This window comes from Actinocatenispora sera (assembly GCF_018324685.1).
Classification (GTDB): Bacteria; Actinomycetota; Actinomycetes; order Mycobacteriales; family Micromonosporaceae; genus Actinocatenispora; species Actinocatenispora sera.
Window position 1 is genome coordinate 6,723,217 of the sequence record NZ_AP023354.1, and the last position, 114,745, is coordinate 6,837,961.

A 114,745-nucleotide genomic window follows, 5' to 3' on the forward strand; every position below is an offset into this window, starting at 1 on the left:
TCGTACCGATGGCGGCGATCGGGGTGCTCGCCGCCATCGCGGGCTGGCTCGTCGCCCGCTGGGGTCGGTCCGCGGCCTGGTCCGACCGGCACCGGATCTGGCTGCTCGCCGGGGCGCTGGTCACCCACTCGGCGCTCGGCGCGGTCGGCGTGGTGCACCAGCCGGTGGACCGCGTCGGGCTGGCGCTGATCGCCGTACTCACCGCAGTGCTGCTGGCCGTCCTCGCCCGGCGCCGACCGCTGCCGGCGGGTGCCGCGTGACGCGGCGTCTCCGCTGGTTCGCGGGGCCGCCCGGGTGGGACGTCGGGCTGCCCGCCCGGGTGCCAGGATCGTCGGTATGGACGCCATCGCGGGTACGGACGCCGAGCCCGTCACCGCCGCCGCACCGCGGGCGGTGCCGTTCGCCCTCCTGGCGCAGGACTGGCGAGAGGTGACGTTCCTGCACTGGGCGGTGGCGCCGGAGGCGGTCGCGCCGCTGCTGCCGCCGGGGCTGCGGCCGGACCTGCACGAGGGACGCACGTACGTGGGGCTGGTGGCGTTCCGGATGGTGCGGGTGGGGCCGCCGCGGCTGCCGGTGCCCTACTTCGGCACGTTCGCCGAGACGAACATCCGGGTGTACTCGGTGGACCGGCACGGCCGCCGCGGCGTGGTGTTCCTGTCGTTGGACGCGGCGCGGCTGCTGCCGGCCCTGGTCGGCCGGTACGTGGCCCGCCTGCCGTACCGGTGGGCCGCGATGCGGGTGGGCCGGGAGCCGGGTGGCACGGTGCGCTACCGGTCCCGCACCCGCTGGCCGGGCCGGGGCACCGTCGACCGGTTGGCGATCCGGCCCGGCGAGCGGATCGGGGTACCGACCGCGACAGAGACGTTCCTGACCGCACGGTGGGGGCTGCACACCCGGATCGCCGGCCGCACCCGGTACCTGCCGAACGTGCACGAGAGCTGGCCGCTGCACCGGGCCGAGCTGCTCGATCAGCACAGTGGGTTGGTCGCCGCCTGCGGCCTGGCCGACGCCGTGGCAGAGCCGGTGAGCGTGCTGTTCGCGCCGGCCGTCTCGGTGCGCTTCGGCCTGCCGCTGCGGGCCTGAATCTTTGAACGTTCTGTTGAAAACAATTAGTTGACAACCATCGGTTGTCGCGGGCACGCTGGTGGCATGCCGAGTTCCGAGGGTCCGTTCGTCGCCCCCGAGCCGAGCCGCGCCCGCGCGGAGCGGGTGTTCGCCGCGCTGCTGCGCATCGGCGAGCGGCACGCCGCCACCGACGCGCAGCGCGCCCGCCAGGTGCACCCGTCGATGCTCGCCCCGCACGAGGCCGTGCGCCTGGTGTCGTTCCTGCTCAGCGGCGCCGCGCAGCGCGACGCGGGCGAGCCGGAGGTCGATCAGGCCGACGTCACCGCGGCGTTGAGCCTGCTCCCGCTGGTCCGATCCGAGCTCGACGAGCTGGAGGGCGGCCTGCTCGCGATGGCCCGCGGCCGCGGGCTGACCTGGGCACAGATCGCGTTCGGGCTCGGCCTGGGCACCCCGCAGGCCGCCCGCCAGCGGTACGAGCGGCTCGCCGGCCGGATCACCGACACTGCGTCACGAACCGAACAGGCGACCCCGAAATAGCCGCTAGACCGCCGCATCCGCCTTTTCTGGATATTGCGTTTTTCTCGTCCATGTCGGCATGATCATCGCAGCTGCCGCCGAGGGACGGAGAAACCATGCGACGTCCAGCGTTCGTGGTCCTGATCGCCGTGGCGCTGGTGCTGGCCGGCACCGGCTGCGCGAAGTCGAAGGGTGGCACCAGCGCGGCCGGCGTCCACCTGGTCAAGGCCGGCGCCCTGACCGTCTGCACCCACCTGCCGTACGAACCGTTCCAGTACAAGGACGACGCCGGGAAGATCGTCGGGTTCGACATCGACCTGATGGACCTGGTGGCGAAGAAGCTGAAGGTCAGACAGTCCATTGTGGACACTCCGTTCGAGGGGATCAAGTCCGGTCAGGACCTCAACTCCGGGATGTGCGACGTCGCCGCGGCGGGCATGACCATCAACCCGGAGCGGCAGAAGGTGATGGACTTCTCCAGCCCGTACTTCGACGCCAACCAGGCGCTGCTGGTGCGCTCCGGCAGCCACTACGGCTCGCTGGAGTCGTTGCGCGGCAAGAAACTCGGCACCCAGGCCGCCACCACCGGCGAGGAGTACGCGAACGCCCACGCCAAGGCGGCCGGCTACACCACCGTGTCGTACAAGGACCTGGCCGCGCTCCAGCAGGCGCTGGCCACCAGGCAGGTCGACGCCGCCATCGACGACCTGCCGGTGATGACCACCTACGTCAAGCACCACCCCACCGGGTTCACCGTCTCCGCCCAGTTCTCCACCGGCGAGCAGTACGGCTACTCGGTCAAGAAGGGCGGCAACCCGAAACTGCTCGCGACGATCAACCAGGTGCTCGCGGCCGCGCACAAGGACGGCAGCTACGAGAAGATCTACGCCAGGTGGATCGGCGGCAAGCCCGGCGGCGCGTCGTGACCGTCGCACCCGAGCCGCCGCACCGGCTCACCCGCCGGCAACGGCAGCGCACCACCCGGATCGTGCAGTACGGCGCGTTCGCCGCGGTCGTGCTGCTGGTCGTGTTCACCGCGAACTGGCGCGACCTGCAGCAGGGGTTCTTCCGGCCGGACGTGGCCGCCTCGATGTTCCCCGGCGTGATCTTCCCGGCGCTCGTCAACACGCTGCTGTTCACCATGGGTGCGTTCGTGTTCGGTCTCGTCGTCGGTACCGTCCTCGCGCTGATGCGGCTCTCCTCGGTGCGGGTGTACCGCTGGGTGGCGACCGGCTACGTCGAACTGTTCCGCGGCCTGCCGGTACTCGTGGTGCTGTTCGCCGTCGGGTACGGGATCCCGATCGCGTTCCCCGACCGCGCGATCCCCGGCGGCGTGTACGGCAAGATGGCGCTCGGGCTGGGCCTGACCGCCGCCGCGTACATGGCGGAGACGATCCGCGCCGGCATCCAGGCGGTACCGCGCGGCCAGCTCGAGGCGGCCCGGACGCTGGGCATGTCGTACACCCGGGCGATGGTGTCGATCGTGATCCCGCAGGCGTTCCGGATCATCATCCCGCCGCTGACCAACGAGATCATCCTGCTCACCAAGGACAGCTCGCTGGCGTACGTGCTGGGCGTGACGGCGACCAACGTGGAGATCACCAAGTTCGCCTCCGACGTGCTCAACACCCGGGTCAACGCCACCCCGCTGGTGGTCGCCGCGCTCGCCTACCTGGTGATCACGCTGCCGCTGTCCCAGCTGGTACGGCGGCTGGAGCTGCGGGCAGCGAGGGCGCGATGACCGACGCGATCGTGGTCGAGGGCCTGGTCAAGTCGTTCGGGACGACCGAGGTACTGCGAGGCATCGACCTGTCGGTCGCGCCCGGCGAGGTGGTGTGCGTGATCGGGCCGTCCGGCTCGGGCAAGTCGACGCTGCTGCGCTGCATCAACCTACTGGAAATCCCGTCCGCCGGCCGGATCTGCCCGCTCGGCGTCGAGATCACCGACCCGGACTGCGAGCTGGACGCGCTGCGCCGCCGGATCGGCATGGTCTTCCAGCAGTTCAACCTGTTCGGCCACCTGACCGTCCGGCGCAACCTGACCATCGCCCAGCGCCGGGTGCTGCACCGCACCCGGGCCGAGGCGGACCGGGTCGCGACCGACGCGCTGGCCCGGGTCGGTCTCGCCGACAAGGCCGACGCGTACCCGGCGCACCTGTCCGGCGGCCAGCAGCAGCGGGTCGCGATCGCCCGCGCACTCGCCATGGGCCCGGAGCTGATGCTGTTCGACGAGCCGACCAGCGCGCTGGACCCCGAACTGGTCGGCGAGGTGCTCACCGTGATGCGCGAGCTGGCCGAGGGCGGCATGACGATGCTCGTCGTCACGCACGAGATGGCCTTCGCCCGGCAGGTGGCCGACCGGGTGGTGTTCATGGACGGCGGCGTCCTCGTCGAGTCCGGCCCGCCGGACCAGGTGCTGGTCGCGCCGCGCGAGGAACGCACCCGCGCCTTCCTGCACCGGGTACTGGATCCGACCGGCCTCACCGAAGCGGAACTGGAGGGCGGATGACCCCGTGGTCTGTCCGCGGGCTACTCGCCGACCGGCCCGGGCCAGCGGCGCGGCGGCGCCATCGCATCGTTGATCTGGCGCCGTTGGTCGGCGGTGAGGACACGGTTGAGTTTTTCGACGGCTCGCCAGCGCCTGGCACCGGTACGTGTGTCGGTGTTAGGCGTCACTGTCCGGCGACCGGGTCGTCCGGGCCCGCGTCGGCGCGCGCCCAGGCGACCGCGAGCACCGCGCCGACCAGTGCGGTGAATGCGCCGGCCAGGCCGACCGCGACCGCGGCACCGATCTGGTCGGCGGCCAGCCCGGCGACGATCGTGACGACACCCTGGCTGGCGATCGCACCCGATGACATCAGCCCGATCGCCTGGCCTCGGCCAGCCGCCGGAGTCCGCGCCACGTACAGCGCCGGCGCCACAGTCATGTAGCTCGCCGCGACGCCGGACAGCCCGAACACCAGGCAGGCCACTGCCAGCGACGGTCGCACCGCAACCACCAGCAACGGCAGCCCCGCGACCGCGGCCATCGGTGCCATTAGCCGGCGGCGTACCGAGGGGCGGCAGCGGCCGAGCAGCAGCGCACCGACGACGGCGCCGAGCGGGGTCGCCGCGAGCAGCCACCCGGCCGCCGCGGGCTCCGGGTACCGGCCGGCCGCGTACGGCACCGTGAGTCCCTCAGCAGCGACCGGAAGCCCGATCATCCAGACCAGCGCGATCAGGGTTCGTAGCCGCGGATCGGACCAGACCAGCCGTGCGGACCGACGGGCCGAGGTGAACAGCGACGGAGACGAATCGGCGTGCTCGGTCGGGGCCGGGCGGGGTCGCAGGCACAGCCGCAGTACCAGTGCCGAGAGGATGAAGCTCGCCGCGTTCAGGGCGAGAACACCGTGTGCGGTGAGCAGCGCGGTCAGCACGCCGCCGACCGCGTACCCGCCGATCTGGCTGACCTGGTCCACGATCGAACGCGCGCCCTGTCCGACGACAAGCCGGTCGCCGGCAAGAATGTCAGCGAGCAGCGCGCCGTGCGCCGCGTTCGCGGGCGCGCCGATGAGTTCCGCCGCAACCAACAGCGCGAACAGTACCGGCAGTGGCACGTTGGGCACCGCCATCAGAGCAAGCAGCGCGCCTCGCAACAGGTCCGCGATGACCACGACCCGCCGCCGTGGGTACCGGTCGGCCAGGCCGGCGAGCACCGGCCCCGCCAATGCGGGGAGGAAGCTCAACGCGAACGTGCCCGCCGCGAGCGCGGCCGACCGGGTTCGGTCGAAGACCAGCAACGACAGCGCGACCCGGGCCACCTGGTCACCGAGCATGGACACCAAGCGGGCGCCGAGCACCGCCCGGAACTCGCCCAGTGCCAGCACCTCCCGGTACCGGACCGGGCGATCGTCGGCAGTGGTCTGCGGTGCCTGCGCCATCCCATAACCTCCCGACGACCAAGGCCAGTCCCGGTTCCCCGACGCCCTGGCCGGATCACCCGGGGCGTCGACGGTCTGGTGACGTCGACCGCTACGGTAGCCGAACGGACAACGGACGCATCGGGAGTGTCGGACGGCGTCCCGGACATCGAGATCGCTACCGGGCGCTTCGCCAGCCCCGCGAACCCGGTCCTGACACCCCGCCGGCGCCCGCCCGGAACCTGGCCCCTGCCGTCAGCGACCGCTTCGACGCTGTCAGGTGCGGCGGAAGGTGGTGCGGTGGGCGCTCGGGCGGCGGCCGGTGTGCCGGGCGAACAGCGCGGCGAACGTACCGGCGTCCTGGTAGCCGACCGTCGCGGCAATGCTCGCCACCGTGCGGTCGGTGGTCTCCAGCAGCTGCCGGGCCCGCCGCACCCGGGCCGCCTGCAGGTACTGCAGCGGGGTCTGCCCGGTCTCCGCGGCGAACCGGCGCAGCAGCGTGCGGCTGCTGGCGTGGCAGGCGGCGGCGACCCGGCCCAGGTCGTACCGCTCGGCGAGGTGTCGGTCGAGCCAGCGCATCACCCGGTGCGAGAACTCGGTGCCCGGCCGGGGCAGCAGCCGGGCGTCCACGTACGGCGCCTGCGAGGAGCGGGCGTCGTCGAGCAGCGCGACCCGGGCGGTGCGCCGGGCCACCCGGGCGCCGCTGTGCCGGCGCACCAGCGCGAGCGCGAAGTCGTACATGGCGCTGAACGCCGCGGTGGTGGTCACTCCGCCGTCGGTGACGACGAGCCGGTCGGCCAGCACCTCGGCGTCCGGGTACCGCCGGGCCAGCTCGTCCGCGAACAGCCACGCGGTGGTGGCCCGGCGGCGGTCCAGCAGGCCGGCCTCGGCGAGCAGGAACGCGCCGACGCAGATCGACACGACGGCGGTACCGGCGGTGGCGCGGTCGCCGATCAACGCGATCTCGGGGCCGAGGGCGCCCAGCCGGGCGGCGGTGTCGATGTCGGGGCCGAGCTCGAACCCGGGCACCACCAGCACGTCCGCCTCGCGCGGCGGCCGGACCGCGATCGGCACGCCGCCGGCGGCGACGACCCGGTGGCGCGGCGAGACGACCGACACCTCGAATCCGGGGTGGCCCGGGCCGGCCACCCGGTCGGCCATCGTCAGCAGGTCGGGCACCCCGAAGACCTCCGAGGCGAAACAACCCGGGTACGCCAGGACGCCGAGCCGCACGCCGCCCCCTCTCGACGAGTGGCGGGATCGCCGCCAGACCTGGCGATCCCGCCACTGCCAGCATACGGCGCCGCCGGGCACGCTGTCCGCATGGCCACCGCGCAGCTACACCCCGCCGACCCGATCACCGACTTCGCCCGCCGTCGCGTCGACGTGGCCGGCACCGCCAAGACCGTGTACGTCGCCGGCACCGGGCCCGCCGTGGTGGTACTGCCGGAGATGCCCGGCATCAGCCCGGACGTGCTGCGGCTGGCCCGCTGGATCCGGGACGCCGGCTGCACGGTCTTCGTCCCATCGCTGTTCGGGACCGACGGCGCGTACCCGACCGCCGCGGGCGGCACCGCGGTGTTCAAGCGCGCCTGCGTCAGTGCCGAGTTCCGCGCCTTCGCCAGCGGCGGTACCAGCCCGGTCACCACCTGGCTGCGCGGCCTCGCCCGGCAGGCGCACCAGGAGTGCGGCGGCCCGGGGGTCGGCGCGATCGGGCTCTGCTTCACCGGAAACTTCGCCCTGACCATGACGCTGGAGCCGGCGGTGATCGCCCCGGTGGTCAACCACCCGTCGCTGCCGATCGACGATCCGGCCGGCATCGAGCTGTCCCCCGAGGACGCGGCGGCGGTCCGGGCGCGGGTCGAGCGGGACGGGCTGACGGTGCTGAGCTACCGGTTCGACAACGACAGGTGGTGCACCGGCCAGCGCTTCGCCGCGTACCGGAAGCTGCTCGGCGACGCGTTCGACGGCCGGGTGCTGCCCGGCGACCGGGCGAACCCGGCGCCGCCGGAGTTCTTCGCCGAGGTCGTCGGTACGCCGCACAGCGTGGTCACCGCGCACCTGGTCGACGAGGCCGGCCACCCCACGATCGTTGCCCGCGACCAGATCCTCGCCTTCCTCACCGAACGCCTGCTGCCGGCGACCGGCTGAGCCGCCGACCGCCGCTCCGGACTCGGGGCAGCGACGGCTGCGGCGCGCGTCGACGGACGGCGGCCACACCGCGGCACACCATCGCGGCCGCTCGCATGCCGGGCCGCGTCGCCGGGCTCATCGGGCCGCGCGGGGAAACCACCCGGGCCCGAACGTGTGGTCCGCCGCCGATCGGGCAGTCACAGGCTGGCGGCACACGCTGTCCTTGTTGGCGTGGGCGCCCGGTCGAACCGTGAGGTAAGAGCGGGAACACCGGGTTTCAGACGGCTCCGTGGGGTATGCGTCAAGCAGAGCGCGGTTGGTCCCTCCCGTCACCGGGCGCCCGACCACCCGGCCGCCCGCGCGTACCCGGACGAACGGAGGCACCGCAACGGGATGGCGCGTTTGGGTGGAAGACGGGCGACGATCGGTCAGATCCCCAACAGAAACATTGGGTTGTCGCATCGTTTCACTCTAAAGTTCAGGGGTCCCGGAGAGCGGCCCGTCGGTGCTCATCTCTGCGGACCTCTAACTGGGAGCTGGCGCATCGCCGGCGCGGAGGTGATGCGTGGTGGCTGCGGAGACGCTGACCGCACGACCCGCACCGATCCCACCGAAGCCCGATTCGCCTGGCACGCCCGACAAACGCGGTCCCGGGCACGGCTGGGTCGGCCGGTACGTGCGCGGGCTGGTCGGCCTGGACGTGGCGGTCGCGGTGCTCGCCAGCTGGGCCGCGCTGGGCGTGGTTTTCGGCGCGGTTCCGTTGCACGCCAACGTGGTCCACCTGGTGATGGCCGGCGCGCTGCCGATCGCCTGGCCGGTCGTGCTGGCCGCGAACCAGTGCTACGACCGGCGCCAGCTGTTCGTCGGCAGCGCCGAGTACGATCGCGTGGTCCGCTCCGGGGTGGTGCTCGTCGCGCTGGTCGCGCTCGCCGCCTACCTGGGCGATCTGGGCCTGTCCCGGGCATACACGGTGGTCAGCCTCGCCGTCACGGTGCCGGGCACCGTGCTGGGCCGGATGGTGATGCGGCGGGTGCTGCACAACGGCCGGCGGCGCGGCCGCTGGCTGCGCCGGGTGGTCGTCGTCGGGCACGTGCGCGCGGTCGCCGATCTCTGCCAGCAGCTGCGCCGCGAGCGCTACCACGGGATGAGCGTCGCCGGTGCCTGCGTGCCGGCGGCGAACCTCGCCCGGCACGGCGGGCTGGACCGGCTCGGCGGCCACCTGGTGATCCCCGGCGTCGACCTGCCGGTGTACGGCAGCTTCGACGACGCCGCGTACGCGGTCGAGGCGGCGCAGGCCGATGCGGTCATCGTGCTGTCGTGCCCGGAACTCGACGGGCCGGCGGTGCGCCGGCTGGCCTGGCAGGTGGAGAATGACGACACCGACCTGATCCTCGCCAACTCGCTGATGGACGTGTCCGGTGGCCGCATCACCGTGCGCCCGGTGGACGGGCTGCCGATGCTGCAGGTGACCCATCCCCGGCTGCGCGGCACCGGCCGGCTCGCGAAGGCGCTGTCGGACCGGATCGGCGCCGCGCTGCTGCTGGTGCTCACGCTGCCGCTGTGGGCCGCCGCGATCGCCTGGATCCGGCTCACCTCACCGGGTCCGGCGCTGTTCCGGCAGGTGCGGGTGGGGCGCGACGGCCGCCCGTTCACCATGATCAAGCTGCGTACCATGTACGTCGACGCCGAGCGCCGGCTCGCCGGACTGCGCGGCGACGATCCGGACAACGTGCTGTTCAAGCTGCACGACGATCCGCGCGTCACCCGCGCCGGCCGGGTGCTGCGGGCACTGTCCATCGACGAGCTGCCGCAGCTGTTCAACGTGCTCGCCGGGCACATGTCGCTGGTCGGCCCGCGCCCACCGCTGCCGGACGAGGTCGCCCGCTACCCCGCCGACATGGGCCGCCGGTTGGTCGTCCGGCCCGGTATCACCGGGCTGTGGCAGGTGTCCGGCCGGGCCGACCTGTCGTTCGACGACGCGGTACGGCTCGACCTGCGGTACGTGGACAACTGGTCACTGTCGCTGGATCTGGTGATCCTGCTGCGCACCGTGACCGCCGTGCTGCGCCGCTCCGGCGCCTACTGAGGGCCCGAACAGGATGAACCGTCGGCACCCCCCGGGCTCGAAGCCTTGCCCGGCAACCAACGCCGCCCGCTCAGGGCCCTTGCTGGACCATGCTGCGGGTCGTCGCCGGCGCCGCGGCGGTCAGCGGGCGGGAGCCGCGGCGTACCACGTGGTACAGGAAGCGCGGGTTGCCCAGCACGTAGCGGGCGAACAGCCGGCGCGGCTCCTGGGCCAGCCGGTACGCCCACTCCAGGCCGAACCGGTACACCAGCGGCGGGCACGGGCGCCGCTCGCCGGCGGTCCAGTCCAGCCAGCCGCCGCAGGTCATCGCGACCGGCGGTACCAGCGCGTCGCGGTGCTCGGCGAGCCACAGCTCCTGGCGCGGGTTTCCCAACCCCACCAGCAGGATCCGCGCCCCGCTGGCGTTGATCTGGGCGATCAGGCCGGGTTCGTCGGCGGCCTCGAAGTAGCCGTGCCGGACGCCGGCGATCGGCACGCCGTGCTCGGCGCGCAGCCGTTCGCCGGCCCGCTCGGCGACGCCCGGCTTGCCGCCGAGCAGGAAGACCGGCAGCCCGGCCGCGGCCCAGGCGCCGCACAGCGGCGCGGTCACGTGGGTCAGCGGGACTCGGCCCTTCGGCCGGTTGCCGAGCAGCCGGGCGGCCCACACGACGGACTGGCCGTCCGGGAAGTTCAGGTCCGCGGCGGCGATCGCGGAGGCGAACGCCGGCTGCCGGGCGCAGAGGTTGACCACGTGGGCGTTGACGCCGACCACGGTGGCCCGGCGCCCGGTCGCGGCCCACTGGGTGGTCAGGCCGACCAGATCGTCGGTGTCACACAGGTCGACCGGGGTACCACCGACGTGGACGCGTTGCGGCGAGAGCCTGTCGGGGAACCTTCGATCGGGCGAGGCGGAGTCCGTTCGTCTGCTCGCAAGGCGCAGGTGCGAGGGCTCTGGGTCCATGGCGTGCTCCGAGGGGTGAGAGCGAAAGGGATGGGTGGATGAGCGATCCGCGCGCCGGGACGGGCGGGCTGGGGTGGGTGTGCCGGGCACTGTTCGCCGGCGACGACGTGCGGGTCTCGGTACCCGGTGAGCCGCCCGCCGCCGGTTGGCGCACGGTGGGCCGGTTCGCGGTGGTGCCGGACGCGGCGCGGGCCCGGTTCCTGTTGCCGGTGGCCTCGGCCCGGGTGACCGCGGCGTCGCTGCTGTGCTTCAACGCGCTGCGCGAGCCGCGCACCCGGGCGCTGCGCTGGGCGCTCGGCACCGCGGCCCGCACCGGCGCGGCCCGCGTGCTGCCGTCGCTGACCGTGTCGATTCCGTCCGAGGTGGACAGCCGGAGCCGGTACGTGGTGCACCATCTCGCCGAGCGTCTGGGCGGCGGCGAGCTGCACGCGGCGATCGGGGTACGGCCGCCGGACCCGCACCACAAGCCGACGGTGCAGCTGTTCGACCCGGCCGGCACGCCCCGCGGGTACGCGAAGATCGGGTGGAACGGTGCCACCCGGGCACTCGTCCGGGCCGAGACGGCCGCCCTCGCCGCGCTGCCGTCCGGGGCCGGCTTCCCGTTCGTCCCGCGGCTGCGGTACGCCGGGGAGTGGCGGGACCGCACGATCGCGGTGATCGAACCGCTGCCCGCCGACGTGCGCGCGGTGCCGCGACCGGACGACCCGTACCCGACCGAGCTGCTCGCGGTCGCCCGCAACGGCGGCGCGGCAACCGCACCCCGGCCGCTGCGCGGCTCGGAGTTCCTGATCGGACTCGCCGACGGCTCCACGGGCGCGGTGGCCGCCGGCTGCCCGGAGGCCGGCCGGGCGGTCCGGGCCGCCGCGGCGCTGCGGGACCGGTACGGCGAGGTGGCGGTGGAGTTCGGGCACTGGCACGGCGACTGGGTGCCGTGGAACCTCGGCACCCACCGCGGCCGGCTGGTCGCCTGGGACTGGGAGCATCGGGCCGCCGACGTACCGGTCGGGTTCGACCTGGCGCACCACGGTTTCCAGCGCGCGCTGACCCTCGACAGGGTTCCGGCCGCAGCCGCCACCGAGGCCGCCGCGGCGGCGCTGGCCGGGTACGGGCCGATGCTCGGCCTGGACGCCGGGGCGCAGCGCGCGGTGCTGGACTGCTACCTGCTGGAGCTGTGGCTGCGGACCTGGCGCATCGCCGACGCCGGCGCCGGCTGGAACACCCTGCTGCATCCCCACCTCCTCGACGTGCTGGCGGACCGCCTGGCCCAGCCGTGACACCCGGCGTGCCGGCCGGGAGTTCCGGTCGGCACGCACGCAAGCTCAGTCGGCCCAGTCGAACCGCATGCCGAGCCGTGCGGACAGTGCCCGGTTGTGCGGGCGGAAGTAGTCGGTGAGCTCGGCGCGGACCGCCGGGTCCATCGGCGCCGAGCGGCGGTCGTTGTACACCCGGAACTCGCCCGGGTCGTAGTCCGGCAACCCGACGAACTCCAGCACCCGGCGGTAGCTCGCGGCCGGGTCGCGGTACAGCGACTCGCTGGGCAGGAACAGCAGCTGGCTGCGGTCGAACCGGTCCAGCCACGGCTCCAGGTGCTCCAGGTACCGGCCGCGGGCGCGATAGGTGTGCCAGTCGTACGGTTCGCTGAAGTGGTTCGGGTCGGCTATCAGCTTGGCCCGCTCCCCGGCGGTACGGGCCGGTTCGGCGGCGAGCGCGGCGGCGAAGTCGAGCGGCTCGTGGCCCTCGGTGCGCCGCTCCTTCCAGTGCGAGTACGCCCGCTCGACCGGGTCGCGCAGCAGCACGATCAGCCGCACCTGCGGCATCAGCTCGTGCACCCGCTGCGGCGCGAGCGGATGGAACATGTAGAGCGGGGCCGCCTCGCCGGCGCGCACCGGGCCGCCGTAGCGGGCCGACTGCGCCGCGCGCTGCCGCTCGGTCGGGAAGTGCGACCGGTACCAGTCGACGCCGCGGTACCAGTTCTCCTCGAAGTAGTGCGAGGTCTTGGTGTTCCAGGCCGGGAACAGTTGCGGTACACCGGGATGGCGCAGCAGGTAGTTCCACAGCGAGGTGGTCCCGCCGCGCTTGGTTCCGATGATCAGGAAGTCCGGCAGCGGCCGGCGGGACGCGGTCGCCTCGCCGTACCGCACCAGGGCGCGCTTGAGCCCGCCGGTCACCGGCGCCGGGGTGAGCTCCTTGACCCGGTCCTTGATCGTCGCCACCTGGTTACCGCCCTTCCCTGTTGACCGACACCGCACCGGGTCGGGGACGCAACGTCGCAACGACCGCCTTCAGTCGGCCCCGCACCCCCGGTACGGCCAGCGCACCGGCGGCGCCGATGGCCAGCAGCCCGACCGCGACCACGAGCGGCAGCACGCCGCGACCGGCCGGCACCGTGACGGCCACGCCGACCGCACACACCGCGGCGCCGACGCCGAGCGCGGTACGCAGCAACACCGCGGACACCAGCGGCTCGCCGACCACCCGGCGCGCCGCCAGCGCCGCCGACACGTTCTCCACCACGATCCCGCCGGACCAGGCGAGCGCCGCGCCGAGCGCCCCGTACCGGGGGATCAGCGCGATGCCGCCGCCGACGGTGACCGCGAGGCCGGCCGCCGCCGCGGCCAGGTGGATCCGGCTCGCGCCGCTCATCAGCAGCAGCGTCTGCACGTTGCCCAGCCCGACGTTGACGAGCATCGCGACCGCGAGCACGGTCAGCGCGCCGGCCCCGGCGGTGAACCCGGACCCGAACAGCCGCAGGAATCCGGGCGCGAAGAACGCCAGTAGCAGGTAGACCGGCCAGGACAGCACGATCACCCAGGAAGTCGTCTGCCGGTGTACCGCCGCGGCGTCGGCCCGGCGTCCGGCACCCAGCAGCGCCGACAGCTGCGGCGCGACGGCCACCCGCAGCCCCTGCATGGCGAGCTGCCCGGCCAGCACGTACCGGCCGACCGCGCCGAACACGCCGGCCTCGGACTGCCCGGCGAGCGCCGCGGTGAGCAGCACGCCGACCCACATGCTCGCCGCGTCGATCGCCGCCGACGCCGCCCGGGCGGAGGCGAAACCCCAGAACCGGCGCCAGTCGGTACCGTCCGGTCGAGCGCCACCAGCCCCGCGCAGCGCCGGTACCAGCATCGCGGCACACGCCAGCGCGGCGACCGCCACCGGTACCAGCCAACCGATCGCGGCGGCGACGAGCCCGGCGCCGGCCAGCGCGACGGTGCCGACCAGCACCGGTCGGCTGATCGGCAGCAGCAGGAACTGCACCGCGACGTAGTGCCGGATCGGCCGGACGGCTCGAACCGCCGCCAGCAGTAGGGTCATCGCCACCGCCACCGGCAGCGCCGCGGCGACCAGCCGCAGCAGCAGCACACCGTCGCCGCCGGCGTCCGGCAGCAGCCGCGGCGCGAGCATCCCCGCGGTCGCCGCGACCGCGGTCGCGAGCAGCACCGACGCCAGCAGCGGCGGAACCAGCGCCACGATCAGGATCCGCACCCCGCGGTCGCGCCAGCGGGGCAGCGCCCAGATCAACCCGGTGTCCGCGCCCAGGCAGCACAGCGCGCCCGCGACGGTCACCACGCCGACCAGGGCGAAGAACGCGCCGGACCCGGCGGTACCGAAGCCGCGGGTGACCACGACGGTCAGCAGGAACCCGAACAGCCCGCTGACCGCGGCACCGGCGAGGCCGAGCGCGCCGCTGCGGGCGCTGCGCCGCACGCTCTCCCCGCCGTCCCCCGACGCACCGTTGCCGCCCGCCGGCCGCGTACCGTTGCCGCCCCGGGGATCCGGGACGATCCCGGTCGCGGTGGCCCGGTGCCGGCCGGTCGGCGCGGTCACCGCGACCCCGCCGGTACCGGCAGGCGCGGCGCAACGCGCTCGACCGTGGCCCGGCTCACCCGGGGCGAGGCCGCCGCGGCGATCGCGCCCGCGACGAGGAACAGGACGGACAGGTTCTGGTAGTTCAGGCCGTAGAACGGCAGCTGTACCAGCGCGATCAGCGGCACCGCGGACAGCCACAGCCCGGCGGGGCGCCGCAGCCGCAGCCCGGCCCGTACCGTGACCAGGAACCAGCCCAGGAACACCGCGAGCGCCGGGATCCCGTTGCTGTACAGCACCATCCACAGCTGCCCCTGGGTCCCGACCGGGGCCGGCGCGCTGGTGGTGTCGACAGTGGTGGGCGCACCGAACCCGAGCAGCGGCGAGTCGACGATGCGGTGCAGCACCTCGCCGTACAGGCTGAGCCGGTCGGCGGTGCTGTCGCTGGTCTCGGTGCGCGCGGCGATCAGCGTGTCGATCGGGATGAACCAGGTCAACGCGGCCGCCGCGACGGCCAGAACGGCGATGGTGGCGAGCAGCCGCGGCCGGCCCCGCCGTACCGCCCGCAGCGCCACGAACACCAACCCGATGCCGAGGCTGACGAACATGCCGCGGTTGAGGGTCAGGAACGCCGGCGGCAGCGCCAGCGGTACGGACAGGATCAGCAGCCGCCGCGGCCAGCCCGGCCGGATCGACGTCACGCCCGGCGCGCGAGATCCGGAGACGGCGGCCAGCACCGCCGGCAGCAGCAGGGCGAAGCAGCTGCCCCACAGGTTCGTGTACGGGAACGGCGCGGACGGGCGCAGCGTCGACACCCCGTCGGCGCGCAGCTCAGCGCCGCTGGCGTGCACCATGTCGTGCACGTACGGCGCGGCGGCCAGCCCGTGCGGCAGCAGCCGCTCGACCGGGGTGGCGAGCGACAGGCCGGGGGCGAGCACGCCGACCCAGCCCAGTGCCACCAGCGACGCCCAGAACAGCATCAGCGGCAGCCACAACACCGCCATCCCGCGCTCGCGGGCCAGCGTGTACGCGTAGACACCGACCGCGAGCGCGGTCAGGTAGAACGCCAGCCGCAGCAGCGCCGTGGCCGCCTCGGTGACCCGGTCGACCTCCACCAGGCTCAGCGCCGCGATCGCGCAGAACAGCAGCCAGAGCGGTGCGCCCGTCGGTAGCCGGACCCCGCCGCGGGCCGCGAGCAACCCGGCCAGCAGCAGCCCGAACACCGGCCACACCAGGTAGAACGCGCCGGTCAGCCACCACACCGGTACCAGCCCGAACATCAGCACCAGCGGCCAGGCCGGCAGCGGCGCGGTGCGGGACAGCGCGGCGTACTCAGACACCCCGGCCCCGCGACTGCGCCAGCGCCAGCACCCGCTCCCCCGACACCAGCCCCGCCAGTACCGGCATGGTGGCGGCGATCCGCTTCTCCGCCGGGTTGAGCCGGGCCACGGTGCGCAGCTCGCGCAGCGCCTCCCGGCGCCGGCCCGACGCGGCCAGCGCGAACGCGATCTGGCCACGGATCCGGGCCGTGCCGTGCTTGCTGCGGGCGAACTCCGGGTGCCGGTCGAGCAGGTAGCGCAGCGCCTCGACGATCGTGGTCCAGCGGCCGAAGAAGAACGACCCGCCGTGCCACTCGACCACCACCAGCGGCGCCGGCACCACCGCGATCGGCCCCAGCGCGGCGATCCGCAGCAGCCACTCGTAGTCCTCGGCGTACCCGCCCGGGATGTCCTCGTCGACCGGCCCGGCCGCCGCCACCGTCGAGCGCGGCACCAGCAGGGTCGACGGATGCACCTCCATGATCCGGTCCGCGAGCAGGTCGTCCAGGGTGACCGGCCGGGTCGGGCCGGGGCGGTCCCGGTCGATGCCGGGCCCCGCCAGCCGCACCCCGCAGGTCACCGCGGTACCGTCCGGGTCCGCGCGCAGCGCCTCGACCTGGCGGCGCAGCTTGTCCGGCTGCCAGCAGTCGTCGTCGTCGCAGAACGCCAGCAACTCGCCGGTCGCGGCGTCGCAGCCGGTGTTGCGGCCACCGGGCAGCCCCTTCGTGCGGGCGTTGGCCAGGTGCACCAGCTCCCGGCCCGGCGGCACGTCGACGGCGAGCGGCCGCACCTCGACCCCGTCGTACACGACGAGGCACTGCACGCTGCCGGCGTAGTCCTGGGCGAGCACGGCCCGGACCGCGCGTTCCAGCTTGCCGGGCCGGTCGCAGGTGGCGATGACCACGCTGACCGGCGGCTGCGCCGCCGTCACGGCCGGCCCCGGACCAGCACCACGCCGGACACCGGGCAGCCGGCGGCGGCGAGCCGGTCGGCGGCGCGGCGCAGCTCGGCCAGCCTGGTCCGGTGCGGCACCGCGACCAGGACGGCGGCCGCGTCGGCGAGCATCCGGACCCCGCGGGCGTCGTCGTCCAGCGGCGGCGCGTCGAGCAGTACCAGCCCGGCGTCGTCCGGTGCGGCGCCGGCCGGTCCGACGGCAACGGTGCCCTTGCCGACCGGTACCACCGGGATCGGCCGGGCGGTCAACGCGTCGTCGGAGTCGGGGCGGATGCTGACGATGCGCCGCGGGGTGCCGTTGACAGGCACCCGCACCGCGGCTCGCTCGATGCCACCCTCGGCCAGCCGCATCGCCGGCAGCTGCACCGTGTCGGTCAGGTCCGCGGCGGCCTCGGCCGTGGCGTGGTCGGTACCGGTGCGCTGGCCGGCGGTGGCACGCTGGGCCGCGATCCGTTCCGGCGTCGGGGTGTTCGCATCGGCGGACGGGTCCACCCGCACCGAGTCGCGCGGCCGGCCGGTCGACGCGCCGCGAACCCGGGCGCACAGTTCGGTGCCGGTGCCGACCACGTCGCCGAGGAAGACGTCCCGGCCGAAGCCGGCCAGCGCCACCGCCACGTCGGCGGACAGGTCGGCCCGCCCCTCGTCGTCGCGGGCCGACAGCAGCATCACCGGCCGGCCATCGGCGCCGAGCCGGGCCACCGCGAGCGCCACGTGGTCCACGTCGGCGTGCCGGGCCCGGGCCGGCGTCCGGTTGCCCCGGCGTACCACCCCGAGCAGCGGTGCGGCCGTGGCGATCGGCACGTCCGCGGCGCCGCGGACCCGGCGGTCGGTGGACTCGCGGACGAAGCTCACCGCCGCACCGAGCAGCGCGCCGCCGAGCAGCCCGGCCAGCCCGAACAGCAACGGCCGGTCGTGGTTGGACGGCACCGGAGCCGCCGCCGGGCTGGTCAGCGTGCCCGGGGTCAGGTCGATCGCGGCCACGTCCGCGCGCCGCTCGGTGACGGTACTGATCTGGTCGTTGAGGGCGCGGGTCGTGTCGTTGCCGGTACTGCCGTTCTGGCCGAGATCGCCGTCCCTGCGCGCGGCCTTCTCCGCGCTGTCCAGCTTGCCGTTCAGCTTCTTCAGCGTGGCGTCGTACGCGGCCAGCCGGCGCCGCTGCTGGTCCCGGTAGTCGTCCCGGCGCACCTGCAGGTAGGCGCGAGCGGCGGCGTTGCTGCCGCGGATCGCGTCGGCCGAGCTGTCCGCCACGTACTCGAACCGCAGCACCTGACCGCCCACCGGTACCTCGACCGTGAGCGCGTCGTCGACCGCGGCCCGGCCGCGTCCGGTCGCCTTCGCGACCGCGTCGGCCACCCGGCTGCCGGTGGCGATGCCGGTCTCCACGTTCATGTTGACCGCCCGGTCGGCGCCCGGGCCCGGGTAGCTGAACGGGTCGGTGACCACCGCGCGCACGGTCACCACGGCCGTCGCGGTGTACCTGGCGGGCAGCAGCGTCAGGTAGCCGGCGACCGCGGCGACGCCGAGCAGCGCGCAGGCCAGCACCCAGCGCCACCGCCGCCGCGGTACGGCCAGCAGCTGGGTCAGTGTCATCGTCGGTGCGGCGGCGGAATCGGCGTCGCCGCGGGGGATGTCGCGGGTGCCCAGTCGATCAGACATCGAACCTCTTGACCACCTGTTGCGGGTTTCCGATGACCACGCAGCGCGCCGGCACGTCGGACCGGACCACGCACGCCGCGCCGACGACGCTGTCGGCTGCAATGGACACGCCCTTGAGCACCATCGCGTTGCTGCCGATCCACACGTTGTCGCCGATCGAGATCGGCGCCTTCGTCGACGCGTCCGGCGGATCGTGCCGGCGGGCCGGGTCGACGTGGTGGAAGTCGTTGTCCACGATCTGGCAGTCGGACAGCAGGCAGCGGGCGCCGACCGTCACGGTGCTCCAGCAACCGATCCAGCTGTCGTTGAGCAGGGTGTCGGGCCCGACCGTGATCCGCCCGGTACCGGCGAAGCGGACGTGCTTGTTGATCCGGCACCGGTCGCCGATGGTGACCGTCACCCCGCGGCGCAGCCGGATCCGGCCGCGGATCTGCACCCCGGCGCCGATCGTCAGGCGCCGGTAGCGCAGCCGGTACCAGGCACGGCGGGCCGCGTACAGCGCGCGCACCGCGCCCGGTGCCCGGGCCGCCAGCGCGTACCGCTCCGGCGGGTTGACGGTGACCGGCGCCGCGCCGGTGTCGGCTCTCATCGGGTCGCGAAGAACAGCGTCTGGTTCGACCAGGTCAGCCCGCCACCGGCGGTCGCCACCGTGGTTGCCGCGCTGCCGTCCACCGTCGTGGCGGCGGTCGGGTCGAACGGCACCGAGCGCAGCGTCCCGTCGGTGTAGCCGTAGACGATGTTGCCGTCGACGTAGGTCATCCCGCGCACCTTGCTCCAGGCGACCCCGGTGGTCGGCACGCTCAGGTAGGTGCAGCCGACGACGTAGCTGTCCGGCTCCAGGTACCGGTAGTAGAGCGTGTCGGCGTTGCTGACCGTGTAGTACATCCGGCCGTCGAGCAGGAAGGCGCCGTTCATGTTGGCGGCCTGGAACCAGTCGTCGTACCCGTTGGTCCAGGGCGCGCCGACGGTGCCGTTGAAGGTGGAGAACTGCAGCTGGTTGGCGGCGCCGGAGCGGGCCCAGTAGAGCTTGTTGCCGACCGAGAACGCGGCGCGCGCACCGACCAGGTTCGGCTGGCTGGTGCTGGTCGGCGTGCCGAGCGTGCCCGCGTCGTACGGCACCCGGGTCAGCGCGCCGTCGCCGGCGCCGAGGTACAGGTACCCGGTGTCGCCGGTGGGGCCGTTGTCGGTGCTGGTGGCGCGACCACCGGCGGTCGGGAACATGCCGAGCCGGCCGTGGTACTCGTTGCCCATCCCGTCGGAGTTCTGCCCGAAGTAGACGCCGTCCGGGCCGCGCCACAGCACCGGCACGTTCGAGCCCCAGGCGGTGGCACCGGACGGCAGGCTGCTGCCGGCGCTGCGCCGCGGGTTCCAGTTCAGCGGCAGGCCGTTGACCGGGTCGAGCGCGGCGATACCGAGCCGGTCGACCGCGCCATCGCCGGCGGCGTCGTTGCCGTTGGCGTTGTTGACCCAGCGGAAGTGGCCGGCCGCGTAGATGACGCCGTCGACGGCGAGGATCGAGGTGACCGAGTCGGTACCGGTGCGGTCCACCCAGGTGTGCTCGATGCCGCTGCCCCGGGTGCCTGTCTCCCACCGGCTCACCGAGTCGCAGTCACCCGTGCTGCCGCGCCCGCCGTTGGCGCTGACCACGAAGTAGCTGCCGTCGTCGGAGAAGTCGACACCGGTCACGTAGCTGTCGAACGAGCCGCTGTAGCAGGGATCGACGAACCGCTGCGTGGACCAGTCGGCGAGCTGCGGGGTGCCGGTCAGGTCGATCATCGCGAGCTGGTTGCGGGCCTGCCCGTTCACCTGGGTGAAGTTGCCGCCCACCACCAGCGTGTTGCCGTCCGGCGACACCGCCATCGTCCACACGTACTCCGAGCCGGACCTCGGCACGCTCGCGTCCACCTGGAACGACGGATCGATCTGCCCGGTGGTGGCGTCCATCCGGCCCAGCAGCGAGTGCTGGGTGCCGTTGAGCCAGTGGAACGCACCGCCCACGTACAGCTGGTTGTCGTGCAGCGTCAGGGTGCGCACCACGCCGCCATCGGAGTGCGCGTCCCAGCCCGTCACCGTGGCGCCGGTCGACGGGTCGAGCTCGACCAGCTGCTTGCGGCTGACGCCGTTGACGGTGTTGAACGCGCCACCGACGATCAGCTTCCCGTCCGGGCTCGCGACCAGCGCGTTGACCGCGCCGTTGAGCTGCGGCAGGAACGTGGTCGAGATCGCGCCGGTGTCCGCGTCGTAGGCGAACAGGTAGGCCCGGGAGGTCCACGCGGACGCGCCCGCGGCCCGGATCTGGCTGAACGTGCCGCCCACGTAGACGGTCGAGCCGAGCCGGGCGAACGCGCGGGTCTCGCCGTCGCGCGCGTTCGGCGTGCGGTCGTCCGGGTTCGTCGAGACCAGCGTGCCGGGCGCGGAATGCGGCGCCGGCGCGGCCTGGGCCGCCCCGGCCGGTATCAGCACCGAACCGAGCAGGGCCGCCGCGCCGAGCGCGGCGGCCGAGGCCCAGACGCGGGCACGACGGTGGATCGAGGGCAGGTTCACGAGACGCGCCTCCAGCGTCGGGTGCCACGGCGCGCGCGACCTGCCGATGACCCGGCCGGCGCGCACCACGAGAGGTCCTGTCGGGCCGCTCAGCGCACCTTCGCAAAACTCGGTGCATCACCGGAATCCACCATTCGGTCAGTAAGACCGCACTGTCGGTGATGCGACACGACCGATCCGGACCTGTCGACGCACCGCCGGGACCGGTACGGCACGGTCAGCGGGGACCGCCGTGGTATGCCGGGCGAAAGTACGGATCGGTCGCGATCGACCGGAAACCGGACCAGTTGTCGTCGGTGGCCGTGACCCTGGTGTCGCACCCGGCGACCGACGAGTCGAACGCGATCAGGCCACGGATCCGGGGCGTCTTGCGCACCAGCTCGCCGACCCCGCGGTACCAGTCGCCGCGGGCCGGCCCGTTCGACCCGAACTCCGACAGCAGGACCGGCTTGCCGTCGCCCAGGCCGCTGCGGTCGAGCCAGTGCAGGAACGGCAGCACCGACTGCGCCGGCGTCTCGTGGCCGGTGTGGTGGCAGGTGTTGAAGTCGTACGGGTCGTAGCTGACCCAGTCGACGTACCGGTCGCCCGGGTACAGGTCCGGGTACCACTCGGTGTGCCCCATCGAACCCATCACCCACCACACGAAGCGCACGTTGCGCGCGCCGGCGGCGACCACCACGTCGTGCACGTGCCGGTAGGCGGCGGCGAACTCGCGCGCCGTGCCGGCCACCGAGGTACCCCGCTCCAGCTCCTGCTCCGGCTCCTGGTTGAACGAGAACAGCACCGGCGCGCCGTAGTCGGCCAACCGCCGGCCCACCTTGCGCAGGTACGCGTCGTGGTCGCCGGCGGCGATCGACGCCCACGAGGCATACCGGTCGGTGCCGAAGTCGCGGGCCCGCAGATCCATCAGCACCAGGTGATCGGAGTCGCGCCACGCCACGTCGGTGGCGTCGGCGGGCAGCTGGTTCCACCCGTAGTACCGGCTGACCAGCGTGATCGGCTGCCCCAGCCGCCGCTCGATACCGGCCAGGTTGCCGCGCAGGTCGGTACTCTTCGTGCCGGTCGCGGTGGTGCGCGGCCAGATGCCCAGCCAGGCGCCGCAACTCGGGACGAGGTTCGCGTCGACGCCGCAGGACGGGCTCGGCGCCACCGACGCGCCCTCCGGCGCACGGCTCTGCGGGGCACGGTGGCCGCCGGACGCCGCCGTTCCCGGCGTGACACCCGGGCGGGCACCGTCCGCGGGCGTACCACCGCAGCCGGCCGCCACCAGGGCGAGCACCAGCGCGCACGCCGCCGACACCGGCGCCCGCCGCCGCCCCCGGCCCGTACGCCGACCGCCGACGACGCTCCCCCGCACTCCGCCGAACACCGCCACCCCCGTACCGTCGCGGCACGACCGGTCGCGACCGGCTCACCGTATCCCGTACCGGCGGGGCGGTTCGCTCGATGCGCGGAAGCATCCGTGCGCGGCGAGGTCGCCGGCCAGCGCGCGGTCGTCCACCGGTGTGCCGTCCCGCCACCCGGGCCTACGCGGTGACGATCGCCTTGCTCTCCGGCCAGGCGCCGTTCTCGTACTCCACCAGGTAGCTGTCGCTGATGTGCCCCACGTCGAGCGCCCACTGGCCCCGGAGCGCCAGTTCGGCGGCGAGCACCGTACCGGCCGGGCCCAGCGCGATGAGGAACAGGTCGGCATCGCGGGCGACCGCCTCGGTCACCAACCGCGGTACGTCGTCGAACGCGTTCCGCGGCGTCGAGTGCAGGAACGTCGCCTCGGCGACGTTGTCGAACAGCTCCGGCAGCAGGGCGAACCGCGAGTTCGCCCCGGTGATCACGCAGATCCGCCGATCGGCCCAGATCGACCGCCACGCCGCGACCCCCGCATCGTGCGTGTAGCTGAAGAACACCGGCCGGCTCACGTGCGTGGTCCCGAACCGGTCGAGGTTGCTCACCAACGGACGCATCTGCGGCCAGATGTCGGCCCAGACACCCGACCAGTGGCGCACCCCGTAGGGGAACGGCATGCCGAGCAACAGATTCGGCGCCTCCCGGTATCGAGGCTCGGTCAGCAGGGCCCGCAACGCCTGCCGCAGCTCGGGCGAATTGCGCTGGAACCGCAGCTTGTAGTCGGGCCGCAGCATGATCCGAAGCTCACCGTCGCCGAACCGGGCGAAGCTGAGCCGGTTCTTCCGGATCTCCGCCAGCGTTTCGAGGAACCCGATCTGGCGGGGCCCCATCACCGACTCGACGTCGTCGAGGATCGGTCCGGTCACCGCCAACCGGAACACTTCGAGATATTGCCGTTGCTCCTTCAGCTCGGCCAGGATCTTCTGCAGTACCTTGCGATCCTGAGCGTGCTGATCCTTCAGCGCCTTGGGCAACGGCGCGAAGTTGCGGTCGATCGCCTGTAACGGCGTCACGAGTCGACGCAGTGCGCGTCGCGCCTTGTTGATCACTTGCCGAACGTCCTTCCGAAGTCGCCGCCGACAGGGCCCGACTCCGGGTTTCCACCACCTTCGGGCTCCGAGATCGGCACAGCAGTCTTGATCTTTCGGTCAATCCTGGCGAGAACGCCCCGGTCGCGACCATGGTCCGTGCCGACCGGAAACACTGACCATTGGAACGACAACGCCGAAGGCCCGATGGAGCATCCACGCCGCTGTCGTGCGGCTGGTTGGGCCGACCGGCTGGCGCGATCGATGTCACACCGACGCACCACCACATCGTCGCTGCCGCGGCGCGGTGGTCAGCGCCGGCGGCGGCGTTGCCGTACGGGGGGACGGGCGCCCGCGGCCGGGCCGGCCGCCGGAGCGGGACGCGGTGCCGGACCGGAACCACCCGGCGCCGCCGGCACGATGGCGCCGTTGCGCAGGTGCTCGTAGACGACCGAGGTACGGACGTCGGCGATCTCGGCGCGTTGGGTCAGCCGGTCGATCACGAACGCGTACAGGCTGTCGTTGTCGGCGACCGCGACGTGAATCAGGAAGTCCTCGTTGCCCGAGGTGACGAACACGGCGAGCGTCTCCGGCAGCGTCGAGACCCACTCCCGGAACGCCTCGATCACCGATCTCGACGGTGGCCGGATGCGGACCGCGATCAGCGCCTGCACCGGCCGGCCGACGGCCGCCAGGTCCACGTCGAGCAGCGCGCCGCGAATCACGCCGCGCTCCTGCAGCGCCCGGGTGCGGTCCAGCGCGGTGGTGGGCGACACGCCGACGGCGGCGGCCACGTCCCGGTTGGTGCGCCGTGCATTCTCCTGCAGCGCCCGCAGGATCGCCGTATCAAGTTCGTCCAGGTCCACCATCTACCCGCTCTCACCGTATTAAGTACGGATCGGTTGACGTTGTTTCGTCGTCCTGCCTAGCGTAGTTCGCGCTACCCGTACTTCGTGACAGTGAGGCGCTCGTGACATCCACCGCCGAGAGCATCGTGGGGTTCGCCCCGAGGAGATCGACACCGCCGCGCCGACCAGGGCGGCCCGGCTGAAATGGGTCGTCGCCGTCGACGACACGCTGCCGCCGGGGCTGGCGGTCAACGCGGCGATCTGCGTCGCCGCGGCGACCGCGCGGGCGGTACCGGGCCTGCTCGGGCCGGACGGCGCCGACCTCGGCGGCTCGGTCCATCCCGGTCTGCCGTGGGCCGGCTGCACCGTCCTCGCGGCCTCGACCGATCAGCTGCGTACGTTGCGGGACAAGGCAACCGGCGCCCTCGGCACGTACGTCGCGGACATGCCCGGGCTGGCCCAGCAGACGCGCGTGTACGACGAGTACCTGACCCGGCTGCGGGACGTTCCGGGCGCCGAGATCGGCTACCTCGCGGTCGGCATCGTCGGCCCCCGCAACCGCGTCGACAAGCTGGTCCACCGGCTCCCGCTGCTGCCCTGACGCAGCAGGGCGACTCAGGCACAGGGCAGCTCAGGCGCAGGGCGACTCAGGCGCGGGGCGACCCAGGCGTGGGGCGGCTCATGAACGGGGCGGCCGCAGCGCGTCGACGAGCAGGTCGAGCATCTGGTCGATCCGCTCCGCGTTGTCGCCGGAGGCGGTCGCGAGGAAGCTGCCCAGAAGCATCGTGGTCACGTCGTACGGATCGGCGTCGGCGCGCAGCACGCCGGCGGCGGCGCCGGCGGCGAGGATGCGTCCCATGGCGACGCTGAGCCGTTCCCGGGTGTTCGGGGTGGCGATGCGGCCGCTGGCCCAGCCGGCGCGCAGGGTGTCGGCCATCCCCCGCTTCGCGGCGAAGAACCGCGCGTACCCGCCCATCCAGGCGCGCAGCGCGACGTCCGGCGGGTGCCGTTGCAGCAGTTCGTCGGCGCTGTCGGTGAGGGCCGCCAGCTCGCTCGCGTAGACCGCCTCGACCAGCGCCTCCCGGGTCGGGAAGTTGCGGTACAGGGTGCCGACGCCGACGCCGGCGGCGCGGGCGATGTCCTCCAGCGGCACCGGACCGTCGGCGTCGGTGAACGCCACCCGTGCGGCACGTACCAGTTTGTCGCGGTTGCGCTGCGCGTCGGCGCGCGGCGCCCGGGCGGTCTTCCCCCGGACCTCTCCCCAGCCAAAGCGGAGGCACCTCCAGTACAGTGCTATCGTCGATGAAGCGGAGGTAATTCCGCTTAGGTCCATCGTCCCACATCGGAGGCCGACATGACCACGAGCCCATCGTCCACAGCGGACCGGACCCAGCTCGGCGCACCCCGCGCCGGCGGCGCCGGAACGCTCGGCCGGCACACCGTCTCGCGCATCGGCTACGGCGCCATGCAGCTGGAGCGGCTACACGACGACCGTGCCGCCGCGATCACCGTGCTGCGCCGGGCCGCCGAGCTCGGCGCCGACCACGTCGACACCGCACAGTTCTACGGCGACGGGTACGTCAACGAGCTGATTCGCGAGGCGTACCGTCCGGCGGACGGTGTCGTCGTGGTCAGCAAGGTCGGCGCCGATCCCGACCCGGGCGCCCGCCTGCCGATACGTCCCGCGCAACGCCCCGAGCAGCTGCGCGCCAGCGTCGAGGACAACCTGCGCAGCCTCGGGCTGGACCAGATCCCGGTCGTCAACCTGCGCCGGATCGGGACCACCGGCCCCCGCATCCGCGCCACCGGCGACCAGGTGGTCGCGCTGGAGGACCAGGTCGCCGCGATGATCGCCCTGCGCGACGAGGGCAAGATCGGCGCGATCGGGCTCAGCGGCGTGACCGAGGACGAGCTGCGCCGAGCGTTGCCGGCGGGCATCGCCTGCGTGCAGAACGCGTACAGCCTGGTGGCCCGGGACGCCGAGCCGGTGCTGCGGCTGTGCCAGGCCGAGCAGATCGCCTGGATGCCGTTCTTCCCGCTCGGTGGCGCGTTCCCAGGCATGACCCACGTCTCGGACGTACCCGCCGTCGCCGCCGTCGCCGAGTCGCTCGGTGTCACGGCCGCCCAGGTCGGCCTGGCCTGGCTGCTCCGGCACGCCCCCCACACCCTGCTCATCCCCGGGACCACGAGCCTCGCGCACCTGGCGGCCAACATCGCCGCGGGCAGCGTCGAGCTCCCCGAGGATGCCCTCGCCGCGCTCGATGCGCTACCGACCCATTCCACCGATCTCCCCATCGATCCCGCCGGCGACTGACCATCGGCCCGCGCCGCCGCCTCGGCGGACGGGGGGGGTGCGGGACGATGGGGTGGGAGGTGTACGTGATGGGGCGCGTTCTGGTGGTGGGGTTGGATCCGGCCCAGTTGCGGGGCTGGGATCCGGAGCCGGTGCTGGCGGCGATCGACCGGGGAAAGGAGCGCGCCCGGGCGCTGAAGGTGGACGCCGACTGGTGTCTGGTCGACCTCGACGACTCCCCCGAGGCCACGATCGCGGCGGCACTGCGCGGCGACGACTACGCGTGCGTGGTGATCGGGGCCGGGATCCGCACCTACGAACCGCTGCTGGAGCTGTTCGAGCGGGTGATCAACCTGGTCCGGCGGCACGCGCCGGACGCGGCGATCGCGTTCGACAGCACGCCGGACGACTGCGCCGACGCCGCCCTACGCTGGCTCTCCTGAGCCCAGCCCGAGGGGCCCCTGGCGTTGATCAAGGGACCGGTGCGCCGAGTCCAGGAAGAACGCGCACCGATCCCTTGATCAACCGGCCGAGGCCGGGCCGGGCGAGGAGGCTGGTCAGTGGGCGCCGAGGGGGATGCGGCGGGACAGGAACGCATCCCGCAGGATCGTCAGCCCCTTCATTCCCGGCAGGTTGCCGATGTGGCCGTCGATCCGATCGATCTGGTCGGCGCCGGCGGCGCCGGCGAACAGATGGCCCATCACGTGGGTGACCTCGGCATCGGGCATCACGCCGGAGCCGACCGGGCCCCAGAACTTGCGCAGCGCGTACCGGGTGAGCAGCTGCGCCTTGCGGCTGCGTTCCAGCCGGCGGCGCGCCTGCGAGGCGTAGAACGCCACGTGCCGGGTCTCCTGCTTCGCGATGCGGCGCAGTAGCGGGCTCAGCGCCGGGTGCGACTCCATCGCCGCGAGCCGCTGGTACGCCGCGGTCGCCGACCACTCGTTCGCCGCACCCCAGCTCATGTGCACGGCGATGAAGTCGGCGCCGACGAGCATCCCGGCCAGCGCCTGCCGCACCGGGGCGAGCTTGTCCTTCCAGCCGGCGCGCAGCCGGGTCGCCTTCAACTCGTCGTAGTCGACGGTGATGCCGTGTTCGCCGAGTACCGCGGCGAGCGCCTCGCCGTGCCAGTACTCCTCCCGGTTCCACATCGTCATGAACGTGCTGATCTCGCCGTCGACCTGGGACGGGGTCATCAGCATGTCGCGCATGTAGCAGACGGTGTGGAACTCGATGTCGCACATGTACCGCAGGCAGCGCAGCGTCTCCGGGGGCAGCGGGTCGGTGCGGAAGCTGGCGAAGTCGAGGTCCTGCCACGCCAGCCGTCTGGAGTCCCGGGCAAACTTCGTGGTGTCGAACGCCATGGTCATTTCACCCTTCGGATGCGCAGGACGGTGCTGCGTCTCGGTGCCAGCAGCGCGACCCGGTGCTCACCCAGGCCGAGCGCGTTGATCCGTTCCGTGATGCGGGACAGGCTCGCGGTGTCGCCGGCGACCAGCCGACGCAGGGCACCGATGTGCATCGGGCCGAGCCCGGCCTCGGCAGGCCAGCTGATCCGGCGCAGCGCGGCGCCGACCAGCCGCAGCCCGGCTCCCTGCGCCGGGCGCCGGAGCGTGAACGCCAGTCGCAGGATCTCGGCGTGCTCGGCCTTCACCCGCCGGATGTCCTCAATGAGCTCGGCCGACCGGGCGTCCGGCACCTCGCCGGCCAACGCCGAGTACACCTCGTCGAGCACCCACTCGTCGACCAGGCACTGCAGGACGTGCACGGCGACCATCGGCGTACCGACCAGGTTGGTGGTGATCGCGGTACCGAGCAGCCACACGCGTTCGCGCCGGTCGCGCCGCACCGCGGCCCGATCGACGCCGCCGCCCGACTCGGCGGCCGCTGCGGTGTCGCCGGCCGCGTAGGCGGCGCCGAGCTGGTCGAGCCGGTCGGCGATCCAGTAGCGCTCGTACGCCCAGGTGGAGAAGAACGCGGTCAGCCGCGCGTCCAGGTGGGTCGGCGAGACGAGCATCCGCCGCAGCCGCGGAATCGTGCACCGCTCCAGCCGGGCGACGCCTCGTACCGCGGCCGCGAACTGCGGGCTCGCCGCCGGCGCCGTCGCGAATTCGATGGGGTCGTGAATCTCGTCGGCCGCGGCGGCGTGCGCGCGCAGGCGGGCGTCGAGCGCCCGCACCGCATCGTCGGAATCGATCGCACCAGTCACCGGCCACCCCCGGCGGCCACCACCGCACTTGAACCTTCAGGAAGGCTAACCTAACCAGCCGATCTGCTCTTCGCAACAGATCGACGGCCGTCGCTGCGGATATGGTGACAGACGTCGCGGCGCCGCGGCTAGCGACCAACCTCTGTGAGTTCGACGACGACGGGCCGCCGGGCACACGACGCCACACCGCCGGCAGCGCCTCCTCGCGCACCGGTGCGGTGCCGGCACCGGCAGCTGGGCGTCGAATACCCGCCGCGCCTCGGTCGCGTACGCCTCGAGCAGCGGGGCGTCGATGCACCCGCCGCGACGGCAGGTCCGCGAGACGCCGGGACGAGGCGAGCGTCGCCGTCACCTGCCGTCGATGGTGTACCCGTCGCCGGCATCGCGCCGCAGTGCCGCCCAGCCGTCGTGGTCGAGCCCGAACACGTCCCGCAGGTACGCGGCGACCGCGGACGCCACCAACTCGACCCGCGCCGGGTCCTCGTCGGTGGTTTCGGCGACGCTCTCGCCGGCGACACCGCCGAGGGTGTGCTCGCCGTCCGCGACGGTGAGCAGGCTCTTCGGCCCCGGACTCAGGTGGTACGCGTCGGTGAACCAGTCCGGCCCGCGGGTGGAGAGCGCGGATTGGTCCCGGCCGCCGGCGACGACCAGCGCCGGCGCGCGCATGGTGGTGTAGTCGGGCCGCATGAACGGCAGGTGCTCGGCCGCGAACGGGGTCAGCGTGTCGCCGGTGCCGGTCGCCGCGATGAGCGCGCCGGCCTTCGCCGCCGGATGACGGAAGTCCGCTCCGGGCACGCCGTCCGCGTCGAGCACCCGGGCGCCGAGGAGGGTACCGACGGTCTGGGCGCCCCAGGAGTGCCCGACGACGGCCACCCGATCGGCGTCGATCCGGGCGTCCAGCCCGTCCGCCTCGGCGAGGATCTTGCCGAGATGGTCGAGGATCGCGTGCAGGTCGGCGATCCGGACCCGCCAGATGGTGCGGTACCGCGGGTCGTCGAGCCCGATGCCGTTGTGGCGGGAGTCGAGGTGGGTGGGCTGGACGACGACGAAGCCCGCCGCCGCCCAGCGGTCGACGAGCGGCTCATAGCCGTCCATCGACCAGGCGTTGCCGTGCGAGAACACGATCACCGGCAGCCGCCGGCCGGACCTCGGTGCGGTGACCTTGACCTGCAGGTCGAGACCTCGGTCGGCGCTGGGGACGGTGATCGGCTTGATCGCGATCAGTTGCTGGGCGAGCTGGGGTGCGGGCATGGCTGCACTGCTTTCCAGGTGTACGGCCCCGCCGATATAGCGGAACGCTGTTCCGCATACTTTAACGGAACAGCGTTCCGGAAACAACCTGGGCTCACCCCTCAGGGCTGGAGGTTCTCCAGATCGGCGAGCAGGCCGGGATGGCTGGGCCGCCAACCGAGCACCTGGCGGGTACGCACGCTGCTGGCCGGCTGGTCCATCGCGAAGATCGGACCGAACGGCCCGAAGTTCTCCACCGGTACCTGCCCGACCGGCAGGCCGAGCCGACGGCCGATGACCGCCGCGATGTCACGCACCGCGTCGCCCTCGTCGGCGACCGCATGCCACGAGCTACCGGCCGGCGCCGACTCGAGCACCAGCCGGAACAGCACCGCCGCGTCGCGCGTGTGCACCGCCGGCCAGCGCTGTGTCCCGTCGCCGGGGTAGCCGACCGTCCCGGTGGCGCGCGCCTGCTCGGTCAGCAGCCCGGCGAACCCTCCCCGGCCGTCGACGTGGACCGTGCGAGGCAACCGGACGGTGGCGCTGCGCACGCCGCGGGACGCCAACGCCAGCAGCGCGGTCACCGCCTTGGCGCGCTCCCCCACCGGCCCCTCGGTCGGGATCGGGTCGTCCTCGGTGGCGACGCGTCCCGGCACCCACGGCGTGCCCGAAACGGCGACGAGCGGGCGATTACTGCCGGCCAGCTCCGCACCCAGCGCGGCGAGCGCGGCCGTCTCCTCGGCCATCGACCGCACGAGCGCCTCCTCGGTGGCGTAGTCGTTGCCGAACGCCAGGCTGATCACCCCGTCGGACCGGGCCGCACCGGCGCGCAGCACGTCGAGGTCGCGCAACTGCCCGCGCAGCACCGTGGCGCCGGCATCGGTGAGCGCCTGCGCGGACTTGTCCGAGCGAGCGAGCGCGAGCACGGTGTGCCCGGCGGCGAGCAGTTCCGGAACGACGGCGGAGCCGACGGTGCCGGTACCGCCGGTGACGAAGACCTGCATGAGCCCTCCCAGTGACGAGACCTTTGTCCCATCACCGTACACGGTGATGGGACCATTGTCCCGTCGCATAGGATGTCGCCATGGCGCGATGGCAACCGGAGACGACCCAGCGGCTGATCGTCGCGGCCGTCGACCTGTTCGGCGAGCAGGGCTACGACGCCACCACCGTCGCGCAGATCGCCGAGCGGGCCGGGGTCACCAAGAGCACCTTCTTCCGGCACTTCTCCGACAAGCGGGAGCTTCTCGTCGCCGGCCAGGAGACGCTGAGCCGGCTGCTCGCCGAGGGCATTGCCGAGGCTCCCGCGGATGCCACCCCGCTGACGGCGGTCGGCCTCGGCCTCGAACGCGTCGCCGGCGCGATGGGGCCGGCGAACCGCGAGCTCGGCCCGCGGCTGAAGGCCGCCGTGGCGGCCAGCACCGAACTGCAGGAACGCGACGCACTCAAGAACATCGGGCTCGCCGCCGCGATGAGCACCGCGCTGCTCGCCCGCGGCGTACCCGAGGCGACCGCGCAGCTGGCGGCCGAGCTGGGCCTGCTCGCCTTCAAGCGCGGTTTCGCACGGTGGACCGAGGACGACCGCACCCACGACCGGGGACTCGCCCACCACGCGCTCGCCGCGCTGCGCGAGCTGCACGCCGCGGCCACCTCGCTCGGCTGAGCCGTACCGGCCCCGTACGCACGGATTCTCGGCGGGACCGTCGGAGTTTCGGCTCCGGCGACGACGATGAGAGCGTGGACCCGAGGCAGTCTCCGGCCGAGGACGCGGGCAGCGCGCTGCTGGCGCTCTACGACCCGGCGCTGCCGCAGGTGTACGGCTACCTGCTGCGTCGCTGCGGAAGCCGCGAGGTAGCCGAGGAGCTGACCTCCGAGACGTTCCTCGCGGCGGTCGACTCGGTGCGCCGCGGCATGCCCCCGCGCATCGACGTCGGCTGGCTGATCGGCGTGGCCCGGCACAAGCTCGCCGACCACTGGCGCCGGCAGGCCCGCGAACAGCGCAACCTGCGGGCCGTCGCGCTCGAACCGACCGCCCAGGACGACCCGTGGGACGACCGGCTGGACGCCCTGCGCGCCCGCGCCACGCTCGACCGGCTCGCCCCGCAGCACCGCGCCGCGCTGACCCTGCGCTACGTCGACGACCTGCCGGTACCGCGGGTCGCGGCGCTGCTCGACCGGACCGTCCGGGCCACCGAGGCGCTGCTCGTCCGGGCCCGGCGCGAGTTCCGGACCGTCTACACCGAGGGAGAGGGGGAGATCGATGACTGACCCGTTCGAGCAGCTGCGCGAACCGGTGACACCGGTGGCCCCCGATCCGGCCTTCGCCCGCGCGCTGCGCGCCCGCGTCGAACGGGCGCTCGCCCTGCCGTCAGGAGTGATCCCGATGACCACGACCATCCCACCCGAGGCCGCGACCACGCCACGGCCGGCCGCCGTCCCCTACCTCGCCGTCGCGGACGCGCGAGCCGCGATCGACTGGTACACCGAGGTTTTCGGTGCGGTGGTCGATGGCGAACCGGTCGTCATGCCGGACGGCCGGATCGGCCACGCCGAGCTGGCCATCGGTGACGGCGTGCTCTACCTGGCCGATGAGCACCCGGAGATCGGTGTCGCCGCGCCGCGGCCGAATGCCGCCGCGGTGAGCCTGGTGCTGCCGGTCGGCGACGCCGACGCGGTACGCGCCGCGGCGATCGACGCCGGCGCCACCGGCGACCGCCCGCCGTACGACGGGTACGGCGAGCGGATGGCGTGGATCGTCGACCCGTTCGGGCACCGCTGGGGGCTGCACTCGCCGCTCCCGGCGGCCGAACCGGCGTACCGGACCGGCGACGTCGGGTACGTGTCGCTGTGGGTACCCGACCGGGACCGGGCCGCCCGGTTCTACCGGGCGGTGCTCGGCTGGGACGTGCCGGCCGGGCCCCGGCGGCACGTCTCCGGACAGCTGCCGGCGATCGGGCTGTGGTCGACCGCCGAGGGCCCGACGCTGTTCTGCTGCTACGCGGTGGCCGACGCGCGCGCGAACGCCGAGGCGGTCCGCGCCGCCGGCGGCCGCGCCGGCGAGCCGATCCCCGAACCGTTCGGCACGGTGGTCGAGTGCGTCGACGACCAGGGCACCGCGTTCGCGATGTACCAGCCGCCGGCAAGCCACGTGGGTGCCCGCCCGCCCGCGAACGGCCGCCGGCACGGCGATCTCGGCTACCTCACCCTGGAGGTCGTCGACTCGGCGAAGGCACGAGCCTTCTACGGATCGGTGCTCGGCTGGCGGTTCGCGCCCGGCAGCGTCCCCGACGGCTGGCAGGTCGAGGGACCGGTACCGATGACCGGCCTGTCCGGTGGGCACGAGCGCGCCACCGCGGTACCGCTGTGGCGGGTCGACGACATCGCGGCGGCCGTGGCCGCGGTCCGGGCGCACGGAGGTACGGCGAGCGACCCCGAGCGGCAGCCGTACGGGCTGACCGCGGACTGCGCCGACGACCAGGGCCTGCGCTTCCACCTCGGCCAGCTCTGACCAGCCGCCTCGCCCGGCGGGCCGGCCGGATCGCCGCCCGCAACCCGGTCAGCGGCGCGCCAGTCCGGCGTTCGGCACGCAGGAGCGGGCGCCGCGCGGCGGTACGGTGTGCGGATGGACTCGCACCGGGTCGTGGTGGTCGGGTACGACAACGCAGAGCTGGTCGACATCGCCTGCGTCACCTCCGCGCTCGCGCTCGCGAACCGGCTCGGCGCCGATCCCCGGTACGAGCTGGTGTTCGCGAACGTCTCGGGTGATCCGGTCCGCTGCGAGACCGGCCTGTCCCTGGCGGCGCAGGCCCGGCTCGACGCGATCCGGCACGCCGACACCGTGATCGTCTCCGGCGGCGACGGTCACCGGGCCGCGGCGCGCGACGCCGAGCTGGTACGCCAGGTCCGGCGGCTCGCCGCCGGCGCGAACCGGGTCGCCTCGGTCTGCACCGGCGCCACCGTGCTCGCCGCGGCCCGGCTGCTGGACGGCAAGCGGGCGACCACGCACTGGCTGTACGCCGCCGAACTGGAACGCTCCTACCCCCGGGTGCGGGTCGATCCGGCACCGATCTTCGTGCGCGACGGGGCGGTGGCCACCTCCGGCGGGGTGACCGCCTCGCTGGATCTGACCCTGGCGTTCATCGAGGAGGACCACGGCGCCGAACTCGCCCGATGGGTGGCCATGGGTATGGTCACCTACCTGCAGCGGCCGGGTAACCAGGCGCAGATGAGCGTGTTCACGTCCGCGCCGCGACCCGACCACGCCACGCTACGGCTGGTGATCGACCACGTGGTCGCGCATCCGGACGCCGACCTGAGCGTCCCGGCCATCGCCGCACACGCGGGCGTCAGCGCGCGCCAGCTGACCAGGCTGTTTCGCGAGCACGCCGGCGAGACCCCGGCCAGCGCGGTACGCCGGATGCGGCTGGAGATCGCGGCGCGGCTGGCCGCGACGACCGACCTGTCGCTGTCCCAGATCGCGCACCGGTGCGGCTTCCGGTCGGCCGAGACCCTGCGCCAGGCGTTCGCCGCCCGGTTCGGGGTCAGCCCGAGACGGTTCCGGTCCACCCAGGTGCGGTCACCGTCGTAGCCCGCTCAGGCCCGCTCCCCGGCCGTGACCGGGGCGCGGCGTGCCAGCGCGACCGCGAACGCGGCGGTGAACGCCAGGTGTACCACCAGGAAGATGCGCGCGAGGTCTCGTGCGTCTCCGGTCACCACGCCCACCACGTCGTTGGCGGCGACGACGCCGAACCCGACGAGGTTGGCCAGCAGGACCGTCCGGCGCAGCGCCGACGGCGATGTCGTACGGGACATCCAGTTCAGCACGGCGATGCCGAGCATCGGACCGCCGAGCAGCCGGAGCAGCGCGAGCAGCTCGGGTGAGGCGTCCTTCGGCACCGCGTCGACGCCGAACTGCGCCGGTACGAACAGCAGCGCCAGCCCGATCGCACCCAGGTAGACGGCGGCGGCGGTGAGCAGGTACTTGACCATGGCGACGTCCCCTCGTCTCGACGTGCTCACCATGATGCGGGCCGAGATCGGACATGGGGCATCTCGGCCGATCCCAGGCCGAAATCCTGGCGTTCCTGTCCCCGACGCTCCGCTTCCGACCTCGACGCGGTCACCAGCAGTGGCCGCCGCGGCCGCGGCGGATCTCTTGCGCTCGGTACTCTACCTATATAGAGTTTTCCTATGGCTCATCGGCGACTCTCTCCCCGCGCCGTGGCGGTCCTGCGGGCCCTCGCCGAGGATCCCGAGAGGTGGCGCTACGGGTACGACCTGTGCAACCAGCTCGGCGTGGCGGCCGGAACGATGTACCCGATCCTGATCCGGCTCGCCGACCGCGGGATGTTGGAGACGAGCTGGGAAACCGAGCGGGTGCCGGGCCGGCCCGCCCGACACCTGTACCGGCTCACCGGCGCCGGCCGGGCCCACGCCGCCTCGCTCGGGCCGGCACCTGCCGCCACCCCGGCGCCGCCGAAACCGGCGCCCGCCGCCACCCCGGCGCCGCCGAAACCGGCACGGTCGCCGCGACGACTGCGATGGGACGGCGCCTGATGCCCATTCTCCTGATACCCGCCGCCCTCCTGACGCTGGCACTCGTGTGGGCGCTGCGGGGCAGCGGCGACCTGCCGTCGCGCATCGTCGCGCTCGCGGCGAGGCGGCTGCCGGCACATCGGGCAGACTGGGGCCAGGCGATGATCGCCGAACTGACCGGGATACCCGGCCGGGGCCGGCGATGGAGGTTCGCCGCCGGCGTGCTGCGGGTGACGCTGTTTCCGCCGCATCGCCGGCCCGGCTGGGTGCTCGCGGGTGCGGCCGCAGGATTGGCCCTTGCCACCGGGGCGACCTGGGTCACCGCCTCGACCGTACCGACCCTGTCGGTCTTCGTTGCCGCGCTGGGCTTCTCGCTGTGTGCCGGTGCCGTCGTCATGGTGACGCGATCGCTGCGGCCGCGGCCTGCTGCGTCCCGTGTGGCGGTCAGCGTGGTCGCGCTCGCCGGTGTCGCGGCCACGGTGACCACCGTGGTCCGGGTCGCATCGGCCCACCCGGCCGCGACCGACGACCACAGCCGGTACGTCGTCTCGGTCCTGTTCGCCGTGATCCTCACCGGCTACCTTGCGGTCGCGGTCACGCCACGCCAGCTGGCCAACGGCGCGAACGCCGCGCTGTGGTGGGGGCTCGCCGGCGCGATGGCCAGCACTGCCGCCTGGACCATCCGCACGCTGACCGGATCTGCCGGTACCGGCGGGATGACGGAGTACCTGTCACCGGTCGCCGCCGCCGCGACGCTGGCTGTGTCGATCGGCGCCGCGACCACCACCCGGAACTGGCGGGCCGGCGCTCGGGCCGGGACGTTGACCGCGATCCTCGGCGCACCGCTCCACTTCACGATCGCGATGACCGCGCTGCTCGGCCAGCACCGCTACACCCTCACCAGCCCGTACGACGTCGCCGCCTTCCCCCACAGCGGCTACCCGGACGTCGCCAGTTATGTCCTCAGCGACGCCCTCGACGGCAACATCCTCGCCGGCCTCGTGCTCTACCCCGTCGTCCTGATCGCTCTCGCCAGCCTCGCCGCGCTGGCGAGCACCGGCCTGCGACAGCTCACGACCAGGAACTCCGCGCAACCCACCGGTTAGCCACCAGCACGTCGTGCGGCGGGTTTGTCGGTGGTCGGACCTAGCATGCGGAGCATGACGCGATACGTCGACGAGGACCTGAGCGGTGCGGAGTTCCGCGAGTGCGACCTGACCGGGGCACGCCTGATCGGCGTGGTCATGCAGGATGCGGTGATCGACGGGCTCGTCACCAACCTCGAGGTGAACGGTGTCGAGGTCACCGGGTACGTCGAGGCGGAGCTCGACCGGCGGCATCCGGTGCGAGTGCTGATCCGCTCGGAAGACCCCGCCGACCTGCGCGAGGCGGCGCGGCAGCTCCGCGCCGGCTGGACCGCCACGATCGGGCGCATCCGTCGCACGCCCGGCATCGAGCGCCGCAGCGTGAACGACGAGTGGTCGGCGGCGCAGACGCTGCGCCACCTGGTCTTCGTGCACGACTCCTGGTTCCGCCGCTGCTGCCTGGGCTCGACGGAGCCGTTCACGCCGATGGGCATCGGGCCGGACGTCGAGCCCTACCGTGATGCGCACGGGATCGACCGCTCGCTCGTTCCGGAACTCGACGAGATCGTGCGGGTGCGTGACGCGCAGGCCGCCGCACTCGAGGACTGGCTGGCCGAGGTCACCGCTGCGCAGCTCGCAGCGCCGGCGCCGGTGCCCGACGACGATGTTTGGCCGCCGTACGCCCGCGGCCGCTCGGTGCGGCAGTGCCTCGGCACGGTGCTCAACGAAACCTTCGAGCACCACGGCTTCTGCGTCCGCGACCTCGACCTGATCGAAGCACAGGACGCCGGGTAGCCCCCCACGGGGCCCTCGCGTGGACGGCGGGCGCTGCCGGCTCGCTCGGGGGCAGGGGTTCGGCGGGACGTGTGGAATACCAGCCGGTTGCCGAACGGATCAGGTATGTCGAGGTCGTCGCCCCAGGGTTGCGCGTCGAGCCCGATGCGCAGCGGGTACACCGGACTGTCGGCCAGTTCGCGTTGCAGCCGGCGCACGTCCGACACCGCGATACGCACCGCCGAACCCGGGGTCCCGTCGCCGTGGTGCTCGCTCAGATGCAGTACGCAGCCCTGCCGGGAGACCTGTTGGTACAGGGGCATTCCCGTCGCGAACCGGTGTTCCCAGTCCACCGTGAAGCCGAGGAACTCGACGTAGAACCGGCGCGCCTCGGCGCCGGGGAAGGCCCGCAGGATCGGTACGGTGACCGGGGCCGGGTCGGGGCGCCACGCTGCCGCACAGGTGTTCCAGTCGCGGTAGCCCAACTGCCCGGCGACGATCTCGAGCGCCTGGCTGTGCGGGATGTCGAACCCGAATGCACCGCGACGCTGGGCGGGTCGTACCGCAGGACGCCAGTGCGGGATCGACCCACGACGGGCTGCGGCGGTTTCGTCCCGCTGCTTCAACGGGACGGTGGAACGTGCGGTGCCCTCACGCCAGTCGGCCGGGGTGCCCGCAAACCGGCCGACCGGTGATGGAGGGACGTGGCTGCGGCTGATCGCGTGTCGGGTGACAGTGCGCGAGGCCACACGATATCGCGATGCCGTCCATATTCGTCTGGTCTACCATACAAAAAAAATGAGTCGCCGACCCGCGCCGACCCGCGCCGACCCGCGCCGACCCGCGCCGACCCGCGCCGTCGGGTGCCGCTGGTCAGCCGTTCAGACACGTCATCCAGAGGATCCGAGGGACCTGGCCCCGAGACGATCCGGCAACCTGCCACGGAATTCCGCAGCGGCAAGGTGCCAACGCCAGGAGCGATGAGAGAGGTGGCCATGCGTCCGTTCTTCGAGGTACCGCCGCTGGACGGCCACCTGGTTCGGCTCGAACCGCTGTCCGTCCGGCACGCGGCCGACCTGGCTGCTACCGCCGATGACGACCGCACCAGCTACGACTTCACGCTGGTGCCGCACGCCGACGAGGTCGCCGGCTACATCACCGCGCAGCATGAGCGGATGGCGCAGGGCCTGGTGCCGTTCGCGCAGGTCCGGCGCTCCGACGGACGCGCGGTGGGCTGCACCGCGTTCTGGGACCCCCGATACTGGCCCGGGCGCGAGGACTTGCGCGCCATCGAGATCGGCTTCACCTGGCTCGGTGCGGCGGCGCAGGGTTCCGGAATCAACGCCGAGGCGAAGCTGCTCCTGATGACGTACGCGTTCGAGACGCTGGCGGTGTCCCGGGTCGATCTGAAGACCGACGCTCGCAACACGCGGTCCCGCGCCGCGATCGCCGCTCTCGGGGCCACGTTCGAGGGGGTGTTACGCGGATGGTCGATGTCCTGGGCGCCAGGCGAAAGCGGCCAGCTGCGCGACTCCGCCATGTACTCGGTGCTCGCCGTGGAGTGGGGCGCGGTCAAGCAGGCACTGGCCGGCCGGGTCGACCGGCAGCGGTCCGCCGCTCGCGGCGGACGCCCGGCATGAGTGCGCGGCAGGCGGCCGGCGATCGGCATACCGGCCCGGCAGAAGTGGCGGCGACGGTTCGACCAGGGGACGAGGGGGCCGTCGGGAACGACGCCGGCCCGGAGCTGTCCAGTGAGCTTCGGGCCCTGGCGGCCGAGGCCGCGGCCGTCGACGGGGTCGCGCGCATCCTCGGCCGGCTGTCCCGTCGCCTCGACGGCACGGCGCTGCTGTGGGATCCGACCGGCGGGCCGAGCAGTGCGCGTCCGCAGCTGCCGCCGGGAATCCTGGCGAAGGTCGATGCGGTCTCCAGCGGCCGGTTGGGCGCGCTGTCGGTGTCGGCGGACGGACGTGAGCTGTCCGCCCTGCCGGTCACCGGGCGCCGGCCCCACCCGGTACTCGTCGTGCAGCGAAGTGCGCACCGGCGGCCGTTCACCGCCGCCGAGCGCGCCCTGATGTCCGCGGCGACGGTACCGCTGGGCCTTGCCCTGCGGGAGCGGGTGGTTCGGGACCGGGCGGCTCGGCTGGATCGGGTCGAGGCGCGCAACCGCGAGGCGGTGCTGTACCTCCTGCAGGCCGGTGCGACCTCGGGCGCGTGCCGGGCCGCGGCGGCGCTCGGTCTGCGGCTGTCGGAGACCATCCGGGTGCACCTGCTGGAATGCGCCGGGCGGTCGGTCGCCGAGGCCGTCCGCTGGTGCAACGACGTGGCTGCGGGGAGCGGGTGGGCGACGCGTTGCCCGGCGTACCGGCGGCAGATCGTGGTGGTGGCACAACCGGACGCCGATGATCTGGTCCGCGCGCTGCGCGAACGGGCCGGGGCCGATGCCTCCTTCCACGTCGGTACCAGCCACGCGGTGCCGGTCACGGACTTCGCCACCGCCTACCGGCATGCGTTCCACGCGCTGTGCGTTGCGCGGCATCGCCCCGGACGGTACGCGGAGTTCCGGAGCCGGGGCGAGCTGGCCGACATCCTCGCCGACGCGGGCGGGGCGTGGGCCACGCGGACGCTGGCACCGCTGCGGGCGCACCGGCCGGCACGCAGCCACGATCCCGACGCCGCGGAGCTGATCGACACGCTGACCTCGTGGCTGGTGCTGCGCAGCCGTGCGGCGCGACAGCTCGGACTGCATCGCAACACACTCGCATCGAGGCTGCGACTGATCGAGTCCATCCTGGGGGTGACGCTGTCCGACATCACCGTCCAGGCTCGGCTGCATCTCGCGATCCAGATGCAGGGGCCGTCGGGCGACCCCGAAGTGAGCCTCGTCGAGCTGCTGACCCGGCCCGAGGCGCAGCACTGGGCGGCCGAGCAGCGGGCGATGCTGCGGGGTTCGGACCCGCGGCTGGCGCACACCGTACGGACGTGGCTGCGGCACGGTGCGCTGATCACGTCGACCGCGGCCGCGCTGGGGGTGTCGCCCTCCGGGGTGCGCAAGCGCCTGGTCCGGGTCGAACAACTCCTGCAGCGCGCGGTGCTGGACGCCCCCACCGCGCAGTACGACCTCTGTCTCGCCCTGCTCTGCGCCCCCGACCCCGGCCCGCCCGCTGCCGCCGCATCCGCCCGGGCCGAACGGCCGTTGCAGCTCGGCGCGACACGGATCGGTCCCGCCGACCCCGCTTCCTCGGGCTGCTCCGCGAGGCCGAGCAGCACGCCACGGCCGCGGGTTTCGCACGCATCAGGCTCGGCACCCACGAGGTCCTGACCGAAGCGACGGCGCTGCACCGGTCGGCCGGGTACCGCGAGACCGCCTCGTACGGCGATGCCGCCCACACCCACCGCTGGTTCGGCAAGCGGCTCGACCCGCGAACCTCCGAGCCGTCCTGATCGGCGAGGCCGTCGTTGGTGACCGAGGGCCGTCGGAGCCGCCCGAGCACCTCGCCGGAACGCCAACCGCGGCGGGTCGATGGTCACGAGTGCAAGGTTGCACCCCGACGGCGCGGTCCGCTTCCGGTGCGCTCGTGCACCGATGCCACCAGCGCACGGAACCGGGCCGAACCGCGCGTCGCCGCACGACCGGCCCGGGCCGTACCCTGCAAGCGACGCGGCACCCAGCCGCGTTGCTCTGCTACGGAACGAAACGGAGATCCGCGTCGTGGTGCGTCCACCGGGGTCGGAGCGACCGCTCTACGTCCGCATCGCCATGTCGCTCAAGGCCCGGATCCTCGCGGGTACCTACCAGCCCGGAAGTCGGCTGCCGGCCGAGGAGCGGTTGACAGACAGCTTCCGCGCCAGCCGCAGCACCATCCGGCAGGCCATCGCCGATCTCCGCGCGACCGGGTATGTCACCAGTCGACAGGGATCGGGAACGTTCGTCGCCGACCCGTTGCCGATCGATCCGTTGTCGCCGCGCTCCGGCCCGGTGTACACCGGTTTCCTCGACGATCTGGACCACGAGGCCCACCATGTGCACGAGATCCACCGCACCCGTCGCGTCGTCGCCGCCGATGCGCGGCTCGCCGCGCAACTGCGGATCCCGGTCGGCAGCGGCGCGGTGCGCTTTCGGGGCGTCCGGGTGCGCGAGGGCAGGATCTACGGCGTCGCCGTCGACACGATCCCGGCCGAGATCGCCGGGCACATCGACGCTGCGGTACGCAAGCGCACCCCGACGATCGTGGATGCGTTGGAGGCGGTCGGATACCGCGGGCACGAGAGCCTGCAACGCGTCGAGCCGGTCGCGTTGGACGACGCCACGGCCAGGCTGTGCCAGCGGCGCGCGGGCGAACCGGCGCTGGCCATGACCGGGACCGGCTACGGCGTCGACGGCACACCCATCGACGCCTACACCCTCACGGTGGTCAGCGGGTACGGCATCGGGCTGCACCTGGTGCGCGCCAGCGAACCGAGGGCGGACGACCTCGCTCGGTAGCGCCACTACGCTGCGGCGAGCTCGGCTCGGATCCGCTCCTTGGTCCGGCCGTCTGCGTACGACGCGTCCAGCGCGTTGCGTTGCAGCCCCAGCAACGTGTCCCGGCTCAGACCGTGGACCCGGTGGGCCAGGTCCAGCTCGTCGGTCAGCGTGGTCTGGAAGTACGCCGGATCGTCGGTATTGAGCGTCACGACGAGTCCCGCGTCGAGCATCGCCGTGATCGGGTGCGCCGGTACACCGTCGACCAGCTTCAACCGGGCGTTCGAGGTGATGGCCACATCGAGCGGGATCCTGTTGACGGCAAGGTACTCGACCAGGGCCGGGTCCTCCAGGCAGCGCAAGCCGTGCCCGATGCGCGCCGCGCGCAGCGTTCGCACCGCGCCCCAGATGCTGTCCGGCCCGACCGTCTCGCCGGCGTGCGGCAACGCCGCGAGCCCGCTGGCCCGGGCCCGCTGGAACGACGAGGCGAACAGATCCGGCGGGAAGCCGTCCTCGATCCCGCCGAGGCCGAGCCCCACCACACCGGACGGCGCCTGCGGCCCCAGCAGGTACCCGATGGTGAACTCCGCGGCCGGATCCTCCGACTCGCGGGAGATGTCGCACACCCAGGCTAGCTCCCAGCCCGTACCTTTCGCGGGCCCGGCGACGACCCTCGTCCAGCCCCTCCCGGTACTCCGACATGCTCACGCCGCGCCGGTGATGGTTGATCGGCGACGTCGTGACCTCGGCATAGCGGACGTTCTGGCCGGCGAGCTCGGCGGCGAGAGCCACCACCGCATCGGTGAAGTCCTCCGCGGTGCGAAGCACGGACAGTCCGGCGAAGAACAGCGACGCGAAGTCGGGGAAGCCATCGAAGCTGTACCGCTGGGCCAGCTCGGCGGGCGACTCCGCCCCGACGTCGACCCCGTTGCGGGAGGCAAGCCGGAACAGCGTTCTCGGTCGCAGCGACCCTTCCAGGTGCACGTGCAACTCGATCTTGGGCAGTGCACGCAGCCAGTCACTCGTGTCGTCGTCAGCACACATGTCGCGCGTACCCATCTCGTCGGCGGGTGTCCGGCCAGGCACCGGGACCTTCGGTGCGCACGGCAGCGGAACGCTGCCCGGTCGCCGCCGCGACGGTGAGCCGACCGCGAACCGGCAGAGCGGGCGTGTTGCCGACGCTAGGCCCGGCCGGTTGCGCCCGCCAGTCGCACTCTGCACAGTGCCCGGCCCGGCTGGTACCCGATCGCCTACCGGTGAGGCCGCCCTCGGGAGGGCGAGGACAGAACGACCGTAAGGCCACTATCGGGACACACTATTGCTGTCGGATCGAGTCGGCACCAGGGACGAGAAAGCCCGCCATCGGCGTTCAGCCTGGTGGCGGGCTAATTCTCAAGGGTGGAGCTGAGGGGACTCGAACCCCTGACCCCCACACTGCCAGCGCCGCCGGGACACTCCCCTGACCAGCGAGAACACCCGAACCTGCAGCTCAGACGCGGCAACTGCCAACCGTTGACCAACGTTCGTCGCACCTCACTGACCTTCGCCTCTCCAGAAATCCTCCACCACACCAAGTGTTTGGCGGACTTGACACCCAGAGCTTCGTCAGCCGGCAGGCTAGCTACCGTCCGTGGGAGTGTCCGGAACTTTGTGGGTGGGGCCGGTGATCGTCTTCTAGTTTTCGGTGATGCGGTCGCCGTAGTAGAGGGCGAGTTGGTTGAGCGCGGTCTTCCAGCCGCTGGTTTTACCAGTCACGTTGGCCCCGGTCGGGTTTCGGGTCGCGGACGACCAGGTACAGCACCTTCAACGCGGCCTGCTCGTGGCCGAAGTGCCCGCGTCGGCGGGTGGCTTGCCGCAGCCGGGAGTTGAGTGACTCGATGGCGTTGGTGGTGTAGACCACCCGGCGGATCTCCGGCGGGAACGCCAGGAACGGGGTGAACTGCTCCCACGCGCTGCGCCACAGCTTGATGATGACCGGATACCGGTCACCCCAGTCTGCTTCGAACTGCTCGAACCGCTGCTCGGCGGCCTCGACAGTCGGCGCGGTGTAGACGATCCGCAGCGCTGTGGTGATCTGCCCCCAGTGCGCCTTGGAGGCATACCGCAGACTCGCCCGGACCAGGTGCACGACATACAGCTGCACGGTGGCCCGCGGCCAGATCTCGGTCACCGACTCGGGAAGTCCTTTGAGCCCGTCACAGGCCACGATGCACACATCCGCCACGCTCCGGTTACGCAGCTCGGCAAGGCACGCCATCCCATGCTTGGCGGCCTCACCGCCGGTGCCGACCCACATGCCCAGCACGTCGCGTTCGCCGGCCAGGTTGACCCCGACCGCCACATACACCGGACGGTTGGACACCTGCCCGTCACGGATCTTGACATACAGCGCGTCAATCAGCAGCACCGTATACACGCGGCAGGTTCTAGCGATCGTTGCGAATCCTGATCGGAAGGACTCGCCGTGGCCCGTTACGCGTGGAACAAGGCTTCGCTGCAGACCAAGCGCCGGTTCTTTGAGTTGATCCGCCAGGGCATCAGTGGCCAGGCCGCCTCGTTCGCGGTCGGCGTGTCGCCGAGCTGTGGCTCGTTGTGGTTCATCGACGCTGACCGGGTGAGCTTCATCGAGCACCCGATCAGCCGCCGTTATTTCAGTCAGGACGACCGGATCGAGATCGCCGAGGGGTTGGCGGTCGGCGAGAAGGTCGCCGCGATTGCCGATCGGATCGGCAAGAGCCTTCAGAGCGTCTACCGCGAGATCAAACGCAACAGCAAGCCTGACGGCAGTTATCAGCCGTGGTTCGCGCACAACCAGGCCTACCTACGTCGTCGACGCCCGAGGCAGCATCGATTCGCAGCTGACGAGGAGTTGCGTTGCGTCGTGGCCGGCAAGCTGAGGCTGGAGTGGTCACCGGCACAGATCGCCCGATGGCTGCGTCGGCGATGGCCCAAGAGGCGCTCCTGGCACGTCTGCGTCGAGACGATCTACGAGGCCGTCTACCGAGGCCTGATCGTCGTGGCTGACCGGATGACCTTGCGAACTGGGCGAGTCTACCGACACCGGCGAGGCCGCGGCCGCACGCGCGACGGCGCGTTGAAGCAGTCGACGAACATGAAGACCATCCACGAAAGACCCGCCGCTGTCGAGTCTCGCGAGCAGCTCGGGCATTGGGAAGGCGACCTGATCATCGGTTCCGGCCTGCGGTCGGCGATCGCCACGCTCGTCGAGCGCAAGAGCCGACTCACACTGCTCGTTCCGCTGCGTGATGGCCACACGGCGCCCCAGGTCGGCGACGCGCTGATCGCGACCTTCACCACGTTGCCGCCGTCGCTGCGTCGAACGCTGACCTGGGACCAGGGCAACGAAATGTTCCACCACGAACGCATCGAGCGAGAGACCGGGCTCAAGATCTACTTCGCCGACGCTCATTCGCCCTAGCAGCGGGGCAGCAACGAGAACACCAACGGGCTGCTACGTCAGTACTTCCCCAAAGGCACCGACCTACGAATCGTCACCGACCAGCGCATCCGAGAGGTCACCGACCGGCTCAACCAACGCCCGCGTCTGTGCCTCGACGACCGCACTCCCGATCAGTTGATGGCACGATGGCGACGTCACCTCCTCGCACGTTGACTCGCAACGATCGCTAGAAACCGCCCGCGGTCCAACGGCCACGCCTGCCACACCGCGAGTTCTTCGGTGACCTAGTCGGTCACCCGCGACACCAGATCCCGCGACACCTCCACGTCATAGATCTCCGCCAGATGCGCCTGGATCTGCCCGGTCGTCAATCCCTTGGCACACAAGCTGATGATCGCCTCATCAAACCCCTCCAGACGGCGGGCCTGCTTGGGCACGATCCGCGGAGCGAAGCTACCCGCCCGATCCCGCGGCACCCGCAGCCGCACCGGCCCGACCTCGGTACGCACCGTCTTGGCCGAGGTCCCGTTGCGCTGGTTGTCGGCCCCGGCCGGCGGGATCTGCCCACCTTCATAGCCCAGATGCTCGGCCATCTCGGCTTCCAACGCGGTCTGCAACACGGTGCGGATCACCTGCTGCAACAGCCCGCCCTCACCCACCAGCGACACACCCTCGGCCCGGGCCCGCTCGATCAACTCCCGCACGATCCGCACATCCAAGCCCGCTCCCGACGCTGCCGCCGGGACAGCCGCCTGACCAGCGGAATCCTCCGCCACTGACTCCAACTCCGACACAGACGATCCTTCCCGCCGAGACGCCCGCCCCAGCACTCTGGATCACCAGCCCACCCACAAAATCCCGGACAGGCCCTACTCCGGTCAGCCCCGTAGTACACGAGCCGTAGCGCTGGCGCTTCGTTGGTCTGCCGCGTGGCTGTGTCCTGCCGGTTGGTTACCTACCAAGTCCAGGTTGTTGGAGATGTTGGAGGTCCCGCAACTCCAGCTCGGGGCCTGGTAGCGCACCGACGGACGGGGTCGCGCGTAGGCCGGCGAGCATGACGTCGGCGTGGCGATGGTCGAGTTGCTGTTGGATGTCCGGGGGAATCGAGCCAGGTAGCGGCCGGGACAGGCGCACAAGGAGCAGCGCGATGTCCCCGAAGGTGACGCCTGTACGCAGCGTGCCTTGTGCTTGGGCCGTGTGGAGGAGGCCCTCGACCAGTTCGGTGGATCTCATCCGAGGTTCATTGATCTCGGGGTCATTGAGATCGAGCCGGTCGAGCAGCGTGGGGATGACGACCGAAGTTCGCAGATCGAGCACTGCGTGAACGTAGGCAGCGAGGGCTTCGATCGGGTCGTGGTGATCGCGCTGAGCTTGCTCGGCCGCCTCGGCGGTGTCGGTGAGGGCCCGCAGCACCACCGCACGCATGAGAGCGGCACGGTCGGGGAAGTGCCGGTACAGCGTGGCGATGCTGACCTCCGCCCGGCGGGCGATCTCTTCGAGCGAGGCCGTGGCGCCCTGCTCGACAAACACATCGCGGGCTGCGTTGAGCAGCGAGGCGCGGTTGCGCCGGGCGTCTGAGCGCATCGAGGCTCCCTCCTTGTTGCCAGTGGAACGTACCACTAGACGTAGGGTCCCCCTTCGGTTAGATTCGTAGGGTACCCCTACGTTTTGGAGGCGCGTGATGGACAGCGTGCACGCGATGACAGCACGCACCGTGCCGCAGAGTCGGCGATGGATCGTTCTCCTGGTGATCGCGGCCGCGCAGTTGATGACGGCTCTCGACGCGACGATCGTCAACATCGCCCTGCCCTCGGCCCAAGAGGCACTCGGTTTCAGCGACGCTCAGCGTCAATGGGTCGTCACGGGATACACCTTGTGCTTTGCGGGGCTTCTCCTCCTCGGCGGCAGGCTGGCCGACACCTTCGGCCGACGCCGGATGTTCCAGGTCGGTCTGCTCGGATTCGGGTTGGCGTCCCTGCTGGCGGGAGTCGCGCCCAGCCTCCCCGTCCTGATCGCGGGCCGGGCCGCCCAGGGCGTATTTGCGGCACTGATCGCCCCGACTGCGCTGTCTTTGCTCGCGGTGACATTCAGCGAACCGAAGCAGCGGGCCCGGGCGTTCGCCGTCTACGGCGCGGTGGCCAGCAGCGGCGCAGCATCCGGCCTGTTGCTCGGCGGGGTCCTCACCGAGTATCTGGATTGGCGCTGGTGTCTGTTCGTGAACGCTGCGGTCGCCCCCGTCGTGTTGCTCGCCGGGCGATGGGCGCTTCCCGACCCGCCGCGGTTCGAAACGGCTCGCATCGACGTGCCGTCCACCGTGTTGGCCACCGGCGGGTTGGCTGCCGTCGTGTTCGGGTGCAGCAGGGCGGCCGAGGATGGTTGGACCTCGACGGCGGTTCTGGGCGGGCTGGTCGCTGGTGGCTTTGCGCTGGGCGGCTTCGTGCTCCGACAGACGCGCGTGCCGGCACCGCTACTGCCGTTGCCGCTGTTCCGCGACCGCGGGCGCGTTAGCGCCTATGTCGCGGTCGCGGTCGCGGTCGTCGGGGTGTTCGGGATGTTCCTTTTGCTTACCTACTATCTGCAGGGCGTCCTTGGATACTCGCCGGCACGGGCCGGGGTGGCGGTGTTGCCGCTGGCACTGGCAAACGCACTCAGCGGCTATCAGCTCGGCAACCGGCTGATGTCCCGCGTCGCGCCGCGCTCACTGATCGCCGGTGGTCTGCTGGTCGCGGCCTGCGGACTGGCGGTGATGAGCCGCCTGAGTTCGGGTAGCAGCTACTTTTCGGTCGTCTTGCCCGCCGAGGTGCTGGTGGGCGTAGGGCTAGGAGCGATCTTCCCGCCTGCGTTCCGGCTCGCGGTGCACGGCATTGCTCCGCGCGATGCCGGCGTCGCGTCGGCGCTGGCGAACATCGCTACTCAGGTTGGCAGCTCAATCGGCGTCGCAGTGCTGAATACGATCGCCGTCACCGCCACCGCTGCGTACGCGGCAGCGCACGCATCCGCCGCCCGCCCCTCCACCGCAGCGCTCATCCACGGCTACGCAACCGCCGCCGCCAGTGCGGCGGTGCTACTCGCCGCCGCTGCCGTACTGGTGTTCATTGAGCCCTTTTCATCGTGGTGGGGATGTGTTGGGCCGCTGGGGATCGAGACGGGTTCGTGACCGAGAGGGGCGTGTCGCGGTCGGGGATGTAGCGAAGCCCTTGCTATGACGGCGATCGACCAAGATCTGCTGTCGTCAGCAAGGGCTTCTTCATGTTGTTTTACCGTGCCGCGCTGCCGTTGTCATCTCAGACCCTGACCTTCGTGTCTGGACTCATCCGCCGCCATCGTCGGCAACTCGGCTCGCGGTGGCGGGCGCTGGATGCGGGGCAACAGGCGCTGCTGGTGCTGGTGTATCTGCGCAAAGGTGAACCGTTCACGCAGGTCGGGGCGGGTTTCGAGGTGTCCACAGCCACCTGCTGGCGCTACGTCAACGAGACGGTGGAGCTGCTGGCCGACCGGGCACCGAAGCTGCAGGCGGCGCTGAAGACCGCGAGGCGGGCCGGCATGGCCTACGTGATCATCGACGGAACCCTGGTCCCGATCGATCGGGTGGCCGCCGACCGGCCGTTCTACTCCGGCAAGCACCGGATGCACGGGATGAACCTGCAGGTGATCTCGGCACCCGACGGGGCCATCCTGTGGGTGTCGGGTGCGTTGCCCGGCAGCGTGCACGACACCGCCGCCGCCCGCATCTGGAACATTCTCGCCGCGCTACGCCAGGCCGGGCTGATCGCCCTGGGCGACAAGGGCTATCACGGGATCGGCGAGCCGGTGATCACTCCGTACAAGGGCAAGGGTAAACCCGAGTCTCAGAAAGCTGCCAACCGGGCGCACGCGAGGCTGCGTGGCCCCGGCGAACGCGCCAACGCCCAGCTCAAAACCTGGCGCATCCTGCGCAAGCTACGCTCCAGCCCCCACCGCGCCGGCCGACTCGCCAAAGCCATCCACGTCCTTCAAGACCACGAACTCGCAGCAGGATGAAAAAGGCTCATTGTTGCTGCCACGCCCCGCCCACAACCGAGTCAGGAGGATTCCTAATCTGCCAAATTTCACCTCGCATGAAACGAACCATTCCGCACCAAAATCTTACCTTAGGAGATGTCATGACCGTCGAGTTGAACCACACCATCGTGCCTGTCCATGACAAGGAGGAAGGCGCCGCGTTTCTCACCGCTATCCTCGGCCTGGAACCGCCACAACACGTCGGCCCGTTCGTCTGTGTGCGGACCTCGAACGGGGTGTGCCTTGATTACGACGACCGCTGGGAAGTTGTCAGCCACCATTACTGCTTCCTGGTATCCGACGATGCCTTCGACGCCGCCTTCGCCCGCATCGTGGCGGCCGATCTGGCATATAACGGCGCACCTAACGGCAGCCTCCCCGGCGAGATCTATCACTCGAAGACCGGAGGCCGTGGCGTCTACTTCTCAGACCCCGACGGACATCTGATGGAGCTCCTCACGGTCGACGTGTTCGGTCGCACAGCCGCAACGACGCGTGACACGTCGCAATGAGCACTGCGGTCGGCCGCGGGCGGTACGAATGAGACGCACAGAAGCATCAGTGTCTGGTGCGCTCCGCTGGCGACCAGCCCCGAGTCTTCGTAAGACCCTGCTGCTGGTTCATATCGCGGCGGCCGGTGCCTGGCTGGGCTTCGACCTCATGCTGGGAGTGCTCACCATCGCGATGCTCACCGCCGACCCGGCTTCAGCCGCCGCGGCGGCGGTGAGCATCAGAGCACTCGTTCCGTGGCCGCTGCTGATCGTCGGGCTGCTCACGCTCACCACGGGCATCCTGCTCGGTATCAGCTCGAAGTACGGACTCGTGCGCTACCGATGGGTGCTCATGAAGCTCGTGCTCAACGTCGTGCTCACCACGCTCGTACCACTCCTGCTTCTACCCGAGGCCACGACCATTCACGATAACGGTCGGGCCGCGCTCGAATCCGGTGCGGGGCCGCTCGCGCCCTGGTCGGCTCTGTTCCCGCCGACCGTGTCGTCCACCGCGGTGGCCGCCGCGATTGCGCTGATCATCGACCTTGAGCTTGTCGATCGCCACGGCGCTACCGTCCGCGCGCACGACCTTGGCGCTGGCGGGGAAGCTGTGGCGGCCGCCGGATCGTCCCTGGCTCGGCCGACTCGCCGGGATGGTCGTGCTCGTGACGGCGGACCCAGTTCCGCAGCGTCTCCGGGTTGACATCCAATTCTTTGGCGACATGCGCGATCGGCCGGTTCGACTCACGCACGAGCCGGACCGCCTCCTCACAAAACTCTGGGGTGAAAGAACTAATCCGTGCCACTACCTTTTCCCTCGTCTCCGTGTCAGGGGCTATCCTATTGGGTCCCTGTCCGAGAAACTCCGGGCACCTCAGGTAGTACAAACATCAAGCCTCATTCTTGATCGATCCCTAACGCCGCCTTCTCGTCACCCGCAGGCGTGTTTTCGATCCAGAACAGATCACCGGGAAGAACAGGATACGTGACTAATCCAAGCTTGATATCAATACGCGATTCCACTTCTAGAACCGATCCAGGCCAAGCTTCGAATCGGTCGCCCACAGTGTCGCCGACGCGGATTAGCCCATCGCGAAGTAGCTCCTTTACTGCCCTGATCCCAAGAGGCAGGGCCTCCCGTTCTTGCCGAGCCAACCACTCATCACGAGCTAAGGCGAGAGCTCCGACTGATAGACGATCGTCCTCAGGGTAACCATCCTGGACATGGTCGCCATACAAGGCTTCACGTGCAAAAGCAGCGATGTCAGCAACGTGGATCCAATCGTCGCTCCCGCAGGTCAGGATCTCTCGCTTGATGTACGCAACCCTAGGGTCCATCGATGTGCACCTTCCTCGGTCTGGTGACGCCGGGGAATCGATATCGACTGAGCCCTTTTCATCGTGGTGGGGATGTGTTGGGCCGCTGGGGATCGAGACGGGTTCGTGACCGAGAGGGGCGTGTCGCGGTCGGGGATGTAGCGAAGCCCTTGCTATGACGGCGATCGACCAAGATCTGCTGTCGTCAGCAAGGGCTTCTTCATGTTGTTTTACCGTGCCGCGCTGCCGTTGTCATCTCAGACCCTGACCTTCGTGTCTGGACTCATCCGCCGCCATCGTCGGCAACTCGGCTCGCGGTGGCGGGCGCTGGATGCGGGGCAACAGGCGCTGCTGGTGCTGGTGTATCTGCGCAAAGGTGAACCGTTCACGCAGGTCGGGGCGGGTTTCGAGGTGTCCACAGCCACCTGCTGGCGCTACGTCAACGAGACGGTGGAGCTGCTGGCCGACCGGGCACCGAAGCTGCAGGCGGCGCTGAAGACCGCGAGGCGGGCCGGCATGGCCTACGTGATCATCGACGGAACCCTGGTCCCGATCGATCGGGTGGCCGCCGACCGGCCGTTCTACTCCGGCAAGCACCGGATGCACGGGATGAACCTGCAGGTGATCTCGGCACCCGACGGGGCCATCCTGTGGGTGTCGGGTGCGTTGCCCGGCAGCGTGCACGACACCGCCGCCGCCCGCATCTGGAACATTCTCGCCGCGCTACGCCAGGCCGGGCTGATCGCCCTGGGCGACAAGGGCTATCACGGGATCGGCGAGCCGGTGATCACTCCGTACAAGGGCAAGGGTAAACCCGAGTCTCAGAAAGCTGCCAACCGGGCGCACGCGAGGCTGCGTGGCCCCGGCGAACGCGCCAACGCCCAGCTCAAAACCTGGCGCATCCTGCGCAAGCTACGCTCCAGCCCCCACCGCGCCGGCCGACTCGCCAAAGCCATCCACGTCCTTCAAGACCACGAACTCGCAGCAGGATGAAAAAGGCTCACTGTTGCGCCACCTGAAGTAGATCCGTTTCGCAATCCGACAACGGTCCCGTCCTGCAGTCGAACCATCGTTCCGTCGTAGCCATTAGGCATGATATCGGTCCCACCTTGCGACCACTTCTTGCCAACCGTCCTTACCGTTGACTGTTTTCCAGGATTGAGATCCTTCAGATCGTCGGCGATGGAGTCATTTCGCTCCGTTATGCGCTTCGGGCAGTGGACGATCGGGCAGACCTGGCCCGAAGCCGTCGTCCAAACATGCGTGATCCACCTGCTGCGAGCCAGTTTCCGGTATGCCGGCCGGCAGCACTGGGACGCGATCGCCAAGGCGCTGAAACCGGTCTACACCGCGGCGACCGAAGCCGCGGCCCAGGCACGCTTCGACGAGTTCACCGAGGTATGGGGGGCCAAGTATCCGGCGATCGTCAGGCTGTGGCACACCAGTTGGGCGGAGTTCGTGCCGTTCCTCACGTTCGACGCCGAGATCCGCACGATCGTGTGCTCGACCAACGCGATCGAGTCGGTCATTGCGTCTACCTCGCGGTGATGAGTCTGGACCCGACCGGCCAGGGCCGCAAACGCTGGACGGCTCGCTGGAAACCCGCCCTCAACGCTTTCGAGATCACCTTCGAAGGCCGCCTCGCAGCAGCACGGCGGTAAACCTCAACAACCCGAGTTACACCGTTCGTTTGACAGACCCCGACCCGGAGTACGAGACGTTCCCGCAGCTGATGCAGGTGCAGCTACCCGGTGTGCAGATCCTGGCCGACCCCCGGCACACGGTGAAACTGGACAGCGCACCGAAAGCCGCCTTGTGGCGGCGCCGAACACTCCAGGTGTTACGCACGTTGTCCGCCTATGTGCAGGCCAAACACGCCGCGCGAGCCGATGGCCGGCCGGCGGGAGCAGACCTGGCAACCCTGTTCAGCTTCGTGCGCTCGCAACAGCCCGGCGCGCTGATCAGCATGCGCGGCGTCGCACCGCGCGAGTCCGATGCCGTCGTGAACACGCCACGGCTTGCCGCGCACCGCTACTTCCCGGTACCGCCAGAAGTGGACCCGACCGGAACACTGATGTACGTCGCGCACATCGCCATCGGCTCCGGCCGCAACCTCGCCCCCCGCCTGTACTTCCACGACGACACCGACGGCCCCACCGGCCAGCTCTACGTCGGCTACATCGGCCCCCACCTACCCAACACCCACACATCCTGATCCTGCCCTTCGAGTCAGGACGACGATGCTGGGATGAGCGCGGTCATGCTCACCCCAGCATCCATTTGGCCGCCTATCCGAACCGACGCTGGTCGAGTCCACCGCCCCCGCTGAGGGTGGGGCCCACTGCACGCCGCTGACTCGGTCACCAATCTCATCGTCCACCACGGCCGGCAGTGCGACAGCAAACGGCACTTCCGGCGGTGCCAACCCGCGACAGTAGCCTGGCTAGCCGATCATTTCCCTCCGGCGGGCCGCCATGTCGAGCATCGATCTGCTGTCCGATCAGCAGACGCCCGGGCCGTCTGCGGCGTACCCAGACCGAAGGTCTAGACGAGTAAGTCCGGTCAGCCGAGATCTTGGGAACGAGGCCGAAGCTAGCGTGTTGGTGAGAAGCGCGGGAGGCCGTCGTGGATTATCGGTACAACTCGCCGCCTGGATGGCCGACACCACCGCCTGGCTGGCGACCACCGCCCGGCTGGCATTCTGATCCTCGATGGCCCGCACCGCCCCCGGGCTGGCAGTTCTGGATCCCGGTACGTCCAGACACAGCTGAGGCGGCAGCGCCCGAAAGCATTGCAGCGGTCCAGGAGACTCCCGCACCGATCGGCAGCGACCGGCAGGATGAACCGCCGCGCCGACTCGGCACCAGGAAGCGGCTGCGCGTTGCCGAGGAACGAAACAGCGACCTCATTGGTCAGGTAGCAAGTTTGACCGATGAGGTCGGTGTGCTCCGGGCACGCGTCGACCAACTGCGGGGCATGGACGCGGTGGCGCTGGAGGCCGAGACGGAGCGAGCCCGCGCGGAACTTGCGACGGTTCGGGGACAGATTGACGAAGAACGTCAGCAGGCTGACGAGCGGATACGACAACTACATCGCAAGGCCGAAGCTGACCGCGGCGCGGCGCAGGAATCGCTGCGCGACCTTCAGCGACAAAACCAGCTCGCGGCAGCGCAGCTTGCTCAGCTCCGAGCGCAGGTCGTAGAGACACAGGATGTGGCGATGCTGCAGGAGGCGGGGCTCTACGAGTTCCGGCATCGTCTGGCGGATGCCGTCGCGTACAAGTCTCGGCTGGAAGATCTCCGGGACCAGATCAAAACTGCTGTACGGGCTGGCGAGGCGGTCGAGTCGGCGACGGGCTGGATGGTCAATGGGTCGGCCAGCCAGGGGCGCAAGATGCTACGCGAGACCACGAAGCTGATGTTGCGCGCCTACAACGCGGAGGCCGATGCCTGCCTACGCACCATGCGCCCGCATCGCCTCGCCTCGTGCACAGACCGCCTCAGCAAGGCACGCGACACGATCGCCCGTCTCGGCTCGACGATGAACATCCACATCACCGAGCACTACCACCAGCTCCGCATCACCGAGCTCGAGCTGACCTCCGACTACCTCGCACAGGTGGAAGAAGAAAAGGAACGAGTCCGCGCTGAACGTGAGGCCGCCCGCGACGAGGCGGCGCTACGCCGCGAGATCGAACGCGAGAAAGCGAAGCTTGCCAAGGAAGACGCGCACTGGGCGAACGTTCAGGAACGAATGCATGCCGCGGGCGACACGATCGGGTTGTCCGAGGCCGAGGCTCGACGAGCGGAGATCGCGGAAGCGCTGGAGGATGTCGAGGCGCGAGCAGCGAATGTCCGTACCGGCTGGGTGTATGTCATCTCCAACATCGGCGCCTTCGGCCAGCGCATGGTCAAGATCGGCATGACACGCAGGCTGGACCCGACCGAGCGGGTCCGCGAGCTCGGAGATGCGTCCGTACCGTTCAAGTTCGACATCCACGCACTGATCTTCAGCTCGGATGCCGTCACCCTGGAGACCCGCCTGCACCAGGAACTCGCTCACCGCCGGGTCAATCAGGTCAACCTGCGACGAGAGTTCTTCTACGCCACCCCAGCCGAGGTGCGTGACCTGTTACAACGCATCGACGGGCAACATCTCCTGGACTTCACCGAAGACTGCGAAGCATCAGAATGGCGCGCAAGCCAACAAGCCGCAGCCGGGACGGAGTCTGCTCAGGGCTATCCGTCGGTGGCCGTGGGGTAGCACGCTCGCTGAAGTGGGTGGGCCGAGTAACCGGCTGGACCAGACCGCCAGCCCGGATCGCCTCGGCCACAGTCACAGGGCGGATCGCTGGGCTGAGCGTACGGCGAAAGTGGCACGAGGCTGAGATGGTCCCGGTGGGGGTTGGTGAGTGCTGCTGGACCGTGTGGATCTTGGTCCTATTCCCGGACCGGCCTTAAGTTCGATGAGTGGCGAAACGTGCGTTGGTGTGCGAGCACTGCGGTCGGCCGATGCCGTTGTTGAAGCGTTCAACCGCATTGTGGTGCTCCGATCGGTGTCGCGCGCGGGCATGGCGGCTGCAGGCTGCCCGCAACGTGCACACACCTAGAGACACAGCCTCGTGCCCAGAGTGCGGCGATTCGTGGCTACGGTCGGCGCACCGTTCAGACAAGCGGTTCTGTAGTCGCTCATGCGCGAAGAAGGCGGCCAGGAAACGGACTGACCAGTCGAGAGAACGGTAGCGCGTACGGTTTCTCGTACATTGACCTGCCTAAATGCCCGGCGAGGCTGTCAGCGGGGATGCGGAGCGCCGGAAACCGCATATCGTCCCGCTATCCTTGAAGGGCATGAGGCCGCACCTCTCGCGGCGCTCTCCCCTTCGGCATGAGCCCGACGATCGCGTCCTTCCAGCAACGCCAACGGCCTCGCAGGTCAAATGTCGGCAAACCCTGGGCAGTCCCGAACGCCAACCCCCGCCCGTTCGTCTGGATCGCCACCGCACGGTGAGATCCTCGCGAAGGTTCGCCTCGTCCATACCGGCGCCAACAGACTCACGAGACACTAGACCTGCTCAACGTCTATCAGTTTGAAGTACTCATCGAGCAGGTCGAACAGGATCGTCACGGCCTGTTTATCCTGTTCAGGCGTGAAGTAGCGAAGGTCCGGCAGTGAACCGTCCTCGTATATCTCGCATAGCACGAGGTGCGGCCAGTAAAGCTCAGGTCGCCCTTTCCCGCGAGGAACAAGCCAACCGTGAAACGACTTAAGGACGCTGTGACCAGAACCTACCTCATACCCCGTCAAGAATGCACAAGTTCCTTCATACGTCTGCCGCATCACATAAATGCCATGGAATTTCTTCAGCTTGGGAAAGAACTCAGGTAGTGACAACGTCATAATTCAGAATCCAAAATCGATGTCTTCCGCGTAATCAAAGCGCGTCTTGTACTCGTCAATTCCGATGCCCTTCGGATGCCACTGATCATAAACCTTGCCGTCCCGAACTACGACAGTGTGGTGGAACCAGGGCTCGTCAAGCTCGGGAGTTCCAGGGCCCTTCGGCCTGTATGGACCCATTGGTAGTTCTTTGCCTCCGGGCCCATAAAAGGTCTTGATTTCGCCACCATTTTGCTTCTTGAATTCGGCGGCCCATTCGTCACATCCAGAGTTATGGACGAGGACCGGGGCGATTCCAACCAGCACGTAGTACGTGTGGAGGTTGTGGATGGTCAGGTCGTAGGTGACGCCGGTGTTGGTGCGAGTGTGGGTGGCGGTGATGCGTAGTTTATGCCCGCCGGTGGTTTGCAGCAGGTCACCGGGTTTGAGGTGGCTGGCCGGTACCCATTGGTCGCGGCCGGCGTCCCAGAACAGATGTGTCGGTGTGGCCGACACGGTCTGTAGGCCGTGTGGGGCGGCGACGGTCAGTTCGACCAGGCGGCGGTCGTGGTGGGTGACGATGACTCGGTCAACGCGGTGCGTCTGACTGTGCTTGGCGCCGGGGGCGGCGTTGCGGATACGGTCACCAATCTTGATCTTGTCGATCGCCACGGCGCTACCGTCCGCGCGCACGACCTTAGTGCCGGTCGGAAAGCTGTGACTGTGACAGGCACCCGATCTACCACGGCCATCCCGCGGCGCCATGGCGCTTGATTTGCCACCGCGTGAATCGCCGCCGCGGGACTTGCCGCCGCGTCCTCTGCCACCTTCGTCCGCGCCTCCGCTAGCGCCGCCACCATCTACACCAGCCCCGGCTTCCCCGGCGCGTTGGGTGGCCTTGAAGTTGGCGATGTCGTCTTCTGAGGCGTAACTGCCGTGCTTGTTGACGAACTCGATCTCGTTGAGCCTCAGATGCATGCCCTGCATAAACGAGCCCGGGCCGTTCCCGCAGGTCATCACTTTCGAGGCCATCTCGGTGGCGCAAGTATCGATGGCCATCTGCAGCAGATCAGCCTCGGTCATCACCCCGTTCGGGTGGTGATACAGCCACAGCTGCATCCGCCGGTTGATGCCCCAGGCGAGCCATTCGGCATCCACGGTGTTGGGCACATCCAACGTCCCGCCGAGCGTGCTCGACCCGTCACCATTCCGCTGGACGGTGATCGATGTGTTGCCGACCGTGGTATTCCCCCAGTCTGGGTCGACCTCAGTCCTCCGGCATTTCTTGCCGCAGTAGCCGCCGTTATGGAGTGCGGCGGCTCGCGTACCGGACGGGTCGGTGTTGCTGACGGGTGAGTCGTTGGCGTAGGCGTAGCCGTTGGCCTGCTGTGCATCGGTCACGTCGACGATCGGGTCGGGGCTGATGAACCGTCCCAGGTCCGGGTCATACTCGCGGGCTCCCAGGTGCACCAGCCCGGTGGCGGGGTCGTCGACACCGGCGATGAAGCCGTGGGTGCCCGGCCACGTACCGCCGCCGTCGCCGCGGGGCTGCCCGAACGGGGTGTAGTAGCGGCGAGTGATGTTCCCGCTGGCGTCGATGGACTCCACGGCTGTGTTCTGCGCGTCGGTGGCCAGCAGTTGCACTCCGCTGGCGGTGCGCTGGGCGATCTGTCGTCCGGCGAAGCTGTAGTAGCGGGTGCCGGTGACGGCGCTGGTCGCGTAGTCCAAGCGCAGTTCCATGCCGGGTAGGTAGAGGGTGGCGTCGGTGGCGGTGTGCTGGACCAGGCGGTTGCCGTCGGTGTCGTAGACGTAGTTGGTCGAGTCGCCCGAGGATTGGCTGGTCGCGGTCGACAGCCGCCCGTCGATCGTCCAGTCGAGGGTTTGGGTGTTGCTGCCGATGGTGCGGGAGGTGGTGTTGCCGTCCGCATCGTAGGTGTAGCTGGTCGACTCGGTCAGCGCGCCCGAGGTGGTCGAGGTGGACTGCAGCGCGTGCGGCTGGGGCGAGTCGGGGTTGTAGGTGTAGGTGGTGGTGCTGTCGGTGTCGCCGGTGCCGGTGGCGTGGTCGACCAGCTGCGTGCGGTCCCCGGTGGTGTTGTAGCTGTAGGTGTGCCAGTAGGGTGCCACCCCGCCGACCGCGTCGCTGCTGGGTGTCGCGTCGCAGGTCGCGGTGTTCTGCGTCCATGCCTGGGTGAGGCGGCGCAGGTGGTCGTAGGAGAAGCATTGGGTGTCGGTGCCGTATTTGGACACGTCGGCGATGGAGGTGATGTCGCCGGCGTCGTTGTAGCCGTACTTCGCGTCGCGCGGTACACCGGGGATGTCTTGGACGTCGACCCGTGCTTCGGCCAGCCGGCGGGTGCCGTACTCGTACGAGTAGGTCTCCCCCACCTGTTTGCCGCCGGCTGACAGGACCAGCTGATCCAGTTGGTTGGTCGGAGAGTAGTGGGTGGCGGTGACGTAGGTGGACAGGCCCTTGGAGGTGATGGGCCGGGCGAGGTCGTCGTAGCCGTAGACGATCGCCTCGGCCGGCAGGTCACCGGCGGCCGGCGACCCGGTCGAGCGGACGGTGCTGTCCAGGTTGTAGGTGGTGTTGAACTGGTAGCTGCCGGCCAGTGCGCCTTCTGATTCCGGGATCGTGATGGTCTGCCGCAGCGGCTGGTAGAGGTTGTCGTAGGCGTTGACCTTTGTGGTGTAGGCGTCGCCGTTGGAGTAGCGGGTCGAGCTGGACAGGGTGCCCTTGGCGAGGGTGTCGTAGGTCCAGGTGGCGATCAGGTCACCGGTCGCCGAGCCGGAGTGTTCGGCGGTCTTGCGGTCCAGCCCGTCGTAGCTGTAGACGATCTTCTTGCCGCGGGCGTCGGTGGTGGAGACCAGCTGGTCCAGGTCGTTGTAGCTGTAGCTGGTCTTGCCGGAGTCAGGATCGTTTTGCTCGATCTCGCGGCCGCGCAGGTCGTAGCTGTGGCTCAACACCGACCCGGACGGGTCGGTGACCGTCGCGAGCTTTCCCGCCGCCGTGTAGGTGTAGGTGGTCGACTGGTAGGTGCCGGTGGGATCGGCGCCCAGGTAGGTGCGGATCTCGGTCTGCTGGCCGTGGGCGTTGCTGATGGTCGTGGTCGGGGTGCCGCCGGCCGGTGGGGTGACCGACACGCTGTTGCCGGTGTAGGAGTAGCTGGTGCGCCACTTCTCGGTCGCGGTGTCGGTGCCGGAACTACCGACCAGCCACCGCTCCGCCGTGAGCCGGCCGGCGCCGTCGTAGGTGTTGGCGTGTTGGGTTTCGACGTTGCCGACCTGGTCGACACCGAACAGCACGGTCGAGGGCGCTCCGGTGCTGTAGTAAGGGTCGTAGGTCTTGGACACCTTGCCGGTCGAGTTGTAGAAGGTGTCGGCGATCAGGCGTCCGCCGTCGGCGCCCACCTGCTGCGTCTGGCGTTCGCGCATCCACCCGTCGTAGAGCGTGTACGACCACGGGGTCTGCCCGCCGGCCGGAGTGATGTGCCGTGAGCCGACCGCGACGATGTCGCCCTCGGCGAAGCGGTAAGAATACTCGTAGTTCGGGCTGTTGGCGCCCATCCGGGTGTTGGGCAGCCACACCTTCAGCAGGCGCCCCAGCGCGTCATAGACCAGGTCGGTCTTCTTGCCGTTCTGATCGATCTGCTCGGTGGCCTGCCCGATCGTGGGATCGATCGTCGAGGTGATCGACTGCTCGGTCGAGGCGTCCCCGGCGACCGCGGGCGGGCTGGTCGTGATGATCTTCGTGGTCAGGCCGTGGGTTTCGGTGTAGGAGGTGGTCTCGGTGCGTCCGGCCACGTCGGTGCTGGAGATCTGCCGCCCGTATGCGTCGTAGGTGTCGGTGCCGGCCGATACATAGGTCGGTGTGCTGTCCGTGTAGGAGGCGATCTTCTCGGTCTTGGTCACCTCGCCGGTGGTGGGAGCCGCGTCCAACGTGTGGCCGTCGTAGTAGGTGCGCAGGTCGGAGAGCACGTCGTCCGGGCGGCTGGGCGTGGCGTCACAGGCGACCGCCACGGTCTCCACCCGCTTCGGGTAGGTCAGCATCCACGCCGTGGTGTTCTGCGCGTAGTCGATGCGGGTGCAGCGGTTGTCCGCGGCGGTGGAGGTGTCGCCGTAGTCGGTGGTCTGGGTGACCGCGCCGGTGGTCGTGTCGTGCGTCTCGTCGGTCTGGGTGTGCTGCCAGGTCCCGTCGGCCAGCGCGGTCCAGGACTCCGCCCCGGACGAGCCGGTCAGCTGAGCGGTCAGCGTGCCCCACGAGTAGGTGTGCGACGCGGTCGCGTGCGACCAGGGCTTGGTCACGGTCTTGCTGAGCACCGCGCCGCCGACACCGTCATGCTGGACGAGCTTGTACTGCAGCCCGGAGTAGGCGTCGTGATCGGTGAACGTGTCGCCTTCCCCGTCGTCGACGGACACCGACTTCTGCCCGCCGGTGGCGGATTGCCGGTCGCCGTCCATCCCGCGCAGGTAGAAGTGGTCGGTCTGGGTCTTCATGCCCTCGGTGCCGCCGGTCTCCACCAGCACCTGGGCGTAGCCCCGCCACTGCGACCAGCTCTTGTCCTTCTCCTTGACCAGCCCGTTCGGCTCGTCGTAGTGCCAAGCTCCGCCACCCTGGTAGTGATACTCGGTGATCTGGTCCGGGGATTTGCCGGTGCGGTCGGTCTGGATGACCTTGGTGGTCACGTACTTGTTGAACCAGTCGGTCTTCGACTCGGTGTAGCCGGCCGGCATCCACTTCACCGGATAGCAGCGGCGGGTGTTGGTCGCCGGGTCCGGCAGGTCGCCGATGGCGCAGTCCGGCTCGGAGTAGTTGACGTCCAGCTCGCCGCCGGACTCGTCGAACACCGACGACAGCCGGTACTTGATGAACGGCGGGATGTCGTCGGTCGGCGAGTCGATCCGGCTGGCCCTCTGCACGTAGTCGAAGGTCACCTTCGGCAGGGTGATCGCGGTGGCCCCGGCGGCCTTGCCGGTGTGCTGGATGGAGGTGAGCAGCAGCGACCGGTCGATGTCCGCCTCACCCCAGGTGTGGCCGAACGACCAGGAGTCGACGTCCTGGTAGCCGGCCCCGTCGGAGGTGATGAGCTGGGTGGTGACCGCGTCCAGGCGTTTGCGGGTCCAGAAGGTCGGGGTCGCCGAGCCGTGCCCGTCGGTGCAGTCCTGGCCCGAGGTGCAGTTCATGTCCCAGGGCACGTCGGGCCAGTAGTCGGGGTGCGTGCCGATCTGCGCGGGGTCGCAGTCGAAGGTGGCATCGGGGATGCAGCGTTCGACGTTGTCGAACAGCACCCGCGCGGGGGCCTTCGTCGAGTAGAGCGAATCCGAACGCTGCCCGTACTCGATACGGTCAAGATAGCCGCCCCGCACGTAGACGGTGCCCTTGGCCGGGTCCAGGTCCCGGCCGTAGTAGTTGGTCTCCTTGCCATACCAGTACGACATGGCGTTGCCGTGCGGGTCCACGACGTAGTCCAGGTTCCACCGCCACGCCTGCTGGCACCACGAGGAGTCGAAGTTGTCGCCGTGGCACGGCTCGCCGGAGTCGTTGCCGTACACCGGCTCGGTCCAGGTCGAGTCCGTGGTGGGGTCGTCGGTCGACCAGCCGGGCAGCCGGTTGCGGCCGAAGTAGTAGCGGGTGCCGTCCGGGGTGGTCGCCACCCAGTATTCGCCGTCGTCGTCGCCGTTGGTGCCGCCGGTCGCCTTCTCGAACCGGGTGCCGTCGTCGTCCTTGAGACGCCACGTACCGTCGGAATCGGGTATCAGCTGGCCGGAGTGGCCGTTCCAGTCCAGCGTCGCGTTGTCGTAGTCCCAGCAACGGTCGACCGGCTTGTTGCCGTACGGCCCTTCGGGAGCACCGTCGTCGGAACACGACTTGTACGAACGCTCGATGTAGCCGGGCCACATGTCGAAACCTTGGCCCAGCCAGGAGACCTGGTTGTTGGTCGCGGAGGTGGCGCCGTCGACGGCCCCGGACGAGTAGCCCAGCGCCAGGTCCGGTGTCACGTTGCCGGGCACCGCCGGTACCCGCAACGGATACGACCACGAGAAGGAACCGGTCTGGATGGACGTCTGCCAGCTCGACCCTGGCGACAGCGACGTCGCGCCGTAGTCGCCCTTCGCGCCGGACGACGACGACGCGAGCGCCAACACCGTCATGTCCTGTAACGCGCTGGTCCCGCTTGCCGGCTCGGCGGTCACCACCGCACTGACTGTCTGCTGCGAACCGTCGTTACGGCTACGCAGGTCAGTTGCCTTGCGGCACTTCGGGACGGTCGGCGTGGTCAACACGCAGGCCGGCAGCCGGGTCAGCCGCAGCCGTCCCGCATAGTCCCCGCCGTAGGCCGCAGCGAACCCCGAATAGTCGACCCGGACCTCAACACGTCCGGCGGTGTCCGCATCGGTGCGGCTCACGGTCAGCAGGACCCCGTCGACCTTCGCGTGCTTGGCCACCGTCCGCCCCAGCACGTGCACCCGCACGCTGCCGGCGGTAGCGGAGTGGCCGGCGGCGGGTTTGCCGACCTGCACGACGGTCTGCCCGGCGCGGCGCACCTGACCGGGCTCGTCTGTCCCGGTCCGCGATGCGTGCGCTGCGGTGGGCAGGCTTACTGTCGCCGTACCAGCTTTCGGCCAGACGACGGCGGGGTGCGCCTTCCCCTTCTTCACCAGCGGGTCGATACGCCGTGGTTTGACTTTCGACAGCGCGTGGCCGGCGACCGGGTGCTCCCGTTCATGCACGGTCGGCAGGCTGTGATGGTCCTCGGCCCGCACCGACGGCGCCTGCATCAGGTTACCTGCCAGCACCAGCGTCACGCTGGCCGCCGCCAGTACCAGCATGCGCCGCCGGACACGGCCCCACTTTCGGCCCACGAACATTCCGGCGTGTCTGCCGCTGCCGTCCATGTCTTCCCTCCGCCGCATCACGTGGTCGAAAGTCGCTCAGGTAGGGCCGTCGGCCGAGGAAGATCCCCGGACGATGGTTGGTCTTGTCGGTCGCTGTCAGGGGCCGGGCACGGTCGGCATGTCTTGACCCGTGGCAAGGACCTGGATCTGGTCCTCGGTCAAGACGCCCTCGAACGCCCACACGTCGTCGATCGCGCCGGACCAGTACCCGCTCCAGCTGCCGCCCTCCAGCGCCCGGCCGAGCTGGAAGTCTCCGCCGGCGTTGAAGCCGATCACGTTGCCGTTCCAGGAGTTCCGCGTGTCGGTCTGTTCGAGTTGGCCGTCGACATACAGGCGCATCTCGCGGGCGAACGCGTCGTAGACGATCGCGACGTGGTCCCAGCCGCCGTAGGGCTGGAAGATCGAGTTGTCGGCGGTGGTCTCGCTCGCGCCGGTCTCGTCGGCGCCGGGCATGACGATCCGGTAGCCGCCGGCCCCGTCGGCCGCGGCTGGGTCCAGGCACAGTTCGAATCCGGAGTTGACCGATCCGGCCTGAGAGAACACCGTCATCCGATGGTCGGGCATCGCGGCAGTGTCGACCCAACCGGCCACCGTGAAGCTGCCGCTGGTGTCCACGACGGGACCCGACGTGCTGGCGTAGTCGTCCTGCCCGTCGAGGACCAGAGCGCCCGGTGGATCTACCCAGCCTTCGCCCTGATCGATGTGAGCGCCGCCGGTCATCTGCGCGTGCAGGCCGTTCGGTCCGTCGTCGGCGGTTATCGCCGGCAACGATCCGTCCGCCAGCACCGCAGCCTGTGAACCGTCCAATGCGGTACCGAACAGTCGCAGGTCGTCGACGGCGCCCGGGAAGAACAGGCTGCGGTGGCCGTACCAGCCGACGCCGATCTGCACCACACCGGTGGCGTTCCACGGCTTGGTGTATGAGACGGTCTGCTGCAGCACACCGTTGACGTACAGCTTGATGTTCTTCGCTGATGCGTCGTACACACCGACCAGGTGGGTCCAGGTGTTTCCCGGCGGCGGTGAGTCCGACTGTGCCCGGTCCAGTGGCGCGCCCGAGGTATCGGACTCGTACCTGCCGAAGATCCAGCGGTCGTAGTACCCGGAGTAGTAGAGCTGGAAGCCCGAGGCGTTCGTGCCGTCCTGCGTGGCGATGATCGCCGAGCCTGTCGGCTTGGTCGACGGCAGCTTCGCCCACGCCGACACGCTGAAACTCTTACTGGTGTCCAGCACCGGGCCTGAGGTGGCCAGGTAGCCGTCGGTGCCATTCAACTGCACCGCACCGTCCACCTTGCCGGCCGCACCGAAGCTGACCCCTCCCTGCGCCCCGGCCGGGAACGAGCCTTCGGTGTCCTCAGCACGACTCGCGCCGGCCGCCTCGTTCATCTTCCAGTACGCCGCTGGGGCAGGCACCGCGTTACCGGAGTCATCGAGCCGCCACCGCGCCGCCACGACCGGCCGCTGGGTGTAGAGGTTCTGCGCCTCCGACCCCGTAATCAGCCGGTCGAACAGCTGCACGTCGTCGATGTCGCCGGAGAAGAACCCGTCACGAGACCCGTACCAGCCGGCTCCGATGAGCACGTCGCCCGTGGCCTTCCAGGGCGTGCCGAACGAGGTGGTCTGCTGCAAGACGCCGTTGACATACAGCGCGATGGTCTGCTGCACCGCGTCGTAGACGCCCACCAGGAGGTACCAGCGATCTCCTGTCGGCGCCGCCGTTGACTTGGCGCGGGTCAGCGAAGCGTCGGGCGAATCCGAGTCGTACCGGTTGAAGATCCACCGGTCGTAGGCCGACGAGTAGTAGAGCTCGAAGCCGGACTTGTTGGTCCCGGCCTGCGTCGCGATGATACCGGGATGGTTCGGCTTGTCAGCCGGCAGCTTCGCCCACGCCGAGACGCTGAAACTTGCGCTGGTGTCGACGGCCGAGCCGGAGGTTTCCGCGTATGCGTCGGTGCCGTTGAGTTGCATCGCCGTGTTCTGCACACCGTCGATGCCCATCGTGGCTCCGCCGTTCACGGTGGCCGCGAGGCTACCGTTCGCATCCGCTGCGGTGGTGGCGTTTGTCGGCTCGTCCAGTGCCCAGCGGTCGACGGCCGCCGCCCCGGCCTGCACCCGGAACATGTGCTGATAGATCGCGCTGGCGTTGCCGGCAGCATCGAATGCCTGGACCCGCAGATAGTTCAGCCCCACCTCCGACGGCGCCAGTTGCAGGGTCACCGGATTCTTGGGATCGGACGGAGTGACGCTGACATGCGCCCCGTCGTTCAGCCAGTACTGGTACTTGACGACGTCATCGGCGGTGGGCGTCACGGTAAACGTGCCGTACTTGCCGACCCCGTCGATCCACGGATCATCCGCATTGCTGGGATCAGACGCCGGATAGTCGGCCGAGTCTACCTTCGGCGGCGTCGGCACCGAGGTGTCGTACCGGAAGTAGCACGAGGTCGGTGAGCCACCGGAGTAACTCCACGGAGACCATTCGTACCCGTCGTATGCGCGGACCTCCCAGTGGATCGTTATCGTCTCCGACATCACGAAGCTGTCCGGGACCTGGACGTCGAAGGTGCCGCCGGACGCCTTCTTGCCCACCTTGCCCGAGTCCCACGAATGAACGGTCCCGTCCGCCTCCGTCCACGCCACCTTGAACTCGCCGTACAGCTGATCGCCGTCGGGGTCGGACAACACCGCATACAGCATCGGCCGCTGGTTGACCGCCGGGATGTCCGTGGACACGCAGGCCCCGCCCGGGCTCATCGACAGGTTCTTCATCCGCGGCTGATCAGGCGGTGCGTTGTAGTTCACCCGCAGATGGGCGCCGGACGCGAAGGTCTTCCAGTCCGACATCGAGGACTCCGAACTCGCCCGCAGCCCGAAAGAGATCGTGCCGTACCTGCGGGTGGCGGCGTCCTGCACCGCCGCGGTCACCGTCGAGTCTGCAAACTCCACCGGCGTCGACGAGCAGTACGAGACGTTACGGGTTTGCAGATAGGTCAACCAGTTCGAGTCCCCGGTGTGGTTGTTCCAGGTCACGTTGGAACCGAAGTGGGTCACCCGCCACAACTGGATGCCCTGGTCCGTGCCGCACTGGTAGGCCGAAGTCTCGTAACCGGTGAACGTTGCGCTGAGAATCTTCTTCCCCGCGAAGGTGCTCGCCGGGAACTGGTACAGCAGCCGCTTCCTACCGCTCTTGACACAACGCGCGTCCCACGAGACATCGCAATAGCCGACGCCCTCACTCCCACTGAACTTGTAGTACGACTCATCCGGCCAGGCCGCCGCGATCATCGCCCACTGCCCGGCCTTCGGCGTATACCAATGCGGGTCCACGTACACCGGATACTGCGTCGAGGAGTCGGCCAGCAGCTCCTGGTCCGGATGAAGCGTCAGCGTGGAACCGTCCATCGTCGTCGGCACCGGCGCCACGTGGCTCGCCCCACCAACATCGGTGCCCCCACCTGGCAGGCTCTGCGCCTTGACACCACCGTCTCGCGACCCATCGGTCGTGGGGCTGCTGGACGGTGGCGCCGAGTCCCACATCTGTGGTTGGTCCGCGACAAACACCGCGCCGCCCGCGCCCGTGTCGACCGCCGACAGTGAGCCGTCGGCGGTCACCGACACCGACAAACCCTGTGTGGCCACCGAGAACCGAAGCTGCTCCAGCGCCGGGTTCTGCGCGGCATCCGGGGTCTTGATCACCAACAGCTGGGAGAATCCCGCGGCGGTTGCCGTCAGACGAAAGTCCACATCGGGCAGAACGTTTTGGTAGGTAGCCACCGATCCGTCCACCGACGGGGCCGGCAAACTCATGCCCGGCCACGACAACGACATGCGCCGTCCGGCCGTTGCCATCCGGACGAACGGCCCCGTGCCCCCACCGGAGAACACCAGATCCGGCACCACCGCAGCCGGCGACACCGACCCGTCAGCCGACACCTGCAACGTCGTGTCGATGCTCGCCCACTGGTTCCCGCGCCTCACCCGCACCGGCTGCGTGTGCTGCACGGCCGTCATCGAACCGTCCGGGTCGGCGTACGTCTCGCTGCTGATCCCCCGCAGCGAGGTGACCTCGACTTCCTTGCCGGACGACCGGGCCTTCGCCCGCGCATCCGCCACCGACGCTGTCCCCGACGTGTCTACACTCTCGGCGCTGTCGGCGGTTTTGTGCGACGGGGCCGCCTGCGCCGAGTTCGCCAGCGGCACCAGCGCTGCCACCAGCGCAGCCGCACTCACCACTGCGGCGGCACGCAACCGACCCATCGACCACAGTCCGCCCGAAGCACCACCGAACCTGCGCATGCCGCCTCCATGCCTGGCCATGACGCAGCGCCGCAGCCGTCACGCAACGGCAACGCAAAGGTCAAGGGTTAACAGACGCTGAGAAATCTCTGACAGCGGCAAGGACAGTAGAGAACACGCCGAGTCGACACAAGGCTCCGCCAAGTAACGATGACTTACCGCACAGCCCAGTAACAAAAATGGAACCGGCAATAGTGTGCAGATCAACACCATCGGCTCGAATCAGCATCGAAGAAATGACCCGAAAGGCCGATTGACGCGCCGACAGGACCCGCCGTTGCGGCGGCGAAAGCCCGCGGGAGCGCCGCGCTGCGGAGACGAGGAACCGTCACGGACGGCACTGATGCACGTCCGCCCGGGCCCACCCAGAGGCTGCGTTCGGACTCTTGGCGCTAATGCTGCACGTGTCGCCGCACGCAAACTGCGCGGCTCGGGAGCGGAGCGGCTCGGGAGCGGACTGGGGTTGTCCCGTAAGTCAGCGGAGGCGCTACTGCCCGCGGGGCGGGCGAGTTGACCGTAGGACGACGGGCGTAATCAGCTCGGCAGGCGGCTCGCTATCGGCGCCAGCGCAGCGTTCGAATCGCGATAGCCGTGTGTGATTTCTGACGGCCATCAACGAGGTGCGCGTCTCGCCCATCGTACGCAAGCGGAAGGGGCACGCGTTGATCTTCTTTCTTGCGCCGTACAGATGAAGCATCGCGTCCAAGCGGCTTCCCGACCATGCCACGGAGTTGCCCCTGCCCCACCCTCGCCGGGTCGGATCTGCACGCGGTGATGCGTGGTGCGCCGTACGCCGTTACCTGTGCGCCGTGCTGGGCTGCCATGTGGCTGGGGGAATTGAACCCCCGCACTGCCCGCCGTGCGTCCAGGAGGGGCCGGTTTGACCGCCGGCCACGGCTTCGTGCACGCCTCCGAACGGCTACCTACACCTCCGTGGACGGTCAGTCGATCAGGTCGACCTCCCAGTTCGCCCGCTGGATCAGAGTGTCGACCGCGCGAATCTCGCGGGCCAGCCGATCGGCCTGACCACGCAGGTCGGCGACCGGTAGCGCCGAGAGCATCAGCAACTCGGACCGCAGCTGCCGACCGGCGCCGCGCCGGTCCGCGCCGGCGGCCGCGTCCGCCGGGGCGGTGAGCAGCGAATGCCGGAGCCGCAACACGTCGCGCCGGGCCAGCGCGTCGGTGACCGTGGCCCCGTCATCGAGCCGGGTGGCCGCGTTGGTCGCGTTGATCCGGCGGATCAACGCCTCCAGCTCGTCGAGCACCCGCTCGGACTCGGCGAGCAACTCCGCCGCGTTCTCCGGTGGAGTCTCACCCTCCTGATACCGCGCCGACCCGATGATCCGGGCGCGCAGCTGGCTGACCCGGCGGACCGCCTCAGCGCGTTCGGCCAATGCCTCAGCAAGCTTCACGGGACCTCCTCGGCTACGGGTGTCCCAGTATGCAGCCGGGCGTGCTCGCGCCGGGCGAGCACCCCGGCACCAAGCAACCGACACCGACCGGCGCGGGGCGGCGGTGGTGCCCGCCGCATCACCGGGTGGGCGGCTGAACCAGCCGCGGCCTCAGCCGGCGGCCAAGTTGTCCTGCTGGCCGCTGTCCTCGCGGCTTCCGCCGCCATCGGGCTGGCCGCTCAAGCACTGGGATCGGCCCTTGAGCGCCTCATCCTCGCCTCGGACTGGCGTGTGTGGCCGGCCCCGATACGCCACCTTGCCGGCCGACTCGTGAACCACCGACGCACCCGTTGGAACGCCGCCGCCACTACCTACCGGGGACTGCGCGAGAGCGCCGCCAAGGCCCGAGCCGCAGGAAGTCGTACCGACCGACCGCCCGCTACAACGCGCTACATGCGATGACCAGCATCGCCACCCAACAACCGGACCGGCCGACCTGGAGCGGCGATCGCTTGCACGCCACCGCCGTGCGGCTCAGGCGTGACCGACACCTAGACCTCGCCACCCTCTGGCCGCACCTGTGGCTCACCCTGCCCGAACCTGTCCGAGCCGAAGTCACCACCGCCCGCCAAGCCCTCACCCGCACCACCACCCTCGCCGGCTGGGCCCTGCTATACGCACCCCTGGCGTTCTGGTGGTGGCCAGCCGCACCGGTCGCCCTTCTTCTCGCAGCCATCGCTCGCAGCCGCATACGCTCTGCCGCCGACACCTACGCCCTACTACTGGAAGCCACCGTCATCGTGCACACCGGTAACCTCGCTCGGCAGCTGGGTATCGACCACACCGGGCACTCACAGCCAAGGCCGGCGTCGCCGTCTCCGCGGCGCTGCACCGGACTCCTCCTTGGCAGGAGGAGCCGCCAAGCACGCCGTCTTTGGGCAACTGACGGTCGGACCGGCGGTCGGCGGCGGGAAGGCGCTGCGGAACCCGATAATGCGGGCCATGGGATTTTGGGGAACCTTCCTCGTGGCGCGCAGCGACCGGCCGCTTCCCGAGCTGGACGGCGTACGGGAGCTGGCCGAGCACCTCGGTTGGCACGGCGTCGGACGGGACGGTTGGCAGGCGGTTCAACTCCACCGGGCCCCGCAGCACTGGCAGCTTCCGATGACCGGCACGGACGGCCGGGAACAGCTGCTGGAGTCGCTGCAGTCGCAGACCGGCTGGCCGGTACTGGCAGGTATCGTGGCGGCCAGCGACGGCGCCCAGGTGGTCGGCTACAGCCCCAGGGCGGGCCGGTGGAGCGGCTGGCTGATGCTGGAGCGTCTGGTCGACTATCTCGGCTCGCCGTACACGGACTGCCTTGCGGTGGAGGAGGACGAGGAACTGCCCGACGACGACGAGTTCTGGCAGGACCGCTACTGTGAAGCGTGCCGCCCGCTGTACGAGTTGGCTCCGGCACCCAGTATCGCCGCACCGCGCGCCGTGGCGTGGGCGAAGGAGGCGGGCTGCGCACCGAACGTCGAGGCGGTGGAGGCGGCGCTCGACGGCGGTGATGTCTTCGCGGAGGACCAGTTCTTCACGCTGCTGACGACGCTGGGGCTCCCCGTGCTGACCCGCTCGAACAGCACCGACGAATCATCATGACACCGGCTCGTGCCAGGCGCGCCAGCCTGGCCGCGAGGCATCGCCGACAGCGACGGCCATGGTCGCAACCGCCTGCGTAGCGGAGCGAGTCACTGAACCGTCAGCACGAGCGACGGTGCTGGGCGAGCGCGCCGTGGCTGGGATCAGTGGTCGGCGGCACGCAGGATCGCGGCCTTGAGCTGTTCATAGGTCGCCTTCTGCGGCTGCACTCGACTCACCAACGCGGACAACGTGATCGTCTGTTGGTCGCCCAGCACGGTGTCCAACCGGGCTGTCCGGGCGATGTAGAAGTCCCAGTACGACGTGTCGAGGGTCAGATCGTCGCGGACTGCCTGCGGTTGGTCTCGGGCGGTGAACACGCAGAATACGTACACGTCTGCGCCACGCGACGCGATCTGCGCCGAGGTGTTGGTGGAGTAGTCCCAGCTCTTCTTGCGGGCCACATCGAACTTGATGACCGAGGGGCCGGTCTGTGGCCAGGTCTGCAGGTAGGCGCCAGTCTTGACCTCGACCCGCAGCCCGTCGACGGTCGCCAGGTCGACGGCGTCCCACTCGCGGCGGGCGGCGCCGTCGACACAGCCCAACGCGCGGCCGACCAGGTACTCGGCGAATACCCCACGCAACGAGTTGCCGAGCAGATCGGAGCTCGACCAGGACCAGAAGTCCGCCAGCGTGGCGCCGGTCGGACCATCGGCGCCCATGATCGGCTCCGTTCCTGTCCGTGGCGAGATCGGAACGATGCCGAGGTCGAACTCGATGGTCATGTTGCCTCTCCGATTCGTGGTCCGGTCATTACTATCACCGCTCCTGCAGCAGGAGCATCCGAGCTGTGCTACGTCTCGTTGCGGGCGGATGGTTTCGCGTCGCGCTGGTCGAAAGAAGTCGATCGTGCTACTTACGTTGCGGTGAACCGAGCACCGCACCGATGAGAGCGATGAGTGCGGCGAGCACGGTAGCGGGGATGTGTGCACCGGGAACGTGCCACATACCGATGGCCAGAGCTCCCGCGGCAACAACCGCCCCGACCCGGATCATCAGCTGGCGATGAGCCGGCGGTGGCGTCGACAATGATGCGTTCGTGTTGGCAGCGGCGAGCATCGTCTGGCTGCATGTGTCGGTACAGACCAGCCGCTGATGGTGGCCGTCGCAAGCAGCGGGGACAGGTGCTTGCGCAGCTCGCTGCGGGTTGCCATGCCGAGGCGGAAGTCGCGTTGCCGGTCAGCAAGATCTCGAGCGGCGTGCAATCCAGCCGTCTCGAGGGCACGCCGGTTGGCTGGTCCCCACGCATCGCTGCGACGCGTGGTGTGTCGGATGCGTCGTTCCACCTCCGACAAGCGCCTGGTAATGGCTTCCCGGGTTTCGTTGCCGCCATGAGGCGACAGCCTCATGGCGGCAAGTGCCTTGACGATCGAGTGGACGAGCGCGTCGCTGCTGGAGCCGCGCGTGAGGATGTTGTCCACGACGACCACGAGGCCGGACCCACCGGCCATCACCGCCAAGGCAAATAGGGCGGTCGCGTACCAGGCGTGGTACTGGCGCAGCTGCTCCCACGACCCGGGACCATGGCGATGGCGAACACAAGGGGGAGCGTCATGTTGATCAGGAGTCGGACGCTGATACCCGCCGACCGGGCCTGATCACGGATGATGGCTGTCTCAACCGACTCCCGATTTCTCTTCGCAGCGGGAAGGTTGGCCGCAGCGATCAGTCTCTCTCGGCTGCCCTCGCCGTACGTGCGCACGAGCGACAGCAGCAGCCGGTTGTTGAGCAGGATCACGCCTAACATCAGGGTCATCGGGATCGTGGCCATTGCCCAGGTAGCGATCATCTCAGCGAGGACAAGCACAGCCTCATCTCCTTCAAACAGCCCGGCCTGCCTGTATCAGGGTCGGTGACGTCAGAACAGTGAGCCCTGCGTTGGCCGGTGCACGGTCGGCAGCTCAGAATGTGGCGGGGCCGCGAGCCGCCCGACCGTGCTCGTCGCGCGCCGGGTCGCGGTCGGGCCGCGGTAGAGGGGGTTATAGCCCAGCAACCTGATCCTGTCGCGATCTGTGCTCCTGAGTTGTTCGTGGTTGGACTTGGGGTACAGCAACCCCAGCGGTGCGGCCGGCGGCGCATTGAGGTAAGCCGCCCGCGCACATCCGGTCAGGTGAAGGCAACGATCGATGGTGCTGTTGCAGATCTGGCACAGCATTCCGCGGACTCTGCCCGTGAAGTGGTCATGATCGACGATCACAGCGAACCGCCGATGACAGGCCTGGCAGGCGGTCCCAAACTCAGCGAGTAGCCGACGGCGGATCTGCGCCAACCGCTTGGTTCCTGCCACGTGAGCAGGCCACTGTAGGTGGGCGCCCTCGGGGCAGCGGCGGCGTGGTGGCACCAAGTCTGGCGTGGTCACCTTGCCGGTCGGATGGACACGCCACGACACCGTCCGGTCTCCGCGCCGATCAGCAGTAAGAACCATCGCCTCGCCCCACGCCCAACTCGGCGGTTGGATCCGGTACTGGTTGCCGTCTGACCACCAGGAACACCATTGCTTGTGCACGACACCGGCTGGATTCTTGCCCCGACGGACCCCGCCGCATACCAGCGTCGTTCCGCGCTGCAGGTGATAGCGGCCGTCATCACCTTCCACGGCCAGCAGATCGAAGTCCACGACCTCCCATGGTTCGGCCACGTCCGTCAGGCACGACGTGCCGAGCTGGTCGCGGATAGCTCGTTCTATGCCGTCCGCGTCGTGGTCCAGGATCAGCTGCCACACGACACTGAGACGCCGATGCTCCGGCATCTGGCCCAGCAACGGCCCCACTGGAAAGCCCACCGATGACACCTCCGCCATCCATGCCTAAGACTCCGTGACGGATCGACGACCCACCGTACTAACGCGGTACGACAGAAATCCGCGACGCCTGCCCTGGAGCCGCGCCCGGAGGATTCTGGCGGGTGCGCCTCCGCGTCGCCGTGTATATCGGCGGTGCACCGTGGCGAACGGGACTGTAAGACGTTCGGTGTAACTCCCGATCATGGAAGTGACATCGATGACCGAGATGATGTCTGGTATGGACAACACCGACGATCCGACACGGGCGGCTGGCCTGGGCGGGCTGGATGAGCAGCTGATTGATCAGCTGGTCGATCGGGCCAAGGCCGGTGGGCTGCAGCTGACCGGGGAGGGCGGGCTGCTGGCGGCGCTGACCAAGCGGGTGCTGGAGTCGGCGTTGGAGGGCGAGATTACCGACCATCTGGGCTACCAGGCTCACGATCCGGCTGGTCGAGGTAGCGGCAACTCCCGCAACGGCGTCCGCAGCAAGACCGTGCTCACCGAGGTCGGTCCGGTCGAGCTGGATGTTCCTCGGGACCGCAATGGCAGTTTCGAGCCGAGGATCGTGGCGAAGCGACAGAAGCGGCTGTCCGGGGTCGATGAGATGGTGATCTCTCTGGCGGCCAAGGGATTGACTACCGGCGAGGTCCAGGCCCATCTGGCTGAGGTGTATGGGGCGCAGGTGTCACGCCAGACGATCTCCACGATCACCGACAAGGTGATCGAGGGCATGGTCGAGTGGCAGAACCGGCCGCTGGATGCAGTGTATCCGGTGGTGTTCATCGACGCTATCCACGTCAAGATCCGTGATGGTCAGGTTGCGAACCGGCCGATCTATGTGGCGCTGGCGGTCACCTGCGAGGGCAACCGTGACATCCTCGGGCTGTGGGCCGGTGACGGCGGTGAAGGCGCCAAGTACTGGCTGCATGTGCTCACTGAGCTGAAGAACCGGGGCGTGGCCGATGTGTTGATGATGGTCTGCGACGGGCTGTCCGGGCTACCGGAAGCGATCGCCAGTGTGTGGCCAGCCACGGTGACGCAGACCTGCGTGGTGCACCTGCTGCGCAACAGTTTCCGTTACGCCGGCCGGCAGCACTTCGACGCTATCGCCAAGGCGCTACGGCCGGTCTACACCGCGCCCACCGAGGCCGCCGCGGCCGAGCGGTTCGCCGAGTTCACCGAGGCGTGGGGCACCCGATACCCGGCCATCGTCCGGCTCTGGGAACGCGCCTGGGCCGAGTTCGTGCCGTTCCTGGCGTTCGACCCGGAGATCCGGCGGGTGGTCTGCTCGACCAACGCGATCGAGTCGGTCAACGCCCGGATCCGTCGCGCTGTGCGGGCCCGCGGGCACTTCCCCAACGAACAGGCCGCGCTCAAGTGTGTCTACATGGCGGTGATGAGCCTGGACCCGACCGGCATCGGACGCAAACGCTGGATGATGCGGTGGAAGCCCGCACTCAACGCGTTCGACATCGCCTTCGACGGCCGTCTGGCCGCCGGCAAGAAGTAACCCACCCAACCCTGAGATACACCGAACGTTTGACAGACCCCTGGCCGGGCGGGGTGAGAACGCCGAGGCTGAGACCTGGTACCGCCGCGCCGCCACCGCCGGTGACACCGACGCGATGACTGGTCTCGGAGTCCTGCTGGCGAGGCGGGGCGAGAAGGCCGAGGCTGAGACCTGGTACCGCCGCGCCGCCACCGCCGGTGACACCGACGCGATGACTGGTCTCGGAGTCCTGCTGGCGAGGCGGGGCGAGAAGGCCGAGGCTGAGACCTGGTACCGCCGCGCCGCCACCGCCGGAAACACCGACGCGATGTTCAACCTCGGGCTCCTGCTGGCCAGGCGGGGTGAGAACGCCAAGGCCGAGACCTGGTGCCGCCGCGCCGCCACCGCCGGTGACACCAGCGCGATGAACAACCTCGCGGTCCTGCTCACCAGGCGGGGTGAGAACGCCGAGGCGAACGCCTGGCGACGGCGTGCGGCCGACGCTGGTGACACCAGCGCGATGAACAACCTCGCGGTCCTGCTCACCCGGCGAGGTAATAACGCCGAGGCTGAGACCTGGTGCCGCCGCGCCGCCGACGCCGGAAACACCGGCGCGATGTACAACCTCGGGGTCCTGCTGGCCAGACGGGGTGAGAACGCCGAGGCCGAAACGTGGTACCGCCGCGCCGCCGACGCCGGAAACACCGGCGCGATGTACAACCTCGGGGTCCTGCTGGCCAGACGGGGTGAGAACGCCGAGGCCGAAACGTGGTACCGCCGCGCCGCCGACGCCAGACACGCTAGCGCGATGAACAGGCTTGCGGCCCTGGATGCCGAGACGGTCGCTTGGCGACGGTTTGCTCGCAAATCGGATGTGTAGCGGAAACGATTGTTTCTGAGATAGCTCGAGACCGAGCCCCAACAGCGGAGCCTCGGGAGTCATCTTTTGTTCAGGGCTCATCTCTTCGAAACGGCGGTGTTTGCCACGGTGACATGTCTGCTCGATGACGGACGAGACGCACCGGGTGCCGAAACCTGCCTTGCTCACTGCTGCGGTCAACGGAGACCTCGACGACCAGTTCGGGCTCGACAGGTCGATACGGCACCGCTTCGGGCTGGCCGATGTGGCCGAGCCATCCTGCCGGTAGCGGCTGCGGCCACGGATGTGTGGCGCGTTGATGACCACGGTCGGGTGGGCGCAACAGCGGCGCGATCTGCGCCGCCTGCGCGGTAGTGATGCGGGTCGTTCGACCGACCACTCGCAGGCGGTGGTCGGCGTCGAACCGGCCGAGGATGAGTGTTTCGGGCTCCGATCGCGAACCGGTGAGCCCACCGACCACACACTCCGTGGTGTGCCGTACCCACTGGTAACACGTCCGTATTCGAGAGCTGTTGTATTCCTCTGGTTTGACTCGGGCTTTCGGTGCGGCACCGTAAGACGGCGGACATCGTGCGTTGCCGCGGATGTTGTGGGCGGCGCTCAGCCTGGGTGGCTTCGGCTCGTGCTGACGCTGCTGGTCACCTCTGGTTGCGGGCGGGTGTGGTGCGGGTGAGGCGGTGGATGGCGGTCAGGCCGTCGGGGGTGCCGGGCCATTGTCGGGCGATGGAGTCGGTGCCGGCGCGTCGGATGGTGGAGCGCAGGACGAGGGCGACGATGATGGCGTCGTCGGCGTAGCCGAGTACCGGGATGAAGTCCGGGATCAGGTCGAATGGCAGGGCGAGGTAGGCCAGCAGCAGCCACAATCGGATCCGTACCCCGCGGGGCAGGGTGTTGTCTCGGGCCAGTCGTGTGACCAGGCGAAGCAGGTCGGGCAGGATGCGCAGCATCTCGGTCAGCGCGTTGCCTTTCGGCCGCGCCAGGGCAAGGACTGCTACCAGCACGAGCCACAGCAGCAGCACGCCGGCGATCACGCTGATCGCGGCGATCAGCAGCTCAGTCCACATCGCTTGCCATCTTCCCGGTATCGCTGGTGTCGTGCCAGATGTTGCGGACCTCGCGCGCGGCGTAGAACATCAGCACGTAGCCGGCCAGTGGGTCGGCCCACCACCAGCCGGCTGTCGCGTTGAGCGCCAGCCCGGCCAGTACCGCAGCGGCGAGGATGCCGTCGACCAGCGTGACGCGCCCTTCGACTGCCAGTACTCGGTTTCCCAGCGCTGCGCCGGTGTGGGTCTTCCCGAACGCTAGGCCGAACATCACCAGCGCGGTCCAGGCGATCCCGGCCGGCGAGTGTCGCGACCGGTGGCGAGGACGAGGGTGGACTGCACGGCGAGGTAGAGCGCCAGTGCGGCGAACGCGGCGCCGATCAGCCGCAGCGCGCGGCGTTGCCGCCGCGCGCCGGCGCCGGACAGTTCCCAGAGCACGACGGTGGAGGCGCCGATCTCGATCAGCGAGTCGAGGCCGAAGCCGGCTAGCGCGACCGAGCGGGCGGTCATCGCCGCGACCGCTAGCACCGCGATGCCGATCATGCTCCAGCCCAGGGTGACCAATTCCAGCGCGTACCCACGGCGCAGCAGCCGACGCCGGGCCCGATCATCGGTCACGGTCACCGCCCCGTCATGCCGGGGTATCCGCGGCCTCGGACGTGCCGCCAGGTCAGCAGTGGCCCGGACGCGCCGTCGGTGTCGGGTGGGGTGCCGGTGAGGAGGAAGCCGGCGGCGCGGGCGACGCCGTTGCTGGCGGTGTTGGCGGGGTCAATGCGGAGCAGCACCTGTTGCATGGCGAGCGTGTGGTACGCGTAGTCGGTCATCAACCTGACGGCGCGGCTGGTGAGTCCTTGGCGGCGGTGGGTGGGGCCGATGGCGTAGGCGAGTTCGGCGGACGGGCCTCCGGGGCCGCGACCGTCGGGACCGGTGGCGAACAGGAGGATTTCGCCGAGCGGATCGACGCGGTCGGTGGTGATGGCGAGTTGGATACTGCGGCCCTCGGCGCGCCGGATTCGGGCCTGGTCCAGGTACTCGCGGGCAGCGGACAGGTCGAACGGGGAGGCCAGTGGTGTCCACGCGGCCACCGTCGGATCGTCGAACAACTCCACCATGGCGGGTAGATCAGCGTCGCCCCATTCGCGCAGGTGCAGGCCCAACCCCACGATGTTCACCTGGGCCGGGAACCGCCCGGACGGTGGCGTGCCGGCGGCGGTCATCGCTGGCCCCGGACGTTGCGGCGGGTGGGATGGGGCCAGGCGGCGGTGCGCAGCAGGCGCAGTCCGTTGAGGCCGACGATGACGGTGGAGCCTTCGTGGCCGGCCACTCCCAGCGGCAGCGGGAGGTGGCCGACCAGGTCCCAGACGACCAGGCCGGTGATGAAGGTGGCGGCGATGACCAGGTTGGCGCTCACCACCCGGCGGGCGCGACGCGACAGGGCGATCACGGCCGGTACCGCGGTGAGCTCGTCGCGGACCACGACGGCGTCGGCGGTCTGCAGGGTCAGGTCGGAGCCGGCGCCACCCATGGCGATGCCGGCGTGTGCGGCGGCCAAGGCGGGGGCGTCGTTGATGCCGTCGCCGACGATGGCGACCCGCTCGCCGGCGCGCTCCAGCTTCTGGACGGCGGTCACCTTGCCCTCGGGCAGCAGCCCGGCGTGCACGTCTGGGATGCCGACCTGATCGGCGAGGCGGCGGGCGGCGTGCGGGTTGTCGCCGGTGAGCAGTACCGGCAGCTGACCGGTCAGATCGGCCACGGCGGCCACCGCGCCGCGGGCGTCGGGTCGCAGCTGGTCGGTGATGCCCAGCACGCCCACCGGATGGTGCTCGACCAGGACCACGACCGCGGTCTGCCCGCTGTCGGCGAGCTGCTCGGCGGCGGCGCGGGCGGCGGCGAAGTCCGGGCCGGTGGCGCAGGAGGGCAGCAGCGCGGTCGGGGCCCCGACCTGTACCAGCTCGGCGTCGAGGCGGGCGGACACGCCGCGGCCCGGCTGCGCGCTGAACCAGTCCACCGGCCGTACCGGGATGCCGCGGTCGCGGGCGGCGCGGACGACGGCGGCGGCGAGCGGGTGTTCGCTGGGGTGCTCGACGGCGGCCGCGGCCGCCAGCACCTGTTGGTCCGTGTACCCGGGCACGGCGCGGATCTCGGCCAGGTGCGGCACGCCGCGGGTCAGGGTGCCGGTCTTGTCGAACGCGACGCGGGTGGTGGTGCCAAGCTGTTCCATCACCACCGCGGACTTGACGAGTACGCCGTGGCGGCCCGCGTTGGCGATCGCGGCCAACAGCGGCGGCATCGTGGCCAGTACGACCGCGCACGGGGAGGCGACGATCATGAAGGTCATCGCCCGCAACAGCGAGGTGCGCACCGCCTCACCGAACAGCAGCGGGGTCACGAACAGCAGGATCGTGGCCGCGACCATGCCCACCGAGTACCGCTGCTCGACCTTCTCCACGAACAGCTGGGTGCGGGCCTTTGTGCGCGACGCCTCCGCCACCAGAGCGGCGATGCGCGCCACGACCGACTCGCCGGCCGGGCGGTCCACCCGTACGGTCAGGGCGCCGGCGCCGTTGAGGGTGCCGGCGAACACCTCGTCGCCGGTGGTCTTGTCCACCGGCAGCGGCTCGCCGGTGATGGTGGCCTGGTCGACCTCGCCGGCGCCGTCGGTCACCGATCCGTCGGCGCCGATGCGCTCGCCGGGGCGGACCAGGATCAGCTCGCCGACCGCCAGCTGCGCCACCGGTACGGTCGTCTCGCGGCCGGCGGCGTCCAGGCGGGTGGCGGTGTCGGGGGCCAGGTCCAGCAGGCCGCGCACGCTGTCTTCGGTACGGGCGGTGGCGAGTGCCTCCAGCGCGCCGGAGGTGGCGAAGATGACGATCAACAGCGCCCCGTCGAGTACCTGTCCGATCGCGGCGGCACCGATGGCGGCGACGACCATCAGCAGGTCGACATCGAGTGACTTGTCCCGCAACGCTTTCAGCCCGGCCAGGCCGGGCTCCCAGCCGCCGGCGACATAGCAGGCCAGATACAGCGGCCAAGACGCCCAAGCCGGCCCTCCGACGAGCTGGACGGACAGCCCAGCGAGGAACAGCACCAGCGCCGTGGCCGCCCAGCGCATCTCCGGCAGCGCGAACAGCCGGGTGCGGCGTACCGGCAGCGGTGGTGGGGTTCGTGGCGGGGCAGGCGTGGTGGTCAGGCTGCTCACGGCAGCTCCCCTCGGCCGGGTGATCGGTGGCTCCGGCCGCCGACCATACCAGAACACATGAAGAGGTCTTCATACATGCGGGTTACGCTAGGCTCACCGCATGGGACACGGACCAGACGGCAAGCCCGGCCCCGCCGGCACCCTGGACGCCGACGCGGCGGCCACCGTCGCGGCCACCCTGCAGGCGCTGGCCACCCCCAGCCGGCTGCTGATCCTCACCCGGCTGCGCCAGAGCCCCTGCCCGGTCGGCGAGCTGGCCGACACCATCGGCATGGAGCAGTCCGCCGTCTCCCACCAACTGCGCCTGCTGCGCGCCCTGGGCCTGGTCACCAGCACCCGATCGGGGCGACGCATCGTCTACGCCCTGTTCGACAACCACGTCGCCCAACTGCTCGACGAAGCCATCTACCACATCGAGCACCTCCGGCTCGGCAAGCACGACACACCTGCCACAGTTACCGAGCCCACCGCCGGCTAGCGTCAGTGCCGTTGACGGCCGGAGTTGTTGCTCTTCATGCTCGCAACGTCTCGTGAGGTGACTGTGAGGCTATTGAGGTAGTCTGCCCAGCTCTCGCTTGCCAATGTGGCCCATCGTTCAGCAGTTCGGGGGCGCAGGCCGAACAGGTCGGAGATCACCAGCGGGGGCATGTCGGCGAGCGCGCACCCCTTGTTCGAGGTTGCAGCGAACTCTCGGGGTCGGACACTCGCCGCATTCTCATCGCCGCGCCGACCTACTGTGCTGACGAGCGATGACGTCGGCATCGGGCGTACCTCGAGCTGGCCGCCGACAAGCTCACGGGTCCAGAGCTGGCAGCGGCGTTCGGCCGGGTGGCCGGTGCGCCGGCCCGGTACGAGGCCGAGCCGGTTGAGCAGGTACGGGTGCACAGCGAGGAGCTGGCCGCGATGTTCGACTGGTTCGCCACGGTCGGCTTCCGGGCCGATCCGGCGCAGCTGCGCGCCCTGCACCCGGGTGCCATGACTATGGCGGCGTGGGCCAGTCGGCGCTGGACCGTATCGGCCGAGCCGGGCCCCGACATCCTGAGCCCTGATGCGGGCGGCGGATCTCCCGGGCGAACGGGAACCGGGCGGCACTCGCCGTCCGGTTCCGTCATCCACTGTGGACAGACAGGCCACAATGTCTACTCTGGACCATTCCACGTCGTCCACTATGGACAGGCGCTACCGGTCCGTCTTGTCGTTGCGAGTCGCCTGGTAGCGGTCCGCGTAGGTGTCGGAGTCCTTGATCAGGTCGTCGCAGAACGCCGCCACGTCGGTACCGACGAGCTCCAGCACGCCCTTCCCACCGGCTGCGCCCTCCGCGAAGAAGTCCACAATGCCGGGCAGCAGCGGGCCATCGGCCAGATCCACCGGACCCACCTTGAAGTAGTACTTCTGGATCTCCCGGTAGACGATCTGGTAGTCGCGGGGCAGCTTCCGGACCCGCGCCTGGTGGGTCCGCCACTGCTTCTTGCCCTCGATGATGTCCTGGACTCCCATGTCAGCCTCCCATCTGTCCCAGTTTGCGGGCGATGTTGCGGTTCAGCTGGTCGCGCCAGCGGTCGCGGTAGTTACGGGCGCCGGCGCCGCCGGCCAGCGCCGCGCAGAACCCGGCCACGTCGTCGCCGAGCACCTCGCCCACGCTCTGTCCCTCGGCCGCTGACTCCTCCAGCAGCCCCAAGGCGCCGTCCAGGATCGGGGTCAGGTTGCGGCCACTGAAGTCGGCGTAGGTCGTCAGCCCGGAGCGGACCTGCCGCCACCCCGCCTGATAGTCCGCCGGCAGCTCCGCGGCCCGCGCCTCGAACCCCTTCCACTCCCGGCTAATGGCGCTGCCTGTGACCTTTTCCCAGAAGTTCATTTCGTACCCTTTCGACACTGCCGGACCGTCGCCGGTCAGGAGATCTTGCGGCGGTAGACGACCATCCCGCCGGCGAACGCGACGACGAGGATGCCGACCATCCAGGCCAGCGCGATCCAGATGTCACTGCTGACCGGCTGCTGCGCGAACAGCGCCCGGACCGTGTTGACGATCGGCGTCACCGGCTGGTTCTCGGCGAACCACCGCACCGGACCGGGCATCGTGTTCGTCGGCACGAACGCCGAGCTGATGAACGGCAGGAAGATCAACGGGTAGGAGAACGCGCTCGCCCCCGAGATCGACTTCGCGCTGAGCCCGGGGATGACTGCCGCCCAGGTCAACACCAGGGTGAACAGCGCCAGGATGCCGGCCACCGCGAACCACGCCCCGACCCCCACGCCGGTACGGAAGCCCATCGCGAACGCGACGCCGAACACCACCGCGACCGAGATCAGGTTGGCCACCAGCGAGGTCAGCACATGGGACCAGAGCACACCGGTACGGGCGATCGGCATCGACCGGAACCGCCCGAAGATCCCGGTCGTCATGTCGGTGAAAATCCGGAACGCGGTGTACGAGATGCCCGAGGCCACCGTCATCAGCAGGATGCCGGGCAGCAGGTAACCCACGTACTTTCCGCTGCTGGCGCCCTGGCTGATCGCGCCACCGAACACGTACACGAACAGCAGCATCATCGCGATCGGGACCACCGCGGTCGTGATGATGGTGTCCACGCTGCGGGTGACGTGCTTGAGCGAGCGTCCGGTGAGGACGGCGGTGTCGCCGATGACATGCGCACTCATGACTTCCCTTCGGCTGCAGCGGTGGTCAGGTCGGTGTCGCCGACCAGGGTGAGGAACACGTCCTCCAGGCTCGGCTGCTTCTCCACGTACTCCACCTGCGCCGGCGGCAGCAGCCGCTTCAGCTCGGCGAGCGTGCCGTTCACCAGGATCCGCCCCTGGTGCAGGATCGCGATCCGGTCCGCCAGCTGCTCCGCCTCGTCCAGGTACTGGGTGGTCAGCAGCACCGTGGTGCCGCCCGCCGACAGCTCCCGGACCGCCTGCCACACCTCGATCCGCGCCTGCGGGTCGAGCCCGGTGGTCGGCTCATCGAGGAAGATCACCGACGGGTCGCCGATCAGGCTCATCGCGATGTCCAGCCGCCGGCGCATGCCGCCCGAGTACGTGGCGACCTTCCGCCCCGCCGCGTCGGTCAGCGAGAACCGGGCCAGCAGCGTGTCGGAGACCGCACGCGGCTTCGGGACGTGCCGCAGCCGCGCCACCAGTACCAGGTTCTCGCGGCCGGTGAGCACCTCGTCCACAGCCGCGAACTGGCCGGTCAGGCTGATCGAGCCGCGCACCTCGGCCGGCTGCCGGGCGACGTCGAAGCCATTGACACCGGCGGTACCGCCGTCGGCGCGCAGCAGCGTGGTCAGGATATTGACGATCGTGGTCTTGCCCGCGCCGTTCGAGCCGAGCAGCGCGAAGATGCTGCCCCGTGCCACGTCGAACTCGACGCCACGCAGCACCGGCAGCTTCCCGTACGACTTGACCAGGTCGCGGACCTGGATCACTGGACCGCCCGCCCTGCTGGAATCGTTGTCGGACATGGTCACTTGTCTCCTTGGCGGAGTTGTTCGAGCCGTTCGGACAGGAAGCCCCAGGTCTTCCAAAAGTCGTCGAGGTAGTCCCGGCCATCGGCGTTGAGGGAGTAGACCTTGCGGGGCGGCCCCTTCTCGGACGCGACCTTGGCCACGTCGACCAGCCCGTGCCGCTCGACCCGGACCAGCAGCGCGTAGACGGTGCCCTCGGCGATGTCGGCGAAGCCCTGGTCCCGCAGCCACGCCGTGATCTCGTACCCATACGCCGGCCGGCGGGCCAGCACTGCGAGGACGATGCCCTCCAGCGTGCCCTTGAGCATCTCGGTCACCAGCTTGCCCATGGGCGCCCACCTTTCTACTCAGTGTCGTTGACTACCGGTAGATAGTAACGCTGACTACTGGTAGATAGCAACACTGAATACCGAGTCGGTCGTACGAGCCAGCCCGGTCGGCGCGGCCACCCGGCCCGGTCTGCCGGTCACGCTCCGGCGTTCCGCGGCGGCAAGGTGCCAACGCCAGGAGCAATGTGAGGTGTGGCCATGCGCCCGTTGTTCGAGGTAGCAAAACTGGTGGCGACGGCTCGACCAGGGATGAAGGAGTCGTCGGGTGCGACCCCGGCCCGGACCTGCCCAGTGCGCTTCGGGCATGGGTGGCCCAGGCTGCGGCCGTGGGCGGGGTCGCCCGCATCCTCGGCCGGCTGTCGCGTCGCCTCGACAGAACCGCGCCGCTGTGCGATCCCGCGGCCGCGCCGAGCAGGGCGCATCCGCGGCTGCCGCCGGGAATCCTGGCGAAAGTCGATGCGGTCTCCAGCGGCCGGTTGGGCGCGCTGTCAGCGTCGACGGGCGGGAATGAGCTGTGCGCCCTGCCGGTCACCGATCGCCGGCCCCGCCCCGTACTCGTCGTGCACCGAGGTCCGCACCGGCGGCCGTCACCGCCGCCGAGCGAGCCCTGCTGTCCGCAGCGACGGTACCGCTCGGCCTTGCCCTGCGGGAGCGGGAGGTCGGGACCGGGCGGCTCGGCTGGATCGGGTCGAGGCGCGCAACCGCGAGGCGGTGCTGTATCTCCTGCAGGCCGGCGCGACTTCGGGGGCGTGCCGGGCCGGGGACTGTATGAGGTTCGGTTCTGTGTCAGGTTTCGTGGTCGGCTTAGTTGCGGAGGATGCGGTGGCGAAGGAGCCGGAGTCCGGCCCGTCCGAACATTTGCCTCTTAAGTAGTTTGATCTTGGTGTTGGCTCCTTCGGTCGGCCCGTTGCTGTAGGGCAGGGTCAGGCCGGCGGTCACAGCGGCCTGGTCTTTGATCAGACCGTCGAGGAACTGGTCGAAGCCTGGCAGCCCCAGCGGTCTGGTCGCCTCGATCCAGTCGGGTAGATCATGGCCGTGCCGCCAGGTGAGGATCTTGGCGAACGTCTGGACTTGGCGCATCAGCGCGGTCATCTGCTGGCAGCGGCCGGTCAGGCGCTTGAGTTGACGGCGCCGGGCTGTGTCCGTGCCTGAACTGTTGTCCACCATGGCAACCCTGATCGGCGGCGCGATGCCCGGCAGCAACCCGCTGTACTTCTTCCACTGGTGGACGCTCAACGCCATGCGGTCCGGCCCATGGAAGCTGCACGTGGACCACTTCCCCGAGACCCGAACCGGGCGCAGTGCACGAAGCTGCCCCAGCTGTTCAACCTTGAGAAGGCTCCCGGCGAGTGCTACGACCTGAGACACCCGAGGTCCTCACCGACCTCATCGGAGCAGCAGCCGGTCGGATGAACCAGATTCGTGACCAACAACAGGAGGCCGAGGCACGTGCGGCTGGCCGCGCGGGACTTGACGCATACATCGAAGAACCCAAGAAGAGACATGCACGCCTGGGTCCGGCCGGGTTGAGGAGCTCCAGAAGCCCACGATCGTCGAGTTCACCGACGTTACTCCGACCGCAGTAGAGCAGCTTGTCAGCGGTCAGCGAATACCTCCGCACGATCGAGTTCCTCGGGGATCATGTCACTTGCGGCCCTGCACTAAAGGTTGTCCCGTAATGATCTTGATGGGTTGACGCGGAAGGACTTCACGGCCGCGTCGGGCCGGTCATACGACCATGGTCAGGTTGCGCATCAACGCGATACCGGCGGCGGCGTACCAGACGCCTCGTTGTTTGCGGCGGCAGTCGCGGAGGATCTTCCAGGACTTCATGTGGGCGAAGCAGTGCTCGACGCGGGCGCGGATACGGCGGTGGACGGTGTTGAGGTCCTGTTTCCACTGCGGCAGCGGCGGTTCACCCTCGCGCGGCTTGCGGTAGGGCATGATTACCTCCGGGTTGCCCTGGTAGCCGCCGTCGGCCATTACCGCCGCGCCGGCGCACTGTTGGTCGACGCCGGAGTCGGTGTAGGCGCGGCAGTCGTTGCGGTTGCCGGGCAACGGATCTCCGACCGCGACGGTCAGGCGGGTGTTGGCGTCGATGGCCACTTGCAGGTTGGTGGAGTACCGGTAGTTCTTCGACCGGGCCGACATGTTCCGGTCGTGGGTGGGCGCCAGCGTGCCGTCCACGATCAGGACCGTGTCGGGTCGGTGCCGGCGGCTCTGGGGCTCCAGTACCAGGTGTGGGGCCAGGTGATCGACGATGCGCCCGGCGGCCGACTTCGATACTCCGAACAGCGGCGCGATCTGCCGCAGGGTCAGGTTGGTGCGGTAGTAGGTGGCCACCAACAGCACCCGGTCGGCCAGCGGGAGCCCCCACCGGCGGCCAGCGCCGGTCTGCTGTCCGCCGCGACCAGCCACGATGGCCACCAGCTTGCCGAACTGCCGGGCTGACAGGCCGGTGAACACCGGGATCCACTGCGGCTGATCGGACCTGATCGTCTGCTCCACACCAAGGTCAACGACCGAGCGGACCAACGATTACGGGACAACCTTTAGTCCCAGGACGCCACCCACCATGACCAGCCTTGCGGTGCCGCCGGCCAGCTGGCATCGGGCTGCCAGCCGCTGGGCGGAGTCCATCCCGGCGGCGGTGGCGGCCAGTCTGGTGGCGGGTTGAAGCGGAACGATGTCGGCGGAGGCGGGATCGGTTCGCTGGATGGAGTTGCCGTCGTAGCGCTGGACGTCGGAGGCGCTGCCACGGCCGGTGCCGCCGCCCGGGCCTGCCGCGTGGATGTCCGCGCGTCCAACCACGTGTCGGGCAACTCATGCGCCCGCAACGCGTACAGGACCACTTCGGTCTTGATCCGGTTGCCCTTCACCACGGCACGTACCGCAGTGATGGTGTCCTGCTCGGCCAGATGCTGAATGGTCGGGATCATGTCGCCGCTCATCTTGGGTGTCAGTTGCCCGATACGCTCCTCGTCGATGCGTACCTCGACCACGGCACGCGAGGCGCGGACGGTCTGCTGCACCACCTCGTGCAGGGTCGCATGTACCCAGCACTCGCCCTCGGGACGCAGCCATGCACTCAGCGTGTCCAGGTGCTGATCTTCACCAGTGACCTGGATGGCGTGCCCGTACGGCAGCAGACGGTGAGTGCTCGACGGTGCCGCATTTGCTGGCACCAGCATGTGCGGTTCCGCCAGGTCCAGGCGCACACTGCCGTGAAACTCCCGGCGCCGGTGATCCTCGTAATCTTCCCATTCCGAGCCCCAGACCCGCGCCATAACCCGTGGCGTCCAACCGTGCGATGCCAATCTCGAAAGGACCGGTGAATATCTCACCGCTTCCTCCCGCGGCAGATAACCGAGCAGATGTTTACCCACCCGCACGGCAACCGCGTGCTGGTCATGCCGGTTGCCCGGCTCTGGAACCAGCTCGACGTCTATCCGAACCTCGGTGCCCGAGGGTTTGAACGCGTTACCCAACACGGTTCGAATGGCCTTCGCATGGTGTGACTCGCCCGCCACCTCCACCGACGCCCAGCCCCGCTGGCCCCACACATCGAACGGCATCGACATGGCCCACAGCGTAGCGATGCCAATGCGCATCGTGGGATGGCCGAACGGTCGATACCGGCATCACTGCCTCACGAACGCTTCTTCATCACCGGCCACGGTAGGGAGCGTAAGGCGGTCTGGCGTCAACCTCGCTGTCCGCACTATGAGGAGGACGACGAGGTGCGCCGAGCCGTGTACGGGCCACGCGAAGTATGCATCCGACATCGACCAAGCGAGCCTCCGAGCTACCTCGCCGATCAGCGGCCGGCCCTGCCCGACTTCTACGGCAGGACGAGGCCAGCCGGCCGAAGGCCATGGGCGACAGGGAGCGGGTGCTCGTCCACGGGTTCAAGGGGTGCCGCTGACGAACGGGACCAAGAACACTCGCCGCGAACGACACCCGACTTCTTCGGAGACGGCGCGCTCCGACACTAGGTCATCGCCGACATCAGCTTCGACCAAGCCTCCGCCCGCGACCTCACCGACCTGATCGACACCACCCTGACCTACCTGAGTACTCGCCAACCCGCGGACGGCTCCCCGGAAGCTTCGCCACGCGGGCTCGCTTCGTAGACCGCAGCTAGTGAGAGCCAGCCAGCGCCAGGTCGCCGCCGCGATCTCCCGAGACCAGGAACAGAGACGTGCACCCAACACCGTGCCTACCATCGGCGGATGCCGCTGGTGATCGTGTTGACTGGGCCATCCTGCTCCGGCAAGACCAGCCTCGCCCGCGCACTACAAACCGTCTTACCCGAACCGGCCCTGCACCTCGAAGCCGACCGTGCCTTCCCCACCCTGCCCGGAGACCATCCACACTGGTCCCATCCCCAACACCACCAGACGCTCACCCTGACGCTCCACCGGTCGATCGTGACCTGGGCCAAAGCCGGGTTCAACCTGATCATCGACGGTGCCCTGCCCTACGGGCATCCCGAACTACGCGCCGGCTGCCTTCGCATCCTCGAACCGTTCGCACCACGCCTGGTCGGCGTCACCTGCGCCACCCAGACCCTCACCGCCCGCGAACAAGCCCGCCACGTCGCTCAACCCGGCTGGGCCGCACACCAAGCCCACGACGTGAACGACGGACTCACACTCGACACCACCGTCGACACCTCGACCGCCGACCCCGCACAATGCGCGCGTTCCGTCCTCGATCAGCTGCTGAAACAGGGAAGCGACGCTCGGCGCCGCGGCTGAACTGCTCGCCCCGCCCGGGACCGCACTATCCTGAAGTAACACAGCGTATCGATGTACCGTGAGTGAGGATCACGGAATGGCAGGGATCCGTTGGGGCCCTTGACATCCGAGCATCCGACGAGCACCCAGTGTTCTTCCTGTGAATCACGGATAGTCATAGTCGCAGGTCGCTAAGGGCAAGTCGAATGATCTTGGGAAACCCGCCCCGGGTTAAAAGTCCACAGGTCAAGGCGGTAGGCCCGCGCAGAGATCTCAGTGTCTCAGCTGTTCTCCCGGCAGCACCTTCTACCAACCAGCCCTTACCTGCAATGCCGCGGAACGCGCAATGTGGGGAGGCGCATCGGTCGTCGCCGATAACGCCCACTCCCCCTGCGGCTCCCCCGCCGAGACCGCTCCGTCCAGCCCGGCTAATCCAAGGTTCACGCCCACGGCATTGGCGATCGCGACATCACCGCGACGGATCGGGCGGCTGCAGTCGCGAACGCCGCGGACCAGAGTGCCGAGCAAGATCACCCACGCGGGCGAACTTTCTGGAGGGATTTTCTGACCCCGTTGTAACGGGGTCAGGTCGGATCCTCCAGAAATCCTCCAGGGCATTGATCATCATGAATTTGATCTAGGTCACATGATCGACCCATGGCAATGAAAAAGGCCCGTTGACCTGCGGGAACGCATCAGTCAACGGGCCTTCGTGCGGGTGGAGCTGAGGGGACTCGAACCCCTGACCCCCACACTGCCAGTGTGGTGCGCTACCAGCTGCGCCACAGCCCCGTGCTCGTCGCTTCCGCGACGTGCGGTGGCAAGTGTACACAGCCGTGCCGGACCGCCCAGCCGGGTACCCCCGGGGTCAGTTGAGCGACGGATCGGACGGGAACAGGGCGATGGCGGCGAGCAGTCCGCCCTGCCTGCGCAGCACCATCGACCACAGATCGTCGGGGCGGGGGAAGAACGCGTCACCGGGCAGCCCGTCGAACACCAGCCAGGAGCCGGTGTCGATCTCCGACTCGAGCTGGCCGGCCTCCCAGCCGGCGTAGCCGGAGAACACCCGTACGCCCTCGATGCCCTCGTCCACGTCGTCCGGCCCGGCGGGCAGGTTGACCGAGCAGACCGGACCGGCCACGCGGGTGACGCCGCGAATCTCGCGTTCCGGCCGGACCCGGGCGAGGCAGATCGCGGCCTCGGGTTGCACCGGTCCGCCCTCGAACACCACGCCCGGGTCGCTGGCGCGGTCGGCCCAGCCGCCGAGCGCCTCGATGTCGCTGACCGGCATCTCCGTCGCCCGGTTCAGGACGACGCCGAGTGCGCCGCCGCGCTCGTGGGCGAGCAGCAGCACGACGGTGCGCTCGAAGTTCGGATCACGCAGGGCCGGGGTCGCGACGAGGAGTCGCCCGGTGAGCGACTCGACCGCCATGTCCCCGATCCTTCCTGGCTCGTGCCGCACGCCCGCCTCCCCAGCCGTACCGGTGGCCCACCGTCCACCGCTGTCCCCGCACGCTATCGACGTGCACCCCTCGCGCGGAAGTCGAAGTGCGCAACGCCAGCTAACAAGATTGTTGAGATTGCGGTCACGAACAGTGTCGGAAACCCGCCCTTCGGCGGACGGGCAGCGCCTCCGGCCGGTACCAGCGCAGGTGAGGGGCGTCCGCGGCGCCACGACGCGCGGTGACGATCGGTCCGTCACCGATCGGTAATCGGGCGCCGGCGGTACGGCCGCAAGAATGGTGGGCGACCCGTACCGACCGGGGCGGGCAGGAGCGAGAGGTGGTTCGGTGACCGAGGCGAGCACGGGGCCGGTGGCCGACGTCGGGGTGATCGGCGGGTCCGGGTTGTACGAGTTGCTCCCCGACGTGGTCGAGCACGTCGTCGACACGCCGTACGGGCCGCCGAGCGACCCGGTGATGGTCGGTGCCGTGCCCGGCGGGCGCCGGGTGGCGTTCGTACCGCGGCACGGTCGAGACCACCGCTACCCGCCGCACCGGATCCCGTACCGGGCGAACCTGTGGGCCCTCCGCTCGCTCGGGGTACGGCAGGTACTGGCGCCGTGCGCGGTCGGCTCGCTGCGGCCGGAACTCGGGCCGGGCACGTTCGTCCTGCCCGACCAGCTGGTCGACCGCACCAGCGGCCGGGTGCAGACCTACCACGACCACGGTGCGGTGCACGTCTCGTTCGCCGACCCGTACTGCCCGGTCGGCCGGGATCGGGTGGCGAGCGTCGCGGCGAGTACGGGTACCGAGGTGGTCGACGGCGGCACCATGGTCGTCGTGGAGGGGCCGCGGTTCTCCACCCGGGCGGAGTCGCAGTGGTTTGCCGCGCAGGGTTGGTCGGTGGTGAACATGACCGGCCACCCGGAGGCGGTGCTGGCCCGCGAGCTCGGCCTCTGCTACACGCCGATCGCGCTGGTCACCGACCTGGATGCGGGCATCGAGGCGGGCGCCGGGGTGAACCAGGACGAGGTCTTCGCGGTGTTCGCGGCCAACACCGAGCGGATGCGGGCGCTGTTGCTGCGCGCCGCCGCGGCGCTGCCGGTCGAGCCTGCGTGCGGCTGCGCCGAGTCGTACGAGCAGGCCGGGGTGACGCTGCCGTGATCCTCGTGACCGGCGGGGCCGGGTTCATCGGCTCGCACGTCGTCGACGCGCTGCGCGCGGCCGGCGAGCAGGTTCGGGTACTCGACTGCCTGCATCCCGCCGCGCACCACTCGATACCGTCCTATGTGGACGATGAGCTGGTCCGCGCGGACGTCCGGGATGCCGCCGCGGTGCGGGCCGCACTGTCCGATGTGGACGTCGTGGTGCACCAGGCGGCCATGGTCGGGCTCGGCGTCGACACCGCCGACCTGCCCGAGTACGTGGGCTGCAACGACCTGGGCACCGCGGTACTGCTGGCCGAGATGGCCGCCGCCGGGATACGCCGGCTGGTGCTCGCCTCGTCCATGGTGGTGTACGGCGAGGGCGGCTACGCGTGCGCCGAGCACGGCACGGTCCGGCCCGGACCGCGACGCGAGGCCGATCTGGCCGCCGGGCGGTACGAGCCGCCCTGCCCGTACTGCGGCGCCTGGCTGCGGCCGCGAAACGTGCCCGAGTCCGCCCCGCTGGATCCGCGGAACACGTACGCGGCAACGAAACTGGCGCAGGAGCATCTTGCCGCGGCGTGGGCCCGGGACACCGGCGGCTCGGTGGTGGCGCTGCGGTACCACAACGTGTATGGACCGCGGATGCCGCGGGACACCCCGTACGCCGGCGTGGCGGCGCTGTTCCGGTCGGCGCTGGAGCGGGGCGAGGCGCCCCAGGTGTACGAGGACGGGGCGCAGCGGCGCGACTTCGTGCACGTCCGCGACGTGGCCGCCGCCAACCTGGCGGCGGTGACCGCCACCGGACCTCGACCGTCCGACGCTGTGGCCGCCGCGGGGCCTCGACCGTCCGACGCTGTGGCCGCCGCGGGGCCTCGACCGCCCGATGCAGTGGCCGCCGCGGGCGATCGACCGCCCGCCGCCGACCTGGCCGCGGCGACCGCCACCGGGGCCGGATCGCCCGATGCCCGCCAGCCGGGCGCCGCCGGTCCGGCGGCGTTCGCGGCCGGCGGCAGCGGGTTCCGGGCGTACAACGTGGCGTCGGGGCAGCCGCACACCGTCGGCGAGATGGCGACGGTGCTGGCCGAGGCGTTCGGCGGGCCGGCGCCGGTGGTGACCGGCCGGTACCGGCTGGGCGACGTTCGGCACGTCGTCGCCGCGCCGGATCTGGCCCGCACCGAGCTCGGCTTCCGGGCCGCGATCGGGTTCGGCGACGGGGTGACCGAATTCGCTTCTGCGCCGCTGCGCAGGTGAGAGGCTCGCGGGTTGTCCACAGGGGTGCCGGTTGTGCACAGGGCGCGCTGCTGGCCGGCGGGCTCGGGCCGGCTCGGGGGTAGGGTCGTTGCGGGGTCGCCCCCCGGGTGGGTGGGGTGGAGCTATTACCCCACCCAGGCCGCTCCGACCGCGTTCGTCGGGTCAGGCGGGGAGGCGGACCAGGAAGCGGCAGCCGGTGTCCACGTTGGACACCGCCACCTCGCCGGCGTGCGCCTCGACCAGGCCGCGCACGATGGCGAGGCCGAGCCCGCCGCCTCCCCCGGCCGGGCGCGGGGTGCGTGCGGTCTCGCCGCGAAACGCCACGTCGAACACCCGGGGCAGGTCGGCCTCCGGGATGCCGCCGCAGGCGTCGGTGACCGCGAACCAGCCGTTCGCCCCGTCGCGCCCGCCGCTGACCATGACCGTACCGTCCGGCGGGGTGTGCCGGATCGCGTTGCGCAGCAGGTTCGCCAGCACCCGGGACAGCTCGGGCTCGCTGGCCCGCACCACCGGCCAGTCACCGGCGGCGGCGATCAGCCGGACCCGCTTGGCGATGGCCAGCGGTTCGGCCGAGGCGACCGCGTCGGAGACCAGATCGCCCAGCGGCACCGCGGACAGCGAGAGCCGTAGCGCGCCGGCGTTGATCCGGGACAGTTCGAACAGGTCGTCGACCAGCCCGGCCATCCGGTCGGTCTCGGTGCGGATCCGCCGGTGGTACTCGTCGACCGTGCCGCGGTCGGCGACCACGCCGTCCTCCAGGGCCTCGGCCATCGCGCGCAGCCCGGCCAGCGGGCTGCGCAGGTCGTGGCTGACCCAGGCGACCAGCTCGCGCCGGCTCGCCTCCAGCTGCCGTTCCCGGCGCCGCGCCTCGGCCGACCACATGCTCGCCGCCGCCAGCCGGCGACCCTGCCACAGCGCGGCGGCGAGGCTGACCACGCCGGCCACCGCGACCACGGTCAGCAGCACGCTCAGGTCGTGGGGCGAGATGAACATCGCCAGCGCGGTGCCGACCACACCGGCGGCCATCGCCAGCACCGTCACGGCGATCAGTACGCACACGTGTACCGTCACCGACCAGCCGCGACGCACCCGCAGCAGCACCGCGCCCGGCACCGCGACCGCGAGCGAACACCCCAGCGCGATCAGCACCACCAGGATCCGGTCGGTCATCGCGCACCTCCCCCGTCCGGCTGGTACCGGTAGCCCACGCCCCACACGGTGACGATCCGGTGCGGTTGGGCCGGATCGTGCTCCACCTTCTCGCGCAGTCGGCGCACGTGCACGGTCACCGTCGAGTGGTCGCCGAACGTCCAGCCCCACACCTGCGCGAGCAGTTCCTCCCGCCGGTAGGCGGTGCCCGGGTTGCGCGCCAGGAACGCCAGCAGGTCGAACTCGCGTACGGTGAGGTTGAGCCGCTGCCCGCCGAGCGTGGCGATCCGGGCCGCGGTGTCGACCACCAGGTCGCCGTCGCGCACCACCTCCGGCTGCGCCGGCGGGACCGGCCGGTACGAGCGGCGCAGCACCGACTGCACCCGCAGCGCCAGTTCCCGCGGGCTGAACGGCTTCGTCACGTAGTCGTCGGCGCCGGTGGCGAGGCCCAGGACCCGGTCGGACTCCTCGCCGAGGGCGGTGAGCATGATGACCGCGACGTCGGCGCCGGCCCGCATCCGCCGGCACACCTCGATCCCGTCCAGTCCGGGCAGCATCAGATCCAGCACCACCAGGTCGGGACGGTAGTCGGCGAACTCGCGCAACGCGCCCGGCCCGTCGGCGGCGAGCCGGACATCCAGCCCGTCGCGGTGCAGGTAGCGCGCAACCACGTCGGAGACGGTCGGATCGTCGTCCACCACGAGGACCCGGGCCGGCCGCTCGCTCACCGCACTCACCACCACGTCTCGATCGTCAGGGCGATCAACACCGCCCAGCCCAGTTGTACCGCGAGCAGCAGCCGACCGTACCGGCGGACCGGCAGCATCGCCGTCAACGGGAGCATCAGCAGCGCGAACGGGAGGTAGATGCGTTCCACCTCAGCCTTGGACAGGTCGGACACCAGCGCGCCGAGCACCGCCAGCGCGGCCGCGACCGGCAACACCAGCAGCCGGGACCGGCGCAGGAAGCCGAGCGCGGCGATCGTCGCCGGGCCCAGCACCACCGCGAGCGCGGCCGGGTTCGCGAGCAGGAAGTACCAGGTCGGCCGGTCCTGCCACACCGTCGGCGGGTGGACCGAGCGGGCGCCGGTACGGGTGCGTTCGGCGGCGAGCGACAGCCCGTGCCACCAGTCGAAGCCGGCCAGCCGGGCCGCCAGCAACAGCGCCAGCACCAGCACCGCCCCGATCAGCAGCGGCCAGATCCGTTGCGGCGACAGGGTTCCCCGCAGCCATCGCGACGCCGACCGGTCTTGTCGGGAAGGGCCGATTCCGCCCGGCCCGGCCGCATCGGGGGCGAACAGGACCACCGCGATCGCCGGGAGCACGAGCAGGCTCAGCCCGTACGAGAGGAACAGGCAGCTGCCCAGCGCGAATCCGCCGACGGCCGCGAGCAACCCGCGGCCCACCCACGACCGCCCGCCCCGGGCCGGCGCGGTGGTGACCGCGGGGGCGGCGGCGAAGGCCAGGGCGCACAGGCCGGCGGCGGCGACGCCGGCGAACAGGGCATCGGCGCTGGTCGCGATCCACAGTGCGGCCGGCGCCAGCGGTACGAACAGCGCCGCCCGGCGGCCGGCACCGGCGCCGCCGTACAGTCGGGTCAGGGCGAGCACGCTGGGCACCGCGAGGGCACCGCCGGCGATGCACAGCGCGGCGGCCCAGCCGAGACCACCGAGGCCGATCCGGTCCAGCAGCACGAACAGGCCGAGCGCGCCGGGCGGGTGGCCGCCGACGTGCACCGCCCACACCGGGCCGTTCGCGGGGTCGACCACGTGCCGGGCGAACGTGGCGAGGTAGTCGCCGAGATCCGTCACCCGCGGCACGTCGTGCGGGTACTGCTGGTACGGGGCGAGCGGCGCGGTCAGTCCCGCCGGCCCGTCCACCAGTGACAGCGCTACCGACCAGCCCGCGGCGACCACAGTGGACAGTGCCAGCAGCGGCCGCCAGCGCAGCCGGCGCACCAGCCGTGGCCAGCCCCAGTACGCCAGCCCCCCGGCCACCACCGGTACCGCCAGCCAGCCGGTGACGGTGGAGCGCCAGGACCCGGCGATCGGGTACGTCTGGCCGAGGTGCAGCGCCCCCGCGATCCGCACCCCGGCGAGGTGGCAGCCCAGCACCAGCGCGCCGGCCACCGCGAGCGGAACCAGCGCCCGCGGCCACCGAGCCGCCTCGGGCGCCGGCCGAGCATTCCGAGGTGGCCGCCTGGTGTCCTGACCTGTCGCGAGGTCCGGGACCGGCGCCAGGACGCCGGCGCGAGACCCCGACCCCCGTTCGGGATTCGGTACGGCACTGCTCACCGCGTCGACGCTAACCGACCCGGTGGGCGATCCTCGTCCGCCGGGCGGCGACGTTCGCGGTTCGTAAGAATCCGTCGTCGCGTCACCAAGCCGTAAGGGTCGGCGAACGGCTGCTGTGCCTAGGTTCTCGGCATGACCGACGTCATCCTGCCCTGCCTGAACGAGGCGGCGGCACTGCCCTGGGTGCTGTCCCGGATCCCGCCCGGGTTCACCGCGATCGTGGCCGACAACGGCTCCACCGACGCCTCCGCCGAGGTGGCCCGCGCGCACGGTGCGATCGTCGTGCCGGTACCGCGCCGCGGCTTCGGCGCCGCCGCGCACGCCGGGCTGTGCGCCTCCGACGCCGAGATCGTCTGCTTCGCCGACGCGGACGGCTCCTGCGATCCGGCGCAGCTGCCCGAACTGCTCGCCCCGCTGCTGGACCACACCGCCGATCTCGTCCTCGGCCGCCGGATACCCACCGACCGGTCCGCCTGGCCGACACACGCCCGGTACGCCAACGCCGTGCTCGCGCGGCGGCTGCGCCGGCGCTACCGGGTACCGCTGCGCGACCTCGGGCCGATGCGCGCCGCCTGGCGCCAGCCGCTGTTGTCCCTGGGCCTGACCGACCGCCGGTTCGGGTACCCGCTGGAGATGGTGCTGCGGGCGGCACACGACGGCTGGCAGGTGCGCGAGATCGAGGTGGACTACCGGCCGCGCGCCGCCGGTACCCGGTCGAAGGTCTCCGGCACGGTGCTCGGTACCGCCCGGGCCGTGCGCGACATGCGCCGCATCATGCGCGCCCTGCCGGCCGGGGGTGTCCGATGAGGACGCAGCTGCTGGTGATCGCGAAGTGGCCGGCGCCGGGCCGGGTCAAGACCCGGCTGTGCCCGCCGGCGACCCCGACGCAGGCGGCCCGGATCGCCGCCGCGGCACTGGACGACACGCTGGCGACGGTGTGGGCCACGCCCGCCGACCGGCGAACCCTCGTCGCCGCCGGCGAACCGCACCCCGACCATCCGGTACCGCACGCGGCCCGGTTCCCGGTCGTGGCGCAGCACGGCGAGGGCCTCGCCGAGCGGCTGGCCCACGCGTTCACCGACACCGCGAGGCCCGACACCGCCGCGGTACTCGTCGGCATGGACACCCCGCAGCTTCGGGTGGCGCAGCTGACCGCGGCGAGTACCGCGTTGCACACCGCCGACGCGGTACTGGGGCCGGCGGCCGACGGTGGTTGGTGGCTGCTGGGGCTGCGGCGGCCGGCGGATGCCGTGGCCCTGCTCGGGGTACCGATGTCCACTTCGGACACCGGGGCCGCGACGCTGGCCGCGTTGCGCCGCCGGGGTCTGCGGGTGGCACTGCTGGAGACGCTGCGCGACGTGGACACCGCGGCCGACGCCCGTGCCGTGGCACCACACTGCGGGCGCGGCCGGTTCGCCGCCGCCGTCGACTCGCAGTTGCGGCACGTCGCGGAGGTGCCGGCGTGACCGCGCCCTCGCTGGACGCCACCGCTCGGACCGCACCGAGTCCGGTTGCCATGTACGACGCCGCGTTGGCGCGGCACGTCGCCGGTGTACCGGCCACCCTGACCGCACATCCGGCCGCCGATCCGGTATCGCCCGGGGAGGGCGTCTGGTCGAGACCGTCCACCATGGACATCGCGACCTGGTGTGCGGCGCCCAACGAGACCGACCGGGCGCTCGTCGACCGGTGCACCGGCGCCACCCTGGACGTGGGGTGCGGGCCCGGGCGGTTCACGCTCGCGGTGGCCGCGACCGGCGTACCCGCGCTCGGCGTCGACATCGCGCCGGCCGCGGTCGCGCTGGTCCGGGCCCGCGGTGGGATCGCGCTGCGCCGGTCGGTGTTTGGCCGGCTACCCGGTCGCGGCCGCTGGCAGCACGTGCTGCTCGCGGACGGCAACATCGGCATCGGCGCCGACCCGGTCCGGCTGCTGCGGCGCTGCCGGGACCTGCTCGCACCGGGCGGGACGGTACTGGTGGAGGTCGGGCCGCCCGGGTCCGGCAGCGGGACGGCCGCACTCCGGCTGCGCGACGGGCAACGGTGCAGCGCCCCGTTCCGCTGGTCGTACCTGGCGGTCGACGCGCTGGCCGACACCGCCGCCGCGGCCGGGCTGCACGTCGGTACACAGTGGACGGAGGACGGGCGATGGTTCGCCGAGCTGGTCGGCTGAGGACGCTCTGGACCGCGGACCCGGTCTCGCTGTTGCCCCGACCGATCCGCGACCGGGTGCCGGCGGTGACCGCGCTGATCCGCGACCGGATGCCGGAGTTCCGCTCGCCGCTGCGGTCGACCCGGGTCACCTCCTGGCTGGGAATCGCGCTCGCGATCACGTTCCCGGTCTGCTTCGCCACCGGGCTGGTCTCGCACCTGATCCAGCATCCGCCGAGCTGGTTCGACTGGCCGTCCGCGCCGACCCAGCTGTACCGCGTGACCCAGGGCGTGCACATCGCGACCGGCATCGCCACGGTGCCGATCCTGCTGGCGAAGCTGTGGTCGGTCTACCCCAAGCTGTTCGAGTGGCCGCCGGTGCGCAACCTGGCCCACCTGCTCTCCCGGCTGTCGGTGTTCGTGCTGATCGGCGCCGCGCTGGCGCAGGTCACCACCGGCATCCTGAACATCGCCCGGTGGTACCCGCCGATGCCGTTCTTCTTCACCGTGGCGCACCACTGGCTGGCCTGGATCGCGATCGGCGCGCTGCTGGTGCACATCGCGGTGCAGCTCCCGACGGTACGCACCGCGCTCGCCCGCCGGCCGGCCGATCCGGGCGAGGGCGCGCACCCGGTGCACCGGCGCGGGGTGCTCGGCGCGGTCGGTGCGGCGGTCGGCGTGGTCACGCTGGTCTCCGTCGGCCAGACGTTCCGGCCACTGTCCCGGCTGGACCTGCTCGCACCTCGCCGCCCCGACATCGGTCCGCAGCACCTGACGGTGAACAAGTCCGCCGTCGAGGCGGGCGTCACCCGGGCCGACGACCGGTACCGGCTGCACATCGACGGCCCCCGCCCGCGCGTCCTGACCCTCGCCGAGCTGGCCGCGCTGCCGCACCGCACCGTCGCGCTGCCGATCGCCTGCGTCGAGGGCTGGAGCGCCACCGGGCACTGGACCGGCGTACCGATCCGGCACCTGCTCGCGCTCGTCGGCGCCCCGGCGGGCAGCCGGCTGCGGGTGGAATCGGCGCAGCGTGGCGGCCTGTACCGGGCGGCAACGTTGCCCGCTGCGCACTGCCGCGACCCGCGCAGCCTCCTGGCGCTGCGGCTCAACGGCGCCGAACTCGACCTCGACCACGGCTACCCGTGCCGGGTGATCGCCCCCAACCTGCCCGGCGTGCTGCAGACCAAGTGGGTCGACCGCCTGGTGGTACTGCCATGAGAACGATCCGCGCCGCCCTCGTGGCGCTCGGCCTCGCCGGCATCGGCTACGGCGCGCTGGGCCTTGCCACCCAGTCCCGGCCGATCTCGGTCGGACTGTTCGCCGTGGTTGCGATCCTCGGCCACGACCTGCTGTTGGCGCCGCTCGCGCTGCTGGTCGCCGTGCTGGCCCGCCGGCTGGTACCGGCCGATCTGTACCCCGTGGTCCGCGGCGGCCTGATCGTCACGGCTGCCGTGGTCCTGGCGTTCCTGCCGACCGTGCTCGGCTTCGGGTACCGCACGACGAACCCGTCCGCGCTGCCGCTGAACTACCCGCTCGGCCTCGCCGTCACCCTCGGCGCGGTCTGGCTGGTCACGGCCGCACTCGCCGTCCTGCGCCGACGTCGCCGGGCCGGGTCGCGCCGGCCCGCCGCCGACTCCTCGCGCCCACACCCTGGGGCGAAACCCTGAGCCTGGCCGTCCGTTGCTCGTTCGAAGGATGGAGATCCGGGTGGTCGGGGACCATCCAAGGTGGGATGACACCGCCGGCGACCGCCGCCTAGGGTTTTCCCAGCGGTGGTCGCCGGCCCGCTCGGTCGAGCGGAGGGCGGCGGCGCACCGGAGGGCTACGGACCGGAGGTGCGGCGGTGCACGGTGTGGAGGCGTGGCTCGGCACGATCCCCCCGATCGCCGTGTACCTGCTGCTGCTGGCGGTCATCGGCATCGAGTCGATGGGCATTCCGCTGCCCGGCGAGGTGGCGCTGGTCAGCGCGTCGCTGCTGGCCGCCACCGGCGCCGTCTCGCCGTGGGGCGTCGGGATCGCCGCCGCGGCCGGCGCGATCATCGGAGACTCGATCGGGTACTGGATCGGTCGGCGCGGCGGGCAGGCGGTGTTCGACCGCCTCGGCCTGCGCTTCCCGAAGCACCTCGGCCCGGAGAAGGTCGACCGCGCCCGGCGCACGTTCCACCGGCACGGCGTGTGGGCGGTGTTCTTCGGCCGGTTCGTCGCTTTGCTGCGCATCCTGGCCGGCCCGATCGCCGGCTCGCTGCGCATGCCGTACTGGAAGTTCCTGCTGGCCAACGCCGGCGGCGGGGTGTTCTGGGCGGGCGGCACGACGGCGGTCATCTACTTCCTCGGCCGGGCCGCGGAGCGCTGGCTGAAGGACTTCTCCTGGGCGCTGCTGGGCGTCGTGGTGCTCGGCGGGGTGGTGACCGCGTTGGTGGTGCGGCACCGGGCCCGGTCGATCGCCGCCACCGAGCCGGACCACGAGCCCGCCGAGCCGCTCGCTCCCGCCCGCCGCGACTGAGCGGAGCGTCGCGCCGGCCTTGCCGCCAGGACCCAGGCGCGGACGGCGGGGATCCCCGCCGCGCGTCCGGCCCGGCCCGGCTCAGCCGGCCAAGGTGAGGGCCCCGCCGACCAGCAGCGCGATCACCTTCGCCGACTCCAGCGCGACGTACGCGTAGTGCGCGTGCGAGCGGGGGACGTCCGCACCGGCCAGTACGGCGTTCGAGCGGCGGGTCAGCCGCGGGCGGACCAGCGCCAGCTGCGCGACCAGCAGTATCGCAGCCGCCACCAGCAGCGCGACCGCCGGCACCGGCAGGCCACCGAACCCGGCCGCGACCAGGACCAGCACCGCGAACGCGGCCTCGGCGACGTTCAGCGCGCGGAACACGAGCCGGCCGATGCCGAGGCCGATCCGCAGCGTCACGTCCGGCGCCCGGAACTTCAGCGGCGCCTCCAGGAACGAGATCGCGAGCACCATGCCCAGCCAGGTGAACGTCGCCGCGACGCCGAGCGCCGCCAGCCCGCTCACGACCGGCCGCCGATCGGCGCGCGATCGCTCGATGTCTCACCCATGCGAACGAGTTTACACAATCATGCATTGTAAAAAATCCGAGGGGCGGTGCGCCGACCTCTGGTCAGCAACGACGCGATCCGCTACCGTTTGGTGCAAATATTCCAAAGCATCATTTCTGGGCGGAGGAAAGTGCCGATGAAGCGACGGACCGTTCTGGCCGGTGGTGCCGCACTCGCGCTCGGCGTCGTCGGCGCCGAACCGGCGTACGCGGCTGGCCACAAGCCCCGCTCCGACACCCGCAACATCGCTTACCACGCCTGGTCCGGTACCGACCTGGGCGCGGGCACCGCAGCCGGCACCACGGTCAACGGCGGCGCGGTCGTGCTTGCCGAGCCGATCGGCACCGTCGACTACACCGACCCGTACGGCGGGACCGCGACCTACGAGTACGGCCAGTGGACGTCGCCGTCGGTCGACCCCGGCTTCGGGCTCACCCAGCTGATCGGCTCCTGGAACGCCGACACGCCGGGCGGCAGCTGGCTGCAGGTCGAGGTGCGCGGCCCGAACACCGGCTGGTACGTGCTGGGCCGGTGGTGCGCCGACGACACGTCGCTGCACCGCACCTCGGTCGGCGGCCAGTCCGATGCCACCGGGGACGTCGACGTCGACACGTTCGTCGCCGCATCGGGCGTGACGCTCGCCAGCTGGCAGCTGCGCCTCACCCTGTACCGGCCCACCGGCAGCACCGACGCGCCGGCGGTGCGGTCGATCGGCGCGGTGGCGTCCGCCCTGCCCAGCAGCAAACCCACCGCGAGCGAGCCGGGTGCGGCGGCCGGCACCGTCCTGGACGTGCCGCAGTACTCGCAGGAGATCCACTCCGGCCAGTACCCGCAGTGGGACGGCGGCGGCGAGGCCTGGTGCAGCCCGACCTCGACGTCGATGGTCGTCGCGTACTGGGGCACCGGACCCACGCCCGACGACTACGCCTGGGTGGACCCGGGCTACGCGGACCCGTGGGTCGACCACGCCGCCCGCAACGTCTACGACTACCGGTACACCGGGTGCGGGAACTGGCCGTTCAACACCGCGTACGCGGCCCGGTTCGGCGGGCTGTCGTCGTTCGTGACCCGGCTGCGGTCGCTGGCCGAGGCGGAGCTGTTCATCCAGGCCGGCATCCCGCTGGTGCTGTCAGCGTCGTTCAAGAGGGGGGAGATTCCCGGGCTCGACTACGGCACCAACGGCCATCTGATGGTCCTCGCCGGCTTCGCCGCCGACGGCAGCCCGGTCCTCAACGACCCGTACTCCCCCACCGACTCCGCCGTCCGAAAGACCGTCGGCCGCCCCGAGTTCGAGTCCGCCTGGCTCACCACCTCCGGCGGCACCACCTACGTCATCCACACCCCCACCACGCCCCTCCCCCCATCCCCCACCCAACCCAACTGGTAACCCCCCGCGCTCCGCGAGCGAAGCAGAGCGCCCACAGCGGGCAAGCTCAACGAGCGAAGCGAAGGGCCACCCGCAGCCCAGCGAGCGAAGCGAAGCGCCCTCCCGCCGGAGGCGGGTTCACGTCAGCGAGCGAAGCGAAGCACCCGCAGCGGGCAAGGTCAGCGAGCGAAGCGAAGCACCCAAGCGCGGGCAGCACCTCAGCGAGTGAGGGGGGTGCCGGGGGGCGAAGCCCCTCCGGCGCGGGGTGCGGGGGCCGCGCCCCCGCAAAGCATGACGAGGCGGACCGGCAAGCGCAAAGCGCGAGCACAGTCCGCCCATCCGACGAGTGGAGGTGCCGGGAATTGAACCCGGGTCCTTCGCTGTGTTGCCAGGGCTTCTCCGGGCGCAGCTCGCTATGCCTCTACTTGGCCCCATCGATCACGCGAGCGAGACGATGTGACAGGCCCAGCCGCTGTAAAAGTCCCGTCCGAGTTCCGCGGCCGAACTCGGACAGCGAGCCCTCTAGCTGATGCCGGCTACCGGACCGAAGGCACTTCCGGACCGACAGACTTGCTGTCGCCTCAGGCGGCGAGAGCGAAGTCAGCGCGCTTAGAGTTGGCGCTTTTTGGTTTCCGACGACCGATTAATGAGACGACGTCGGCTTCCTCAGCCCGCTTCCCCTGGCTCGACGTACGAAGTCGAAACCAGTCACCCCCCTGTTGAGTTGTACATCGATCTTAACGCCCGGCCGCCCCGGTTGTCTTCCCGGTATCGCTCAGCGGATCGGGCTGCGCAGCACGATCGGGAACGGCTTCTCGATCGCCAGCTCCGAGCCGGGCCGAATCACCCGAACCTCGTTCCACAGCCCCTCGCTGGTCGGATCGGTGTGCACGTGCACCGTCTCGTCCGCCTCGATCCGCCAGTACGCGTCGGCTCCGCCCCGCGCGTACCACTCGGGCTTGCTGACCCGATCGCGGCGCCGAGTGGAGATCGACTCGATCTCGACCACGAGCCGTGGCCGGATCAACGGATAGAGCTCGTCGGTATCCGGCGGCTCATGGTCGAACACCACCAGATCGGGGACTGCCTGCCGGCCTCCGATCGACAGCCCGAATTCGTAGCGCAACGCCCAACCGTTAGGGAGCGCAGGTCGGACCAGGTCGTAGAGGCTGGAGCCGAAGTTCTGGTGGCGGCCGCTGGCCGGTGGGGTAACGATCAACTCTCCGTTGTCGATCTCGTACCGATGGCCGTCGTGGGGCGCTTCGGCGATGAAACGGAGCAGCTCGTCGTTGTCGACGGGTACGGGTTGCGCGGTCATGACAGCCTCCTTCCGCGGCAGAACCTAGCGTAGCCGCGCAACGGGCCGGATCAGGCCGTCATGCCCTTGCGGCGGCGGCCCATGACGCGGGCGATCTCGCGGTCGGCGTCGCGCTTGGCGAGGTCCTGCCGCTTGTCCCAGGTCTTCTTGCCGCGGGCGAGGCCGAGCTCGACCTTGGCGTACCCGTTGTTGAAGTAGACCGACAGCGGCACCAGGGTGACCCCGGACTCGGCCAGCTTGCCGGCGATCTTGTCGATCTCGCGCCGGTTGAGCAGCAGCTTGCGGGTGCGCCGCGGCGCGTGGTTGGTCCACGAGCCGTTGACGTACTCCGGGACATGCAGTCCGTACAGCCAGACCTCACCGCGGTCGAGGTGCGCGAACGCGTCGGTCAGCGAGGCGCGGCCGGCCCGCAGCGACTTGACCTCGGTGCCGGTCAGCACCATGCCCGCCTCGTACGTGTCGAGGATGGCGTAGTCGTGCCGGGCCCGCTTGTTCGACGCGACGAGCTTGCGCCCCTGTTCCCGTGGCACCGTTCCTCCACTCACCGAGAGGTTCCGCCGGGACGTCCCGCCGGCACCTCTGTTGCCCGACCGAGCGCCCATGGTACGGGACCGGCCACCCGCCGCGTCCAAGGAGTTTCCGCCGGACACGAACCGGCCGGGCGGCCCACGGTGGGTCGCCCGGCCGGTACCGGTCGAACGTGCGTGTCCGGGACCCGGCCGGGGCGGGATCCGCGAACACGCCGAGGTCAGGTGCGCAGTCGGAACCGCAGCGTGACCCAACCCGTGACGGCGCTGATCACCGCGGCGACGAGCAGCAGCAGCGGCAACGTCAGCAGGATGTCGTTCCAGCTGATCGGCGGGATGATGCCGGCGGTGAAGATCCCCGACAACGTCTTGTCCAGCAGGAACGCCTTGGCCACGGCCAGCACCACGAACGAGATGATGGCGCCGATCAGACCGGCGAACACCGCCTCCAGCACGAACGGTAGCTGGATGAACCAGTTCGACGCGCCGACCAATTTCATGATGCCGACCTCGCGGCGTCTCGAGTACGCGGCGACCTGGATGGTGTTCGCCACCAGCAGGAGCGCCGCCAACCCTTGCACGATGGCCACCACCAGGGCCAGGTTCTGGATGCCGTTGAGGACGGAGAAGATCTTGTCCAGCGTCTGTTGCTGGTTGACGATCGACTCGACGCCGGGCTTGCCCTTGTAGTCGGCCTGGACCGCGGCGTACTGGTGCGGGTCCTTCAGCTTGACCCGGAACGACGCCGGCAGCGCCTCCGGCTTGGTGGAGTCGACGAGGTCCTTGGCGTCCTTGAACTCGGTCCGGAAGCGCTGGTAGGCCTGGTTCTGGCTCTCGAACTGAAGCTTCGCGACCCGGTTGTCGTTGTTCAGCTCGGTCTGCAGCTGCTGCTTCTGGTCCTGCGTGAAGCCGGTCTTCAGGAAGACCGACATCTCCACCTTCGTATTGAAGTAGTCCTGCATGTCCTGGACCTTCCAGTACAGCAGGAGGCTGGCGCCCAGCATCGACAGCGACACCGCCATCGTGATGATCATGGCGATCGTCATCGTGACGTTGCGCCACAGTCCGAGGAAGACCTCGGACAGGACGTACTTCGCGCGCATCTGCTTCCTTCCGGTGGTGAGCCGCGCTCTATCTCGGACGGGAGTCTTGCGACCCGGTCAGCCGTAGACGCCGCGCGGCTGGTCCCGCACGATCCGGCCGGTGTCGATCTCGATGACCCGACGACGCATCTGGTTCACGATGTTGGAGTCGTGGGTGACCATCACGATGGTGGTACCGGTGCGGTTGATCCGGTCCAGCAGCCGCATGATCTCGATACTGGTGTCCGGGTCGAGGTTTCCCGTCGGCTCGTCGGCCAGCAGTACCAGCGGACGGTTCACGAACGCCCGGGCGATCGCCACGCGCTGCTGCTCACCGCCGGACAGCTGGTGTGGGTACCGGTTCTCCTTGCCGCCCAGGCCGACCAGCTCCAGGACCTCGGGCACCACGCGTCGCGCGACGGTCCGCGACTTGCCGATGACCTCCAGCGCGAACGCGACGTTCTCCGCCGCGGTGCGGTTCGGCAACAGCCGGAAGTCCTGGAACACGCACCCGATGGACCGGCGAAACGCCGGCACCTTCCAGGAGTGCATGTTCGCCACGTCGCGGCCGTTGACGACCACCCGACCGGAGGTGGGGGTCTCCTCCCGCAGCAACAGCCTGATGATCGTGGTCTTCCCGGAGCCGGTCGGCCCGATGAAGAAGACGAACTCACCCTTCTCGATGAAGGCGCTGGCACCCTCCAGCGAGGGTCGCGTCGCCCGCGGGTAGGTCTTGGTGACGTTCTCCAGCTGAATCACGGGTCGGAAGTTTACGCGGAGCGACAAGTGCCGGCGGGGGCAGGCAGGGTACTTCGTCCGGTACCTGCATCGGTGGCCGCCGTTTCAGTGGCTCTTACCTCGAAATTCGCCCGGTAGCGTGCCGCGAATCACGCCATTGTGGGCGGTTCGTCCGGCACGGGCTGGGCCCGTCGCGACCGGAAACACGACGGGCCCGAGGGGTTTCGCCCGTCCGCCACCGACCAACAGCGTCCCGGGCCGTGGACGACTGGGGAGGTCGCCCACACAGAAAGTTACCTTCTTTGCGGTACGGCGCGGCGTAGCAACGCGCGGTGCTCACTCCCCGGAGTGAGCACCGGCGCGCTGGATGAACACGAAAGGGCTAGCCGACCGGCTGCTGCTCCCGGCGCCAGCGGATGCCGGCCTCGATGAACGCGTCGATGTCGCCGTCGAACACCGCCTGCGGGTTGCCGGTCTCGTGCGTGGTGCGCAGGTCCTTGACCATCTGGTACGGATGCAGCACGTACGACCGCATCTGGTCGCCCCAGGAGCCGGCCACGTCACCGCGCAGCTCGTCGATCTTGGCGCGCTCCTCCTCCTGCTTGAGCGCGAGCAGCTTCGCCGACAGGATCGCCATCGCCGAGGCCCGGTTCTGGATCTGGGACCGCTCGTTCTGGCAGGTCACGACGATGCCGGTGGGGATGTGCGTGATCCGCACGGCCGAGTCGGTGGTGTTCACACCCTGACCACCCGGACCGGACGAACGGTACACATCCACCCGGATGTCGTCCTCCGGGATCTCGATCTCGTCGGTCTTCTCCACCACCGGGACCACCTCGACCGCGGCGAAACTGGTCTGCCGGCGGCCCTGGTTGTCGAACGGGCTGATCCGCACCAGCCGGTGCGTGCCCGCCTCCACCGACAGCGTCCCGTACGCGTACGGCGACTTGACCTGGAAGGTCGCCGACTTGAGGCCGGCCTCCTCGGCGTAGGACGTGTCGTACACCTCGGTGCCGTAGTGGTGCCGCTCGGCCCAGCGCAGGTACATCCGGAGCAGCATCTCGGCGAAGTCGGCCGCGTCCACCCCGCCCGCGCCGGCGCGGATGGTCACCAGCGCCTCACGCTGGTCGTACTCACCGGACAGCAGGGTGCGCACCTCGAGCTCGTCGACCGACTTGCGCAGCCGGGTCACCTCGGCCTCGACCTCGGCGACGCTGCCCGCGTCGTCCTCCGCCTCGGCCAGCTCCAGCAGCACGCCGGCGTCGTCCACCCGCGACCGGAGGCTCTCCAGCCGGGCCAGCTCCCCCTGCACGTACGACAGGCGGGAGGTGACCTGCTGCGCGGCCTCCTGGTCGTCCCACAGGTCCGGCGCCGCGGCCTGCGTCTCCAGCTCCGCCTTCTCCCGGCGCAGCCGGTCGATGTCGAGCACCTTCTCGATGCCGGACAGGGTCTGGTCGAGGCGGCGCAGCTCGTCGGCGAGGTCCTGGATCGTCACGTCTGCCAAGGGTACGCGGCGGGTCGACGCTTCGTCTGCTCGCCCGCCGCGCCCCGGTTCGCACCGGCCGGAGGAGGTCCTGGCGGGACCTCTCAGCCCCGGGGAGCGTTCTTCAGCCAGGTCAGCGCCGCGCGGTGGTACGAGACGGCGAAGTTGAGCGCCGCCGCGCCGTACTCGTCGCCGTCGGCCGCGGCCTGCTTGGCCTGCTCCCGCGCCGCCGACAGCGCCTGGGTGTGCTGCGCCTCGGCCTGCGAGTACAGCTCGGCGAGCTGCTGGCCGCTGTGCAACTTGCCGAACGCCACCCGCAGGATGACCGGGTTGCGCAGTTGGTCGCGCCCCACCGGCTCGGACAGCCAGCGGGCGAACGCCCGCTTGCCGGCAGCGGAGATCGTGTAGGGCTGGCTGGCCCGCGGGCCCGGCTTTCCCATCCGCACCAGGCCGGCGTCGGCCAGCGCGGGCAACTCCCGGTAGACCTGGCTTCGGGTCATCGACCAGAACGGGCCGAGCTTGCGCTCCGCCGCCGCCATCAACTGCCCGCCCGTCATCGGGCCCTCGTGCAGCAGCCCCAGCAGGGCCGCCGCCGTCGCGTTGAGACCAGAATCCGCCATAGCCATTACGCTGCCACCTCGTCGCAGTGAAATCCAGACTTTTCGTCGATCCATTGTGTACTGTCCGGCCGGGACGGTCGCAACTGGACAGTGGGTCGACCGGACGGCAGCCCAGCCACGGCGGGCGCGGATGGGCGAACCAGCCAGCCGGGTCCGCAGACGAGTGCGGCGCCGGTCGGTGTCCCGACCGGCGCCGCCTTACCGCGCAACGGTTCCGTGCTCGCCACCGCCGTCGCTCTCAGTTGCCGAAAGCACCCATCGTCGGCATCGGCCCGCCGATGCCGGGCGGATTGCCCGCGGTGCCACCGGATCCGGTGCCATCGCCCCCGTCGGTACCGGTGCCCCCGTCGGTACCGTCGCCCTGATCACCCGGCGCCGCGCCGTCCCCGCCGTCGGCCTGGGCACCGCCGCCACCGGGCGTCGCGCTGGGTGACGACGGCGGCGGGCTCACCGACCGGTGATGGTGCTGGGCGGGCGTCGAGGCCGACGGGTGCCTCGGGTCTGCCGCCGGCGGTGTCGGCTGCTGGCCGCCACCACCCACGAGCAGCCAGCCGCCGATCGCGAGCAGTGCCACCAGCACCACCCCGGCCGCCACGCCGACCAGCAGCTTGGCCCGGCTGCCGCCGGCCGCCGGCTCGCGATCGGCCTGCCACGGCGCGGCCTCGGCCGGCGCGGCGACCGGCACCGGGCCCGACCGTACCGGCTCGATCGGCGTCGGTTCGGCCGGCACCGGCTCGACCATCGAACTCGCCGCCGGGGCCGACCCGAGCAGGCTGTCCAGGCTGACGAAGCCGCCATTGGTGGGCTCCCGGTCGCCCCGGGGCTGCAGCGTGGGGCTGTCCGGCGCCAGCGCCACCGGCGGCAGCCCGACCAGTGCCGGCTCCAGCTCGGCCAGCCGCACACTCAGCTCACCGGCGGTCGGGCGCATCGCCGGGTCGAGCTCCAGGCAACGGTTGATCAAGTCCCACAACGGTTCCGGCACCCCGGGCAGCTGCACGACGGTCCAGCCGTGGTGCCGGCGCAGCACCTCGTCGACGCTGCCGCCACGGAACGGGCTGCGGCCCGACAGCGCCTCGTACGCCACGATGCCGATGCCATAGACGTCGCTGGCCGGCATTGGCGGCTGACCCGCCACCACCTCCGGGGCGACGTACTCCGGGGTGGCGTGCGTGGCCCCGACGGGACGCTGCATCCGTTGCGCCACACCGAAGTCCACCAACCGAACCCCGTCGGTACCGGGCGGCTCGGGGACCAGGATGTTGCCCGGCTTGACGTCGCCGTGCACGACACCGGCCGCGTGCACGGCCGAGATCGCCGCGGCGACCTGCGCCAGCACCGAGGCGGCGGCCGCCGGCGCGAGCGGGCCGTCGGCGATCAGCAGCCGGCGCAGGTCGCGCCCGGCCACCAGGTCCATCACCAGCGCGTACGACCCGTCCACGGTGTGCAGGAACTCGTGCGCGCGGACCACGCCGGGGTGCCGCACCTCGCCGAGGACCCGGGCCTCCTCACCGAACGCCTCGACCACGTCGGGCTGCGCGGCGGCCGAGGGGTGCAGCAGCTTGACCGCCACCGGCGTACCGGTGGTGAGGTCCCGCGCGCGCCACACGGTGCCGGCGGCGCCGGACGCGATCTCCGCCTCCAGCTCGTACCGCTGCTCCAGGATCCTCGTCATGGCCCCTCCACTTGACTCGAGCCATCACGCTAGGGGCTTGTCAGCCGCCGTGGCGGGGTCGAGCCGAGGGGTGGCACAAACCCGGGAGCAGGGCCGCCGGATGGGCTCCGGCGGCCGTCGACGCGGCGGGTGCCGGCCCGGTCAGAGGCGGCTGCGCAACTCCCACAGCTCGGGGTAGAAGCGCATCTCCACCCGAGAGCGCAGGTAGTGCGAGCCGGAGCTGCCGCCGGTACCCGTCTTGGTGCCGATCTGGCGCTCCACCATCAGCACGTGCCGGGCCCGCCACAGCGCCCACACCTGGTCGTGCTCGACCAGCGCCTCGGCCAGGTCCCACAGCGGGCCGAACCGGGCGCGGTCCCGGGCGATCGTCTCGTATGCGGTGAAGCGTTGCTCGGCGGTGTCCACCGAGAACCCGGCCGCGGCCAGCACCCGCAGGAAGCCGTCCCACAGGCTCGGCTCCTCGAGCCGGCGCAGCAGGTCGCTGCGCTGGTCCGGGGTCAGGCCGCGGAACCGCTCGATGTAGCCCGGGTCCTTGAGCCCGGACAGGAACTCGATCTCGCGGAACTGGACCGACTGGAACCCCGACGCCGGCGCGAGCACGGTGCGGAACTCCAGGAAGTCCTGCGGGGTCATGGTGTCGATCACGTCGACCTGCTGCACCGCGAGCCGGCCGATCGCGCGGCAGCGCTCCAGCCGTACCCGGGGCAGGTACGTCTCGCCGGCGAGCAGCCGGTCGCGGGCGTCGGTGAGCTCGTGCAGCGCCAGCTTGAACCACAGCTCGTACGCCTGGTGCACGGTGATGAACAGCAGCTCGTCGTGCGCGGCCGGGTCGGTCTGCGGTCGCTGCTGGTCGAGCAGCTCGGGCAGGCGGAGGTAGCTGCCGTAGGTCAGCAGGCCGCCCTGTTCGCCGAAGTGGGTGTCGTGGGTGTGCGTCACATTCGCGCACGCTACCGCGTGGCGGTGTGGGTCACCGCAACAGCGCGTGCCGTTCCGCGTGGGTTTTGAGGGTTAGTAGCTGTTTGCGCATCATGATCAGGTCGCCGCCGGCGAGGGCGAGGGACAGGGCGCGGGCGGGGCCGCGGCGGCGGGCGAGTACGAGCCGGCAGAGCAGCCGGGACCGGTGCGGGTCGATCGGCTCGACCGCGTAGGTGCCGGCGAGCCGGCCGAACAGGCGCTCCGCCGCCGGGAAACCGCGGCCGGAGAATCTGTGCCCGGGTTCGATCTCGCGCAGTTCGAACACCATCAGCCGCTGGCCGACCCGCAGGTCGTCGGCGCCCGGCGTCAGCTCCCTCGGGCTGCGCCGGCCCCAGTTGTCCAGCCAGTCGTACGAGTAGGGCGCGACGGCGAGCTGGCACACCCAGCGCCAGGTGACCGGCGCCGGCGCGTCCACCGTCACCGCTCTGGTCAGCCGCTCGACCGGCCCGGGCAGGTAGTCCTCGCCCGGGTAGCACCGAGCGACCTCCGCGGCGGTACCACCCCAGTTGCGTATCCGGTCGAGCATCGTGCCACCTCCGTACGCCACCGTATGGTCGAACCATACGCTAGCGTATGGAGGCGATGAGAAGGAACCTGACACGTACCGACTGGGCCGACGCGGCGCTCACCGCCCTCGCCGACGGCGGGCTCGCCGCGGTCGCGGTCGAGCCGATCGCGGCCCGGCTCGGTACCACCAAGGGCAGCTTCTACTGGCACTTCGCCAACCGGGACGCGCTGATCGATGCGGCCCTGGCGCACTGGGCGGACCAGCACACCGAGGCGGTGATCCGCGAACTGGAACCGATCGCCGACCCGCAGCGGCGGCTCGACGCGCTGCTCGCCGCCACCATCGGCCGAACCACTGCGAACCGGGCCGAACTGGCGCTGCTCGCGCACGCCGACCACCCCGCCGTCGCACCGGTACTCGCGGCCGTGACCGCGCGCCGGGTCGACTTCATCGCCGCCGCGTACCGGCAGGCCGGCTGCCCGGAGCAGGAGGCACGGTTCCGTGCGGTGCTCGGGTACACCGCCTACATCGGGCTCCTCCAGGCCCAGCGGGCCACCGCCGGCGCCCTACTTCCCGACGCCGACCGACCCGGCTACCTGTCCTTCCTGCACCAGGTGCTGCACCGCGAGCAGCCCTGACCCCGAACACGCGAAGGGGGAGAGAGCCGCAGCCCTCTCCCCCGCTCGATCGATCCGGGTCAGCCCATGTGCGGGTAGCGCCAGTCGTGCACCGGGACGAACGTCTCCTTGATCGCCCGCGGCGACACCCAGCGCACCAGGTTCTGCCAGGACCCGGCCTTGTCGTTGGTGCCGGAGGCGCGGGAGCCGCCGAACGGCTGCCGGGACACGATCGAGCCGGTCGGCTTGTCGTTGACGTAGAAGTTGCCGGCGGAGAACCGCAGCACCTCGCTCGCCCAGGTGATCACCCGGCGATCGGTGGCGAACACGGCGCCGGTCAGCGCGTACGGCGAGGCGTCCGCGGCCTGCCGGGTGACCTGCTCGAAGTCGGCATCGTCGTACACGTGGATCGCGATGAACGGCCCGAAGTACTCGGTGCTGAACACCTCGTCGGTCGGGTCGGTGCACTCCACCACGGTCGGCTGGACGAAGAAGCCCTCGCTGTCGTCGTACCCGCCGCCGGCCACGATCGTGCAGGAGTCGGTCGCCTTGGCCCGCTCGATCGCCGCGACGAGCTTGTCGTACGCCCGGCGGTCGATCACCGCGCCGCCGAAGTTCGACAGGTCCGTCACGTCGCCGTACTTCAGCTCGCCGGTGGTCGCCACCACCTTGTCGCGCAGCCCGCCCTGCCAGATCGACCGCGGCACGTACGCCCGGGACGCCGCCGAGCACTTCTGCCCCTGGTACTCGAAGGCGCCGCGGACCAGCGCGACCGTCAACGCCTCCTGGTCGTCCCAGCTCGGGTGCACGATCACGAAGTCCTTGCCGCCGGTCTCGCCGACCAGCCGCGGGTACGCGCGGTAGCGCTCGATGTTGCCGGCGACGGTGCGCCACAGGTGCTGGAAGGTACGGGTGGAGCCGGTGAAGTGCACCCCGCCCAGCTCCGGGTCGGTCAGCGCCACCTCGCTGACCGCCTGCCCGTCGCCGGTGACCAGGTTGATCACCCCGGCCGGAAGCCCGGCCTGCTCGAAGATCCGCATCGTGTAGTGCGCGGCGAGCTGCTGGGTCGGCGTCGGCTTCCACACCACCGTGTTGCCCATCAGCGCCGGCGCGGTCGGCAGGTTACCGGCGATCGCGGTGAAGTTGAACGGGGTGATCGCCGTGACGAACCCGTCCAACGGCCGGTGGTCGAACCGGTTCCACTCGCCCGGCACGCTGCGCGGCTGCTCGCCCAGGATGAACGCGCCGAAGTGCGCGTTGAACCGGAGGAAGTCGATCAGCTCGCAGGCCGCGTCGATCTCGGCCTGCTGGATGCTCTTGGACTGGCCGAGCATGGTCGCCGCGTTGATCGTCTCCCGCCACGGGCCGGCGAGCAGGTCGGCGGCGCGCAGGAACACCGCAGCCCGCTCCTCGTACGGCAGGGCCTGCCAGGCGGGCGCGGCCGCCTTGGCGGCCGCCACCGCCGCGGCCACGTCGTCGTTGCTGGCCTGGGCGCTCTCCCCCAGTACGTGCGCGTGCTTGTGCGGCTGCACCACGGAGAACCGGTCGCCGGCGGCCATCCGCTGTTCGCCGGCGATGGTCATGGTCAGCTCGACCTTGTCGGCGGCCAGCTCGGCCAGCCGGCGGGTGAGCCTGTCGCGCTCGGCGCTGCCCGGTGCGTACGGGTGCACCGGCTCGTTGCTCGGCTCGGGTACCTGAAAGAGCGAGTCCATCTCCCACACCTTCACTCGGCGACGCTGGCGAGTGCGTGCCCGGCCGGCACGCGCGAGGCCCGTACGGACCTCGTCGTTCCACCTGATCCTGTCCCGGTCGGCCGGGACCCGCGGAACGTCGGTTCAATACTGTCACGGCACCTGGGATACGTCGGCGGCGCAGCCCGGTGACCTCCGGTTCTTCTGATCCCGCCCGGTCGCACCGGGCGATTCGACCCCTACCGTACGTCCGGGCTGTGCCGCCGGTCACCCGGTCGCCGCTGCCGGAGGGCCTCCCGGCGGCCGGCGTAGGCTGGGCACCCGTCGGGCGTACCGGGCGGAGGGACCAGGACAGCATGACCAAGCGCGCCTCCGGGCCCGATTCGAGGCCCGCCACTCGACCGGATCCGAAGCCCACCTCTCGGTCCGGTTCGAAGCCTGCCGCCCGGCCCGGTTCGAAGCCCGGCTCCCGGCCCGGTTCGAAGTCTGGCTCCCGGCCCGGTTCGACGCCCGCCTCGAAGGCCGCCAAGCTCCCCGAGCCGGGCCTGCGTTCCACGCTGATCCTGCTGGTCGTCGCGATCCTGCTGTTCGCGATGATGCTGCGCGGTGAGCACATCCTGGTCCGCGCCGCCGGTGATCCGGCGGTCGCCGCGATCCAGGTGGCCACCTTCCTGTCCTCGATCCTGTTCGCCGGGCTGATGCTCGGCAACGCCGCCGGCCTCGCCGCGGTCCGCGCCTTCGCCGGCCACGACGGCACCGCGCTGGTCGGCCGGGTCGCCCGCCGTACCCTGCTGGCCGTGCTCGGCGGGCTGGTCGCCGGCGTGGTGGCCGGCGGAGCCGCGTACCTGCTGGAGGCTGACCTGCGCAGCGGCGACCGGCTGCTCGTCGGCACCAGCATCGCGATCAGCGCGCTGCTCGGCGGCGCCGCGGCCGCGCTCCGGCCCGGCCTGATGGTCGGCGCCGGCGTCCTGGGCACCCTGGTCGTGCTCGCCGTGCTGGCCTTGCGCAGCGTCTTCATCACGCCGCTGACCAGGCTGTTCGG

Annotated in this window: 107 protein-coding genes, 1 tRNA gene, 1 other RNA gene, 5 pseudogenes and 1 riboswitch (2 of these 115 running past the window's edge); of the genes and pseudogenes, 47 read left to right on the top strand and 67 right to left on the bottom strand. The window is 70.5% G+C overall.

The features are described 5' to 3' along the window. The 6 genes from Asera_RS31575 to Asera_RS31600 form a co-directional block, all read left to right on the top strand. Positions 1-260: the final stretch of a hypothetical protein gene (locus Asera_RS31575; protein ID WP_157034924.1), read on the top strand. The gene continues 1,006 nt to the left of window position 1, outside the view; 260 of the gene's 1,266 nt are visible here — the last part of the coding sequence; its start codon lies beyond the left edge, outside the window; its stop codon occupies positions 258-260. A 76-nt stretch (positions 261-336) separates the two neighbouring features. After that, entirely contained in the window at positions 337-1,083 is a 747-nt protein-coding gene (locus Asera_RS31580; protein WP_030447239.1) for a YqjF family protein, read from the top strand. 66 nt (positions 1,084-1,149) lie between these two features. Next, complete coding sequence (locus tag Asera_RS31585) at positions 1,150-1,602, top strand: hypothetical protein (RefSeq protein ID WP_030447240.1); 453 nt, start codon at positions 1,150-1,152, stop codon at positions 1,600-1,602. Between the two features lie 95 nt (positions 1,603-1,697). Further along, the gene (locus Asera_RS31590) at positions 1,698-2,507 is read left to right on the top strand and encodes an ABC transporter substrate-binding protein (RefSeq protein WP_030447241.1); all 810 of its coding nucleotides are present in this window, start codon (positions 1,698-1,700) and stop codon (positions 2,505-2,507) included. Beyond that, the gene (locus tag Asera_RS31595; RefSeq protein WP_030447242.1) at positions 2,504-3,322 is read left to right on the top strand and encodes an amino acid ABC transporter permease; all 819 of its coding nucleotides are present in this window, start codon (positions 2,504-2,506) and stop codon (positions 3,320-3,322) included. Before Asera_RS31590 ends, Asera_RS31595 begins: the two co-directional genes overlap by 4 nt. Next, a complete protein-coding gene (locus Asera_RS31600) occupies positions 3,319-4,089 on the top strand; it encodes an amino acid ABC transporter ATP-binding protein (RefSeq protein WP_030447243.1) in 771 nt (256 codons plus the stop codon). The genes Asera_RS31595 and Asera_RS31600 overlap by 4 nt, the downstream gene beginning before the upstream one ends. A gap of 163 nt (positions 4,090-4,252) precedes the next feature. Here the strand turns inward: Asera_RS31600 and Asera_RS31605 are convergent, their stop codons facing one another. Next, positions 4,253-5,500 carry an MFS transporter gene (locus tag Asera_RS31605; protein WP_030447244.1) on the bottom strand — a complete coding sequence of 416 codons (1,248 nt, stop codon included), beginning with the start codon at positions 5,498-5,500 and terminating at the stop codon, positions 4,253-4,255. Positions 5,501-5,755: 255 nt separating this feature from the next. Further along, positions 5,756-6,712 (bottom strand): GlxA family transcriptional regulator, encoded by a 957-nt coding sequence (locus Asera_RS31610; RefSeq protein WP_030447245.1) that lies wholly within the window; start codon positions 6,710-6,712, stop codon positions 5,756-5,758. Positions 6,713-6,802: 90 nt separating this feature from the next. Here Asera_RS31610 and Asera_RS31615 point away from each other — a divergent pair, with 90 nt between their 5' ends. Continuing rightward, on the top strand, positions 6,803-7,630 hold the full coding sequence (locus Asera_RS31615; protein WP_030447246.1) for a dienelactone hydrolase family protein: 828 nt from the start codon (positions 6,803-6,805) through the stop codon (positions 7,628-7,630). A gap of 550 nt (positions 7,631-8,180) precedes the next feature. After that, positions 8,181-9,698 carry a sugar transferase gene (locus tag Asera_RS31620; protein ID WP_244844108.1) on the top strand — a complete coding sequence of 506 codons (1,518 nt, stop codon included), beginning with the start codon at positions 8,181-8,183 and terminating at the stop codon, positions 9,696-9,698. 70 nt (positions 9,699-9,768) lie between these two features. Here the strand turns inward: Asera_RS31620 and Asera_RS31625 are convergent, their stop codons facing one another. After that, the gene (locus Asera_RS31625) at positions 9,769-10,638 is read right to left on the bottom strand and encodes a WecB/TagA/CpsF family glycosyltransferase (protein WP_051802466.1); all 870 of its coding nucleotides are present in this window, start codon (positions 10,636-10,638) and stop codon (positions 9,769-9,771) included. A 38-nt stretch (positions 10,639-10,676) separates the two neighbouring features. On the opposite strand from Asera_RS31625, the gene Asera_RS31630 reads away from it, so the two are divergent. Further along, positions 10,677-11,912 (top strand): hypothetical protein, encoded by a 1,236-nt coding sequence (locus Asera_RS31630; RefSeq protein WP_030447249.1) that lies wholly within the window; start codon positions 10,677-10,679, stop codon positions 11,910-11,912. Positions 11,913-11,957: 45 nt separating this feature from the next. Here Asera_RS31630 and Asera_RS31635 read toward each other — a convergent pair whose 3' ends face one another. The 10 genes from Asera_RS31635 to Asera_RS31680 form a co-directional block, all read right to left on the bottom strand. Further along, entirely contained in the window at positions 11,958-12,842 is an 885-nt protein-coding gene (locus Asera_RS31635; RefSeq protein WP_425305994.1) for a sulfotransferase domain-containing protein, read from the bottom strand. A 13-nt stretch (positions 12,843-12,855) separates the two neighbouring features. Further along, positions 12,856-14,424: a lipopolysaccharide biosynthesis protein gene (locus Asera_RS31640; RefSeq protein WP_030447251.1), complete on the bottom strand. Its 1,569-nt coding sequence runs from the start codon at positions 14,422-14,424 to the stop codon at positions 12,856-12,858. A gap of 38 nt (positions 14,425-14,462) precedes the next feature. Then, a complete protein-coding gene (locus Asera_RS31645; RefSeq protein WP_051802467.1) occupies positions 14,463-15,785 on the bottom strand; it encodes an O-antigen ligase family protein in 1,323 nt (440 codons plus the stop codon). Further along, complete coding sequence (locus Asera_RS31650) at positions 15,778-16,695, bottom strand: glycosyltransferase family 2 protein (protein ID WP_030447253.1); 918 nt, start codon at positions 16,693-16,695, stop codon at positions 15,778-15,780. The genes Asera_RS31645 and Asera_RS31650 overlap by 8 nt, the downstream gene beginning before the upstream one ends. Beyond that, complete coding sequence (locus Asera_RS31655; RefSeq protein WP_030447254.1) at positions 16,692-18,374, bottom strand: Wzz/FepE/Etk N-terminal domain-containing protein; 1,683 nt, start codon at positions 18,372-18,374, stop codon at positions 16,692-16,694. The genes Asera_RS31650 and Asera_RS31655 overlap by 4 nt, the downstream gene beginning before the upstream one ends. Further along, positions 18,367-18,963, bottom strand: a complete 597-nt coding sequence (locus Asera_RS31660; protein ID WP_084131871.1) for an acyltransferase — start codon at positions 18,961-18,963, stop codon at positions 18,367-18,369. The genes Asera_RS31655 and Asera_RS31660 overlap by 8 nt, the downstream gene beginning before the upstream one ends. Then, a complete protein-coding gene (locus tag Asera_RS31665; RefSeq protein ID WP_244844110.1) occupies positions 18,960-20,918 on the bottom strand; it encodes a WD40 repeat domain-containing protein in 1,959 nt (652 codons plus the stop codon). Before Asera_RS31665 ends, Asera_RS31660 begins: the two co-directional genes overlap by 4 nt. Before the next feature lie 217 nt (positions 20,919-21,135). After that, entirely contained in the window at positions 21,136-22,293 is a 1,158-nt protein-coding gene (locus tag Asera_RS31670; protein WP_030447257.1) for a glycoside hydrolase family 26 protein, read from the bottom strand. 151 nt (positions 22,294-22,444) lie between these two features. Beyond that, a complete protein-coding gene (locus Asera_RS31675) occupies positions 22,445-23,335 on the bottom strand; it encodes a GT-D fold domain-containing glycosyltransferase (RefSeq protein WP_030447258.1) in 891 nt (296 codons plus the stop codon). 326 nt (positions 23,336-23,661) lie between these two features. Continuing rightward, entirely contained in the window at positions 23,662-24,219 is a 558-nt protein-coding gene (locus tag Asera_RS31680; RefSeq protein ID WP_244844113.1) for an Lrp/AsnC family transcriptional regulator, read from the bottom strand. Positions 24,220-24,397: 178 nt separating this feature from the next. On the opposite strand from Asera_RS31680, the gene Asera_RS31685 reads away from it, so the two are divergent. Then, complete coding sequence (locus Asera_RS31685) at positions 24,398-24,799, top strand: DUF2000 domain-containing protein (protein ID WP_280529775.1); 402 nt, start codon at positions 24,398-24,400, stop codon at positions 24,797-24,799. 78 nt (positions 24,800-24,877) lie between these two features. Here Asera_RS31685 and Asera_RS31690 read toward each other — a convergent pair whose 3' ends face one another. Next, positions 24,878-25,378 carry a TetR/AcrR family transcriptional regulator gene (locus tag Asera_RS31690; protein WP_244844115.1) on the bottom strand — a complete coding sequence of 167 codons (501 nt, stop codon included), beginning with the start codon at positions 25,376-25,378 and terminating at the stop codon, positions 24,878-24,880. A 174-nt stretch (positions 25,379-25,552) separates the two neighbouring features. Between Asera_RS31690 and Asera_RS31695 the strand changes: the two genes are divergently transcribed. After that, positions 25,553-26,512, top strand: a complete 960-nt coding sequence (locus tag Asera_RS31695; protein ID WP_030447262.1) for an aldo/keto reductase — start codon at positions 25,553-25,555, stop codon at positions 26,510-26,512. Between the two features lie 47 nt (positions 26,513-26,559). Next, on the top strand, positions 26,560-26,934 hold the full coding sequence (locus tag Asera_RS31700) for a hypothetical protein (protein ID WP_030447263.1): 375 nt from the start codon (positions 26,560-26,562) through the stop codon (positions 26,932-26,934). Between the two features lie 114 nt (positions 26,935-27,048). Here the strand turns inward: Asera_RS31700 and Asera_RS31705 are convergent, their stop codons facing one another. From Asera_RS31705 to Asera_RS31720, 4 genes are all read right to left on the bottom strand, one after another. After that, the gene (locus tag Asera_RS31705; protein ID WP_035297194.1) at positions 27,049-27,852 is read right to left on the bottom strand and encodes a ferritin family protein; all 804 of its coding nucleotides are present in this window, start codon (positions 27,850-27,852) and stop codon (positions 27,049-27,051) included. Positions 27,853-27,854: 2 nt separating this feature from the next. Then, positions 27,855-28,697, bottom strand: coding sequence for a hypothetical protein (locus Asera_RS31710; protein WP_157034925.1), 843 nt, complete (start codon positions 28,695-28,697; stop codon positions 27,855-27,857). A gap of 348 nt (positions 28,698-29,045) precedes the next feature. Further along, entirely contained in the window at positions 29,046-29,948 is a 903-nt protein-coding gene (locus tag Asera_RS31715) for an alpha/beta hydrolase family protein (RefSeq protein ID WP_030447266.1), read from the bottom strand. A 101-nt stretch (positions 29,949-30,049) separates the two neighbouring features. After that, on the bottom strand, positions 30,050-30,931 hold the full coding sequence (locus Asera_RS31720) for an SDR family oxidoreductase (RefSeq protein WP_030447267.1): 882 nt from the start codon (positions 30,929-30,931) through the stop codon (positions 30,050-30,052). 80 nt (positions 30,932-31,011) lie between these two features. Here Asera_RS31720 and Asera_RS31725 point away from each other — a divergent pair, with 80 nt between their 5' ends. The 4 genes from Asera_RS31725 to Asera_RS31740 all read left to right on the top strand — a co-directional run bounded on the left by Asera_RS31725 (position 31,012) and on the right by Asera_RS31740 (position 34,515). Further along, the gene (locus Asera_RS31725; RefSeq protein WP_030447268.1) at positions 31,012-31,590 is read left to right on the top strand and encodes a TetR/AcrR family transcriptional regulator; all 579 of its coding nucleotides are present in this window, start codon (positions 31,012-31,014) and stop codon (positions 31,588-31,590) included. A gap of 74 nt (positions 31,591-31,664) precedes the next feature. Then, entirely contained in the window at positions 31,665-32,195 is a 531-nt protein-coding gene (locus tag Asera_RS31730) for an RNA polymerase sigma factor (RefSeq protein WP_030447269.1), read from the top strand. Beyond that, positions 32,188-33,435 (top strand): VOC family protein, encoded by a 1,248-nt coding sequence (locus Asera_RS31735; protein WP_051802470.1) that lies wholly within the window; start codon positions 32,188-32,190, stop codon positions 33,433-33,435. Before Asera_RS31730 ends, Asera_RS31735 begins: the two co-directional genes overlap by 8 nt. Before the next feature lie 114 nt (positions 33,436-33,549). After that, positions 33,550-34,515, top strand: coding sequence for a GlxA family transcriptional regulator (locus Asera_RS31740; RefSeq protein WP_030447271.1), 966 nt, complete (start codon positions 33,550-33,552; stop codon positions 34,513-34,515). 5 nt (positions 34,516-34,520) lie between these two features. On the opposite strand, the gene Asera_RS31745 is transcribed toward Asera_RS31740, so the two are convergent. Further along, on the bottom strand, positions 34,521-34,916 hold the full coding sequence (locus Asera_RS31745; protein WP_030447272.1) for a hypothetical protein: 396 nt from the start codon (positions 34,914-34,916) through the stop codon (positions 34,521-34,523). Positions 34,917-35,117: 201 nt separating this feature from the next. Between Asera_RS31745 and Asera_RS31750 the strand changes: the two genes are divergently transcribed. From Asera_RS31750 to Asera_RS31760, 3 genes are read left to right on the top strand one after another with little or no spacing between them, the layout of a single operon-like run. Continuing rightward, positions 35,118-35,483 carry a PadR family transcriptional regulator gene (locus tag Asera_RS31750; RefSeq protein WP_030447273.1) on the top strand — a complete coding sequence of 122 codons (366 nt, stop codon included), beginning with the start codon at positions 35,118-35,120 and terminating at the stop codon, positions 35,481-35,483. Beyond that, a complete protein-coding gene (locus tag Asera_RS31755) occupies positions 35,483-36,568 on the top strand; it encodes a hypothetical protein (protein ID WP_157034926.1) in 1,086 nt (361 codons plus the stop codon). Before Asera_RS31750 ends, Asera_RS31755 begins: the two co-directional genes overlap by 1 nt. A 54-nt stretch (positions 36,569-36,622) precedes the next feature. Next, complete coding sequence (locus Asera_RS31760) at positions 36,623-37,342, top strand: DinB family protein (RefSeq protein WP_051802471.1); 720 nt, start codon at positions 36,623-36,625, stop codon at positions 37,340-37,342. An 80-nt stretch (positions 37,343-37,422) separates the two neighbouring features. Here the strand turns inward: Asera_RS31760 and Asera_RS33455 are convergent. Then, a pseudogene (locus tag Asera_RS33455) lies at positions 37,423-38,070 on the bottom strand (glyoxalase superfamily protein); the annotation flags it as partial. 138 nt (positions 38,071-38,208) lie between these two features. Continuing rightward, positions 38,209-38,308, top strand: a riboswitch (SAM riboswitch). Positions 38,309-38,316: 8 nt separating this feature from the next. On the opposite strand from Asera_RS33455, the gene Asera_RS31765 reads away from it, so the two are divergent. From Asera_RS31765 to Asera_RS31775, 3 genes are all read left to right on the top strand, one after another. Further along, positions 38,317-38,961, top strand: a complete 645-nt coding sequence (locus Asera_RS31765) for a GNAT family N-acetyltransferase (protein ID WP_030447276.1) — start codon at positions 38,317-38,319, stop codon at positions 38,959-38,961. Next, entirely contained in the window at positions 38,958-40,640 is a 1,683-nt protein-coding gene (locus Asera_RS31770; protein ID WP_084131873.1) for a helix-turn-helix domain-containing protein, read from the top strand. Before Asera_RS31765 ends, Asera_RS31770 begins: the two co-directional genes overlap by 4 nt. 390 nt (positions 40,641-41,030) lie before the next feature. After that, a complete protein-coding gene (locus Asera_RS31775) occupies positions 41,031-41,804 on the top strand; it encodes a GntR family transcriptional regulator (RefSeq protein ID WP_030447278.1) in 774 nt (257 codons plus the stop codon). Between the two features lie 5 nt (positions 41,805-41,809). On the opposite strand, the gene Asera_RS33755 is transcribed toward Asera_RS31775, so the two are convergent. The 3 genes and pseudogenes from Asera_RS33755 to Asera_RS31790 all read right to left on the bottom strand — a co-directional run bounded on the left by Asera_RS33755 (position 41,810) and on the right by Asera_RS31790 (position 44,199). Next, positions 41,810-42,409, bottom strand: coding sequence for an adenosine deaminase family protein (locus Asera_RS33755; protein WP_084131877.1), 600 nt, complete (start codon positions 42,407-42,409; stop codon positions 41,810-41,812). A gap of 19 nt (positions 42,410-42,428) precedes the next feature. Beyond that, positions 42,429-42,842: pseudogene (locus tag Asera_RS34095) on the bottom strand (hypothetical protein); the annotation flags it as partial. Positions 42,843-43,527: 685 nt separating this feature from the next. Continuing rightward, complete coding sequence (locus tag Asera_RS31790) at positions 43,528-44,199, bottom strand: IS256 family transposase (RefSeq protein WP_211255627.1); 672 nt, start codon at positions 44,197-44,199, stop codon at positions 43,528-43,530. 48 nt (positions 44,200-44,247) lie between these two features. Here Asera_RS31790 and Asera_RS31795 point away from each other — a divergent pair, with 48 nt between their 5' ends. Next, positions 44,248-45,222, top strand: a complete 975-nt coding sequence (locus Asera_RS31795; protein ID WP_244844117.1) for an IS30 family transposase — start codon at positions 44,248-44,250, stop codon at positions 45,220-45,222. Between the two features lie 266 nt (positions 45,223-45,488). Here Asera_RS31795 and Asera_RS31800 read toward each other — a convergent pair whose 3' ends face one another. Both Asera_RS31800 and Asera_RS31805 read right to left on the bottom strand, forming a co-directional pair. After that, complete coding sequence (locus Asera_RS31800; protein ID WP_051802473.1) at positions 45,489-45,998, bottom strand: IS256 family transposase; 510 nt, start codon at positions 45,996-45,998, stop codon at positions 45,489-45,491. Positions 45,999-46,155: 157 nt separating this feature from the next. Beyond that, entirely contained in the window at positions 46,156-46,788 is a 633-nt protein-coding gene (locus Asera_RS31805; protein ID WP_051802474.1) for a TetR/AcrR family transcriptional regulator, read from the bottom strand. A gap of 97 nt (positions 46,789-46,885) precedes the next feature. Between Asera_RS31805 and Asera_RS31810 the strand changes: the two genes are divergently transcribed. The 4 genes from Asera_RS31810 (at position 46,886) to Asera_RS34140 (ending at position 50,439) form a co-directional block, all read left to right on the top strand. Next, complete coding sequence (locus Asera_RS31810; protein ID WP_051802490.1) at positions 46,886-48,361, top strand: MFS transporter; 1,476 nt, start codon at positions 46,886-46,888, stop codon at positions 48,359-48,361. 92 nt (positions 48,362-48,453) lie between these two features. Further along, positions 48,454-49,224 (top strand): IS5/IS1182 family transposase, encoded by a 771-nt coding sequence (locus Asera_RS31815; protein WP_030450047.1) that lies wholly within the window; start codon positions 48,454-48,456, stop codon positions 49,222-49,224. A 122-nt stretch (positions 49,225-49,346) separates the two neighbouring features. Beyond that, positions 49,347-49,757, top strand: coding sequence for a VOC family protein (locus Asera_RS31820; protein ID WP_051803142.1), 411 nt, complete (start codon positions 49,347-49,349; stop codon positions 49,755-49,757). 49 nt (positions 49,758-49,806) lie between these two features. Next, entirely contained in the window at positions 49,807-50,439 is a 633-nt protein-coding gene (locus tag Asera_RS34140) for a hypothetical protein (protein WP_244844119.1), read from the top strand. A 13-nt stretch (positions 50,440-50,452) separates the two neighbouring features. On the opposite strand, the pseudogene Asera_RS34145 reads toward Asera_RS34140, so the two are convergent. Together Asera_RS34145 and Asera_RS31830 are read right to left on the bottom strand one after the other, a co-directional pair. Then, a pseudogene (locus Asera_RS34145) lies at positions 50,453-50,542 on the bottom strand (hypothetical protein); the annotation flags it as partial. A 91-nt stretch (positions 50,543-50,633) separates the two neighbouring features. After that, positions 50,634-51,074, bottom strand: coding sequence for a hypothetical protein (locus Asera_RS31830; protein ID WP_157035261.1), 441 nt, complete (start codon positions 51,072-51,074; stop codon positions 50,634-50,636). A gap of 201 nt (positions 51,075-51,275) precedes the next feature. Between Asera_RS31830 and Asera_RS31835 the strand changes: the two genes are divergently transcribed. The 4 genes and pseudogenes from Asera_RS31835 (at position 51,276) to Asera_RS31850 (ending at position 55,316) form a co-directional block, all read left to right on the top strand. After that, positions 51,276-52,046, top strand: coding sequence for an IS5/IS1182 family transposase (locus tag Asera_RS31835; protein ID WP_030450047.1), 771 nt, complete (start codon positions 51,276-51,278; stop codon positions 52,044-52,046). 231 nt (positions 52,047-52,277) lie between these two features. Continuing rightward, a pseudogene (locus Asera_RS31840) lies at positions 52,278-52,714 on the top strand (transposase); the annotation flags it as partial. A 71-nt stretch (positions 52,715-52,785) separates the two neighbouring features. Beyond that, positions 52,786-53,268, top strand: coding sequence for a hypothetical protein (locus tag Asera_RS31845; protein WP_157035245.1), 483 nt, complete (start codon positions 52,786-52,788; stop codon positions 53,266-53,268). A gap of 710 nt (positions 53,269-53,978) precedes the next feature. Continuing rightward, complete coding sequence (locus tag Asera_RS31850) at positions 53,979-55,316, top strand: SNIPE associated domain-containing protein (RefSeq protein WP_244844121.1); 1,338 nt, start codon at positions 53,979-53,981, stop codon at positions 55,314-55,316. A 798-nt stretch (positions 55,317-56,114) separates the two neighbouring features. Here the strand turns inward: Asera_RS31850 and Asera_RS31855 are convergent. From Asera_RS31855 to Asera_RS31870, 4 genes are all read right to left on the bottom strand, one after another. Next, a complete protein-coding gene (locus Asera_RS31855; protein WP_157035244.1) occupies positions 56,115-56,450 on the bottom strand; it encodes a hypothetical protein in 336 nt (111 codons plus the stop codon). 3 nt (positions 56,451-56,453) lie between these two features. Then, complete coding sequence (locus tag Asera_RS31860; protein ID WP_051803121.1) at positions 56,454-63,257, bottom strand: RHS repeat-associated core domain-containing protein; 6,804 nt, start codon at positions 63,255-63,257, stop codon at positions 56,454-56,456. Between the two features lie 162 nt (positions 63,258-63,419). After that, entirely contained in the window at positions 63,420-67,619 is a 4,200-nt protein-coding gene (locus tag Asera_RS31865; protein WP_169745937.1) for a LamG-like jellyroll fold domain-containing protein, read from the bottom strand. A gap of 941 nt (positions 67,620-68,560) precedes the next feature. Next, positions 68,561-69,031 carry a DIP1984 family protein gene (locus tag Asera_RS31870; protein ID WP_030449965.1) on the bottom strand — a complete coding sequence of 157 codons (471 nt, stop codon included), beginning with the start codon at positions 69,029-69,031 and terminating at the stop codon, positions 68,561-68,563. A 981-nt stretch (positions 69,032-70,012) separates the two neighbouring features. Between Asera_RS31870 and Asera_RS31875 the strand changes: the two genes are divergently transcribed. Continuing rightward, positions 70,013-70,654, top strand: a complete 642-nt coding sequence (locus Asera_RS31875; protein WP_157035243.1) for a hypothetical protein — start codon at positions 70,013-70,015, stop codon at positions 70,652-70,654. A 143-nt stretch (positions 70,655-70,797) separates the two neighbouring features. Here the strand turns inward: Asera_RS31875 and Asera_RS31880 are convergent, their stop codons facing one another. The 4 genes from Asera_RS31880 to Asera_RS31895 form a co-directional block, all read right to left on the bottom strand. Beyond that, positions 70,798-71,418 (bottom strand): hypothetical protein, encoded by a 621-nt coding sequence (locus Asera_RS31880; protein ID WP_030449963.1) that lies wholly within the window; start codon positions 71,416-71,418, stop codon positions 70,798-70,800. Between the two features lie 270 nt (positions 71,419-71,688). After that, entirely contained in the window at positions 71,689-72,114 is a 426-nt protein-coding gene (locus tag Asera_RS31885) for a hypothetical protein (protein WP_212804776.1), read from the bottom strand. 29 nt (positions 72,115-72,143) lie between these two features. Beyond that, a complete protein-coding gene (locus Asera_RS31890; RefSeq protein ID WP_212804777.1) occupies positions 72,144-72,500 on the bottom strand; it encodes a hypothetical protein in 357 nt (118 codons plus the stop codon). A 51-nt stretch (positions 72,501-72,551) separates the two neighbouring features. Then, positions 72,552-73,475 (bottom strand): endonuclease domain-containing protein, encoded by a 924-nt coding sequence (locus Asera_RS31895; protein ID WP_169745936.1) that lies wholly within the window; start codon positions 73,473-73,475, stop codon positions 72,552-72,554. A gap of 238 nt (positions 73,476-73,713) precedes the next feature. Between Asera_RS31895 and Asera_RS31900 the strand changes: the two genes are divergently transcribed. Then, positions 73,714-74,985 carry an IS256 family transposase gene (locus Asera_RS31900; protein WP_212804791.1) on the top strand — a complete coding sequence of 424 codons (1,272 nt, stop codon included), beginning with the start codon at positions 73,714-73,716 and terminating at the stop codon, positions 74,983-74,985. A gap of 40 nt (positions 74,986-75,025) precedes the next feature. After that, a complete protein-coding gene (locus Asera_RS31905; protein WP_280529776.1) occupies positions 75,026-75,844 on the top strand; it encodes a tetratricopeptide repeat protein in 819 nt (272 codons plus the stop codon). A gap of 70 nt (positions 75,845-75,914) precedes the next feature. Here Asera_RS31905 and Asera_RS34105 read toward each other — a convergent pair whose 3' ends face one another. The 6 genes from Asera_RS34105 to Asera_RS31935 all read right to left on the bottom strand — a co-directional run bounded on the left by Asera_RS34105 (position 75,915) and on the right by Asera_RS31935 (position 80,086). Then, the gene (locus Asera_RS34105) at positions 75,915-76,304 is read right to left on the bottom strand and encodes an ATP dependent DNA ligase (protein WP_169745939.1); all 390 of its coding nucleotides are present in this window, start codon (positions 76,302-76,304) and stop codon (positions 75,915-75,917) included. A 178-nt stretch (positions 76,305-76,482) separates the two neighbouring features. Further along, a complete protein-coding gene (locus tag Asera_RS31915; RefSeq protein WP_030450025.1) occupies positions 76,483-76,908 on the bottom strand; it encodes a YkvA family protein in 426 nt (141 codons plus the stop codon). Continuing rightward, positions 76,898-77,161 carry a hypothetical protein gene (locus Asera_RS31920; protein WP_211255827.1) on the bottom strand — a complete coding sequence of 88 codons (264 nt, stop codon included), beginning with the start codon at positions 77,159-77,161 and terminating at the stop codon, positions 76,898-76,900. Before Asera_RS31920 ends, Asera_RS31915 begins: the two co-directional genes overlap by 11 nt. Next, the gene (locus tag Asera_RS31925; RefSeq protein ID WP_211255828.1) at positions 77,158-77,511 is read right to left on the bottom strand and encodes a hypothetical protein; all 354 of its coding nucleotides are present in this window, start codon (positions 77,509-77,511) and stop codon (positions 77,158-77,160) included. The genes Asera_RS31920 and Asera_RS31925 overlap by 4 nt, the downstream gene beginning before the upstream one ends. Further along, entirely contained in the window at positions 77,508-78,104 is a 597-nt protein-coding gene (locus Asera_RS31930) for a GNAT family N-acetyltransferase (RefSeq protein ID WP_030450026.1), read from the bottom strand. Before Asera_RS31930 ends, Asera_RS31925 begins: the two co-directional genes overlap by 4 nt. After that, positions 78,101-80,086: a heavy metal translocating P-type ATPase gene (locus tag Asera_RS31935; RefSeq protein ID WP_035298969.1), complete on the bottom strand. Its 1,986-nt coding sequence runs from the start codon at positions 80,084-80,086 to the stop codon at positions 78,101-78,103. Before Asera_RS31935 ends, Asera_RS31930 begins: the two co-directional genes overlap by 4 nt. 100 nt (positions 80,087-80,186) lie before the next feature. On the opposite strand from Asera_RS31935, the gene Asera_RS31940 reads away from it, so the two are divergent. After that, complete coding sequence (locus Asera_RS31940; RefSeq protein WP_212804780.1) at positions 80,187-80,564, top strand: ArsR/SmtB family transcription factor; 378 nt, start codon at positions 80,187-80,189, stop codon at positions 80,562-80,564. A 2-nt stretch (positions 80,565-80,566) separates the two neighbouring features. Here Asera_RS31940 and Asera_RS31945 read toward each other — a convergent pair whose 3' ends face one another. The 9 genes from Asera_RS31945 to Asera_RS31985 all read right to left on the bottom strand — a co-directional run bounded on the left by Asera_RS31945 (position 80,567) and on the right by Asera_RS31985 (position 87,463). Further along, positions 80,567-81,052, bottom strand: a complete 486-nt coding sequence (locus Asera_RS31945) for a hypothetical protein (RefSeq protein ID WP_157035259.1) — start codon at positions 81,050-81,052, stop codon at positions 80,567-80,569. Between the two features lie 213 nt (positions 81,053-81,265). After that, complete coding sequence (locus tag Asera_RS31950; RefSeq protein WP_030450034.1) at positions 81,266-81,583, bottom strand: DUF1048 domain-containing protein; 318 nt, start codon at positions 81,581-81,583, stop codon at positions 81,266-81,268. 1 nt (position 81,584) lies between these two features. After that, complete coding sequence (locus Asera_RS31955; RefSeq protein ID WP_030450033.1) at positions 81,585-81,941, bottom strand: DUF1048 domain-containing protein; 357 nt, start codon at positions 81,939-81,941, stop codon at positions 81,585-81,587. 35 nt (positions 81,942-81,976) lie between these two features. Further along, a complete protein-coding gene (locus Asera_RS31960; protein WP_030450032.1) occupies positions 81,977-82,744 on the bottom strand; it encodes an ABC transporter permease in 768 nt (255 codons plus the stop codon). Next, on the bottom strand, positions 82,741-83,550 hold the full coding sequence (locus Asera_RS31965) for an ABC transporter ATP-binding protein (RefSeq protein WP_035298973.1): 810 nt from the start codon (positions 83,548-83,550) through the stop codon (positions 82,741-82,743). The genes Asera_RS31960 and Asera_RS31965 overlap by 4 nt, the downstream gene beginning before the upstream one ends. 2 nt (positions 83,551-83,552) lie before the next feature. Next, on the bottom strand, positions 83,553-83,882 hold the full coding sequence (locus Asera_RS31970) for a PadR family transcriptional regulator (RefSeq protein WP_030450030.1): 330 nt from the start codon (positions 83,880-83,882) through the stop codon (positions 83,553-83,555). Positions 83,883-84,686: 804 nt separating this feature from the next. Beyond that, on the bottom strand, positions 84,687-85,124 hold the full coding sequence (locus tag Asera_RS31975; RefSeq protein WP_157035258.1) for a transposase: 438 nt from the start codon (positions 85,122-85,124) through the stop codon (positions 84,687-84,689). 486 nt (positions 85,125-85,610) lie between these two features. Beyond that, complete coding sequence (locus Asera_RS31980) at positions 85,611-86,390, bottom strand: transposase (protein WP_212804483.1); 780 nt, start codon at positions 86,388-86,390, stop codon at positions 85,611-85,613. A gap of 44 nt (positions 86,391-86,434) precedes the next feature. After that, a complete protein-coding gene (locus tag Asera_RS31985; RefSeq protein ID WP_212804782.1) occupies positions 86,435-87,463 on the bottom strand; it encodes an HIRAN domain-containing protein in 1,029 nt (342 codons plus the stop codon). A gap of 648 nt (positions 87,464-88,111) precedes the next feature. Between Asera_RS31985 and Asera_RS31990 the strand changes: the two are divergent. Further along, a pseudogene (locus tag Asera_RS31990) lies at positions 88,112-88,642 on the top strand (phosphotransferase-like protein); the annotation flags it as partial. 698 nt (positions 88,643-89,340) lie between these two features. Here the strand turns inward: Asera_RS31990 and Asera_RS31995 are convergent. Both Asera_RS31995 and Asera_RS32000 read right to left on the bottom strand, forming a co-directional pair. Then, positions 89,341-89,413 (bottom strand) — tRNA-Ala (locus tag Asera_RS31995). Positions 89,414-89,489: 76 nt separating this feature from the next. Further along, positions 89,490-90,053, bottom strand: a complete 564-nt coding sequence (locus Asera_RS32000; protein WP_030449353.1) for a YqgE/AlgH family protein — start codon at positions 90,051-90,053, stop codon at positions 89,490-89,492. Between the two features lie 358 nt (positions 90,054-90,411). Between Asera_RS32000 and Asera_RS32005 the strand changes: the two genes are divergently transcribed. Both Asera_RS32005 and Asera_RS33470 read left to right on the top strand, forming a co-directional pair. Next, positions 90,412-91,227 carry an S-methyl-5'-thioadenosine phosphorylase gene (locus Asera_RS32005; RefSeq protein ID WP_280529755.1) on the top strand — a complete coding sequence of 272 codons (816 nt, stop codon included), beginning with the start codon at positions 90,412-90,414 and terminating at the stop codon, positions 91,225-91,227. Positions 91,228-91,232: 5 nt separating this feature from the next. Continuing rightward, positions 91,233-92,462, top strand: a complete 1,230-nt coding sequence (locus Asera_RS33470) for an NAD-dependent epimerase/dehydratase family protein (protein ID WP_084132741.1) — start codon at positions 91,233-91,235, stop codon at positions 92,460-92,462. Between the two features lie 162 nt (positions 92,463-92,624). Here Asera_RS33470 and Asera_RS32015 read toward each other — a convergent pair whose 3' ends face one another. From Asera_RS32015 to Asera_RS32025, 3 genes are read right to left on the bottom strand one after another with little or no spacing between them, the layout of a single operon-like run. Next, complete coding sequence (locus tag Asera_RS32015; protein ID WP_030449356.1) at positions 92,625-93,632, bottom strand: sensor histidine kinase; 1,008 nt, start codon at positions 93,630-93,632, stop codon at positions 92,625-92,627. Next, complete coding sequence (locus Asera_RS32020) at positions 93,629-94,339, bottom strand: response regulator transcription factor (protein ID WP_211255784.1); 711 nt, start codon at positions 94,337-94,339, stop codon at positions 93,629-93,631. Before Asera_RS32020 ends, Asera_RS32015 begins: the two co-directional genes overlap by 4 nt. Positions 94,340-94,344: 5 nt before the next feature. Continuing rightward, positions 94,345-95,739 (bottom strand): hypothetical protein, encoded by a 1,395-nt coding sequence (locus tag Asera_RS32025; RefSeq protein ID WP_051802971.1) that lies wholly within the window; start codon positions 95,737-95,739, stop codon positions 94,345-94,347. A 297-nt stretch (positions 95,740-96,036) separates the two neighbouring features. On the opposite strand from Asera_RS32025, the gene Asera_RS32030 reads away from it, so the two are divergent. From Asera_RS32030 to Asera_RS32055, 6 genes are all read left to right on the top strand, one after another. Next, positions 96,037-96,711, top strand: coding sequence for a glycosyltransferase family 2 protein (locus Asera_RS32030; protein ID WP_030449359.1), 675 nt, complete (start codon positions 96,037-96,039; stop codon positions 96,709-96,711). Next, positions 96,708-97,370, top strand: a complete 663-nt coding sequence (locus Asera_RS32035) for a TIGR04282 family arsenosugar biosynthesis glycosyltransferase (RefSeq protein WP_030449360.1) — start codon at positions 96,708-96,710, stop codon at positions 97,368-97,370. The genes Asera_RS32030 and Asera_RS32035 overlap by 4 nt, the downstream gene beginning before the upstream one ends. After that, entirely contained in the window at positions 97,367-98,074 is a 708-nt protein-coding gene (locus Asera_RS32040) for a class I SAM-dependent methyltransferase (protein WP_030449361.1), read from the top strand. The genes Asera_RS32035 and Asera_RS32040 overlap by 4 nt, the downstream gene beginning before the upstream one ends. Continuing rightward, positions 98,050-99,270, top strand: coding sequence for a molybdopterin-dependent oxidoreductase (locus tag Asera_RS32045; RefSeq protein ID WP_244844123.1), 1,221 nt, complete (start codon positions 98,050-98,052; stop codon positions 99,268-99,270). The genes Asera_RS32040 and Asera_RS32045 overlap by 25 nt, the downstream gene beginning before the upstream one ends. Beyond that, entirely contained in the window at positions 99,267-99,719 is a 453-nt protein-coding gene (locus Asera_RS32050) for a hypothetical protein (protein WP_157035152.1), read from the top strand. Before Asera_RS32045 ends, Asera_RS32050 begins: the two co-directional genes overlap by 4 nt. 176 nt (positions 99,720-99,895) lie before the next feature. After that, positions 99,896-100,555 (top strand): DedA family protein, encoded by a 660-nt coding sequence (locus Asera_RS32055; protein ID WP_030449364.1) that lies wholly within the window; start codon positions 99,896-99,898, stop codon positions 100,553-100,555. 81 nt (positions 100,556-100,636) lie between these two features. On the opposite strand, the gene Asera_RS32060 is transcribed toward Asera_RS32055, so the two are convergent. Continuing rightward, positions 100,637-101,062, bottom strand: a complete 426-nt coding sequence (locus tag Asera_RS32060; protein WP_030449365.1) for a hypothetical protein — start codon at positions 101,060-101,062, stop codon at positions 100,637-100,639. 180 nt (positions 101,063-101,242) lie between these two features. Here Asera_RS32060 and Asera_RS32065 point away from each other — a divergent pair, with 180 nt between their 5' ends. After that, the gene (locus tag Asera_RS32065; protein ID WP_030449366.1) at positions 101,243-102,493 is read left to right on the top strand and encodes a C39 family peptidase; all 1,251 of its coding nucleotides are present in this window, start codon (positions 101,243-101,245) and stop codon (positions 102,491-102,493) included. Positions 102,494-102,816: 323 nt separating this feature from the next. On the opposite strand, the gene ssrA is transcribed toward Asera_RS32065, so the two are convergent. The 10 genes from ssrA to Asera_RS32115 all read right to left on the bottom strand — a co-directional run bounded on the left by ssrA (position 102,817) and on the right by Asera_RS32115 (position 111,413). After that, positions 102,817-103,188, bottom strand: a transfer-messenger RNA (tmRNA) gene (ssrA, locus tag Asera_RS32070). 59 nt (positions 103,189-103,247) lie between these two features. Beyond that, entirely contained in the window at positions 103,248-103,790 is a 543-nt protein-coding gene (locus Asera_RS32075) for a Uma2 family endonuclease (RefSeq protein ID WP_051802973.1), read from the bottom strand. A 50-nt stretch (positions 103,791-103,840) separates the two neighbouring features. Continuing rightward, a complete protein-coding gene (gene smpB / locus Asera_RS32080) occupies positions 103,841-104,320 on the bottom strand; it encodes an SsrA-binding protein SmpB (protein WP_030449368.1) in 480 nt (159 codons plus the stop codon). Positions 104,321-104,538: 218 nt separating this feature from the next. After that, a complete protein-coding gene (gene ftsX, locus Asera_RS32085; protein ID WP_030449369.1) occupies positions 104,539-105,420 on the bottom strand; it encodes a permease-like cell division protein FtsX in 882 nt (293 codons plus the stop codon). Positions 105,421-105,477: 57 nt separating this feature from the next. Beyond that, positions 105,478-106,158, bottom strand: a complete 681-nt coding sequence (gene ftsE, locus Asera_RS32090) for a cell division ATP-binding protein FtsE (RefSeq protein ID WP_030449370.1) — start codon at positions 106,156-106,158, stop codon at positions 105,478-105,480. A 361-nt stretch (positions 106,159-106,519) separates the two neighbouring features. Next, on the bottom strand, positions 106,520-107,632 hold the full coding sequence (gene prfB / locus Asera_RS32095; RefSeq protein ID WP_030449371.1) for a peptide chain release factor 2: 1,113 nt from the start codon (positions 107,630-107,632) through the stop codon (positions 106,520-106,522). 92 nt (positions 107,633-107,724) lie between these two features. After that, positions 107,725-108,240, bottom strand: a complete 516-nt coding sequence (locus Asera_RS32100) for a PadR family transcriptional regulator (RefSeq protein ID WP_030449372.1) — start codon at positions 108,238-108,240, stop codon at positions 107,725-107,727. A 238-nt stretch (positions 108,241-108,478) separates the two neighbouring features. Beyond that, positions 108,479-109,912, bottom strand: coding sequence for a serine/threonine-protein kinase (locus Asera_RS32105; RefSeq protein ID WP_051802974.1), 1,434 nt, complete (start codon positions 109,910-109,912; stop codon positions 108,479-108,481). Between the two features lie 141 nt (positions 109,913-110,053). After that, positions 110,054-110,848 carry a tryptophan 2,3-dioxygenase gene (locus Asera_RS32110; protein ID WP_030449374.1) on the bottom strand — a complete coding sequence of 265 codons (795 nt, stop codon included), beginning with the start codon at positions 110,846-110,848 and terminating at the stop codon, positions 110,054-110,056. 31 nt (positions 110,849-110,879) lie between these two features. After that, on the bottom strand, positions 110,880-111,413 hold the full coding sequence (locus Asera_RS32115) for an SRPBCC family protein (protein ID WP_035298546.1): 534 nt from the start codon (positions 111,411-111,413) through the stop codon (positions 110,880-110,882). A 56-nt stretch (positions 111,414-111,469) separates the two neighbouring features. Between Asera_RS32115 and Asera_RS32120 the strand changes: the two genes are divergently transcribed. After that, positions 111,470-112,033, top strand: coding sequence for a TetR/AcrR family transcriptional regulator (locus tag Asera_RS32120; RefSeq protein WP_157035153.1), 564 nt, complete (start codon positions 111,470-111,472; stop codon positions 112,031-112,033). Positions 112,034-112,092: 59 nt separating this feature from the next. Here Asera_RS32120 and pruA read toward each other — a convergent pair whose 3' ends face one another. After that, entirely contained in the window at positions 112,093-113,724 is a 1,632-nt protein-coding gene (gene pruA, locus Asera_RS32125; protein WP_030449377.1) for an L-glutamate gamma-semialdehyde dehydrogenase, read from the bottom strand. 335 nt (positions 113,725-114,059) lie between these two features. Here pruA and Asera_RS32130 point away from each other — a divergent pair, with 335 nt between their 5' ends. Continuing rightward, positions 114,060-114,745, top strand: the beginning of a protein-coding gene (locus tag Asera_RS32130) for a hypothetical protein (protein ID WP_157035154.1). 1,009 nt of this gene lie beyond the right edge of the window; 686 of the gene's 1,695 nt are visible here — the first part of the coding sequence; it begins with the start codon at positions 114,060-114,062; its stop codon lies beyond the right edge, outside the window.

Excerpts from the sequence above, each read along its gene's own strand:
- Asera_RS31605 (WP_030447244.1), bottom strand. The coding sequence starts at position 5,500 with ATGGCGCAGGCACCGCAGACCACTGCCGACGATCGCCCGGTCCGGTAC.
- Asera_RS31960 (WP_030450032.1), bottom strand. The coding sequence starts at position 82,744 with ATGAGTGCGCATGTCATCGGCGACACCGCCGTCCTCACCGGACGCTCG.
- Asera_RS31810 (WP_051802490.1), top strand. The coding sequence starts at position 46,886 with ATGGACAGCGTGCACGCGATGACAGCACGCACCGTGCCGCAGAGTCGG.
- Asera_RS32075 (WP_051802973.1), bottom strand. The coding sequence starts at position 103,790 with ATGACCGCGCAACCCGTACCCGTCGACAACGACGAGCTGCTCCGTTTC.
- Asera_RS31735 (WP_051802470.1), top strand. The coding sequence starts at position 32,188 with ATGACTGACCCGTTCGAGCAGCTGCGCGAACCGGTGACACCGGTGGCC.
- Asera_RS31900 (WP_212804791.1), top strand. The coding sequence starts at position 73,714 with ATGGACAACACCGACGATCCGACACGGGCGGCTGGCCTGGGCGGGCTG.
- Asera_RS31915 (WP_030450025.1), bottom strand. The coding sequence starts at position 76,908 with ATGTGGACTGAGCTGCTGATCGCCGCGATCAGCGTGATCGCCGGCGTG.
- Asera_RS31750 (WP_030447273.1), top strand. The coding sequence starts at position 35,118 with ATGGCTCATCGGCGACTCTCTCCCCGCGCCGTGGCGGTCCTGCGGGCC.
- Asera_RS31705 (WP_035297194.1), bottom strand. The coding sequence starts at position 27,852 with ATGGCGTTCGACACCACGAAGTTTGCCCGGGACTCCAGACGGCTGGCG.
- Asera_RS32065 (WP_030449366.1), top strand. The coding sequence starts at position 101,243 with ATGAAGCGACGGACCGTTCTGGCCGGTGGTGCCGCACTCGCGCTCGGC.
- Asera_RS31865 (WP_169745937.1), bottom strand. The coding sequence starts at position 67,619 with ATGCGCAGGTTCGGTGGTGCTTCGGGCGGACTGTGGTCGATGGGTCGG.
- Asera_RS31680 (WP_244844113.1), bottom strand. The coding sequence starts at position 24,219 with ATGGTGGACCTGGACGAACTTGATACGGCGATCCTGCGGGCGCTGCAG.
- Asera_RS31590 (WP_030447241.1), top strand. The coding sequence starts at position 1,698 with ATGCGACGTCCAGCGTTCGTGGTCCTGATCGCCGTGGCGCTGGTGCTG.
- Asera_RS31600 (WP_030447243.1), top strand. The coding sequence starts at position 3,319 with ATGACCGACGCGATCGTGGTCGAGGGCCTGGTCAAGTCGTTCGGGACG.
- Asera_RS31660 (WP_084131871.1), bottom strand. The coding sequence starts at position 18,963 with ATGAGAGCCGACACCGGCGCGGCGCCGGTCACCGTCAACCCGCCGGAG.
- Asera_RS31625 (WP_051802466.1), bottom strand. The coding sequence starts at position 10,638 with ATGGACCCAGAGCCCTCGCACCTGCGCCTTGCGAGCAGACGAACGGAC.
- Asera_RS31835 (WP_030450047.1), top strand. The coding sequence starts at position 51,276 with ATGTTGTTTTACCGTGCCGCGCTGCCGTTGTCATCTCAGACCCTGACC.
- Asera_RS31585 (WP_030447240.1), top strand. The coding sequence starts at position 1,150 with ATGCCGAGTTCCGAGGGTCCGTTCGTCGCCCCCGAGCCGAGCCGCGCC.
- Asera_RS31720 (WP_030447267.1), bottom strand. The coding sequence starts at position 30,931 with ATGCAGGTCTTCGTCACCGGCGGTACCGGCACCGTCGGCTCCGCCGTC.
- Asera_RS31880 (WP_030449963.1), bottom strand. The coding sequence starts at position 71,418 with ATGACCATCGAGTTCGACCTCGGCATCGTTCCGATCTCGCCACGGACA.
- Asera_RS31845 (WP_157035245.1), top strand. The coding sequence starts at position 52,786 with ATGCAGGTGCAGCTACCCGGTGTGCAGATCCTGGCCGACCCCCGGCAC.
- Asera_RS31985 (WP_212804782.1), bottom strand. The coding sequence starts at position 87,463 with ATGTCGATGCCGTTCGATGTGTGGGGCCAGCGGGGCTGGGCGTCGGTG.
- Asera_RS32120 (WP_157035153.1), top strand. The coding sequence starts at position 111,470 with ATGAGAAGGAACCTGACACGTACCGACTGGGCCGACGCGGCGCTCACC.
- Asera_RS31580 (WP_030447239.1), top strand. The coding sequence starts at position 337 with ATGGACGCCATCGCGGGTACGGACGCCGAGCCCGTCACCGCCGCCGCA.
- Asera_RS31815 (WP_030450047.1), top strand. The coding sequence starts at position 48,454 with ATGTTGTTTTACCGTGCCGCGCTGCCGTTGTCATCTCAGACCCTGACC.
- Asera_RS31760 (WP_051802471.1), top strand. The coding sequence starts at position 36,623 with ATGACGCGATACGTCGACGAGGACCTGAGCGGTGCGGAGTTCCGCGAG.
- Asera_RS31715 (WP_030447266.1), bottom strand. The coding sequence starts at position 29,948 with ATGCCCGCACCCCAGCTCGCCCAGCAACTGATCGCGATCAAGCCGATC.
- Asera_RS32115 (WP_035298546.1), bottom strand. The coding sequence starts at position 111,413 with ATGCTCGACCGGATACGCAACTGGGGTGGTACCGCCGCGGAGGTCGCT.
- Asera_RS31930 (WP_030450026.1), bottom strand. The coding sequence starts at position 78,104 with ATGACCGCCGCCGGCACGCCACCGTCCGGGCGGTTCCCGGCCCAGGTG.
- Asera_RS31955 (WP_030450033.1), bottom strand. The coding sequence starts at position 81,941 with ATGAACTTCTGGGAAAAGGTCACAGGCAGCGCCATTAGCCGGGAGTGG.
- Asera_RS31820 (WP_051803142.1), top strand. The coding sequence starts at position 49,347 with ATGACCGTCGAGTTGAACCACACCATCGTGCCTGTCCATGACAAGGAG.
- ftsX (WP_030449369.1), bottom strand. The coding sequence starts at position 105,420 with ATGCGCGCGAAGTACGTCCTGTCCGAGGTCTTCCTCGGACTGTGGCGC.
- Asera_RS31855 (WP_157035244.1), bottom strand. The coding sequence starts at position 56,450 with ATGACGTTGTCACTACCTGAGTTCTTTCCCAAGCTGAAGAAATTCCAT.
- Asera_RS31615 (WP_030447246.1), top strand. The coding sequence starts at position 6,803 with ATGGCCACCGCGCAGCTACACCCCGCCGACCCGATCACCGACTTCGCC.
- Asera_RS31950 (WP_030450034.1), bottom strand. The coding sequence starts at position 81,583 with ATGGGAGTCCAGGACATCATCGAGGGCAAGAAGCAGTGGCGGACCCAC.
- Asera_RS32015 (WP_030449356.1), bottom strand. The coding sequence starts at position 93,632 with ATGACCGACCGGATCCTGGTGGTGCTGATCGCGCTGGGGTGTTCGCTC.
- Asera_RS31655 (WP_030447254.1), bottom strand. The coding sequence starts at position 18,374 with ATGTCTGATCGACTGGGCACCCGCGACATCCCCCGCGGCGACGCCGAT.
- Asera_RS32030 (WP_030449359.1), top strand. The coding sequence starts at position 96,037 with ATGACCGACGTCATCCTGCCCTGCCTGAACGAGGCGGCGGCACTGCCC.
- Asera_RS31940 (WP_212804780.1), top strand. The coding sequence starts at position 80,187 with ATGGGACACGGACCAGACGGCAAGCCCGGCCCCGCCGGCACCCTGGAC.
- Asera_RS32100 (WP_030449372.1), bottom strand. The coding sequence starts at position 108,240 with ATGGCGGATTCTGGTCTCAACGCGACGGCGGCGGCCCTGCTGGGGCTG.
- Asera_RS32105 (WP_051802974.1), bottom strand. The coding sequence starts at position 109,912 with ATGACGAGGATCCTGGAGCAGCGGTACGAGCTGGAGGCGGAGATCGCG.
- Asera_RS32050 (WP_157035152.1), top strand. The coding sequence starts at position 99,267 with ATGAGAACGATCCGCGCCGCCCTCGTGGCGCTCGGCCTCGCCGGCATC.
- Asera_RS31970 (WP_030450030.1), bottom strand. The coding sequence starts at position 83,882 with ATGGGCAAGCTGGTGACCGAGATGCTCAAGGGCACGCTGGAGGGCATC.
- Asera_RS31725 (WP_030447268.1), top strand. The coding sequence starts at position 31,012 with ATGGCGCGATGGCAACCGGAGACGACCCAGCGGCTGATCGTCGCGGCC.
- Asera_RS31875 (WP_157035243.1), top strand. The coding sequence starts at position 70,013 with ATGGGATTTTGGGGAACCTTCCTCGTGGCGCGCAGCGACCGGCCGCTT.
- Asera_RS31830 (WP_157035261.1), bottom strand. The coding sequence starts at position 51,074 with ATGGACCCTAGGGTTGCGTACATCAAGCGAGAGATCCTGACCTGCGGG.
- Asera_RS31770 (WP_084131873.1), top strand. The coding sequence starts at position 38,958 with ATGAGTGCGCGGCAGGCGGCCGGCGATCGGCATACCGGCCCGGCAGAA.
- Asera_RS31630 (WP_030447249.1), top strand. The coding sequence starts at position 10,677 with ATGAGCGATCCGCGCGCCGGGACGGGCGGGCTGGGGTGGGTGTGCCGG.
- Asera_RS31740 (WP_030447271.1), top strand. The coding sequence starts at position 33,550 with ATGGACTCGCACCGGGTCGTGGTGGTCGGGTACGACAACGCAGAGCTG.
- Asera_RS31700 (WP_030447263.1), top strand. The coding sequence starts at position 26,560 with ATGGGGTGGGAGGTGTACGTGATGGGGCGCGTTCTGGTGGTGGGGTTG.
- Asera_RS31765 (WP_030447276.1), top strand. The coding sequence starts at position 38,317 with ATGCGTCCGTTCTTCGAGGTACCGCCGCTGGACGGCCACCTGGTTCGG.
- Asera_RS31755 (WP_157034926.1), top strand. The coding sequence starts at position 35,483 with ATGCCCATTCTCCTGATACCCGCCGCCCTCCTGACGCTGGCACTCGTG.
- Asera_RS31860 (WP_051803121.1), bottom strand. The coding sequence starts at position 63,257 with ATGCTGGTACTGGCGGCGGCCAGCGTGACGCTGGTGCTGGCAGGTAAC.
- Asera_RS31805 (WP_051802474.1), bottom strand. The coding sequence starts at position 46,788 with ATGCGCTCAGACGCCCGGCGCAACCGCGCCTCGCTGCTCAACGCAGCC.
- Asera_RS31975 (WP_157035258.1), bottom strand. The coding sequence starts at position 85,124 with ATGGCGTTGAGCGTCCACCAGTGGAAGAAGTACAGCGGGTTGCTGCCG.
- Asera_RS32045 (WP_244844123.1), top strand. The coding sequence starts at position 98,050 with ATGGTTCGCCGAGCTGGTCGGCTGAGGACGCTCTGGACCGCGGACCCG.
- Asera_RS32035 (WP_030449360.1), top strand. The coding sequence starts at position 96,708 with ATGAGGACGCAGCTGCTGGTGATCGCGAAGTGGCCGGCGCCGGGCCGG.
- Asera_RS31965 (WP_035298973.1), bottom strand. The coding sequence starts at position 83,550 with ATGTCCGACAACGATTCCAGCAGGGCGGGCGGTCCAGTGATCCAGGTC.
- Asera_RS31695 (WP_030447262.1), top strand. The coding sequence starts at position 25,553 with ATGACCACGAGCCCATCGTCCACAGCGGACCGGACCCAGCTCGGCGCA.
- Asera_RS31745 (WP_030447272.1), bottom strand. The coding sequence starts at position 34,916 with ATGGTCAAGTACCTGCTCACCGCCGCCGCCGTCTACCTGGGTGCGATC.
- pruA (WP_030449377.1), bottom strand. The coding sequence starts at position 113,724 with ATGGACTCGCTCTTTCAGGTACCCGAGCCGAGCAACGAGCCGGTGCAC.
- Asera_RS32000 (WP_030449353.1), bottom strand. The coding sequence starts at position 90,053 with ATGGCGGTCGAGTCGCTCACCGGGCGACTCCTCGTCGCGACCCCGGCC.